Consider the following 113,449-nt stretch of genomic DNA (forward strand, 5'->3'; position numbering starts at 1 on the left):
GCTCCTGAATGGCCGAGCGCGAGAGCGTGTTGATAGCCTTGTCTTTCAGGTCGAAAGTGAGAGTGGCGATATCATCACGATTCCTAGTCACCGTGATGCCATGATCCTGATAGAGCACTAATCTCCCCCCAGCGTAGTGGCGCCGACTCCCCTCGACATATCGAGCACCAAGTCCAATATGATGCATGCCCCATTGATGGAGCGGTCCCAAGCCGGCCCCTAGATCTTGGTACTCAGCACAAGCACAGTAGAATTTATCGTGATATTGTTTTCTGCCTTCTGCCCAAGCATGACTTTTGCTTTCACACTCCAGGGACGGTTGGCAAGCATGAACGTCTTCTGCACTAAGGGCCCAGAGGAAAAGCCATATCTTCTTTTCCCATCCGAGCCTGAAATATCGGCAGCAACACGAGGGTCAGGAGATCCATCATCCTCAATCTGATAGAACGTATCGAAGGCAACACCAAGCCGCCATTTCCCATAAAGTTCGCTGACCGCAAATGACAGATGTACAAGGTCACCAGAGGCGTAGTCTGTTGCATCATTTTTCAAGTAATGATTATAGTAGAGTCGCGCACTGATATCGGTAACATCCCCCCCCAACACACCCTTTGTTGAAAGAGTTACTGCTGCATTGGGAACAATATCCCAGATATTACCTCCACGCTGCGGCACACCCTTTTTCCCCTCGTCTACATTATATTTTCCTACTGGAATCACAGCCCCCAATCCAGCTCCAATGGTTACACCAAATGGATCAGACTCTGGGGTCAGATTTCTGCTCCAGAAGAATAAGTCCGAATAGATATCTCCCATCCCTCTTGAGCACTTCTCCCTCGAGGAAGAAACTCCGAAGCAGAGTTCCCCATATGACTGACTAATGGAACTTGCGACACTCCCCCCCAGAACCTCAAAGGGGTAAACGTAGAGGAGAGAATAAGCGAGCGTCTTTGACGAGCCTACAGGGTCAGGATATATCTCATCCCCATTCTTGTCGTAGATGCCCGTCATATCGACATAGATCCCCCCGAGTGCGCCATAGAGACCGGGGGGCGGCAATACCGCCGCACGAGCATCACTGCCTCCTATGGGCCCTACCGTCGTGGCCGCTTCCCCAGCATAAGCAAAATTATTTACCACCAGGGCCACAACCAGAAGCCCCCCCTTGACAGCCCGCATCCTATACAACGACATACGAGATGCGATATCCAATCTTGTATTTATCATCTCACACCTTCCAGCACCTTTACATGGTGTAACCCCGCGAGATCGGCTCTCGCTTTCAGAATAACTCAGAGTAATTTTATAACCATCCACAACACAGCGTGAGTCAAATCTCTGACACATTTATGGATATAAAACAATGAAACTCACATCTTTGCCAAAACCGGGACCTCGTTCCATCCTATGCACATTACCGGCGCACCCCTTGAAGGACCATATTTATATCGTCTCGACTTCCACTCTCATCATATAAAACATTAATGCGAGCACCTGATACATTAGCGGCATCATCTTCTTCTCAGGCTTCACGTTAATGGGCAATAGCTTTTCACCTATTGAATTTCCTGGGTCAGGCCTCCTCCATAGATAATCCTGATACTGCTCTCCATATAGACATCTTCTTGGTCTAAGCCGACTATTTCATTGAACTTCTCCAGCCTAGTGTCGGCACTCTCAAGCAGGCTCTGGATACCCTTTCTCGTCATCACCTGCTCATAGACTTCATTGGAATGCGCATTCTCTTTGATCTGACTCATGCCCCCCCCCCCTTGTGTTATTTGTTTCAGTCTAAACATCATGTCGGTATATTTAGTGTTATTGAAGGCACCTCGATAGGCCTTGCCAGTCGGGGGACGGGCAATGGAAACAATCACAGCATCATGCATGATCAGGCTCCTGTACCCTCAAGAGTGACACCCAGCGCCTTCGCCGCCTGAGTCACAAATTTCATTGTCTGCCCCTGCGCATCCTGCAGCATCGCCTGGTCGCGCGAGTCCAGGAGCTTGGAAAGGTTTGACGCAATATTCTCGGGAGTCTGCTCGTCAGGGGCCAGGTAGATGCCATTGGTCTCGTAGATACGCGTTACAGCATACCCACCTGCTCCCGCGCAGAGGATGAGACGGGAAGGCGCCTGGTCCTGTACGAGATAGAGAAGGCCGGCCGTTACGCTTTCCACTGTCATCAAGTCAAGGCACGCTCTGGGAACAAGATCTTCCGTCATGCGTGTTGCGGCGGTTGGTGACAGCGTGTTGATATGAATGCCGTATCTGGCGCCCTCCAAATGCAGAGCATTCATCAACCCTACGACCCCCATCTTGGCCGCCCCATAGTTGGCCTGGCCGAAATTGCCGTAGAGCCCGGAGGAAGAGGAGGTCATGACGATACGGCCGTACTGTTGCTCGCGCATCGTTTCCCAGACTGCCCTGGTACAGTTGGCAGAGCCCATCAGGTGAACGTCAACCACCGCCTTGAAGTCCTCGACATCCATCTTCGAGAAGGATTTATCGCGCAGGATGCCGGCATTGTTGACCAGAATGTCGACCCGGCCCCATTTCTTTCTGGCCTTGGACACCATGGCCTGAACCTGAGCGTAGTCGGCCACATTGGCGCTGCTCGCCATCGCCTCGCCCCCGAGGCTGCGGATCTCTTCGACAACGAGATCCGCCGCATCCCGCGAACCATCATTGCCGTCTACCGCACTACCAAGGTCATTAACGACCACTTTCGCTCCACGCGCAGCAAGTCCCAGAGCATGGGAACGGCCAAGTCCATTGCCGGCCCCCGTGATAATCGCTACTCGTCCATCAAACCGCACTGTCATGTTGCCTCCCTGGGTCTGTTCTTTATGTCGTCTCTACGCCTGTCTTCGACATGATGAGGCGCCTTTGCAAGGCTTCCATTTCGAAAATGGGATGCCGACGTCGTTAGACCGATAACAGTGACGCTTTCATCTAAAGTGCAACCTGCACGGTCGTAGTCAATGCCCCTACTCATGGAACGTCATCGCCGTGTACGAGCTCATGAACGCCACTCTGCAATTGGGGTATTTCAACTTTTAAATCAATGCATTAGCGATGACATTGATCATGTAGTCGAGCTCGACCCACGCCACAGAGCGGTCTCTCTCCTGTAGGGCCGGGTGGGCCGATATCTCTGCCGCTGCCATCCGAAGCATGGCATCAAAGTCCGGGTAGCTCCCAGTGGCTGGCATCAGACGCATGGGCGTACTCCCTCACGGGATGGATTGCCTTGTCTTCCCGTCTCGAGAGCCTTCGTGACGCAGTGCCTCAGCGAGGTGAGTTCGCATCTTGATGACCTACTCGACAGAAATTGAATATTAAGAACAGTTTCAGAATCCATCATCCATCCTTCAAAATATAATATCTCATTGTTTTTGCTAATTTTTTTATAAAAACGTGTGCAGAACTACTTTGTCTTTACAAAAACTTTACTCAATATTCATTCTTGGTTGAATTCAATGTAGTCTTTTATCTCTTGCCATGCAAACGCTCGCAGTGAAGGCGGCCCCTCCCCGAATTCTGGACAAGACCCCCGGTACACACCGAGACGCTCCCCACCGCGAGAGGTTGTGCTTCACCAACGAGCAGGTTGCCTACGCACTGGGGACATGCGGAGGTCGGTTCCCCGATTGCAGACGTGTGGATGTCCTTTCAAGAATGCTCGGAGCACTCCGTAAAAACGACAGCTGGCCCGCCCGAGATGCTTTACGGCCAACACATGGCAGTCTGCAGCGCCCTTGCCGCGTCACGTTCGGCGCTCTATCACCACAGTCAAGCGCAGGATCAGCGCCCTGTTCTTCTATGGATTCAGAAAGTCACCACCACACGAGTGCGTTACGGTTATCGGCGGGTACATGCACTGTTCAAACGCGAAGGCCGGAACGTCAGCCACAAGCGCGTGTATCGGCTGTATCGAGAAACGGACCTCTCCCTTCAGCACAAGCAAGCCAGACGACGACCGGATGGCTGCACTTCGTCGTGTACGAGTGCTCGCCACGGCAACGGCTCAAGCGTGGAGCATGGACTTCATCAGTGGCACCTTGTTCAATGGCCAGCGACTACGCGCCCTGACACTGACTGATGAATACAGCCGAGAAGGCCTGGCGAATCAAGTTGATGGTTACATTGGAGCTGAAAGTGTAGTTGGGACCATGACAAGGATTTTCCAGCAGGGACACCGACCTGTCTGGCCCCATGTCAATAGCCGTCCCAAATTCGCCTCGCGCGCAATAGATCACTTAACATACTGAAAGGGGCGTAACGCAGGATTTCAACCTCCCGGGCAAGCCGAAGGATAATGCTCTTGCGGAGTCTTTAAACGGAAAATTCGGGGCAGAATGCCTAGCCTCCCATTGGTTCCTGTCGATGGACGATGCTCGCGACAAGACATAAGCCTGGCGACAGAACTAAAATCAGGTCAGGTCTCATTCATCCCTGAAACGACGCTTTCGACACCGCCCACATCGCCAACTAGATTCAGGCATTGAGGGACGACAAGAGGGACATATTTCGGGCAACCGGAGCGGCACGACTGGCAGCGGAGTTCCTGAACCTGTCAGCCATAACCGAATTCGCTGAAAGATATCATCAATCAATGTTCTCCAGCGGCAAAGAGGTCGGGTTTTCCAGCAATGTCCGGTTCTGATATGGGGTGAGGTTCAATCTTGGTCAGCGTCGACATCTGACGCCTCTTCAGCATTCGATGAAAACAGCCGGGACAGGAAGTTCCCGGGCAACAGCGAGCAGGTCTTCCGCCCCAGACGAGAAACTCAGGTGTGGTGAGCAGCTCGTAGCTGATGGAAAGTATGCGGAGGCCATGCCCATCATTCCAATGTTGCCATCACCAAGTGGCCATACCACTGACGCGGTCTCGAGCGGCAAGTGCACAAGCGAGAAGTTTCTTAAGAGCAGCCCGGGGTCTCGGCACGGTGTGCAGTTTGAGCTCCATCTCGGTACTCCTGAGTGAACTGATGGAGGAACTCTCTGGTTGCTATCAGAGAATAGCTCTTTCAGCTCAAGTAAACACCCGAGATCCGACATGCTATAGAATAGAGCGAGGCTTGATCCCATATAGAAACATATTGGAGAAGTGATCAGCTACGGCCACAGGAGGCCAGCGTGTGCATTTCCTGAACCAGACAGGGTACCAGTGCTCCATTCCAGACATGATTCTATGCGCAAAGTAGCCATCAACTCCTCGGAACTCTCCAAGCCTTATTGAGTTCTTGAATCGCTCCTGTACCGCATCAACAATTGACAGGACTTCGGAGACATAGGCATTTCTATGATTCTGGGCCAGATAGTTGATGTTATGATACGTTTCCTTGGGGCCGCATGGAGTGTCATGCAACATCAAAAGCAACCTATTTATTTGAATGACGTAATCGGAAGTCCTAGCCCATTGCGCAGCCACATGGGCGGCTATTTCAGCCTCCCTTTTCAGAGAGCGCGTTAGGCATGCATAAAGAAGATCTTCCTTGCTATCGAAATGGTAGTAAATGCCGGACCGTGTCATACCAGCATCTAATGCGATCTGCTCAAGTGATGCTCCCATAGCCCCTTTTCTATTGAAGTTATCTGACGCGATTCTCAATAATTGATCAAATTTGGATAAACGCTTGCTCAAGCCTGCCTGTGCCTCAAGGAAGGGGGAGAGATCAGGAAGAGGAGGTGAGACGGATGCCTTCAGATCACGGCGGCAGACACCATGGGTAACAATGTCATCAATACTATCAATCGCCTGCTGGTGTGTGTAGTAATCATGTTCAGAAAACCAGAAAGGCACCCAGTCAAGGATGGAAATTAGCGCCACGGAAGTAAGTAATGGCTCATTGCTTTCTACTGAGCCGTCCTCGACACCTTGCTGTACGATAGCCGCTAGTTTCTCAACATTCTTCCAGCGACTTTCATGTACAATCTGGCAGAATTTTTCCGGCAACGCATCTATATCAGTGAAAAGGATCATGCGCGGGCTATCTGGACTCAGCCTGCCACGCAGAAATCGACGTATAATCTCCAGTCCATCGATGCCGGGTTCTGACGCCGCTTCCAGCTCCTGACTATAGATATTCAATCCACGTAGATAACACTGGAATATCAGCTCCTTTTTATCTCTAAAATAGTGATAAAGAGCACTTGGAACCATGTCGAGCTGCGATGCGATCTGCTCCAGGGTAATTCTTTCATAAGAATGCCGTGCGAACATGCTTGATGCTTTTGCTAGAATCTCGTCTGACTTAATGGCCAAGCTGCCTCCCTGAACATACTGGCTTATCTAGTATCGTCATTTCCTGAACGTAGTGTCGGTAGTCTCAGACGCCAAATGCTACACTACTTACCGAAGTCCGGATGATTGACGGTCTGCTTGCAAAAGAATCTCGACCGTTTTTCCAGCAAGCTTTTCCAACATGTGACCAAGTACCTTGCGGTGCAATCTCATGCTCCAGCCACAACATCATTGAGAGTGCTCGAGCCCGTGATACAAGGAGGAAAAGGCCCACACTGAATGTAGACTCGCACTTGATGAAGTGCCATTTGGATGGCTTCAATGTGCCCCTCCATTCCTTCGACGCGCGTAGCATCGTACTACTAACCAGGCTACTCGCGGAAGATCTCACAGAGGAAACTGCCGCTAAGGCGAGTAGGAACAGACCACACAACCGTGCCTGCTCTGGTTAGTTGCAGGACGTATACTTTGGAAGAATGTCCTGCCACTGGGAACCCCTGTGGTCCACTGGTAAACACCTGAATCGTCGCGGAATTCCCGGAGGCTCCAAACCTTGAGAGGATGGAGCCATGAGCACTTCCAAACGATATACACCTGAAGCCCGTCAGCGTGCAGTCCACATGGTATTCGGCCACGATGCCGACTAGCCCTCGCAGTGGGCGGCCATCGGCGCCATTGCATACCGGGTCATCGGCTGGCGAGTTCCCTCCCACACCCGCACACCCGCACCGACATGATGCTGGATGCTCTGGAGCAGGCACTTCATGAACGTCCTCAGCAACATGGCAGCGACTTGACCCACCACAGCGATAGGAGGCCGTTCAATATGTCTCGATTCGATATACCCTAAGCACAACATTAAAAACCCCTCCGAAGAGGGGCTGGGGTTCAAGCGACCAGTTGCCTGGCTAACTCCATCTCGACCGACTCGCCGTCGCTGTTGAGCGAATCCAGGCCCGACTCGGGTATGTCCCCGGATGTGCTCTGCGCCACAGCAATTTTGCTGGCCATCAGCCGCAGACAGGCGATCTGTGAAGTCTCGGCGTAGCCGAAGAAGATCACACGCACCGCCCGGTGTTGACCGATCCGCCACGATCGACGTGCCGCCTGCTGGAGTGTGTAGACGTTCCATCCCGTCTGCATGAATGCGATCGTCGGGAAGTCGAGTAGATCGAGGCCCGTCTTCACCAACTCGGGGTTGGTGATCAGAACATCGATCCCCTTCTCGACCTGATCCGCGATCCAGTCTTCCCGCCGACTGGTGTCGACGCTCGAGCGCAGCACGGCCACTTTCAACCCTGCCTGCTCGAGGACGCGCTTCAGGCGACTCGTCATCAAAGATCGACTTGGTGAAGTTGATCAAATCCCGCGATCGCGGGTGTTTGACCGTCTCAGGCCGGAAACAGCAATCAGGCCACGCCAGAAGTACATTGAGCACCACACCCAACAAGGTGGTGTCCTTGCGTGCCAATGCTTCCTTGAGCGCCTGTGTCAGCTCCCGGGAGAGCCTGTCATAGGCACTGGCCTGGTCTGACGACATCGGCACTTCCACAAACTCCTCTTCATACGGCGGAAGTACATCACCACCGATGTCCTTGAGCTTGAGGAACACCGTGAACGGCAACACATAGCGCAGTATGCCCTTCGGGCCGAACCCCGGTGCCTTGACCGTGCGCACCGACGTTTTCCGGCCCTTCGCCGTCTTGTGCCCAATGCCTTCACGCTCGGAGTAGATGTCCTTGAGAACGCCATGTTCCCGCATGAAGGCCATGGACGCCGCACCCAGTGAGTTGCGCTGGGGACGGTAGCCGTCCTCGATCATCACCGGCGTCAGAACCCGGAAGAGCAGATAGAACAGGTCATCGGCATAGCCACCCATTAGCGTGCCGGTCAGCAGTAGCGTCTTGCGTGCCTTTGCTGCCAGTACGCCCATGGCCTGGCCCTGTGCCGACCCCGCGTTCTTGTACTCATGCCCCTCGTCGACGATCAGCAGGTCGAAGAACTGATCAGGCAGATAGCGCTTCACGAACTCGCTCGGCTGAAAACCGCCCTCACCGAAGCCGAACTCGATGTTGGCCATCGCCCGCTCCATTCTCGTCGCCTGTCGATCGTTGAACACCAGGTCGCCGTTCTCGTCCATCAGGTTGATGAACTCGTGCACGTTGTCGGCCAGCATCGACGAGAGAAATGCCTCCCCGAACTGGTCGATCAGCTTCTCCGATGTCACCTTGCCGATGGTCGGAATGCGTTGCAGCGCCTTGAGCACCGAACGACGGCGGGCACCCCCTTCGGGTTGCCGCTGTCGTATGAGTGTCCAGAGCGGACCACCGCATGCTTCGCATCGCTGCTGACGCTCGGTCTGCTGAAACAGCTCGAACCTGATCGGCTCGTTATCACTGTCGTGGATCATACCGCCGCAGTCCGGGCACGCCGCGAAGCGTCCGTCCAGCGTACGCTTTGGGGTGGCCACCGGGATCCAGTGAAACCCCATTCGCATCCGCACACGGCCCATCACGTAGAACTCCGGCCGACCATCGCTGGGCTGTCCCAACTGCTCGCGCAGCTTGAGCAGTTTCGCCAGCGTGTCCGGGCCATTGAGTACCCAGACCCGCGCCTCGGGTATCGTCTCGAGGATCTCGCGCCGCCACTTGTAAACCAGGTGCGGCGGCGAGACGATCAAGGACCGGCGATAGCCTTCATTCGCCATCACAGCGGCGACAGCGATCGCCATCATCGTTTTGCCGGTACCCATCTCGGCGTTGATGATGCCGGCACGCTCGTTCTGATCCAGCAACAAGGCTGATATCGCCTGGACGACATCGGCCTGTGCCGGGAACGGCTTGCGCGACAGTGAGTCCATCACCGCCTGGCGACCCGGGTGCCCCCGACCATCGTAAACCGGGGGGTGGGTATGGTTGAGCGTATCCAGCAGCCCATCACCGAACTCATCGATGAAATCGTTGAGCGCGATGACGTTATCCGGTGTGGTGCATGGCATGTTCATGTCCATCTCCTTACGAAAATGGGCAGACATGCGCCCAGCGGGCAGCTTGTCTGCCCGCGTGGGGAATGATCGCCTTGAGGAGCGATCGTGGTTGGGTTATGCCGTCTCGGCTTCCGAGTCGGTGGTTTCAGCAACGGCCGGAGCAGCCGGCGTCGACGTGATTGTGAACAGTCGGCCCCTGTCGGGAGAATCCGCTGTCACGTCCCAGGCCATAATGGCCGGCACGAAACGGTCAGTCAGAGTGCGACGCTCGGTGATGTTGCCGTCGGCGTCCTCCTCAAACTCGACCTGCGCAGCTTTCTCTTTGAAGGTATCGCCCTTCACGACCAGTTGACGCCCCGACCTCGAGGTCACGATGCCCGATATGCCTCCCGCTGCCAGTGACAGTGCGAGGTGCCAGCTGGACAGCTGACGCAGCGGACGTCTTTGCGTGACGCCATCCGTCCAGAACGCGAGGTTGAAGTCAGGCCATAGGCCGCCGAGGCGGTCCATTTCCTGCTCCAACTGCTCGGGTTCCAGCGACACGCGATAGCAGTGCGGCGTGCTACTCGAAGCCGGTGGTACATCGTAGGATTCGCTGCTCCAGTATTCCGGCAGGATGTCCGGCTCGATGTCCTTCGAGCCGATACCCTGTAACAGCGTTTTGACCTCTTTCGCCTTGTTGCTGGCCAATAGTGCATTGCGCCTGGCGCGCACTCCGAACACGATCACCTGCTGGAACGTGTCCACGGCAGCCCGGTAGACGCTGACGCGATCGAAATGCTGGGCAACCCAGCTCGATAGCTCGTCATCGAACACATACCCCGGCACGATCATGACCATCACCCCACTGTATTGCAGGAGATGCACTGACCGCTGGTAGAACAGCTTCTCCAGTCGCTGTCGCCCCTTGCCGGCATACCCCTTGCTACCGCCGGTCTCGCCAACGAGGTCGCCATAGGGGGGATTGAAGAACAGCAACCCGAACGATCGCGGGGATATGACGGTATCCATCAGATCCGACTGGATCCCCACATCCACGACGCGCTGCATGTGCCGAGCCCGCTCCAGGTCGTATTCGATGCCATAGGCATCGGTACGCTCCCGGCCCAGGCGATGTGCTGTTTCCAGGATCGCCATGCCTTCGCCGGCACAGGGATCGAGGATTCGCACACGTTGGTCGTGCGACGCATCCAGCGCATTCAACACACGCTCGAGCGTGGCCTCATCGGTTGGGTAGTAACCATTCTTGGCAAAGTTGCGTGCCAGGCGTGGAAACATCAGAGCCATGGTGGCCTCCTGGATTATTGGATGGTGAGTTCACCGGACTGAATGCGGTGGCCGATCGCCTCTTGTACTGAAGCCAACGAAAGATCGATCCAGACGCCGGACAGACGCTCGGACGTCTGGTCGAGCATGCGGATGGCTTCATGCTCGAGGAGCAACTGAACGATCGTCGGTCGCCAGTGATCCAGTAGCGGATATGCCGCCAGATCCCGCAGTCGCGCCCAGAGCATCGCGCTCTTGTCTTGCTGGGAATCTCTTTCGTTGAAGATGGCATAGCACTGCCGATTGGCCCGGTCGGGCTCCTGGCAGCGCTGATCGAACAGCCAGAGGTTCAGCAGACTGCCGAATCGCGTTTGTCGATAGGTCCGCGTGGTGCGCTTACCTAGTCGGTCGCGGTTCAAGTGCAACCGGACTGGCCGCTCTCCCATCAAGGTCAAACTGTCCAGGTCGCCTTCGCCAATCGACAACGTCAGCTTGGCCATCAACTCATGGATCGCGGTATCCCGTCCCCAGAGGGATAGGAACACTGCGCTGTCGCTATCGGCGACATAGCTGTCCAGAAAAAGCTCCGGGGCCTCCTCGAGGCGCCGGAGCCGTGGTTGAGTCGCCGTAATAAGGAAAAGGGGCGAGCTACCCCCGAGGGGCAGGCGTCGCCCCTCGGGGAAGTGAATGTGATCAGATCCGCTTGAGGATGGCGTCGTAGCGATCGGAGAAGCGGTCGAGTAACCCGATCAGGCGGAACCGGCCATTGGGGGCGTTGAGCAACAGCTGCTGCAACTGATTCCGATAGTCGTTAGAGACCACGATATCGAGATTGGGAATCGCGGTCTTGGATATGATCTGGTCGAGATCCACCAGATCTGTCGCGAGCAGCTCGTACACTCCGCCGGGTGCAGGCTGGGACAGCTCATAATAGGAGGAAAGGGTAGGCTGGGAGTCCAGGTCAATGAGGAGCACCCTGAACCCGGCATCAGCCAGCAGGCCGCCCAGGTTGGCCGTTGAGGTCGTCTTGCCGACACCGCCCTTGGAACAAACTGTTGCAGAAACACACATTTAGCTGCACCTCATCCAAATTGAAAGGAATGAGTGCAAGACTGAACGCTAGGCCGAAGGAGAGATTTTACAAGCACAATCGCCGCCCTAGAAGGCGGCGATGATGTACAGCAAGCTTTTGATTTTCAACCATCTAGTAGATGGTGCCGACACCAGGAGTCGAACCCGGGACCTACTGATTACAAGTCAGTTGCTCTACCAACTGAGCTATGTCGGCTTGGAATACAGTCTCGACTCGACTTGGAAAGCAGGACGAGAAACAGGTTGGCGTGGCTGGGGTAGCAGGATTCGAACCTGCGCATGCTGATACCAAAAACCAGTGCCTTACCACTTGGCGATACCCCAGCATTGTGGTGGCCAGAGACGGAATCGAACCGCCGACACGGGGATTTTCAATCCCCTGCTCTACCGACTGAGCTATCTGGCCCGCGCCAACGGTGCGTATTAAACCCTAAAGCCCTTTTTGCGTCAACCGTTTCTTTTCAAAAAGATGGCGTATACAGCACCTTGAGGCGTTTCAGCGTTCGGGAGGCACGTAGCCTTCTGCCTGGTCGGTTTCCTCGTTGTTCAGGAAGTGCTCCAGTTGCTCCATCAGATAGGACCGGTCCGTGGGGTCGAGCATGTTGAGGTGCTTCTCGTTGATCAGGCGGGTCTGCAGGGCTTGCCACTCTTCCCAGGCGCGCTTGGATACGCTGGCCTGGATCTCGCGGCCCTTCTCGCCGGGCAACGGAGGGAAGGGGAGGGCTTCCAGCTCTTCCTGATACTTGCGGCAGAATACGGTCTGGGTCATCGGGATGGCTCCTTGGCTGATTCGGATGCATGGCCTGCGGGTGCGGACAGGGTGAAGGGGCGCAGCGACTCCAGCAAGCCCTTGACCGGCGCGGCGAGTCCGATGTTGGCAGGATCGGTGGGGTCGAACCAGCGCCGGCTTTCTCCGACCGCGTCGAGGCACGTCACGCGGGCCGGCTGTGGGGTGATCTCCAGCCGGAAGTGACTGAAGGTATGAGTGAAGGTAGACCACTCGTCATCGAGCTCGGCGCCCGGTGCGTGCTGATCCAGCCAGGCCTGCAGGGCCTCGGAATCCTCGAATTGCGGCAGACTCCAGAGGCCGCCCCAGAGCCCGCTGGAGGGACGTTGCTCGAGCAGCACGCGGCCTGAGTCATCCAGGAGCAACAGCATGAGGGTCTGCCGGGTGGGGAGTGCCTTCTTCGGTTTGGATTCCGGGAAGCGCCGTTCCTCGCCTCGCTCGTGGGCGAGGCATTCGGTCTCGAAGGGGCAGCGCCCGCACTCCGGGCGGCCGCGGCGGCAGAGTGTCGCGCCCAGGTCCATCATCGCTTGGGTGAAATCGATCACGCGCTCAGCGGGCGTGTAGCGCTCGGCCAGCGACCACAGCCGGCGTTCCACGGCAGGGCGCCCGGGCCAGCCCTCCACGGCATGTAGGCGGGTCAGCACCCGCTTGACGTTACCATCGAGGATCACCGCGCGCCGCCCGGTACTCTGGGCGATAATCGCCCCGGCGGTGGAGCGGCCGATGCCGGGCAGGCTGGCCATGGCCTCGAGGCTGTGCACGGGGAAGGCGCCGTCGTGCTCTTCCATCACGACCCGGGCGGCCTTGTGCAGGTTGCGTCCCCGGGCGTAGTAGCCAAGCCCCGTCCATAGATGCAGAACTTCGTCCTGGTTGGCGGCGGCCAGGGCTTCGACGTCGGGAAAGCGCTCCATGAAGCGTTCGAAGTAGGGGATCACGGTGGTGACCTGGGTCTGCTGGAGCATGATCTCCGAGACCCAGACCCGATAGGGCGTTCGGTTCTGCTGCCAGGGCAGGTTGTGACGTCCGTGCACATCGAACCAGTCCAGCAGGCGGCGCTGGAAGGTCTCGGGAGGCAGAACGACGGGTGGATGGTCGGTCATGAAGGGGCTCGACACGCAAAAAAGCGCCGATCGCGAGGACCGGCGCAGTGACTGGCTTTACTTGATGCTCATTTCAATAGACTCTCGAGGGTGCCACGAAGTTCACCGCCGGCTTTTTCTTCCAGCTTGTCCATGGCGTCCTCGAGACGCTTGTCGATTTCTTCGCCGGCGCGCTGGGAGGCCTCCTGGCGCAGCAGCTCACCGAGAGAGGCCTGTAGCGCCTGGCGGTCGAAACGGCACCACTCGTTGCTGTCGCCGCTCAGTTGTCCTTCGCAGTGAACGGGGAACGGCACCTTTTTGAGGCGCGGATTGACCTCGCAGGCCGCGTCCACGGTATCGGTGAAACGGGCGTTGGCCTTGAGGTCGAAACGTTCGCTGGCCACATCGAGCTGCCCCTGACCGTTCATGTCGATACCCGGTATCGTGACGGCAAGGTCGTCACTTTCGGCCACGCCATCGCGAATCTCGAAACTGGCCTCGGTGCGTTGCAGGCTGGTGCCTTCCTCCCATTCGCGGCTGGTCTGCTCTCCCTGGAGACGAGCTGCCGTGGTGCACAATTGCTGTGACACGTTGGTTTCGGTCAGGCGGCCCTTGGTGAGCCGGGTCTCGAGGTGGCCGTTCAGGGCGCGCTTGAGCTCGGTCAGGCTGTTGCCTTGGCTTTCGAGTTCGCCGCTGCCTTCCAGCAGGCCCTGCAAGGGGGCCGGTTCATCGCCCAGGGATTCCAGCAGGTCGCCGAGGCGTACCGCGGTGACGTTCGGCGAGAGCTGCCAGCGAAGCGGGGTCTCGCGAGCATCGAGCGAGCCGGTGGCCGAGAGTTGGCCATCATGCAGGTCCGCTTCGAAGCGCGTCAGGCGGTGGTGACCTTCCTGGCCTTCCAGCGCCAGAGTGACGTTTCGGAAGTTCTGCCGCAGGAAGTGGAGCTCGCCGAGCTCGAGACGTGTGTCGAGATCCAGATCAGCCAGCCAGCTGGCGGGCAGAAGCGTCGGGGATTGTTCGGCATAGGCCCGGTCGAGAAGGGGCAGGCTGGCGCTGGTCTCCGAAGAGGGGGCGTCGGGAGGCAGGTAGGCGTCCAGGTCGAGGGTGTCACCCTGCAGGTTGGCACTCAGGCTTGAGCCGTCGAACTGGCCAGCCAGGCGGCCGCTAAAGGTGCTTCCGTCCAGGCCAAGGGTCAGGCCGTCCAGGGTGATTGATTGCAGGTCTCCCTCGACCGGGCTGGTCAGGCTGACGTCGCTCAGGGCCGTGTCGCTGGCAGTGGCCGGCATGGCGTCGAGTCGCGTCAGCCAGGGGCGCAGCGACAATGGTTCCAGTTGTAATTGTCCGCGATAGCTCGGCGCCGTGAACAGCTCGGTGACGTTGAGGTTGCCCGTCAGTTCAAGGCTGTCGGGGCCTGTCAGGTGCAGTTCGCGGAGCTGGGCGGTCTGGGCCTCCAGGTCGGCATCCAGTTGAAGCCCCATCGCCAGTGCCAGGCGCTTCTCGCCGAGTCGCGGATGCAGCAGGCTGGTATCGAGCTGGCCATCGGTCAGCGTCACATGTTGTTCGCTGAGGTCGAGTATTGCCTCGGCGGCGGTGAGGTTGAGCTTCTGTGTATCCGGGGCATCGCCGAACCGAGAGTCGGTCTGCAGGGATAGCTCCTGGAAGACATGGCGCCCCTCCGTCAGGCCGAGATCGACCCGCGTCTTGAGAATGATGTCGCTGGCCAGGGTCGCTGCCTCGGTGTCGAGGTCGTCGTCCAGGAGCACGCGCAGGCTGGCATTGAGCGGGAAGGGGCGATCGGGATTGACGTTGTGACCGGTGATGTTGAGTTGTTCCAGGGTCACGTGCCGTTCCGCCTGGGCGTCGCGGTAGTTGACCTGGCCTTGGTGGACCTGGACGCTGGCGATATTGAGCGCCACCGATAGCCCGCTCTCGCTCGATTCCGCGTCGGGGTTGGGGCCGGCGCTGGCGGGTGCGAGCACGGCCTCGGCTTCCTCGCCACGGCTTTCCAGTCGCTCGATCAGCGTCTCCCAGTTACCGCGGCCCGACTCATCCCGCGCCAGGTTCAACAGCAATCCCTCGAGGGTCAGGCCGTCGATGGCGATCTCCCCGCGCAGCAAGGGCGCGAAGGCGAGGCTGACCTCGGCGTGGTCAATGGCCGCGAAGGGACGCTCATCGGACGACTGGTTCGGCAAGCGTGCCTCGGCGGCTTCCACGCCGACTCCCAGCCGGGGATAGAAGGACCAGTTGAGAGGGCCATCCAGTTCCAGCTCCAGCCCGCTATGCTCGCGCACCACCTCGACGAGGCGTGGCTTGAGGTCCTCGGGGTCGAAGAAGGTGGTGACGAAGACCACGGCACCGACCGCCACCAGCCCGAGAATGCCGATGGTGGCCAGCAAGGTACGCAAGATTCGCTTCATTGCCCGGCTCCTTTGGGCAGCAGGTCGAGTTCGAAGTAGTCACCCGCCTGGGTCAGGCGATAACCGATCCGTTGCAGCAGCATCTGGTCGGCCATGGAAAGCTGTGAGCTTAGCATGCGCAGTCGCAAACCATCGTGATGCGCGGCCTTGCCCGTCAGTGTCAGCAAGCGTGAGCCGACGCCACGGCGTCGCGTGGCCGTGCGCACGCACAGGTGGGAAAGCCACCAGGCCTCGGCATCGGGGCGAACCGCCACGGCGCCCAGCAGTCGGTCGTTGAAGTGCGCGCAACAGAAGAAGCGCGCCGCCGCCAGGTGCTCGCGGATGAACGTCTCGGGATCATGTGGCAGACGCTCGGCGGGAGCATCGGCGTAGATGCGGAGCAGATCGGTGCGGACCTGGGCATCCGCTTCCCAGGTCGCCTGGTCGACTCGCTGAAGCGTGACCGGCATGCATGATTCTCCCGTCTAGGGTGGCGTACACCGCCATCGCTGAATGGTTGGCATTGTAGCGGATGGGGGTGGCGTTTCACTATAATGGCGTTCTGCGTCGGCGGCCTGCCATCGGCGCCTTCTGGTCCAAGCGACCGGTCTTCCTTCGACAAGCGCCATGGCGCTGGAGATTCAACATGTCCGAGCGTACCGCCACGGTCACCCGCGACACCAAGGAAACCCAGATCACGGTCACCATGAACCTCGATGGCGAGGGGCGTTTGACCTGCGAGACTGGCGTGCCTTTCCTCGATCACATGCTCGATCAGGTAGCGCGCCACGGGCTCATCGACCTAGACATCAAGGCGGTGGGCGACCTGCACATCGATGCTCACCACACGGTCGAGGACCTTGGCATCACCTTGGGCCAGGCCTTCGATCAGGCGATCGGCGACAAGCGCGGCATTTACCGCTACGGCCATGCCTATGTGCCACTCGACGAGGCACTGTCTCGGGTTGTGGTAGACTTTTCCGGCCGTCCGGGCCTGTTCATGGATGTCGAGTTTACCCGTGCCACTCTGGGTCAGATGGACACCCAACTGTTCTGGGAGTTCTTTCAAGGGTTCGTCAATCACGCTCGGGTCACCCTGCATATCGACAACCTGAAGGGCTTCAATGCCCACCACCAGGCGGAGACCATCTTCAAGGCCTTCGGCCGCGCCCTGCGCATGGCCGCGGCCGAAGACCCACGCATGGCCGGCCGGATGCCGTCCACCAAGGGCAGCCTGTGAAGGAAGCGTCGAGCCTCGTCGTCAAGTGCCAGGCGCTCGAGCCGTGTTTCCTGAATCCGCCGACCGATACGAGGAGCACCCCATGACCATTGCCGTCATCGACTACGGGATGGGCAACCTGCATTCCGTCGCCAAGGCATTGGAGCACGTGACCCACGAAAATGTCGTGGTGACCCGTGATGCGCGACGCATCAATGGCGCCACGCGGCTGGTGCTGCCGGGCCAGGGCGCCATTCGCGACTGCGTGGGCGAGCTGGAGCGCACCGAATTGCGTGGCCTGGTAGAGGAGCTGCTGGCCAGCCAGGACAAGCCACTGCTGGGCATCTGCGTCGGTCAGCAGATGCTTCACGAGCGCAGCGAGGAGAACGGCGGCATCGATTGCCTGGGTTTCATGCCTGGCCAGGTGCGGCGCTTTCCCGCCGACATGCGCGATGAGAGTGGCAATCGGTGCAAGGTGCCGCACATGGGTTGGAACCTGGTGCATCAGCACCAGGAGCATCCGTTGTGGCAGGGCATCGACCAGGACGAGCACTTCTATTTCGTGCACAGCTATTATGTCGAGGTCGAAGACGACGCCACCCTGTTCGGCACCACCGATTACGGCCGGGTCTCGGCTCATGTGGCGACCGGCCGTGATGCCACCTTCGCCGTGCAGTTCCACCCGGAGAAGAGTTCTCGGGCGGGTCTCCGGCTGCTGGAAAACTTCGTTCACTGGATGCCCTGAACGGCACCCGGTCTCTCGCCGGGCCCCGCCCTGGAGGATTTGACATGCTGGTAATTCCCGCCATCGATCTCAAGGATGGCAAGTGCGTCCGTCTCAAGCAGGGGCGCATGGACGACGCCACCACCTACGGCGATGACCCGGTGGCCATGGCCGCTCGCTGGGTAGAGGCCGGGGCGCGCCGTCTGCATCTGGTCGATCTCAATGGTGCCTTCGAGGGGAGGCCGATCAACGGCGAGGCGGTCACCGCTATCGCCCGGGCCTACCCGGAGCTGCCGATCCAGATCGGTGGCGGCATTCGTAGTGCGTCGACCATCGAGCACTACCTGGATGCTGGTGTCTCCCAAGTGATCATCGGTACCAAGGCGGTCAAGGAACCTGACTTCGTCACCGAGATGTGCCGTGCCTTTCCGGATCACGTGATCGTCGGTCTCGATGCGCGCGACGGTTTCGTAGCCACCGATGGCTGGGCCGAGGTGTCCACCATCAAGGCCACGGAACTCGCCAAGCGCTTCGCCGACGATGGTGTTTCCGCCATCGTTTATACCGATATTGCCCGTGACGGCATGATGGGCGGCGTCAATGTCGAGGCCACCGCCGAACTGGCCCGCCAGGGCGGCCTGCCGGTGATCGCCTCGGGCGGTGTCACCAACCTCGACGATCTGCGCTCGCTGGTCGAGGCAGGGGAGCCGGGGATTCTCGGTGCTATCACCGGTCGCGCCATCTACGAAGGCAGCCTCGATGTGGCCGAGGGCCAGCGGCTATGCGATGAACTCACCCGCCAACGAACCGGGAGCTGAACCATGGGACTCGCCAAGCGCATCATTCCCTGCCTGGACGTCGACGCGGGGCGCGTGGTCAAGGGCGTCAACTTCGTCGGCATCCGCGACGCCGGCGATCCGGTGGAGGTCGCCCAGCGCTATAACCATCAAGGGGCCGACGAGATCACCTTCCTCGACATTACGGCCAGTCACGAGAACCGCGACACCACGGTGGAAATGGTCGAGCGCATCGCCGGCGAGGTGTTCATTCCCTTGACCGTGGGAGGCGGCATACGCACCTGCGATGATATCCGCACCATGCTCAATGCGGGCGCCGACAAGGTCTCGATCAACACCGCCGCCGTGCACAATCCCGACTTCGTTCATGAGGCCGCGGAACGTTTCGGCAGCCAGTGCATCGTTGTGGCCATCGACGCCAAGCGGGTCTCCGGCGAGAACGAGACGCCGCGCTGGGAGATCTTCACTCATGGCGGCCGCCGGCCCACTGGCCTGGATGCCGTGGAGTGGGCGCAGAAGATGGTGGAGCTAGGGGCCGGCGAGCTTCTGCTGACCAGCATGGACCGCGACGGCACCAAGCAGGGCTTCGATCTCGGTGTGACCCGAGCGATCAGCGATGCGGTCAGCGTGCCGGTCATCGCCTCCGGCGGTGTCGGCAACCTCGATCACCTGGTGGAAGGCGTCAAGGACGGCGGAGCCGATGCGGTACTGGCCGCCAGCATCTTCCATTTCGGGGAATACAGCATTCCCGAGGCCAAGCGGTATATGGCCGAGCGGGGTATCGAAATGCGCCTTTAGAGCGCTGCTTGAGAGTTCCTTCAAGGACCATTTACTGCCCCACCGTCTTCATGATGCGGGTCTTCAGGCGTCCGGCCAGGCTGGAAAGGGCGAACAGGATCGCGGCCAGGCTGACGATGGTCGGGCCGGTCGGTGTGTCCAGCCAGAATGCCGCCTGCAGCCCGCCGGTGGTGGCGCTCGCCCCGAAGGCGGCGGCCAGCAGTGCCATGGTCTCCGGCGTGCGGCTGAAAGGGCGCGCCGTGGCCGCCGGAATGATCAGCAAGGCGGCAATCAACAGCACCCCCACGACTTTCAAGGCCACGGCCACGACCACGGCGAGCGACAGGGTCAGGATAAGCTGTTCGCGTTTCGGGTCGATGCCGCTGGCGTAGGCGAGGTCGGTATTGAGCGTGGCGGTCAACAGATTCGGCCAGCGCCAACTCATCAGCCCCAGGACGAGGGCCGCTCCGGCCCAGATGACGGCCAGGTCGGCCTTGCCGACGGCGAGGATGTCGCCGAACAGGTAGGCCATCAGGTCGATCCGCACCCCGGAGACGAAGGACACTGCCACCAGGCCGAGGGCCAGCGCCGAATGCGCCATGACGCCCAGCAGGGTATCCATGGCATAGCCCCTGCCGCTGAGCGTCGAGACGATCGTTGCCATGATCAGCGAGGTGGCCAGCACGCCAGCGAGGATCGAGGTCGACAGGACCAGCGAGAGGGCGACGCCGAGAACGGCGGCGTGGGCAGTGGCATCGCCGAAATAGGCCATGCGCCGCCACACCACGAAGCAGCCGAGTGGGGCTGCGGCGAGGGCGACGCCGATGCCGGCCAGGGCGGCGCGGACCAGGAAGTCGTCGAAGATCATGAGACCAGCTCCGCCGTTTCCTGCCGATGGGCGTGGTCATGCCGGTACAGGGCGAAGGCATCCTGGATGTCATGCCCGAACATGGCCTGGTAGGCCGGTGAGGTGGCCACGCGTTGCGGCGTGCCTTCGCAGCAGATGGACTTGTTCAGGCAGACGACGCGATCCGAGGCCCGCATCACCACATGCAGCTCGTGACTGACCATCAGAATGCCGCAGTCGAGTTCGCGTCGCACCGACTCCAGTTGCCGGTAGAAGTCGGCGACGCCGCGCTGATCGAGCCCTTGGGTCGCCTCGTCGAGAATCAACAGGTCGGGAGACTCGAGCAAGGCGCGGGCCAACAGGATGCGCTGGAACTGGCCGCCCGACAGTGAACTCATCTGGTGCCTGCCCAGCCCTGCGGCGCCGGCCCTCTCCAGGGCTTGTTCGATCCGCTCGGGGGCATGCCGCCGGGGCAGTCCCATGAACCGGGTCACCGTCATCGGCAGGGTCGGGTCGAGGTGAAGGCGCTGCGGCACATACCCCATCACCAGGCCGGGGGCACGATGTATCTTGCCCCACGCCGGTGTCAGCGAGCCGATGATGGCTTTCAGGAGCGTAGTCTTGCCCGAGCCGTTGGGGCCGACGATGGTGACGATCTCGCCGCGTTCGATAGCGAGATGGATGTTGTCGAGGATGGCGCGGCCATCGATGTCGACATCCAGATGTTCGATGCTCAGCAGTGTCATGGAACCTCTTCCGGCAACCAGCCGGGATAATGCGATGCGGGCAATGCGGGGATGGCGTGCTTGACTTTGTTGTTATGTTATAACATAAATATTTGTCGCTCAATTCCCTTGCACCACACCTGTTCCTGGAGGAAGTCATGACATTTCGCGCCCGCCATTGCTTGATGGCGCTGCTGGGAGTCCCGGCCATCGCGGCTGCCGATGTGCCCGATGTGGTGGTGGACATTCCACCGGTCCATTCGCTCGTCGACCGTGTCATGGGAGATCTGGGGTCGCCCGATCTGGTGATTCAGCCGGGTGCATCACCGCATGGTTATTCCATGCGGCCATCTGAAGCCTCCGCGCTGGATCGTGCCGATGTCGTGTTCTGGATTGGCGAGGAGCTGACGCCCTGGTTGAGCGGCTCGCTGGAGAGCCTGGCCGGCGATGCCGAGAGCGTCGCCCTGCTGGAAGTGCCTGGCACGAAGACGCTGGCATTTCGTCAGGGGGCTACCTTCGAGGCCCACGATCACGATCATGGGCATCATCATGGCCACGACCACGACCACGACCACGACCACGACCACGACCACAGCCACAGCCACAGCCACGATGCGCATCATGCCCATACCCACGATGGCACTGATCCACATGCCTGGCTCGATCCGGAAAATGCGCGGGTGTGGCTGGATGCCATTGCCCAGTCGCTGGTCGATGCTGACCCGGAGCACGCGGAGACCTATCGGGAAAACGCACGCCTCGGCAAGGAAGAACTCGAGAAACTGATCGGTGAGCTGGAGGAGCGTCTTGCCGATGCCCATGGCGCCCGCTTCATCGTCTTTCACGATGCCTATCAGTATTTCGAGAAGCGCTTCGACCTGTCGGCCGCCGGGGCCATTTCCCTGGGCGATGCGTCGGACCCCAGTCCGGCACGCATCGATGAGCTCAGGGGCATGGTGCAGGAGCTGGGTGTCGACTGTGTCTTCAGCGAGCCGCAGTTCAACCCTCAACTGGTGGAAAACGTGTTCGACGATACCGGCGTCGATACATCCATCGTGATCGATCCTCTGGGAACTGGGCTGGCTCCCGACGCGGATCTTTACCCTCGGCTTCTGCGTCAGTTGGCGGATGGTGTGGCGCAATGCGCCTCGGGAGGCTGATCGCGGTCTCGCAACGGGATCGACAAGGCTCGTTGAAGAAAATCTTGTTGTTATGATATAACGTATTTTGTTTTGCCGGGTTCTACAGAAAAATCAATCGATAACGATCAACCTACAACGAAAGGGAGGGCATCATGGGCATGCCATATGCAAAGAGAGCGAGTGTCCTGGCCATCAGCCTGCTGGCGATGGCCGCCGGTCAGGTGGCGCTGGCGCATGAAAATGGTCACGGTGAGCATGACCATGATCACGGGCACAGTCATGACCACGGACATGATCACGACCATGACCACGGACACAGCCATGATCACGGCCATGGCCACGATCATGACAGCGACATCTACGCTGGTTATTTCGAGGACAGCCAGGTGAAGGACCGGCCGCTTTCCGATTGGGAAGGGGACTGGCAGTCGGTTTATCCATACCTCCAGGATGGCACGCTCGATCCGGTCATGGCCTACAAGGCGGAGAAAAGCGACGAGAAGACCGCCGAGGAATACAAGGAATACTACGCGACAGGCTACGAGACGGATGTCGATCGCATCGTGATCGATGGCAGCACCGTCACCTTCCACGAAGGGGGCGAGTCGATGTCCGGCGAGTATGCCTATGACGGCTATGAAATTCTGACCTACGAGGCCGGCAACCGCGGCGTGCGCTTCATCTTCGAGCTGGAGCAGGGTGGTGACGAGCTTCCCGAATATATCCAGTTCAGCGACCACAGCATCTATCCGACCGATGCCGATCACTACCATCTTTACTGGGGTGACGACCGCGAAGCCTTGCTGGAGGAAGTCACGAACTGGCCGACCTATTATCCTTCCAGCCTGAGCGGTGATGAGATCGTCCGTGAAATGAAGGCCCACTAGGCACTTTCATGCCCGACCCACCGGTTCGCCGGTGGGTCATCCAGACCCGATGCGTCGGGCCTGTTCCATGCCAGCCCCTTGAAAACCGCCCCTAATGTCACCACCCTCTCCACGCGGATCCAGAATGGACCGCCCGCGGCTGACCGCCGTCGGTAACGAGCTCGAATCTGAACCCATTCCGACTTTGAAAGGAGGTATTGGATGTCAGTGCAGACATCGTCCAACCGACCGCTGCCACAAGCGAACCTGCATATCGCCACGGAGGCTCCCGAGGCCGACAGCCGGATCCGTAGCGCGCCGCGTCCGGGGCAGGATCCCTATCCGACCCGACTGAGCGAGCCGTTGGATCTCCCCTGGCTCAATCGCCGCGAGCCGGTGGTCAAGGGAGAGGAGGCCGATGGGCCGCTATCGGCCGCGCAGCTCGATACCTTCGAGCGCCAGGGCTTCATCTTCGAGCCGGACTTCCTGAAAGGCGAGGAGCTCGAGGCGTTGCGCCACGAACTCAACGCCCTGCTGGCCCGGGATGACTTCCGCGCACGCGACTTCGCCATCACCGAGCCGCAGGGCAACGAGATCCGTTCGTTGTTCGCGGTGCACTACCTGTCGCGAGTCTTCAGCCGCCTGGCCAACGACGAACGCCTGGTGGGCCGTGCCCGGCAGATTCTCGGCGGCGAGCCCTATGTCCATCAGTCGCGCATCAACTACAAGCCCGGCTTCGAGGGCAAGGGCTTCAATTGGCATTCCGACTTCGAAACCTGGCACGCCGAGGATGGCATGCCCGCCATGCATGCGGTGAGTGCATCCATCGTGCTGACCGACAACCACACCTTCAACGGGCCGCTGATGCTGGTGCCCGGCTCACACCGGGTATTCGTGCCGTGCCTGGGCGAAACGCCGGAGGATCATCACCGACAGTCGCTCAAGACCCAGGAATTCGGCGTGCCGAGCCGCCAGGCGCTGCGCGAGTTGATCGATCGGCACGGCATCGAAGCGCCCACCGGCGCGGCGGGTGGTCTGCTGCTGTTCGACTGCAACACCCTGCACGGCTCCAACGCCAACATGTCGCCGGATCCGCGCAGCAACGCCTTTTTCGTCTACAACCGTCGTGACAACCGCTGCGTCGAACCTTATGCGGCCACCAAACGTCGCCCGCGCTTCCTGGCCCATGAGCCGGATGAGGGGTGGTCGCCGGATGGCTGAGTCGGGGGTAGACTAAGAAGCATGGCCCTTTTCAGGCCTCTCTCTAACAAGGAGTCGAGTCGGACATGCGCTTCGTTCCCCGTTTCACCGATGGCCGGCATTTTCCGGAACCACTGGGCAAGATCGTCTGCGTTGGACGCAACTATGCCGATCATGCCCGGGAGTTGAACAACCCGGTCCCCAGCGAGCCGTTGCTGTTCATCAAGCCGGCCACCAGTGCCGCGGATCTGACCGCGCCCATCCAGGCCCCTTTCGCACGCGGCGAGGTCCATTTCGAGACGGAGCTGGCACTGCTGGTCGGTGAGTCGCTGAGCGACGCCGCGCCCGATCAGGCCGAACGTGCCATTGTTGGGATCGGCCTGGCGCTGGACCTGACGCTGCGCGATGTCCAGGCGCGCCTGAAGGACAAGGGGCAGCCTTGGGAAGTGGCCAAGGCCTTCGATGGTGCCTGTCCGATGTCGGCCTTCCTGCCGCTCGCCGAGACACCGAACTGGAACGCACTGGAGTTTAGCCTGGACGTGAATGGTGAGCGTCGACAGCATGGCCTGGGCGCCGACATGCTGTTTACGGTGCCGATGCTCTTGGCGGAAGTGAGCCGCCACTTCACGCTGTTGCCCGGGGATGTCGTGCTCACTGGCACGCCCGCCGGGGTGGGGGAGCTGCAGCGTGGCGCGGACCTCTACTTTCGACTGACCGGTGGCCTGACCGTGGAGACCCGGGTGACGACGGAGTGAGCGCCAGGTCGACCTGAACGATATCCGTGACATATCCAACGACAAGGCCCCGCCGAGTTATCTCGGCGGGGCCTTGTCGTATTGACGGGGCAGCCCGAAGGCCGCCCCGGTGTCGGGTCTATTGCTGCTTCAGCTTGTAGGCCACCACGTAGTCGCCGATGGTGGTGCCGATCGAGCCGTGCCCGCCGGCCACCTGGACAACCATCTGCTCGCCCTGGCTGTTGAGGTAGGTCATCGGCGTTGCCTGGCCACCGGCTGGCAAGCGAGCCTGCCACAGCTGCTCGCCGGTGCTGAGGTCGTAGCCGCGCAGGTAGTCGTCCACGCTGGCGGCCAGGAAGGCCACGCCACTTTCGGTGATGATTGGCCCGCCGATGCCCGGCACGCCCATCTTGATCGGCAGCGGCAGCGCCGTCATGTCCTCGATGGTGCCGTTCTTGTGCTTCCAGGCGATCTCGCCGGTGCGCAGGTCGGTGCCGGCAACATAGCCCCAGGGGGGCTGCTGGCAGGGCACGCCGAACGGCGACAGGAAGGGCTTCATCTCGACCGCATAAGGGCCACCGGCGTTCTCGTTGAGGCCGTGCTCACCCTGGTTGGTCTCGCCCAGATCGGCGCCTTCCTTGGGCACCAGGGTGGAGGTGAAGGCCAGGTACAGTGGCATGCCGAACATCACCTGGCGCTTGGGATCCACCGCGATGCTGCCCCAGTTGAAGACCCCGAAGTTGCCCGGGAAGACGATGGTGCCCTGCTCGGAGGGCGGCGTGTACTGACCCTCGTAGCGCAGCGACTTGAACTGGATGCGGCACATCAGCTGGTCGAGCGGGGTCGCGCCCCACATATCCGCCTCGCGCAGGGTTGGCGGCCGGAAGCTCAGGCTCGAGATCGGCTGGGTCTCGGCAGCATGGTCACCCTCGATGGTGCCCTGGGGTGCCGGCTGTTCGGAGATCGGCAGGATCGGCTCGCCGGTCTCGCGGTTCAGCACATAGACGTCGCCCTGCTTGGTCGGGATCACCAGGGCCGGCTGGGTTCCCTGCTCGGTATCGAGATCGAGCAGGCTGGGCTGGGCCGGGGTGTCCATGTCCCATAGGTCGTGGTGCACGAACTGCTGGACCCACTCCACCTGGCCAGTTTCCAGGTTCAACGCCACCACCGAGCTTGCGTACTTCTCCTCGGCCTCGCTGCGGTACATGCCTAGCTGGTCAGGCGTGCGGTTGCCCATCGGGAAGTAGATCATGCCCAGCTCTTCGTCGGCACTGGCGATCGACCAGCTGTTCGGCGAACTGGTGGTGTAGGTCTCGTCTTCGGCGATCGGGGCGGTCTCGTCCGGGTTGCCGGAATCCCAGTTCCACACCAGCTCGCCGGTCTTGGCGTCGTAGGCGCGGATCACGCCGGACGGTGAGTCGACGGCATAGTTGTCGTTGACCGAGCCGGATACCACGACCTTGCCGTCGGCCACGACGGGGGGCGAGGTAGAATAGTAGAAGCCGGCCTGCTTGAACGGCATGTTGTGCAGCAGATCGAGCTCGCCGTTGTCGGCGAAGTTGCTGCAGCGCGCGCCGGTTGTCGGGTCGACCGCGATCAGGCGGGCGTCAGAGGTCGGCAGGAACAGCTGGGCGTCGCATTGCATGGCGTCCAGGTCCTCGGCCGGGCCGCTGGCGACCTGCACATCGATGTCGTCCGGCTCGCCGGCGCTCGGCGGCAGGTAGGAGACGCCACGACACGTCTGGTGCTGGCGCGAGCTTTCCGCCGGGACCTTGGCGTCGTAGACCCACTGCTCTTCGCCGGTATCGGCATTCAGGGCGATCAGCCAGTTGTGCGGGGTGCACAGGAACAGCGAATTGCCGATCTTCAGCGGGGTCGCCTCGTAGGTGGTCTCGCCGACGTCTTCAGGGCCTTTCACGTCACCGGTCTGGTACTGCCAGGCCTGTTCCAGGTCGCCGACATTCTCCGGTGTGATCTGCTCCAGTGGCGAATAACGCTGCCCCAGGTTATTGCGCCCATAGGCATGCCAGCTTTCCTGGGGCGTGTCACCGATGTTCGCGTCTTCCGAGACTACGTCGCGGCTCAGCTCACCCTCGGTGCGATGGGCATCGACGGTCAGGCTGGCCAGGGTGCCCACGCCGATGATCGCCCAGACCGGCAGCAGCAGGGCCAGGCCGGCGCGGCTGCCACTCTTGGGCGTGATCAGTAGCGGGATGGCGAGGATCAGGAATATGCCCAGTCGCGTGGCCAGCGGCCACCAGTCGTAGCCGGATTCCCACAACGACCAGGCGGTGGTCGCGATCAGGAAGAGCGCATATAACATCTGGGCGGTGGGGCGGCGTGATCTTGTCAGGGCCCCGACCACGATCAGGACGATGCCGGCCAGCGCGTAGTACCAGCTACCGTCGAGGGTGATGAGCCAGATGCCACCCCCCAACAGTGCTAGCCCAACCAGCCAGAAGATGAGCGAAAGAATGATCATGAATCAAGCTCCTTGCCATGGAAGAAGTCCTGAATAAGATCGCGCCCCCGGTACACGCCAGGTCTGGCCATATCGGCGATTACACCAGTCGTGCCGCCGAATGCAGCGGCCGTGGCGGACGCTGCATTCGGCGTTGGATACCGTTCTGCGATTTATTCGGTGTTTCTGAAGTCGTCAATTGATAGCATTTTATAATAATTAGCCTGTGAGTTAAATGCGCCCGCCCATGCTGGTGGCCTGGATGTGGCACTCTGGGCGGGTCGCGATTATCACTATGGTCTAATGGACCGAGAATGTCAGTATCGGAAGTGCCGAAACTCGCTTATTCGAGCAAGGGATCATTCAAGATAGGTGTAGCCTTCGAGCCCGGCGGACAGGTCGTGCCGGAACTGGCGTTGTTCGTCGTCACTCAGATCGCTGGCGGCGAGCTGCTCGGCGAGTTGGGTGCGCAGGGTCTCGGCGTCGAAGTTGACGTAAGCGAGTACGTCGGCGACCCGGTCGCCGCGCAGCAGGTGGTCGAAGTGCCACTCGCCATTGGTGTCGAGTGAGGCATCCACCGAGTCGGTGTCGCCGAACAGGTTGTGCAGGTCGCCGAGGATCTCCTGATAGGCGCCGACCAGGAAGAACCCCATCAAGCGCTCTTCGTCCTCGCGCCATTCCGGCAGCGGTAGTGTGGACTCGACCCCCTGGCCGTCGACATAGGCGTCGATGCGACCGTCGCTGTCGCAGGTGATGTCCTGGATCACCGCGCGTCGCGACGGCTCGCGGTCGAGGCCGGAAAGCGGCAGTACCGGGAAGATCTGGTCGATTCCCCAGACATCGGGCACCGACTGAAACAGCGAGAAGTTGACGAACAGCTTGTCGGCGAGCTTTTCGGCTAGCTCGTCATGAATTTCGCGATGGGCGCGATTGCGTGGGTCCAGCCGTTCGCGCAGCCGGGCACAGGCCGCGGAGTAGACGCCTTCACCCTCGGCGCGGGCACCGAGGTCGGCGAGCCCCATGACGAAGCGGTCCTGGAGATCGCTCAGTGCTTGGGTCAACCCATGCCAGGCCTCGACCAGCCCGCGCGGGTCATGCAGGGCGTGCAGCTCATCGTGGATCCGCCATAGTTCGGCCACCTGGGGTTCGGCGTGATTTCGCCTCTCGGGGGCCTGGGTGTCGGGGCGCTCCTCGCCGATCACGTTGGTGATCAACACGGCGTGATGAGCGGTCAGGGCGCGGCCGGACTCGCTGAGCAGATGGGGATGGGGCAGCCCCTCGCTGGCGCAGACCTGGGAAAAGGCCGTGACGACGTTGCGAGCGTACTCGCGCATCGAGTAGTTGATCGAGCAGAAGCTACGCGACCGGGTGCCCTCGTAGTCGATGCCCAGCCCGCCGCCGACGTCCACGGTATCCACCGGCGCGCCCATTGCCAGCAGGTTCTGGTAGAAACGCGCGCATTCGCGCAGGCCGCGCTGGATGTCGTGGATGTTGGCGATCTGCGATCCCAGGTGGAAATGCACCAGTTGCAGGCTGCCCAGGGCATCGGCCTCGCTCAGGCGCTCGACCACCGCCTGGGTCTGGCTGGCGGTGAGGCCGAACTTGGACTTCTCGCCGCCGGTGTTCTGCCACTTGCCCTTGCCCACCGAGGCGAGACGGGCGCGCAGGCCGATGCGCGGCCTGACGCCGAGATGTTCGGCTTCCTCGAGGATCAGCGGCAGCTCGGAGAGCTTTTCCACCACCAGATAGACGCGATGACCGAGGCGTTCGCCCATCAGCGCCAGGCGGATGTATTCGCGGTCCTTGTAGCCGTTGCAGACGATCAGCGAGGGGCCGTCGCCGGATAGCGCGAGGACCGCCAGCAATTCGGGCTTGCTGCCGGCTTCCAGGCCGACGCGGCCCCGGCCGCGCTCCTGGGTGGCGAGGATTTCTTCGACCACGCGGTGCTGTTGATTGACCTTGATGGGATAGACCGCCGTGTAGCCGCCCTCGAAGTCCTCCTCGGTCATGGCGCCGTCGAAGGCAGCGCATAGCTGTTCGACGCGGTCGTGCAGGATGTCGGTGAAACGCACCAGCACCGGCAGGCGCAGGCCCGCCTCGCGAAGTTGGGTCGCCAGCGACGTCAACGGCAGGGCTGGCCCCTCGGCTTCTTCACCGAGCGGGCGCACCAGGGCCTGGCCGGCATCGTCGACGTCGAAGTAGCCGCTGCCCCACTGGTCGATGTTCCAAGTGTGCCGGGCACGATGCGCGGGGCTGGCGACACTGCCCATGGGGACTTTCACGATGCGACCTCGGGCAGTGGCAGGGCACCATCCTCGAGACGCCGCTTGAGAATGGTGCGGAACTGATCGGGATCGTGGGGCGTCAGGTCATGGGCCGGCGGATCCACGTAGACCACCAGCAGGCGCGAGAGCCAGTAGCGCAGGGCCGTCATGCGCAGCATCATCGGCCAGGCATCGCGCTCGGACGTGTTCAGCGGGCGCTGGGCCTGATAGGCGGCGAGGATGGTGGCGTAGCGCTCGGGATCAAGGCGACCGTCGGGCTCGGTGGCCCAGTCGTTGATGACGATGGCCAGGTCGAACAGCAGGTCACCCGTGCAGCCGTTGTAGAAGTCGATCATGCCACCGAGACGGTTGCCGTCGAACAGGGTGTTGTCGCGGAACAGGTCGCCGTGCAGCGCACCCTGCGGCAATTCCGGGGCCTTGTCGAAGAAGCCCTGATAGATTTCCACCTCGTCCATCATCAACGCCTGGTCCTCCGGCGACAGGTAAGCGAGGACCTGATGGTGCATGGGCAGCAGCCAGTGGAGGTCGCGCGGGTTGGGGCGATGGCCGGGGAAGTGCTGCGAGACCTTGTGCATATGGCCCAGGGCATCGCCCAGCGCACGGCACTGGGCCAAGTTGGGATGATGCGGATGCTCCCCCGGCAAGCGCGGGAACAACAGGGCCGGCTTGTCGGCCAGGCTGTGCAGAGCGATACCGTCATGATCGTGCAGAGGGCCAGGCACCGGCAGGCGGTGTTCGTCGAGATAGTCCAGCAATTCGACGAAGAACGGCAGCTCTTCGTGCTCACCCTGCTCGAACAGGGTCAGCACCAGTTCCTGGCGGTCGGTGGTGACGAAGAAGGTGCTGTTCTCCGTGCCGGCAGGCACTCCCTTGACGGCAACCAGCGAGCCGGCATCGAAGCGGCTCAGGAAGGTTGCCACCTGAGCGTCGGTAAGCGGTGTGAATACGGCCATGTGTGTCTCGCGCGGGCTATGCCAAATCGCCTATTGTAGCGGCTTGGTGCGTCGATGCACGAATGCCGGTTGGCGTCCGGCGGTCAGGAATCCTGCTGCACCCACTCGGGAACGCGGATAGTGTCGCCTGCCTGGCGTTCGAAGTTGCCGTCGCCATCCTGGTCGACCAGATGGTAGGCCGGACCGGAGGCGGGGCGGATCTCGATGGCGTAGAGCCTGCCGTTGAGCCGATACTCGCGGATGGTGCGATTCTCTTCCTGACGGGTGGTGATCTCGGGGTCGGGCGATCCGCCGGATTGCGCCAGCGCCGGCGACCCGGCAAGGAGCAGGCCGCCACCGAGCAACAGCACGGCGAACGGACGAAACAGGGACAGCATGGCAACCTCCGGGAGCCTGGGTCATCTCCCCTAGTGTATGCCTTCCGCCGATCGAGGCCTAGGCACTGCCCTAAAAGTGTCTGCGCTCGGTTATACGACGTTGAAAACCCACTCAAAATGCTCATTTACTCCCTGTAAACTCCGCGTTGTCGTGAATTTTCTCCTTGTCTAACCTTCGCTCGTCGACTTTTCAGGTAGCGCCTGGCTCACGGCAAACATCGGCGGCTATGCGTATCATGGGGAATCAGAATTGCGCTTTCTCCCTGGACATCACTTTACTCAGACATCAATGGATGCCGATTCATGGCCGACACCCCCATCGTACTCGTCGACGGTTCTTCCTATCTGTACCGAGCCTTCCACGCCCTGCCGCCGCTGACCACCTCCGAGGGCCAGCCCACCGGCGCGGTCAAGGGCGTGCTCAACATGCTCAAGCGATTGCTCAAGGACTACCCCGACAGCCCCATGGCGGTGGTCTTCGACGCGCCCGGCAAGACCTTCCGCGATGACCTCTACGCTGAATACAAGGCGCAGCGGCCGCCGATGCCGGACGACCTGCGCGCCCAGGTCGAGCCGCTGCACGACTGCGTGCGCGCCCTCGGTCTGCCACTGCTGTGCGTCGAGGGTGTGGAGGCCGACGATGTCATCGGCACCTTGGCCCGTCATGCCACCGAGGCTGGGCGTGACGCCGTAATTTCGACCGGTGACAAGGACATGGCGCAACTGGTCAACGGCCATATCACCCTGGTCAACACCATGAAGGACGAGACCCTCGATACGGCTGGTGTCGAGGCGAAGTTTGGCCTGCCGCCGAGCCTGATCATCGACTTTCTCGCCTTGATGGGCGACAAGGTCGACAACATTCCCGGTGTGCCCGGCGTCGGTGAGAAGACCGCCCTGGGGCTGCTGCAGGGCATGGAGGGTGGCCTGGAAACCGTCTATGCCGATCTCGAGAAGGTCAAGACGCTGAGCTTTCGCGGTGCCAAGACCTTGCCAAAGAAGCTCGAGGAGAATCGCGAGCAGGCCTTTCTCTCCTATGAACTCGCCACCATCAAGACCGACTGCGAGCTGCCGGTCGGGCTCGACGACCTGAACATCGCCCGACCCGATCGCGAAGCGTTGCTCGCCCTCTATCGTCGGCTGGAGTTCAAGAACTGGCTGTCGGAATTGCTGGAAGGTGACGACGAGGGGGGCGACGACGTGGCAGGCGGCACCGCCACGCCCGAAGCGAGCGACACGGCGGATGCCGGTGGCGGCAGCGGGGCGCGTCACGACGTGGTGATCACCGAGCAGGCGGTGCTGGACGAGTGGCTGGCGCGTCTCGCCGACAGCGAGGCGTTCTGCTTCGATCTGGAGACCACCAGCCTCTCCTACATGGAGGCCGACATCGTCGGCGTGGGGCTGGCGCTGGAACCAGGGGAGGCGGCCTACATTCCGCTGGCCCACGATTACCTGGACGCCCCCGAACAGCTCGACCGCCAGGCCGTGCTCGAAGCATTGGCTCCGCTGTGGGCCGATGCCGGCAAGGCCAAGATCGGCCAGAACCTGAAATATGACATCTCGGTGCTGGCGCGCCATGGCTATGAGGTGGCCGGTCCGCTGCACGACACCATGCTCGAATCCTATGTGCTGGATTCCACGGCCACCCGCCACGACATGGACTCCCTGGCCTTGAAGTACCTGGGCGAGAAGACGGTGAGCTTCGAGGAAATCGCCGGCAAGGGGGCCAAGCAGCTCACCTTCAACCAGGTCGCCCTGGAGCAGGCCGCGCCCTACGCTTGCGAGGACGTCGACATCACCCTACGCCTGCACCGCGAACTACGCCCGCGGGTCGAGGGGCAGGGCCGACTGGCCGAGGTGCTCGACAACCTCGAGCGCCCGTTGGTGCGGGTCCTGTCGCGGATGGAGCGCAATGGCGTGGCGCTGGCCCCGGAACGGCTCCACGAGCAGAGCCGGGAACTGGGCGAGCGCATCCGCGAACTCGAGCAGCGCGCCCATGAGCTGGCCGGGCGCGAATTCAACCTCGGCTCGCCCAAGCAGCTGGGCGAGATCCTGTTCGAGGAGCAGAAGATTCCGGTCATCAAGAAGACACCCAAGGGGGCGCCCTCGACCGCCGAGGCCGTGCTCGAGGAACTGGCGCTGGATTATCCGCTGCCCAAGGTGATCATGGAGCATCGTGGTTTTTCCAAACTGCGCTCCACCTACACCGACAAGCTGCCCAAGCTGGTCGACCCTGCGACCGGACGCCTGCATACCAGCTACCACCAGGCGGTCACCGCCACCGGGCGTCTGTCGTCATCCGATCCCAACCTGCAGAACATCCCCATCCGCACCGAACAGGGGCGGCGCATTCGTCAGGCCTTCGTGGCCCGGCCGGGCTATCGGCTCGTTGCCGCCGACTACTCACAGATCGAGCTGCGCATCATGGCGCACCTGTCGGGCGACAAGGGCTTGCTCGACGCCTTCGCCCAGGGCCGCGACATCCACGCCGCCACCGCCGCCGAGGTCTTCGGCGTGGCGCTGGACAAGGTCTCCGGCGAACAGCGGCGCAGCGCCAAGGCGATCAACTTCGGGCTGATCTATGGCATGAGCGCCTGGGGGCTGGGGCGCCAGCTCCACATCGAGCGCAACCAGGCCCAGATCTACATCGACCGCTACTTCGACCGTTATCCCGGCGTGGCCCGCTACATGGAGCGCATCCGCTCCCAGGCGGCGGAGGACGGCTACGTCGAGACCGTCTTCGGCCGACGGCTGCATCTGCCGGAGATCCACTCCCAGAACCGCAATCGTCGCCAGGGCGCCGAGCGCACCGCCATCAACGCCCCGATGCAGGGCACGGCGGCGGATATCATCAAGCGCGCCATGATCGACGTCGACGGCTGGCTGGCCGAAGGCGACATCGACGCCATGATGGTCATGCAGGTCCACGACGAACTGGTCTTCGAGGTCGCGGAAGGCGAGGTCGACGCCTTCATGGACCAGGTCAAGGCTCGCATGGAGAACGCCGCCGAACTCGACGTGGCACTGACCGTCGAGGCGGAAAGCGGTGCCAACTGGGACGAGGCGCACTGAGTCGCCGGAGCTTCAGCCATGGACCTCGCGGCTGTCCGCGGGGGTCTGTTCGCGGTCGTCCATGCCGTAGTCGCGCTCGACCCGGGCGATGCGTAGCCGATAGTCGGCGAATACCGAACGGCGTCCCGCCTGCTGGGCCGCCCGGTGGGCTTCCAGGCGTCGCCATTCGATGACCGCTTGTTCGTCGCGCCAGAAGGACAGCGACAGTAACCGGTCGGCGTCGGCGAGACTCTGGAAGCGTTCGATGGAGATGAACCCATCCACGCCCTCGAGCAGCGGCTTGAGCTCGGCGGCGATGTCCAGATAACGCTGGCGCTGGTCGGGATGCGGTTGAGCTTCGAAGATGACGGCGAGCATGTCGGTTTCTCCTGTGACGATGTGATACGGGGAATGTGGCCATGTTGTGCTGGCATGCGGTCACAGTGAGCCAGTATCGGCGCCTGTCACGGGGAATGATTCGATCGGGGGCGAAATATGGAGACCACGCTGGACGTTGCGGATATCGCACTTTCTCGGGTGGCGACGGCGATCGCTGAGCCGGCCAGGGCCCGCATGCTGTGTGCCTTGATGGATGGACGTGCGCGGACCAGCACCGAACTGGCAGCGATCGCCGGGGTCGGCCCTCCGACGGCCAGCGCCCACTTGGCGCGTCTCACCGAGATGGCCTTGCTGCGGCGGTACCCCCAGGGGCGCCATCGTTACTATGCGTTGGAGGATCCTCGCGTCGCCGAGTCGCTGGAAGGGCTGATGGTCATCGGGCGAGGGGATACGCCGAGCTTCGTACCCAACACGCCGCAGCGCCTGCGCTTCGCCCGGACATGCTATGACCACATGGCCGGTGAGTTGGCGGTGGCGCTCCACGATGCCTGTGTCGGAGCCGGATGGCTGATGCCTGCCGTCGATGCGCAGAGCGACTATCGCCTGTCCGAAGAGGGGGAACGAGCCTTTCTGGACATGGGCGTGGATGTTCGGGCGGTACGCGCCAGTCGCCGTCGTTTTGCCCGTCCCTGCATGGACTGGAGCTCGCGCCGCCCGCACCTGGCGGGGGCCCTGGGAGCGGCCTTGCTGGACCATGCCATCGGCCAGGAATGGGTGAGTCAGGATCTCGATGGTCGGGCCCTTCGCCTGACATCAAGAGGACGGCGAGCCCTGGAGAACCGTTTCAAGATCGAAATACCCGATTGAGGTCAGGGTGCTATGGTGTCAGAGGTGTCTTGGAAGACTGCCGTTCTGCGGTGCCACAGAAACAGCAAGGAGATGAACATGGCAACAATGGCAAGGACCTGGATGGCCGGTGCGGGGATGACGTTGCTGGCGGGTTGCGCGAGCCAGGCTACGCCGGATACGGCAGCGCAGTTGTTCGACTGTGGCGCTTTGAATCAGGCGGTGGAGAGTGCCGAGGGTGGTTTCGACGATATCAAGGGCCGGCTGGACGACACTCGCTTGACGCGCACCTGGGAGACCGACGTGCAGGCCTTCCATGACGCCTGCCTGATCACCTCGGCCCGACGCCCCGATCACTATGCCTGTTTTGGCCGGTTGAAGCTCGACAGCCCGCAGGCGGCCCTGATCCAGGGGGGCGAGGGACTGGCTCGCTGCCTGGGGAAGGACTGGACATCACGGCAACCCTCGGCGGAACGGATCGAGTTCGTACGGAATGCTGCCGGACCGGTTGTGGTGCTGGAGACCTTTCTCAATGACCGCGGTCGCCGTATGGGAACACTGAGCGTGTTCCAAAAGGCCCGGGATGCCGCCCCCATGCCCGGCGATGGCTGAATGATCGGTTCGGTCCCAGCGTGAAACGGCCCGCGACATTGTCGCGGGCCGTTGCTTTCCGGCGGGGGCGCGGGGCTTACCTCCAGCCGACGCGGTCGAAGATCTTGATCGCTTCGGGGTTGTTCTCGCCCAGCTCGCTGACGTTGAGCGAGTCCTTCTTGAAGTCGCCCCAGGATGCCAGGACATCGTCGATCTCCACGCCGTCGACCACGGGGAACTCGTGGTTGCCGGAGGCGAACAGTGCCTGGGCCTCGTCGGAGGAGAGGAATTCCAGGAAGCGCACGGCGTTTTCCGGGTGCGGCGCGCCTTCGACCATGCCGGCACCGCCGACGTTGACGTGAGCGCCACGGCCGTCCTGGTTGGGGAACAGGATCTCGACCTTCTCGGCGGCCTCGCGCTGCGCGTCGTCGTCGGACTTCAGCATGCGCACGTAGTAGTAGTGATTGCCCACGGCCAAGTCGCACTCACCGCTGGCCACGCCGCGAATCTGGTCGCGGTCACCGCCTTCGGGGTCGCGGGCCATGTTGTCAACCACGCCCTGGGCCCAGGCTTCGGCCTGTTCCACGCCGTCGTGGGCGATGAGCGAGGCGAGCAGAGACTGATTGTAGATGTTGTTGGAAGAGCGGATGCAGACCTCGCCCTCGAAGCGCGGGTCGGCCAGGTCTTCGTAGGTGGCGATCTCGTCGGCGTCGACTTCATCGGGGTTGTAGAAGATGGCGCGGATGCGCTGGCTGAAACCGAACCACTTTCCTTCGGGGTGGCGCATGGCGTCGGGCAGGCGCTCGGCCAGTGTTTCGGACTCGACACTGGCGAAAATGCCTTCCTGCTCGGCGCGCCAGAGGCGACCGGCGTCGACGGTCATCATCACGTCGGCGGGGCTGGCTTCGCCTTCACGCTGGATGCGCTGGATGAGCTGGTCGGAATCGCCCTCGAGAACGTTGACCTCGATGCCGGTTTCTTCGGTGAAGGCATCGTAGAGCGCTTGGTCGGAGTCGTAGTGCCGGGCCGAGTAGATGTTGAGCTCATCGGCGGCAGCGCTGGTGGCGAAGGCCGTGCCGGCCAGCAGGGCGGCAAGCGGCATGACGAGTCGCTGGTAATGGGGCATGGAAGACCTCTCAGGGTGTTGGAAATGATTTGTTGATGTTAATGCGTTGCATTTCCTGTCAAGCATTGAAGCGCCTGCCGACGAGGGCGTCAACCTCGGGATGTGCCAAACGTTGACGCAGGCGTTGAGATGACTCGCTGGAAGCACCGTTGAAAATCGCAACCTGTCGAAGACGCTTTCGCGTTACCATGGCGTTCGAGCTTCCCGGACGATGATTGCCATGCAACACGCCCCCCTCCAGACTGCCGTTGCGCCTCCAGAGTCGGAGGTGTCTACTGTCCTGACCATGCAGGACATCCACCATGCGTATGGCCATCACACGGCGGTGGCGGGCATCGACCTGACGGTGCGCGAGGGCGAGGTGGTCTGCCTGCTGGGCCCTTCGGGATGTGGCAAGACCACGCTGTTGCGCATCGTCGCCGGTCTCGAGGTCTTGCAGCGAGGGCACGTCGCCGTCAATGGTTGGGCCCTGGGGCGGCCGCATGTGCCGCCGGAGCGCCGCAATGTCGGCCTGGCCTTCCAGGAGTCGGCATTGTTCCCGCATCTCAACGTGCTCGAGAACGTTACCTTCGGACTGGAAACACTGCCTGCGCGGCGACGCCGTGAGCGCGCCATGGAGCTGCTCGCCCTGCTGGGCATGGAGCGCCATGCCGGCAGCTATCCGCATACCCTATCGGGCGGGCAGCAGCAACGGGTCGCCCTGGCACGAGCCCTGGCGCCGGCGCCAGGTCTGATGCTGCTCGACGAGCCCTTCTCGAGTCTCGACGCGCGGCTCCGCGACCGTATTCGCGACGATACCCTGCACGTCCTCAAGAAGCTGGGGGCGGGCGCCCTGCTGGTGACCCACGATCCCGAGGAGGCGATGTTCATGGCCGACCGCATCGCCCTGATGCGTGACGGCCATATCGTACAGATGGGCACGCCCAGGGAGCTCTACTGCGAGCCGGCCGACCCCTTCGTGGTGAACTTCTTCGACACCGTCAACGAGCTGTTCGGCGAGGTGCGGGGCGGGCGCGTGGCTACGCCGGTGGGCGACGTGGCAGCGCCTGAACTGGCGGAAGGCGAGCAAGCACGGGTGATGATCCGCCCCGAGGCGTTGCGGGTCGAGGCGCTGACGACACCGCCGGCGCCGACCCACAGCCATGTGGTCATGGCCAAGCTGCTGGGGCGAACCAGCCTGCTGCACATCTGCGCCCATGGCGTCGACGGCCACGAGGCGCACCTGCATGCTCGAGTGCCGGGCGTGTTCCTGCCCGAAGAAGGGCAGCCGGTGTCGATTCGCCTGGACCCCTCACAGGTGTTCGTCTTTGCCGCCGGGGCGAGCCCGGCGCATGGCGAGGCTTAGCAGCACCACGGGGATGACGCCCACCGCAACGATGGCCAGCGAGGCGGTGGAGGCCTCGGCGAGGCGCTCGTCGGCGGCCAGGTTGTGAGCGCGTACGGCCAGGGTGTCGAAGTTGAACGGGCGCAGGATGATGGTGGCCGGCAGTTCCTTCATGACATCGACGAAGACCAGGATGGCGGCCGCCAGCAGGCTGCTGCGCATGATCGGCGTATGAACCCGACGCAGGGTGCCGCTGGCGGTCTGGCCCAGGGTGCGGGCCGCCGCGTCCATGTTGGGCGTAACCTTGCCGAGACTGGCCTCCAGGGCATTGAACGACACCGCCAGGAAGCGCACCACATAGGCGTAGATTAGGATGAAGGCTGAGCCGCTGAAGATCAGCCCGGCGATGACGCCATAATGCGCGCGCAGCCAGCCATTGATCTGGTCGTCCAGCCAGGCGAAGGGAATCAGGATGCCCACCGCGACCACCGAGCCGGGCACGGCGTAACCCAGGGCGGCGATGCGGGTGGCGGTGCGCGTCGTCGGCCCCGGATGCAGCCGGGCGCCGTAGCTCAACACCAGGGCCAGGGCCACGGCGACCAGCGCGGCCAACGCTGCCAGCACCAGGCTGTTACCGGCGAACTCGAGAAACCGGGCGCCGAACAGCGAATCCCCGCCCTTGATCGACAGATAGCCCAGCAGGCCACCGGGAATGAGAAAGCCCACCAGCACCGGTATCAGGCAGGCCAGGCAGGCCGCCGTTGCCCGCCAGCCGGTAAGCTGGAACTCCGGCAGGCGCTGATAGCGGCCCGTGGTGTGGAAATAGCGGCGCTTGCCCCGCGAGGCGCGTTCCAGCAGCACCATGACTATCACGAAGGCCAGCAGGCAGGCCGCCAACTGGGCCGCGGCGACCTGCTCGCCCATGCCGAACCAGGTGCGATAGATGCCGGTGGTGAAGGTGTCGACACCGAAGTATTGCACCGCGCCGAATTCGTTGAGGGTCTCCATCAACGCCAGCGACACGCCGCCGACGATGGCTGGACGAGCCAGAGGGATCGCGATGCTGCTGAACAGTCGCCAGGGGCCGCGTCCCAGGGTCCGCCCCACATCCAGCACGCATACCGACTGCTCGAGAAAGGCCGCTCGGGTCAGCATGTAGACATAGGGGTAGAGCACCAGGGTGATCAGGGTCGCCGCTCCGCCCAGGGAACGGATGTTGGGGAAGACGTAGTCGTCCCGCCCCCAGTCGAAGGCCGCTCTCAGCCAGCTCTGCAGCGGGCCGGCATATTGCAGGAAGTCGGTATAGGCGTAGGCGATCACATAGGTCGGCACCGCCAGCGGCAGCAACAGGGCCCACTCGAACAGGCGGCGCCCGGGGAAGCGGCACATCACCACCAACCAGGCTGTGCCGGTGCCGATGATGAAGGTCCCAAGGCCCACCGTGATCACCAGGAACAGCGTGTTGGCCAGATAACGCCCCAGCACGGTGCTGGCCAGGTGGTGCCAGATGCCGTCGGTGGACATGACGATATGCGCGAGCACCACCAGCACCGGAAGCGCCACGATGGCGGCGATTCCCAGGGTCAGCAGGTTCCAGGCATCGAAGCGCAGACCGGGGCGTGCGGCCCGTGCAATGCGTGAAAGGCGGTGGGTGCGGGACAAGGCGAGCGGTCTCCCTGATGGGCGAAGCGGGAGCCGCTAGCATAGCAGCCCTCGCCGCCCGCCGGCATGACGGGCGGCGAGTTCGTCAGTGGCCGAGCAGCAATGCCGGCAGGCCGGTCACCAGGGAGGGGAAGATGGCCAGCAGCACGCAGGCCAGCACGATCAGCGCGCAGAAGGGGATCACCGCCCGGTAGAGATCGACGATCTCGACGCCCTTGGGAGCGACGCCCTTGAGGTAGAAGAGTGCATAGCCGAAGGGTGGGGTGAGGAAGGACGTCTGCAGCACCACGGCCACCATCACCACGAACCACAGCATGTCCACGCCCATCTGCTCGACGATGGGCAGCATGATCGGGAAGCTGAGCAGCACGATGCCGGTCCAGTCCAGGAACATGCCGAGGATGAAGACCAGGAAGAGCATCAGGATCAGCGCCCCGGTGGTACCGCCGGGCATGGCCATGACCACGTCATTGATCACCTGCATGCCGCCGCCGCGCGAGAACACCCCGGTGAAGGCGGTGGCGCCCACCAGCACCAGCATCACCATGGTGGTGGTCTTGCTGGCTTCGATCAGGGTGCGATAGCAGGTGGAGGCCTTGCGATCGCCGAAGATCAGGAAGAGCACGAAGGCGATGGCCACGCCGATGGCCGAGGCCTCGGTGGCGGTGGCGATACCGGTGAACAGCGAGCCCAGCACGCCGAGGATCAGCGCCATGGGTGGCAGCACGTACTTGCCGAGCATGCCCAGCAGTTCGCCGGTGCTGGTGTCGGCGCGCTCCTCGGCGGGCACTGGCGGGCCATAGCTGGGTTTCAGGTAGCAGATCACCAGTACATAGAGGGCGTACATGGCACCCAGCATGACGCCCGGCACCAGGGCACCGGCGAACAGAGCGCCGACCGAGACCGGCGAGTAGCTGGCCATCAGGATCAGCATGATGCTCGGGGGAATCAGGATGCCCAGACAGCCGCTGGCCATGATCACCCCGGTGCTGAGCTCCTTGTTGTAGGAATACTTGAGCATCGGCACCAGGGCGATCATGCCCATCACGGCAATGGAGGCGCCGACGATGCCGGTGGTGGCGGCCAGCAGCACCGAGACGATGACCACCGTCAATGCCAGGCCGCCATGCAGTCGGGCCAGCAGCAGCCGCATGCTTTCGAACATCTTCTCGGTGACGCCAGAGTCGTTGAGAAAGCGCGCCATCAGCACGAAGAGGGGAATGGCCACCAGGACATAGTTGTCCATGGCGTTGCCGTAGATGTTGTTGATCAGGGTGCCGAGCACCTTGACGCCGGGGCCCAGCACGGCGCCCAGCACGGCGACGCCGCCCAGCACGAAGGCCAGCGGATGGCCCATGAACAGGCCGACCAGCAGGCCGCCGAACATGAACAGGGTGAGCATCTCGGCGCTCATGCGGCTTCCTCCTTGCGCAGTTCCTGTATGGCGCGGATCACGACGGCGATGGCCTGGAGCAGGATCAGTACAGCCGTGACGACGATCACGGCCTTCACCGGATAGACGGGGAGGGCCACGATGCCGTAGGTGGTCTCGCTGCGGCTGAAGGAGCGCTCGAAGAAACTCCAGCCGTAGGTGAGCAGCATCCAGATGAAAGGCACGAAGAAGATCAAATAACCGAGAATCTCGAGCGCTGCCTGCTTGCGCCGCGACAGCAGGCGCTTGAGCACGTCGACTTCCACGTGGGCGTGATGGCGCAGCCCAAAGGCGGCCATCAGCATGAAGTGGGCGCCGAACAGCATCTTGGTGACATCGAAAGCCCAATCGCTGGGGCGGCCGATGAAGAAGCGCATGGCGATGTCGTAGACCACGATCAGGGTGATCACGGCGAGCAGTGGGGCGATCAGGCGCCCGAACCCCTCGTTGAGGGCATCAATGGCCCTGGCAATGGCATTCATGGTGAGGATCCCGGCGTAAGTCGGTGTCGACGAGAGCAGACCGATGGAACGGGAGAGCCGCGTGAGGCCCTCCCGTTGCGGTTTACTGCTCCATGCAGGCTTCGATGTCTTCCAGAGCCGGCAGGTTGTCGGTGACTCGGCTCATGTTGTAGGGCACCGAAACGTCACGCCAGTTGGCATAGTTCTCGAGGTAGCTGATCATCGAGTGATAGATCTTGGCATGCATGGGGTCCTCGCAGGCGCCCTGCACGATCACCTCGTTGGTGATGTCCTGGATCTTGGCCAGGTCTTCCTCGGAGAGCTGATTGATGGTGGTGCCGTCCTCGAGGAACTTCACCGTGCCCTCGGTGGATTGCTTCTCGGACCAGGCCAGCGACCAGGCCATGGTGGCGTCGGCGGCGATCTTGAGCTTTTCCTGGGTCTCCTCGGACAGCGCATCCCAGGCATCCTGGTTGATCATCACGCCGAATACGCTGGCGGACTGGTGCCACCCCGGCGTCAGCCAGTAGTCGGCGACCTCGTTGAAGCCGGCCTTGTAGTCCACGCCGGGGGTGGAAAACTCGGCACCATCGACCACGCCGCGCTCGATGGCCTGATAGATCTCGCCGCCGGCGAGCGTCACCTGGGAGCCGCCCAGTTCCTCCAGGACTCGGCCTTGATCGCGGCCGGACAGGCGCAGACGCTTGCCTTCCAGGTCGGCGAGGCTCTCGATGGGCGTGCCGCCGCGGAAACCGGATTCGTTATTGGTGATACCGTAGGGCAGATAGACCATGTTGTACTGGCCGTAGACTTCCTGATAGAGCTCGAAACCACCCCACTGCTGGATCCAGTTCAGGTAATCGACGCCATTGAACAGGCTGGTGGTGGTGGCCAGCGGCGAGAAGGCCGGGCTGCGGCCCGCCCAGTAGCCGGGCCAGTCGCCGGCGGCCTCGATGCTACCGGTCTCGGTGGCATCGAAGACCTCGGTGCCGGGCATCAGGGTGCCGCCGGCACGAAAATCGATCTGCAATTCGTCGCCCGCCAACTGGTTGACCAGCTCGGCCCAATGCCGGTCGATCTGGATCAGGTCCAAGTTGTCCGGCCAGGTGGTGGTCATGGTCCACTGTTCCTGAGCCTGGGCGGAGGTCGCCAGGGTGGCCAGGGCGATGCCGGCGGCCAGGCCGGTGAGAGTGAAGCGTGTCGTCATGAGGGACTCCCTCTGGGACTTGTTGTGGTTGTCGAGAAGAGACGCAGCAAAGAACGTTGCCATCCCGCGATATCCCCGACCAACGGAACGGCGGCAGTCATCAAGCTAGCATGGCTTTTCCGTGATGTTCGATGTACACCATGGTCGTGTTTAACGCCGTTTTGCGGCGGTCGCACATGTCATTAAAGCGAAAGAAAGTCTTTTATATCAGTGAAATGAGTCATTTATGGCATGACTGATGTTGCGTTGCCGCACTACAATCGAGCGTTTAATTACCGGGTTTATTAGACCAAAGTTGATTCATCCAGGAGGCCGACATGCCGCCCGTACACAAGGCCTCTGCGCCGCCTGAGCTGGAAACTTTCCATCGGGAGCTCGTCACGCGGCGCTGGCGGGGACTGCTCTGGCTGAGAGGCGATGCCGAACGCTGTCGTGATCGCGCCCGCGAAGTAGTGTGGGCCAGCGAAGCCTGGCGGGCAGCGCTCTGGGTCGGCCCCGCAGCGCCGGAGGGCATCGAGTCGACGGCATGGCTGCCGGCGAGCAAGGCGCGGACCCGACTCGGCGGAGAGCAGGACCTGGTCGTCTTCGATGCGGTCTCATCGGGGGCCGGGTTCGACCCCGAGGCGTTCGGTGCCCTGTCCGGCACCCTGCGCGCCGGCGGGCTGATGGTGCTGATGACGCCCGCCGACTGGGGCGCGCGGCCCGACGCCGATTACGCTCGGCTGGCCGAGCATCCCTGGCCGCTGGAGAGCTTGTCGTCTCGCTATCTGGCGCGTCTGTCGAGCCTGCTGTCGAATGCACCGGAGGTGGCGCGTTGGCCCGCTGAGGCCGTGCCGGAGATACCGACGCTGGCATTGGCTCCCCGGCAAGCGGCGGCGCCGTCGGACCCGGCGTGCCTCACACCAGACCAGGCCGATGCCGTGGCGCGGCTGGTGAGTCTGCGTCGCCGCCGCCCGTTGGTGATCACCGCCGACCGGGGGCGCGGCAAGACGGCGGCCCTGGGAATTGCCTGTGCCCGTCTGCTGGCGCGAGGCATCGAGGAGATCCTGGTCACGGCGCCGCGTCCATCGGCGGTGGCGGGGCTCTTCGAGCGACTGGCGGTGCTGTGCCCCGAGGGCGCGCGTCGGGGCAATCGCTTCGAGGTCGAAGGCGGATGCGTGAGCTTTCTGGCGCCGGATGAACTGCAGTCGCGGATCGAGCGCGGCGAGGCTGGCGGTGCGGGGCGCTGGCTGCTGGTGGACGAGGCCGCGGCGATTCCCGCCGGGCTGCTGGGCGGCTGGCTCGAGGCCTTCCCGCGTATCGCCTTCGCCACCACCGTGCACGGCTACGAGGGCGCGGGGCGTGGCTTCGCGCTGCGTTTCCGGGAGCAACTGACCCGCGTCGCGCCGGATTGGCGGGAGGTTCATCTGGCCACCCCGGTGCGCTGGGCCGAGGGCGACCCCCTGGAGGCGTTGACCTCGCGCCTGCTGATGCTCGATGCGGAGCCGGATAGCAGCGATAGCGGCCAGCCGGGGACAGTGAGCCGGCAGCGCGAGTCTCGTCGTGCCCTGGCCGTCGACGAGCCGCGCCTGCGCGCCATCTTCGGGCTGCTGGTGCAGGCCCATTACCGCACCACGCCAGGGGACCTGCGACGGCTGCTGGATGCGCCGGCGACCCGCATCGCCAGCCTGTCGGGCGATGCTGGCGTCGCGGCGGTGGCGGTCACCAGCGACGAGGGCGGCTTCGACGTCGAACTTGCCGAGCGCGTGGCGCGTGGCGAACGGCGTCCTCGTGGACACCTGCTCGCCCAGTCGCTGGCAGCTCATGCCGGCGAGCGTGAGGCACTGACGGCTCGACTTCGCCGCATCCTGCGCATCGCCGTGGTGCCGCAGTGTCGTCGTCAGGGCCTGGGAGCGCGCTTGCTGGCGGCCGAGCTGGCCGATGCCGAGGCGGAGGGCATCGATCTGCTCGGGGCGAGCTTCGGCGCCGAGCCGGGGTTGCTGGCCTTCTGGCAGGCCCAGGGATTCCGAGTGGTGCGCCTTGGCCTGACCCGTGAGACGTCCACTGGCGAGCACGCCTTGATGATGGTGCGACCGCTCAGTGACCAGGGCGGAGCCCTGGTGGCCCGCCTGATACATCGCTTCCATCGGCAACTGCCCAGCCTGCTGGCCTTCGAGCTGTCTGAACTCGAACCGCTGGTGGCGCTGGCGCTGCTCGGCGAGCGCCCCACCGAATCGCTGTCGCTAGAGGACCGCCGGGACCTCGACGATGTGGCCTACGGACATCGCGACCCGGCCATGGCCAGGCCGGCCATGCAGGCGCTGATTGCTGCCGTTGCCCCGCATGGCCAGGGCGACCCCGAGCTGGCCATGTTGGCTGCCTGGGCCTTTCAGGGACGTGCCGACGACTGGCTCGCCCGGCGGCTGTCGCTCAGCGGCGCCCGGCAGGTCGATGCCTGGCGGCGGCGCGGTGTCGCCAGGTGGCTCGAAGCGGCTAACCTTTCCAAGAATGAGGACGGTCGGTAGAGTCTCCGGGTCAATCACGATACAGAAGCGCCATGAACTCACATCTCGAGCAACTCGCGCCGCGCCCGCTGTGGCGCCATTTCCGCACCCTGTGCGACACCCCGCGTCCTTCCGGCCATGAAGCGGCCCTGGTGGCGCACCTCGAAGCCTGGGCCGATGAGCTCGGCCTGGCACACGATCGCGACGCTTTCGGCAACCTGCGAATCCGCAAGCCGGCCAGTCCCGGCCACGAGAAGGCGCCGGGCGTGATCCTGCAGGGGCACCTGGACATGGTCGCCCAGGCCAACGCCGATCACCCCCACGACTTCACCCGCGATCCCATCGCGACCTATGTGGAGGACGGCTGGTTGCATGCGCGGGACACCACCCTGGGGGCCGACAATGGCATGGGCGTGGCGGCGGCGCTGGCGATCCTGGAGGACGACGACCTCGTGCACGGTCCGCTCGAGGCGCTGTTCACCCTGGAGGAAGAGTCCTCTATGGGCGGTGCCTTGAACCTGGCGGAAGACTGGCTCGAGGGGGAGATCCTGCTCAACCTCGACTCCGAGGACCGTGGCCAGGTCTACATCGGCTGCGCCGGTGGTGCCGATGTCTTGGTGGATGCACAGCTGCCCACCACCGCGCTGAATGAAGACGAAGTGTTGATGCACCTCGCCCTGACCGGCCTGACCGGCGGGCACTCCGGCCTCGACATCGACAAGGGGCGTGGCAACGCCAATCGCCTGCTGGTGCGGGCGTTGCGTCGCCTCGAGGAGTGCGACGCGCGCCTGGTCGACTACCACGGCGGCACCCTGCGCAATGCCCTGCCGCGCGAGGCCTTCGCCACCCTGGCGTTGCCCGCCGAGGAGTTGGACGCCGCGCAAATGCGCCTGGCGGCCCTGGAGGAGGTGTTGCGCGACGAGCTGGCCGGAGTCGATGATGGTCTGCGTCTGGCACTGAGCCCCGGCGACGCCGACGATGCGACGGCCCTGACCCACGATGCCAGTCGCCTGCTGATCAATGCCCTGCATGTGGCGCCCTGTGGCGTCGAGCGCATGAGCACCGCCGTGCCGGGCGTGGTGGAAACCTCCAACAACCTTGGCGTAGTGAGCCTGGAAGGCGGGCGTTTTCACCTGTGCGCCCTGGTGCGTTCGCTGCGCGACAGCGCCTGTGTCGACATCGCCGATCGCTTCCACGCACTGTTCGATCTGATCGGTGCGCGCACCCGGGTCGAGAATGCCTATCCCGGCTGGACGCCGGCGCCCGATAGCCCGCTGCTGGCACGTTTCTGCGCCCTTCACCGCGACCGGCTGGGGGTGGATCCGGCCGTCAAGGTGATCCACGCAGGCCTTGAGTGCGGCATCCTCGGCGCCAAGTACCCGGCCCTGTCGATGATCTCCTTCGGCCCGTTGATTCGTGGCGCGCACTCGCCGGACGAGCGCGTGGAGATCGACTCGGTGTCGGAGTTCTGGGGCATGCTGCGGGCCCTGGTCGAGGACCTGGCGAGCCCGGCAGCTTGAGGGAGGCGGTATGAACGAGGCATGGCTCGCGGAGTCCGCCTGGGCGCTGCCGCTCGGGCTGGGCGTGCTGGCGCTGGTGAGCCTGGCCTGGGGAATCGGCCAACGCCGTCGTCATGTGGCTGTCAGTGCCCGCCTGGCCGAACGCGATGCCGCCGTGGCGCGGCTCGAGCAGGAACTGACCCAGAGTGACGCCCAATTGGATGGCTGTCGGGAGCGGCTGGCCAGTGTCGAGACGACGCTCGAGCAGGCCCAGGGGCAACTGGCCGAGCAGCGCGAGCGGGCGGCGCGCCTGGAGACGGAACGCGAACAGACCGCATTGCGGCACCGCGAGCAACTGGCATTGCTGGAGGAGACGCGCGAGCGCCTCAAGGACGAATTCCACCAACTCGCCGGCCAAGTCTTCGACGAGCGACAGCGCACCTACAGCGCCCAGAGTCGCGAGAGCCTCGAAGCCTTGCTCAAGCCGTTCCGCGAGCAGGTCGACCACTTCCGTCAGCGCGTCGAGGAACTGCACGGCCAGGAGCAGCGAGAGCGGGGCTCGCTCAAGGCCCATCTGGATCAGCTCGCCGGTCTCAATGCCAAACTCGGCGAAGAGGCAGCTGGGCTGGCCCGGGCACTCAAGGGCGACCAGAAGGCCCAGGGCAATTGGGGGGAGCTGATCCTCGAGCGGGTGCTGGAGCGCAGTGGCCTGCGCCGCGATATCGAATACCGGCGTGAGGTGACGCTGCACGACGAACAGGGGCGGCGGCGCCCCGATGCGATCATCTACCTGCCGGAAGAGCGCCACCTGATCGTCGATGCCAAGGTATCGCTCAGCGCCTGGACTCGAGTGGTCAACGCCGAGGACGAGGCCGAGCGGGAAGCGGCGATGCGCGATCACCTGCAGTCGCTGCGCTCGCACGTTCAGGGTCTGGCAGCCAAGGACTACCCGCACCTGTCGACGCTGCGCTCCCCGGACTTCGTGTTCCTCTTCGTACCGGTGGAGCCGGCTTTCGCGGCGGCCTTCGAGCGCGACCCGACCCTCTTCCAGGAGGCCTTCGACAAGCAAGTGGTGATGGTCACGCCGACCACCCTGCTGGCCAGCCTGCGTACCGTGGCGGGCCTGTGGAGCCTGGAACGGCAGAACGAAAACGCCCGCTTGATTGGCGAGCGTGCCGAGCGCCTGCTGGGCAAGTTCAGTGGCTTCGTCGAGAGCCTGAACGAGGTAGGGCGGCACCTAGAACGCGCCGGAGACAGCCATCGACGCGCCATGCGGCGGTTGTCGACGGGGCAGGGCAGCCTGGTGGCCCAGGCCCGCGAACTCGAGCGCCTGGGCGTACGCATGAAGAAACCGCTGCCCGACGACCTGGTGCGTGCCGCCGACGGCGAAGCGCCGGAGGCATCCCCCGAACGCAACGACGCCGCCCCGAAAGGCGGCGACGATGATCAAGACCGGTGATGGTCGAGACCGGATCCAGGGAAATCGTGTTCCCCGAACCTTTTGGATACAGGAAGTGCTGCTTTATGTCGTGAGCGACGATAGGCTGGCCGCCGCCGGAACGGAATAACCGCAGTTTACTGATCGTAAATGAGGATTATGAGTACCGCCGGCGGTCAGGGTATCGAGCGCAACAATAAATCAGTGCTTCCTCAGCCGAGATAGGCGTTCAACATCCAAATCGTCTTCTCCTGCTCGCGAATATAATCGCTGACCAGAGAAGACGTACCCTCGTCGTCGGCGTCGGAAGCCAGCGACAGGAGCTCGCGCTGCAGCTCGATCAGCGTCTGGTAACCCTTGACCACACCGCGCACGCAGGCTTCGCCGTCATGAACGCTCTTCTCTTCCTCGATGCTGGCAAGGCGGAAGTAGTCGCTGTAGGCATGCACCGGCTGATGGCCGAGGGTCAGGATACGTTCGGCGACCTCGTCGACCTTGGTCAGCAGGTCGGTGTAGAACTCCTCGAACTTGGTGTGCAGCTCGAAGAAGTTCTCGCCCTTCACGTTCCAGTGATAGCCGCGCACGTTCATGTAGAAGATCTGGTAGTTGGCCAGCAGGGCGTTGAGCCGTTCGGCCAGTTGGCTGGCACTGCCTGAATGCAGGCCGATGCTGTTGGTGTCGCTCATGCGAATGCCTCCTTGATTCGTGTTGGGCCAGTATAGGCTTGGGGGCGGCGGCCGTGAAAAGAATTTCCTGCATGGCCACCATAGCGCTGTTTGATGACATGCGGGCGACGTTGCAGAGCTTCAAGTGGGGTGGCTGCTAAACTGTTGCAGAGACACCAAGGAGTGATGCGCATGGCTAGCGGATACTGGAAGGCCTGGCTGATGGCCCCATTCATGGCCCTGGCCGGTTGTCAGGCGACGCCTACCTACATGCCGCAGGCCGAGCCGGCGCCCGCTGCCGCTTGCCAATGGCCGGTGGCGGCAGATACGCCACCCGTGACGTTGGTGCGGGTGGTCGAGGCACTGGAGAACCGGGATTTCCTGGTGCGCGATACCGATACTTCCCTGGGGCTAGTCAGCGCCGAGCGTGCCGAGCGCACGATCTACCACAATTCCGTCGACCCCGAGCCGCGCCTCGGCGGCTTTTTGTTCGGGGGCAGTGGAGGCCGCATGTCATCCGGCATGGGGCTGGGCATCGGCTTCGGCGGTGGAGGTTGGTCCTCCGAGGAAGCGACCCGGATCGAACGTGTCTCGGTGGTGGTCGGCAGCGAGTCGGTGAGGGTGTCGCGCGACGTGCAGCTTTATGACTGGCGCGGCCAGTTGCGGCAAACGCGCACCGCCAGCGACGCGGCGTTCTGTCACGAGCTGCGCGATGCGATCACCGCCGTGGAGGCGTCGTCATGAGACGTTGGCTGCTGGGGTTCGTCTTGACGGTGACACTGGGAGGTTGCGCGAGCATGGCGCCACCCGCGCCCGCCGAACCCGCCACGGGAAATGTGCCGGGCTCGGTGGTCGAGGTGCTGGACGAGTCCATGGCCCTGCTGATGGAGAGCGGTTATGTGATTCGCCACGCCGACGCCGACCTGGGACGTGTCGAGGCTATACTCGGGCGTTGGCCCGGTTACCGGGTTCGCCTCGAGGTACAGCCTGCCGAGCGCGGTAGCCGGGTCGAGATGACGGCCCTGCGAGGTGGTTATCCCCTGCCGCCGGACCTGCTCGAACCCTGGTTGATGACGCTGCGCTCGCGGCTGGGTAGTGGGCTCTAGGTGGCGGTTTCCCAATCGATGGCTTCCAGCTCGGCGAGCAGTAGGTCGCGCATGGTGGCCAGTTCGTCCAGGTCATAGGGTGTGGCCTGGCCATGGCCCCAGACCGGCGCCGGCCAGGCCGCATCGTCATGGCGACGCAGGATCACATGCAGATGGAGTTGAGCGACCACATTGCCCAGGGTGGCGATGTTGAGCTTGTCGCCCGACAGGCACTGCTTCAGTACGCTTCCCACCAGGGTCGCTTCTCGCCAGAACTGGCGCTGGTCGGCCTCGTCGAGTTCGATGACTTCGCTGACGCCAGCACGACGCGGCACCAGCACCAGCCAGGGGAAGCGGGCATCGTCCATCAGTCGCAACTGACAGAGCGGGAGTTCGGTGACGGGATAAGTGTCGTCGACCAGGCGGGCGTCCGGTTCGAAATCCGGCATGAAGGGCTCCTTGACGTCGTCGGTATGTACCCAGCATGCCATAGCCCCCTCGCGAGGGGGATGGGGCGAAGGTGATAGGGTGAAGGTGATAGGGCGAAGGTAATAGGGCGTGGGGATCGCTCAAAGGGGCTGTGCCAGGCGTTCGATCCTGCTAGATTAAAGGCGTCGCATCCCGACCCGGAAACACAGCGAGGCGCGGCATGGCGCCGCCATGTCAGAGGGGCCGGGTGCCTCGACGGTCGTTTCCCCTACCCAGCCGTAACAAGGAGAGCCCGATGAAACGGACCCTTTCTCTGATGATGATCACCCTGTTCACGCTGTCGCTGCTGGCCGGATGCAACACCGTGCGCGGTGTCGGTCAAGACATCGAACAAGGCGGCGAGGCCATCCAGGAGTCCTCTTCCTGACGTATGCCTTCACCATGGCCCGGCCTTGCCGGGCCATGGTTCATTGCCTGGCGTCATGGGCCGCCTGGGTCTGACGCTCTTCCTCTTCTTCTGCCTGTTTGCGCAGCTTCTTGCGCAAGGCTGCTTTTTCGTACCGCAGTTGCTGTACCGGCGTTTTCAGTTCCAGATGTGGAACGCGGGCCGGCTTGCCTGCCTCGTCCACCGCGACCATGGTCAGGTAACAGCTATTGGTGTGACGGATCAGCTTGTTCTGTATGTCCTCGGCTATCACCTTGATGCCGACTTCCATGGACGAACGCCCCACGTGGTTGACGCTGGCCAGGAAGGTCACCAGTTCGCCGACATGGATCGGCTGCTTGAAGCGTACCTGGTCCACCGACAGTGTCACGACATAGCTCCCCGAATAGCGGCTGGCACAGGCATAGGCGACCTCGTCGAGTTTCTTCAGGATGGCGCCGCCATGGACCTTGCCACTGAAGTTTGCCATGTCGGGGGTCATCAGCACGGTCATGGTGAGTTCGTGCTGACCGGGTAGTGCATGTTCCGTCATTTGCAGGGTCTCTTGTGGAGGTTGCCTCCAGCATAACGCCTTGCCGACGCGATGGGGACAAGGCGAGCCCCGCGAATGCCATGCGTTGATTCATGGCACCAACAGCTGGGGCCCGCCGTCAATCAGGCGCCGCTAGAGCCAGGTCAGGCCGGCGGCGATGATCACGCCCGTCAGCAGCAACTGGACCAGGCAGAACCCCATGATGTCCTTGGCCTTGAGACCGGCGATGCCGAGAACAGGCAGGGCCCAGAAGGGTTGCAGCAGGTTGGTCCAGGCATCGCCCCAGGCCACGGCCATGGCCACGCGAGGAATGTCCACGCCCAGGGCCTCGGCGGCCGGCAGCATGACCGGCGCCTGCACGGCCCACTGGCCGCCGCCGGAGGGCACGAAGATGTTGACGATGCCGGCGCTGATGAAGGTCCAGAAGGGCAGCGAGGCTTCGGAGGCCAGTGAGATCAGCGCGCCCGAGAGCGTCTCGGCCAGGCCAGATTGCACCATGATCGCCATGATCCCGGCGTAGAAGGGAAACTGGATGACGATGCCGGCGCCGCCCTTGATCGCCTCGTGCAGGCTCTCTAGCAGGCTGCGGGGCGTGCGGTGCAGAACGATGGCCAGGAACAGGAAAAGGAAGTTGACCACATTGAGGTTGAGGCCGCCGCCGCGCAGCACGAAGTGGTCGAGCAGGAACAGCAGCCCCGGAATGCCCACCAGCCAAGCCAGGGTCACGCTGTTCTCGAGGCGCTCTGCCGGCCGGGTGATGCGTACGCGTCGCGTATCTTCCTCGTGCAACAGGCTCGGGTCGATGTACACGCTGTCCTTTTCGTCGGGCAGCATCATGCGGTTGATCAGCGGCATGGCGATGAACAGCACCACCACGATGCCGAGATTGAACAGTGAGAAGATAGTCTCGGAGGTGCCGATCACGCCGATCTGTTCGGCGGCGAAATGACCGTCAGTGGCGATGGTCAGTGGTACCGATCCGGCCAGCCCGCCATGCCAGACGATGAAGCCCGAGTAGGCGCTGGCGACCAGCAGGCGATAGTCAACGCGGATCTGGCGGGCCAGTTCCTTGGCGAACAACGCGCCCACCACCAGACCGAAGCCCCAATTGATCCAACTGGCGGCCAGCGACACCAGGGTTACCAGGACGATGGCGGCGCCAGCGTTGTTGGCCAGGCCGGCAAGGCGCTGTAGCAGGCGCTTGATCGGGGGCGAGCTGGCCAGCATGAAACCAGTGACCAGCACCAGCAGCATCTGCATCGAGAACGCCAGCAGATTCCAGAAGCCATCGCCCCAGAAGCGCAGGACGGCCAGGGGCGTCTGGCGCTCGACGGCGATGGCGGCGGCGGCGGCGATCACCGTCAGCAGCAGCACGAAAATGTAAGGATCGGGGAGATACCGCTCGACCAGTTTGACCGCTGGGCGCGACAGTGACTTGAGCATGGTGCTGGGCCTCATCTCGGGTCAGGGAAATACGGCTTGAATACCTGCGCGTGCCAATCGCCGTGTTGCACGGCGCTGGAAAACTCGCCTAACTATTTGTTATGTCTTGCTTTCTGCGCTTCGTGTGCCTGGCATTTCACTACGCTCGGCTATTCAATCAGCCTTACCATCGTGGCAGACAATACTGAGAAATCTCGTTAGATCAGGAAGTTGGGCAGCATCAAGTTGCCCGACTTCCCGGGAACTGTCAAAGCCACCAAAGTCCAATGACAGAAGAGGGCGGTGTGTCCTCAGGTATCTCGCCAGTGCCACCGACGATAGTGCCGATAATAGGCGATCAGCACGGCCGAGCGTGTTGTGGTGAAGACGGTGAAGGCCAGCCACAGGCCGTGATTGCCAAGCGGTTGAGTGAGCCACCAGACGGGCAGGTAGACCGCCAGGCCGATGAAGATGCTGTTGCGCATCTCACGGATTGCCGTGGCGCCGATGAACACGCCGTCCAGCAAGTAACTCCATACCGCAATCAGCGGCATGACCACCACCCAGGGCAGGTACTCGTTGGCGCTGGCGCGGACGTCCGGCAGGCCGGTGAGCAGGGCGATCAGCCAGTGACCGCCCAGCGCGAAGGCCAGGGCGGCGGCGCCGGCAGTCAGCAAAGAGAAACGGGTCGCGCCGCGCACCGCTTGGGCGAATTCCTGCCAGCGGCCACGGCCCACGGCATGGCCGGTCAGGGCTTCGGCGGCGTGGGCGAATCCATCCAGGCCGTAGGAGGTGAGCATGATGAACTGCAACAGCACCGCGTTGGCGGCCAGCACGGTATCGCCCTGAGCCGCGCCCTGGGCGGTGAAGAAGGCCGTGGCGAACAGCAGCCCCAGGGTGCGCACGAAGAGGTTGGCATTGACTTGAAAGAGCTCGGCGTAGGCGTCGAGACGCAGCAGTCGCGCGCGCCGGAAGCGCCCGCCGAGGCGACGCAATTGACGGCTGACCAGCCAGAGACCGACGCTCAGGGCGCTGTAGTCGGCAATGACCGTGGCCCAGGCCACGCCGTCGCTGGTCATGCCGAGCCCGACCACGAAGAACAGGTCGAGCAGGATGTTCACGGCGTTGGTCAGCACCAGAATGATCAGCGTTACCCGGGAATTCTGTTGGCCGAGGAACCAGCCCAGGATGGCGTAGTTGGTCAGCACCGCCGGCGCTGACCACAGGCGAATCCGTGCGTATTCGCTGGCCAGCGTCGAGGCCTCGGTGCTGCCGTCCAGCAGCCAGAGGCCGAGTTCAACCAACGGGCCACCCGCCAGGATCAGCACGAACCCGATGGCCAGTGCGAGCAGCATCGATTGGCCTAGCAGGTTGCGTACGCCCTCGTCGTCACCGCGCCCCACGGCCTGGGAGGTCAGGCCGGTGGTGCCCATGCGCAAGAAGCCGAAGCCCCAGTAGAGAAAGCCGAACAGGGTCGCGCCGAGCGTGACCGCGGCCAGATAGCGGGAATCCGGCAAGTGGCCGACCACGGCGGTGTCGACCAGGCCGAGCAGCGGTACGGTGATGTTGGAGAGGATGATCGGCCAGGCCAGGACCCAGACGCGTCGATGGGCGGAAGCGGAAGATGACACGACGGCTCCTGAGAGTCAGCGAGCCCGATAGGGTGGCGTCGCAACCGGTGCGGCGCAACCCTTGTCCCCATCGGGAAGGTAGCGGGTCAGGCGGCGGTGATGACCCGGTATTTTTCCATCAGTTCGTCCCGGGATTCCTGGCGCTCCGGGTCGAGGGGGATGCAGTCGACCGGGCAGACCTGCTGGCACTGGGGTTCGTCGTAGTGGCCGACGCACTCGGTGCAGTGGTTGGGGTCGATGATATAGATCTCTTCCCCTGGCGAGATGGCATCGTTGGGGCATTCAGGTTCGCAGACGTCGCAGTTGATGCACTCGTCGGTGATCATCAGGGCCATGGAGTACCTCACGAACATCGAGCCGCTCGGGCGGGCTCGACGCGGATCTGGGAGCTATGGAGGCTTCGGGCATAAGCCCGAGTGTCACGGTCAGGTATTGTAGCGATTCTTGAGCGCTTCGGCGACCTCGGGATGGACATGCTGCGATACATCGCCGCCGAGGCGCGCGATTTCGCGCACCAGGGTGGAGGAGATGTAGGAGTTCTCCACTTCCGGCGTCAAGAAGACGGTCTCAAGCTCCGGCATCTGGGCGCGATTCATGTTGGCCAGCTGCAGTTCGTACTCGAAGTCGGAGACCGCGCGCAGGCCGCGCAGCAGGATGCGGGCCTGGCGTTGGCGCATGAACTCGGTGAGCAGGCCCGAGAAGCCGACTACTTCGACGTTGTCGTGGTGTTCCACCACCTTGCGGGCCAGGGCGATGCGGGCGTCGATATCCAGAGTCGGCGCCTTGCCGGGACTGGAGGCGATAGCCACCACGATGTGATCGAACAGGCGAGCCGCGCGCTCGATCAGGTCGTAGTGGCCGTTGGTGATGGGATCGAAGGTTCCAGGATAAACGGCAGTGTTCATGAATCCTCCCCGTCGTCGAGCCGGCCGAAGGGGTTGTCCACGGCCAGTGAAACCGGCCGGGCATAGCCCGGGATATGGATGGCATCATCGCTGACATCGAGCTCGGGACCTTCGAGCACACCCTCGCCGAAGCGGTAACGGGGTGCGAAATGACCGCGATCGGCATCGAGGTAGTAGTCGGCAGCGGCTTCTCGGGTAGCTTCGCGGCGGGCTCGCCAGTCCGCCATGGCGGCCGCGCCGTGACGAGCAGTGAGCAGGCGCTCGGTGACGCCGGGCGAGAGCACCACACCGGTGGCGTTGTTGCCGCCGAAGCCCTTGGCGTTGATGAAGGCGGCGTCCGCCTCGAAGGCCAGGGGATCGCGGAAGAAGCGCAGCCGTTCGGTGTAGACGTCGTCGGCCACGGCGTCGAGGGTCGGAATGCCTGGCAGCAGGCCATGGGCGAAGCTGCCCAGAGCGCTGGCCAACTGGTCGCCGGCGGCGCCGCCCTGGGAGTGACCGACGAAGGCCTTGATGGCCGTCACCGGCCAGTCCTCGATGCCATACGCCTGGGCGACCAGGTCGAAGACGTGGGATTCGGTGACGCGGTTCTTGGGTGTGCTGGTGCCGTGGGCATGCAGGAAGGTGCGGTGTCGCAGGGCGTTTTCGCCGAGCATGTCGCGCACCAGCGAAGCCGCCTTGCCAAGCGTGATGTAGTTGCCGATTCCCGGCGCCGAGATCGAACGCTTCCAGCCGTCGGCGTTGACGAAGACATCGGGCACGCTGCCGAGGAGGTCGGCGCCGACCTCCAGGGCCAGGGCGTCGTCCATCAGCATCAGGAACTGGCTGGATTCGCCCATGGTGAAGCCGCAGTTGCGAGCGAAGGGGCGGCAGGCGCGCTGGTAGTCGGCGTCGGTCAGCAGTTCGAGGGCATCCAGGGCGCGCAGGCTGTCGTCATCGGCAAGTGCGCCCATGGCGCGAAAGCCCTCGATGACTTCCGGGGTGATCGGCGCGTCGGAGGTGCCGACCATCACGACGCGACGACGCCCGGCGCGGATGTCGTCCACGCCGAGGCGCAGGTTGTAGAGAAAACTGGCGCAGGCGCCCAGCGCCGCGCCTGTGCCGCCCACGCTGCCCAGTACGTAGGCATTGAGGAAGTCGGCGGGCATCTGCCCGTAGCCCAGCGGCATCTGCTTGGAAGTGGCCCGCTTGCCGGAGACGAAGCTCTTGAGCAGCCCGCCCCAGCCCTCGTCGTCGAGCTGTCCGATGGAATTGCCGGCGTATACCGCGACTTGGTCGGGATCCAGGCGATCACGTAGATCATCCCAGGTCAGGCCGCTGTCGCCGAGGCAGTCGCTGGCAGCGAAGATCGCCATGGAGAGCCCGCGCGGGTGATGCACGCTGCGGTAGAAGCGGCTGGGCTCGAAGCCCGAGGGCAACTGGCCGGCGGCGCGCACCTGGGCGGGGCGAGTCTCGGGCAGCATGACGTCCATCTCGCCGGCCGGCACCGTGACCTCCATGTTCCGGCGGTCGATCTCGCGGACCTGCCAGGTCGGCGGCAGGTCGTCGGGCAACTGGCGACGGCGCACGCGAAAGGTCAGGGGCGCGTCCAGCGCGAGCGTCGCCCGGCGATTGGCGGGCAGGCCCTCGGCGTTGAAGCGGGGATCCTCGATGCGGCGGATCAGGGTGTGGTCCAGCACGCGCTGGCGGGTACGCTCGACGAGAGTGGCGGCGTCGATAGGGTGCCCGTCGGCGTCGTGCCAGGCACCATCGGCCTGGGCGTCGGCCAGGCGCATCATCGCCGCCAGGCCGAGCAGGGTCTGGGCCTGGTCATCATCGGGCAGGGCGTCGAGCACGGTGCGGCGAAACGCCTGATGGCCCGAGGTACGGCCGGCGGGATTCACGCCGCCCATGCCCACGATCACCGGTAAGTGTGACAAGCCGGGTTCCTCGTTGGATTGAAATAGCAGGGCAGAATCATCTCTTGATAGGCCATGGATCATAGCACCCGGCCCGCCGTGGCGTCATGCCGGGCCACTGCGCCGGGACGATAGAGACTGCTAGAATGCCCGACCGTCGTTATCGCCATCGGTTCCCTCCATGACTGCACATTCCCGCGCCATTACCTCCAATCAGCCTGGCCCCCACCGGGATCTGACACGCCGTGTCGAGCGGGCGCTGCAACATCCGCTGCGCAAGCCCGTGGCCGAACACACCCGCGAGGCCTTCGAGCGAGCCGAGCACTGGCGCGGTGCCCGGGAGCGGATGCCGCTGATCCTCGATGCCGGCTGCGGGGTGGGGCTGTCGACCCGACGCCTGGCCAGCGCTCATCCCGAATGTGCGGTGATCGGTATTGACCGCAGCGCCGAGCGCCTGTCGCGGGACCACGGCCCGCTGCCCGACAACGCCCTGCTGGTGCGTGCCGACCTGGTCGATTTCTGGCGGCTGGCGCTGGCCGAGGGCTGGCAGCCGGCGCGGCACTATCTGCTGTATCCCAATCCCTATCCCAAGTCGGTGCATCTCAAGATGCGCTGGCATGGCCATCCGATCTTTCCGGCCATCCCGGCCCTGGGAGGGCGGCTCGAGCTGCGTTCCAACTGGCAGCTCTACGTCGAGGAGTTCGCCCTGGCGCTGCAGCAGGCCACCGGCGTCGAGGCACAGGTCGAGGCCTTCGAGCCTGAAGGCGAGCCGCTGACGCCCTTCGAGGACAAATACCGGCGCAGCGGCCAGTCACTCTGGCGGCTGGTGAGCGAACTGCCGCATCGTCCCGAGCTGCTGCCTGTCGCGTAGGCGTTATCTGAATCGGTGATCGCGAAACCGCTCGCCCAGGGTGCGTTGCAGCCACTGGGCGATGGGGCCGCGCCCGCTGTCGCGGCGGGAGACCGTCTCGACCTCGATGACCGGCGGGGTGCCGAGCGCATCGCTGGCCAGGTGGATGAGATCGTCGCGAAAGGGCGGATACTGAGCGATGTGCTGCGGCACCAGGGCCCAGCCGAGCCCCCGGGTCACCAGCTCGGCCATGGAGTAGAAGCTGTTGAGGCGCCAGAACTGGGCGCTCAGCGGTTGCCAGGCGTCCCCCTCGCTGCGCGAGGCGATCAGCAGCTGGCGGTGCCCGGCCAGGTCGCCCGTCGACGGGGCAACCCGTTCGGCGAGGGGATGGTGGCGTGACACGACCAGGGCCTGCTGGAGGTGGGCGATGCGGATGCCTTCCAGCAGTGGTCCCTGGTCCTGTTGGCGCAGCAGGATGCCGAGATCGGCGGTGCGGTCCTCCACCCAACCGGCGATATCACCCTGGGCGCCGTAGAGCAGCGTCAGTTGCAGGGCCGGATAGTGGCCGGCCAGCGCTTCCAGGGTCTCGTCCACCGGCGGCATTTCCACCAGCGCCTCGTCGATGGCCAACACCAGCCGGGCCTCTTCGCCCTGGCCGATGGCTCGGGCCCGTGACTCGAGACGCTGGCACTGGCGAATCACGGCCCGCGCCTCGTGGAGCAGCGCCTCGCCGGCCTCGGTGAGGCGGGGCATGCGTCCCGTACGGTCGAACAGCCGACAATCGAGATCGGTCTCCAGGTGGGCAATGGCGGTGCTGATCGCGGACTGGGCACGACCCAGATAGCGGGCCGCCGCCGAGAAGGAGCCTCGCTCGGCGCAGGCGATGAGGATTTCCAACTGGTCGAGGTTCCAGCGCATGATGCTCATGACCTATCTGAAAAAGAGATGGATTCCAACTGGAACCCATCATCATGATGGGCAGAATAGGGAGCCGCGTCGAGGCCATGGTGGCCCGACCGACTTGCACTGAGGGAGGTCATGATGCGCTCCTGGAAGGAAAGGGTCACGCATACCGTGCTGTTCGAGGCAGGAGGGCTGGTCATGGTGACGCCGTTGGCGAGCTGGCTGACTGGGCACGGCCTGGGCGAGATCGGCATGCTGGCGGTGGGGCTGGCAAGTGCCGCCATGCTCTGGAACCTGATCTGGAACCGGCTCTTCGATGTCTGGGTGCCGACACGCCGTCGCTCTCTCGTCCAGCGCATGGCCCAGGCCTTCGGCTTCGAGCTGGGGCTTTTGATCATGACGCTGCCGGCGGTCGCATGGTGGCTCAGCATCGGGATTATCGAGGCCTTCTGGCTGGACCTCGGTTTCATGCTGTTCTTCCTGGCCTACGCCATGGTTTTCAACACGGTTTTCGACCACATCATCATGCGCCGGCGACTAGCGCGGGGGGAGTGTGTATGAGTTATGTGTTTCTCGCCCTGGCGATCATCGCCGAGGTAGTGGCGACCTCGGCCCTCAAGGCATCGGAAGAATTCTCTCGCTTCTGGCCGAGCGTGCTGGTGGTGGTGGGCTATGTCACGGCCTTCTATCTGCTGACGCTGGTATTTCGCACCCTGCCGGTGGGCATCACCTATGCCGTATGGGCGGGGCTTGGCATCGTGCTGGTAACGCTGGTCGGCATGGTGGTCTACGGCGAGCGCCCTGACCTGCCGGCGGTGTTGGGGATGGCCCTGATCATCGGCGGCGTGGCGGTGATTCAGGTATTTTCCTCGTCGACGCCACACTGAGCCGAGATACGGTCGAAACGCCCTCCATGCCCGGGTAGACTGCGGAGTCGCGCCGTTGCCCGAATCACGCTGCATGGATGCCGTCATGTTTCATCGCACGCTGAGCTGTTGTCTGCTGGTCTTGTCATTGCTGCCGTTGTCCGTCATGGCCTCGGGGTTTTCACGACTCTCGTCGCTGACCGACGATGGTTTCCGCATTAGTGCCGAGGCACGCCTGCTGGGCACGGGGGATCGAGCGGACGAGACCCTGGCGAGTCTGTCGCCGACCCTTTCCCTGTCGCCGGCCTCGGTCTCCAAGGTATACACGGCCGCGGCGGCCCTCGACCGTTTTGGCCCCCAGCACCGCTTCACCACGCGCCTGGTCGGTACTGCCGAGCCCGGCCCCGATGGCATGCTCGCTGGCGATCTGGTCCTCGATGGCGGGGGCGATCCGGCGTTGACCAGCGAGGACCTGTGGCGGCTGGTACAGCGGCTGCATCAGGCCGGTGTGCGCGAGGTGACGGGGCAACTAATCGTCAGCCAGTGGCGCTTCGGCCCGGTGGAGTGCATCACCACCGATCGCTGCGAGGCACGTCGCCAGGTGGACAACGCCTACAGCGCCTTGCTTTCCTCCGCGGGCATCAACTTCGGCAACTGGTGCGTGCATGTCGCCCCGGGCTCGGCACCCGGCGCGTCCGCCGTGGTCACCGGCTGTGACAGCAAGGTTCTGCTGCCGGGCATCGACAACCGGGTCGACACCAAGGCCGCCGACAGCGGCACCCAGCTATCTGCACTGCGACTGACCGAGGGCGGTGGCGACGTGATGCGCCTTAGTGGCCAGATTTCCACCAACGCCCATCCTCGGGACCTCTATCGCGCCAGTGCCGATCCGGCCGACCAGACGGCGCAATTGCTGATGGCGATGCTCGAACGTGCCGGTATCCAGGTCCGTGGCGGGTATTCCACCAGCACCGTGCAGCCGCCGGGCTCGGCGCCACAGCTGGCGGCGGTGGATGGCAAGCCCCTCCAGGAAATCCTCCTGCGGACCCTCAATTACTCCAACAACTTCATGGCCGACGTCCTGGCGCTGGACATGGCGAACGGCCCGCGTCCAAGCCTGGAGCAGGGCGGCGCGGCTATCGAAGCCTTCGCTGCCGGCATTCCCGGCCATGGCCCGCTGACGCTGCGCAGCGGCAGTGGCCTGACACCGGAGAATCGCACCACCGCCAGTGGCGTGAACAGCCTGTTGGCCTACATGTTCGATCAGCCGTCGCTGTTTCCCAGCTTCGTGGCTGCCCTGCAGTCACCCAGCAACGGTGTGATGCGTTTCATCCGCAAGGGGCCGGCAAGCTTCCAGCAGCGCGTGATGATCAAGACCGGCACCCTCAACGAACCGGTGCGGGTGCGCGCGATGACCGGCTACTTCCGCACCCGTTCGAATCGCTGGGGTGCCTTCACCGTGCTGGTCAACGGCACCGAGTCGACGCCGTATCTCAACTGGACGATGGTGCTGGAACGTCTTTCCGAGGATTTGGCCCAACTTATTGAGTCACACTAGGAACCCCGACCATGAAACCTGGACACACCGGCTTTCGCCATCTGGTGCATTCCACTCGCTATTCCTTCAAGGGGCTCAGGGCGGCCTATCGCTACGAGTCGGCTTTTCGTCAGGAGATTGGCCTCTGCCTGGTGTTGATACCGCTGGCCTGGTGGATCGGCGAGGAGCCGGTGGAGTGGATCCTGCTGGTCGGCAGTTGCCTGCTGGTGTTGATCGTCGAGTTGCTCAACACCGCTGTCGAGAGCGTGGTGGATCGCATCGGTCCGGAGCGTCACAAGCTCTCCGGGCGTGCCAAGGACATCGGCTCGGCGGCGGTGATGCTGGCATTGATCATCGCTGGCCTGACCTGGGGACTTTTGGTGTGGGACAAGTTCCTGGGCTGACGGGACACTTTTCGGACAGTGCCTAGTGTCAGGGGCGCCGGCTTGGTTATGCTGAGGGCATTCGCCAGCCGACGACGAGACGCCCATGGCCCTGCCCGCTGATTTTCTGCCCCTGGATGCCATTCCCGAACCGCTGACCTCGGCGCTGCGGCATACATGGGAGCGTCTTGCCGCTTCGCTCGAGCAGGCCGACAACCTGGCCTCGATGCAGGGCCAGGAAGCACCCAGCGAGTGCTGGACGGCGCTGTCGGCCGGGCGGCGCGAACAGTTGGCCCGAGTGCTGGCCGTTTCCGGCTTCGCCGTGGAAACACTGGTGCGCCATCCCGACTGGCTCGCCCACCTGGATGCCGAGGGCGAGCTGGATGTAGTGCCTTCCGAGGCGACACTGCGCGAGTCGCTCGAGGAGCGCCTCGAAGACGCCGAGGACGAGGCAGCCATGCACGCTGCCATCCGGCGTTTTCGGCAGGCCCGCATGCTGGGCATCGTGTGGCGCGACCTGACGCGCCCCGAGGGCATCGACATGTGGCGCACCAGCGGCGCCGTGTCGCGCCTGGCCGAGATCTGCCTGGAGGCGGCCCTGAGCTGGCTCGAGAAGCACGTCGAGCCGCGCTGGGGACGCCCCGCCGCGCGAGCCGACGGCAGCGAGCAGCGCCTGGTGGTGCTGGGCATGGGCAAACTGGGCGCCGGCGAGCTCAATCTCTCTTCCGATATCGACCTGATCTTCGCCTTTCCAGAGAAGGGCGAGACCCAGGGTGGACGCAAGTCGCTGGAACATCAGGAATATTTCACCAAGCTCGGCCAGAAGCTGATTGCCGCGCTGGACGCGATGACCGCCGATGGCTTCGCCTTTCGGGTCGACATGCGGCTGCGCCCTCTGGGGGATGGTGGCCCCCTGATCGGCAGCTTTGCCTCCCTGGCCAGCTACTATCAGGATCAAGGCCGGGAGTGGGAGCGCTACGCCATGCTCAAGGCGCGGCCGGTGGCTGGCGACCTCGACGCTGGCGATGAATTGCTGGCGAGCCTGCGGCCCTTCGTCTATCGCAAGTATCTCGACTTCGGCGCCATCGAGTCGCTGCGTGAACTGAAGTCGATGATCAATCGCGAGGTCAAGCGCCGCGGTATGGAGGACAACATCAAGCTCGGCCCCGGCGGCATTCGCGAGGTCGAGTTCGTGGTCCAGGCCTTCCAGTTGATTCGCGGGGGGCGCGATACCGAGCTTCAGGTGACCTCGTTGCGCGCCGCGCTCGAACGACTGCCGGCACTGGGGCTGCTGCCGCAGGGGGTGGTCGACGAGCTCGAACCGGATTACCGCTACCTGCGCGATCTGGAGCATGTCCTGCAGGCGCTCGAAGACCGTCAGACCCAGACCCTGCCCGAAGGCGAGATCGAGCGCGAGCGCGTCGCCCTGGGATTAGGCATGGAAGACTGGCCGGCGGTGATGGGGCGTCTCGACGAAGTTCGCGCCCGGGTGCGTCGGCATTTCGATGGGGTGATCGCCGATCCCGAGGAGGAGGCGGAGCAGGACGATGGGGCCGCGGACTCGAACAGTGGCGTCGATCTCGAGGAGTGGCGCGCCCTGTGGCGTGGCCATGAAAACGACGAGGAGGCCCTGGCGTTGCTCGAGACCGGCGGTTTCGTCGCGGCGGCGGCCAGCCATCGTCGGCTGATGGCGCTGCGTCGTTCCCGTCAAGTCCAGAGCATGCAGCGCATCGGCTTCGAGCGCCTCGATGCCTTGATGCCGTTGCTGCTGGAGGCCGCCGCGGACAGCGACGCGCCCGACACTGCCCTGGAGCGTGTATTGCCGCTGATCGAGGCGGTACTGCGGCGCACCGCCTATCTGGCGCTGCTGCGCGAGAATCCGGTGGCGCTCGAGCACCTCATGCGCTTGTGCAGCGCCAGTCCCTGGATCGCCGAGCAGTTGGCGCGCTACCCCATCCTGCTCGACGAGCTGCTCACCCCGGATACCCTCTATACCCCGGCGGACAAGGAGCGCCTGGCCGACGAGCTGCGCCAGACCCTGGGGCGGATTCCCGAGGATGACGAGGAAGGCCAGCTCGAGGCACTGCGGGTGTTCAAGCATGCCCAGGTGCTGCACGTTGCCGCCTCGGACATCGCCGGGACGCGCCACTTGATGAAGGTCAGCGATTATCTGACCTATATCGCCGAAGTGGTGCTCGAGGCGGTGCTGGCCATGGCCTGGAAGCACCTGACCCGCAAGCACGGCGTTCCCGAGCGCCGAGAGGGCGGTCGCTGCGACCAGGTGCCGGAGTTTCTGATCGTCGGCTACGGCAAGCTCGGAGGCATCGAGCTTGGTTATGGCTCGGATCTGGATCTGGTGTTCCTGCACGATGGTGCCGGGCAGGGCAGCACCGACGGCCCGAGACCTATCGACAACGCCGTGTTCTTTACCCGGCTCGGGCAGCGCATCATCCATTTGCTGACGGCGATGACACCGGCGGGCAGCCTCTACGAGGTCGACATGCGCCTGCGTCCCTCGGGCAACTCGGGGCTGCTGGTCTCGAGCCTCGACGCCTTCGCCGATTACCAGCGCCGCGAAGCCTGGACCTGGGAGCATCAGGCTCTGGTTCGGGCACGCGTGGTGGCGGGCCACGAAACGTTGAGCGAGCGTTTCGCCGAGATTCGCTGCGATATCCTCGGCGGCGAACGCGACCTCGGCGAGCTGCGGAGCGAGGTCGTGGCCATGCGTAACCGGATGCGCGAGCATCTTGCCGGCAAGAGTGAAGCCGGCAGCTTCGATCTCAAGCATGACCCGGGCGGCATGGTCGATATTGAATTCCTGTGCCAGTACGCGGTACTGGCCATGGGGCACGAAACGCCCGAACTGCTCACCTACAGCGATAACATGCGCATCCTCGAAACCCTGGAGGAGACCGGCCGACTGCCGGCCGACGACTGTCGCCGGCTTCGTGAGGCCTACCTGGCCTGCCGCACGGCATCCCATCGCTCGGCCCTGACGGGCGACCCGGCCCGTGGCAGTGTCGAGGACTTCCAGGCGCATTGCGATGCCGTCATCGCGGTGTGGGAACGGCTGCTCGAGCCGGCCTCATGAAACCGGCTCATCGATAAGGAAACCATCACGATGCACAAGGTCCTGGTCCTGCATGGCCCCAACCTCAACCTGCTGGGTACGCGTCAGCCGGAGATCTACGGCGACGAGACCCTGGCGGATATCGACAATGCCCTGCGCGAGCGGGCGGCCCAGGCCGGCTGGGAGATCGCCTGCCGTCAGAGTAACCACGAGGGCGAACTGATCGATGCCATCCATGCTGCCCGCCTCGACGGAACCGACGCGATCATCATCAACCCGGCGGCCTATACCCACACCTCGGTGGCGATTCTCGACGCCCTCAACGCCTTCGATGGCCGAGTCATCGAGGTGCACCTATCCAACGTCCACAAGCGCGAGGCCTTTCGCCACCACTCCTATGTCTCGCTGCGGGCCGACGGGGTGATCGCCGGCCTCGGCAGTCAGGGCTATCATGCTGCCCTGGAGGCATTGATCGCGGCTGGATGAACGACACGTCGGACCAGCTTCGGTGGTGACTTGCGCCGGATTTATAGCCCTTAACGGGACGGCTGAGCTGCAGGCAGACTAAAGCCCAGGGCTTCATTCATCGATCCTGCCTTCCCAATCTCAGGGGATGATCTTCTCGGCGCGAAGCCGATCGAATAGATCAAAAAAGGCGCCGCGTGTCTCGCGGAAATGGTCGAAGCCGAAGTCGCGGGACTTGGTGGTGTCGTTGACACATTCCTGGTCGCGACCCAGGTCGGCATCGGTGTGCCACCAGGAAGCCAGCTTGCCGACGTCCGGCTCGACGAGATCGTGCTTCGCGGCGATTTCGCGCTAGGTCAATGCCGCGTCAGCCATCTGATTCTCCAGCGGCTGTGGTGTCTCGGGGCAGTCAGCCACCTCGAGGCCGAAGTATTCGCCGATCTCTTGCCACATGCGGCGCCAGCGGAAGACATCGCCATTGACTGTATTGAAGGCTTGATTCGCTGCGCCCGGCGTGGTCGCCGCCCATTCCATCTGCCGTGCCAGCACGAGTGCATCGGTCATGTCGGTCAGCGCATTCCACTGAGTCTGCGATCCCGGAAATACGAACGGCTGGCCAGTTGCCTTGCAGATCGAGGCGTAAACGGCAATCGTCGTGCCCATGTTCATGGCGTTGCCGCGGGCATATCCGATCACGGTGTGCGGTCGGTGCACGTTCCAGGCAAAGCCGTGATGCTCGGCGGCCTCGAACAGCACGTCTTCCAAGGCGTAGTAGAAGTTATCGCCCGGCACGCGCGGCTCGAATTCACGGAACGGAGTCTCGATACGCCCGCTACCATAGGCCTCGAACGATCCAAGATACTGTTTGGTGCCTGTCACCAGTGAGGCATGTTGCAGGTTATCGCTATCGAGCGCTTCGAATAGATGACGCATCATCGCGCTGTTGGCCTCGACGTTGGCCTTCTCGTCGTCGCGACGAATCCAGGTGCAGTAGAAAACGTGTGTGATCGGCAGCCCGGCGAGCGCTTGCTCGGTGGCCGGCTTGTCCAGCAGATCGGCGGCAACGGGAATCACGCCGCTCTGTTCGGTGGCTCGGCGCGATAGACCGTAAACGGTCCACCCGCTGGCAACCAGATAAGAAGCCAGATTGCCGCCGGTGATACCGGTGGCGCCCACAACGAGTGCTGTGCCTTTGCGCATGATCGGTGCCCTCTTGGAAGTTCGAGAAGATCCGGCTTCACGCCAGATCGATGGATGCAGTTTGATAGAGGGCAACTGTTGCTACAATCGGTAGTATTGCAAATCTTTATTGCGTAGAGCGCAACACAATGAGCCTTGATGCGATGGACTTGAACGCCCTGCGCGTATTCGAACGTGTCGCCGCCACCGGCAGTTTTACCGCCGCCGCGTACCATTTTCACCGCGCCGTATCATCCGTTTCGCGACAGATTCGTGGACTGGAAGAATCGGTGGGGCAGCCGCTGTTCTATCGGCACACCCGTGCCGTCACTCTGACCGAGGCCGGTTGGCGCTATTACGAAGAGGTGCGCGATATTCTCGAACGCCTCGACATGGCAACCGAAGCGCTGAATCAACCACAGGCGGAACCTAGTGGTGTGTTGCGCATCAATGCTCCGGTGGCCTTCGGCCAGCGCCAGATCGTGCCGTTGCTTCATCGCTTTCAATGCCGTTTCCCGGGTATCAAGGCGGAGCTGCAGTTGAGCGATCACGTCGTTGACCCGGTGCGCGAAGGCCATGACATTACCTTCCGAGTCGGTAATTTATCCGATTCATCGCTGATTGCACGGCAACTGGCGCCGATGAACTACGTCGTCGCAGCGTCACCCGACTACCTGGCAAGGCGGGGAAGGCCGGAAGCTCCCGAGGCACTTGTCGAGCATGACTGCCTGATCTATCAGGGAGAGCTGGGCCGCCAGCGTTGGTATTTCCAGCAGGACGACGGGGAGAGGGAAGTCGCCCATGAGGTCGATGGTAGCCTCGTCAGCAATGATGCCGAGAGCTTGCTGAGGGCGGCGCTTCTTGGCCAGGGGCTGGTCATTTTCCCCACCTGGCTGATCGCTGAGGAGTTGGCCTCGGGGACTCTGGTGGCGCTGCTCGAGGCATGGCGTGGCGAGGTCATGCCCGGCCATCGCGAGCTTTATGTCTTGACGTCCGAGCGCCGGCTCAGGGCACCCAAGGTGCGTGCCTTCATGGATTTTGTGCTCGAGGAGGTGTCGCCTTTCCCGCCTTGGGATGGCTGGCGAGAAAGGCGGTAGCCCGATTCATGTTCAGGAGCATGCATGTACCGCCATGGGACACGCTTTCGAGCTAGCCGGAGGACAGGGCGAACAGGCTGCTATGCCGCATCAGCCACAGCACCAGGCTGATGGTCACAAAGGAGCCAAGGGTGCTGACCATCAGGGCGGCGGCAGTGATATCGCTCAGCCCGAAGCGCTGCCCGAATATCGGATAGACGCTGATCATCGGGGCACAGGCGAACAGCAGGGCGCCGGTAAGCAGCAGTGGGTCGATATCCGGCAGCAGAAGGAAAATGCCGAACACCGCCAACGGGTGCAGCACCAGCTTGCCGATGGCGATCTGGCCCATGTCCCGGACCATGCCCTTGGGGCGCAGGCCGTACAGCGAGCCGCCGATCACGAAGAGTGCAGCGGGGCCGGCGGCACCGGCCAGCATATCGATGGCCTTGGTCAGGGGAGCAGGGATGGGGCGGCCCATTACGGCGAGCAGAACACCAATCAGCAGTCCGATCAGCACGGGGTTGCGCACCAGGCGAAGAGCTGTCTGGTGCAGTGTCCCGCGGAAGCCATTGCCGGTCTGGCGGCCCAGCTCGGCAAGGGTTAGGGCCAAGGGAATGATCAGTAGGTTCTCGATCAGCATGTTCAAGGCGAGGAACATCGCGGCGGGGGATCCCAGCACCATGGCGGCTACCGGGTAGCCGATGAAGCCGCTGTTGGACGCCGACATGCCCAGGGCCTGGATGGCACCGGTGCCCAGGGGTTTGTGCTCCAACCCGAGGGTGAACGCCAGGCCGAGCGCGAACACCACGAGGGAGCCGGCCCCGTAGGCCAACAGGTAGTCGGGATCGAAGACCTCGCCTAGCGGGTTCTGGGTCAGGGCTCGTATGACCAGCGCCGGAAGGGCGAAGTACATGACGAAGATGCCGATGCCCTGCAACGGCTCATGACCAATGATGCGGCCGGCCCGGGCCAGGTAACCAAGGCCGATGATGGCGAAGATCGGGGTGGTGATAGCGAGAATGTCGAGCATTCGAGGCCTCCTTGCCGCTGTGCTCCCGTCTCGTGTGAAAGGCCGCGCGATGCTCTGCCTGCGGCATGTTGAGGGTGGCGGGGTCAGGTGTCAGGCGTTGTGCTCAGCTGACATGGGCCTGGATCAGTTGCACCTTGTCCCGCAGTAGCGGCAGGAATGACTGTGTCAGGGTGTCGAAGTCGATGCGCGCGGCATTGGTGCTGATGTTGATGGCACCGAGCAGCTTGCCGTTGGCGTCGAAGGCCGGGACCGCCAGGGAGCGCAGTCCCGGGTCCAGTTCCTGATCGACGATGCTGTACCCCTGTTGGCGTACCTGCTCGATGCAGTTTCGCAACTGGGTCGTATCGGTGATGGAGCGTTCGGTATGCGGCTCGAGCTTCACCTGTTCGAGATAGCGGGCCAGTTCGTCATCCGGCAACTGCGACAGCAGTACACGCCCCATCGAGGTATAGGCCGCCGGCAGGCGTGTGCCGACCGACAGGGTGATCGCCATCAGGCGATGCTTGGCGGAAGAGCGGGCCACATAGATCACATTGTCACTGTCCAACACACCCATCGACGAAGACTCGCCGATTTCATCGGTGATGTCCTCCAGGTATTGCTGGATCACCGAACGGTAGTTGTTGGCCGACAGGAAGGCATACCCGAGTTGCAGTGCCTTGGGGGCAAGCTCGAAGTGACGTTGCTGCTTGCGAACGTAGCCCAGGGCATGCAGCGTCAGCAGGAAGCGGCGAGCACGGGCTCGGTTCATGTCCGTCTTGGCGGCGACTTCGCTCAACGTCATGCGCGGGGTTTCGTCGTCGAAGGCCTGGATGACCTCGAGGCCGCTGGCCAGCGCTGTCACGAAGTCGCGATCATCGGGGGTCAGGGTATCGTCTTGCATGAGGGTGCCTTCGCTATGGTTCATGTCGACTTGCTAGGTCGCTCGCCCTCAATCTAGCATAATTGTTCGAATTGCGAACACCTGTGCGACTTATGTCAAGTGAAGCGCCGACTCACTGCGAGAGCCGGCCGTTCCTGCCAGTGGAGAGCCTGCCATGCCCGACGCCCTGATTCAGCATCCCTTCATGAGCCAGAGCGGTCTTGCCGCGTCCCGCGACGAGGACTTCGTCCGGGCCATGCTGGCCTTCGAACTGGCCCTGGCCGAGACCCAGGAGGCCGAGGGCGCCATTCCCGCCGATGTCAGCCGCCGCATGCGGGCCTGTCTCGAGAGCCACGATTTCGACCCGGGCGCAATAGCTGAGGGTGTGGCCAGCGGCGGCAACGCCGCCATTCCTTTCGTCAAGGCCGGACGAGCAGCGCTCCCCGATGATCTCAAGCCGTACTGGCATCTTGGCGCGACCAGCCAGGACGTGATCGATTCTGCCCTGATGCTTTTGCTGACGCCACGCCTGAAAAGTCTGGATGCCTTGCTGGCACGCTGTCGACGCGCGGCGTTGCCGCTGATGGAGGCCCACGCCCGGACGCCCATGGTCGGGCGTACCCTGATGCAGCAGGCGTTGCCGATCACCTTCGGCGTCAAGGTGGCCCACTGGGCATTGGGGATGGAGCAGGCGCGCCGCCGTCTCGCCACCCTGGCCGAACCGGGGTTGCCCGTACAGTTCGGTGGGGCCGTGGGGGTGCACTCTGGTTTAGACGGGCCGGGCTGGGAGACCCTCGGCCTTAGCGTCATGGACGGCCTCGCCGAGCGCCTGGGCCTCTCGGCGCCGGTGTTGCCCTGGCACACCGATCGCCAGCCGGTCCATGCCCTGGCGACGGCCTTCGATGGTGCGGCCGGGGCCGTCGAGAAGCTGGCGCTGGACGTGTCGCTGATGACCCAGACCGAGCTCGGCGAGGTGGCCGAGCCCGCCGGGGAAGGCATGGGCGAGTCGTCGTCCATGCCCCACAAGCGTAACCCGGTGCGCTGCGCGATGATCCGGGGCGCCTGTCGTCAGATCCATGGCCACACCACGGTCATACTCAATGCCATGGCCCAGCCGCTGGAGCGCGGGTTGGGCGAGTGGCATGCCGAATGGGCGCCACTGCTCGACAGTGCGCTATTGCTGGAGGGAGCCCTCGAACAGGCTGCCGTGCTGCTGGAGGGGCTGGAGGTGCATGGCGAGGCCATGCAACGCAATCTCGCGGTGACCGGTGGCGCGATCATGGCCGAGCCGGTCACCAGGTTGCTGACGCCTCACCTGGGGCCGGAACAGGCCAAGGCCCTGGCCGCGGAGGCGGCGGAGCAGGCACGCCAGCAGCGGGTCCCGTATGCCAATGCGCTCGAGGCGTTGATGGCGTCGCGTCATGGTGAGCTGTCGGGCGAAATCGGGCGGGCGGATCTCGAGGCGGCCACGGATCCGTCGTTATACCTTGGTAGCAGCCAGGCACAGGTGGATCGTGCTCGGGCTTGGTTGGAAAATCGCTAATATACTGAAAATCAAGTGAAAGAAACGTCCTGAATGGGGGCAGGGAACACCTGCCCCCGTTTTTCGTGCGCGTTTGACGGGCCGGGGCTGGCGGATTATTTTGTTCGTATAACAAACCTATGTTCGTACAGCGCACCTTGCCGAGTGACGAGTCTCGGTGCCCATGAGGCGTTGCGACAAGCGCCGGTGCGCGATTCAACCAGAGGCAAACCATCATGGCCGAGATCCTCAGCCTGCATGATGCGGTGGCACGCTACGTCGAAGACGGCGCCACCGTGGCCATGGAAGGCTTCACCCATCTGATTCCCTTCGCTGCCGGACACGAGATCATTCGCCAGGGCAAGCGCGATCTGACGCTGATCCGCATGACGCCGGATCTGGTCTATGACCAGCTGATCGGTGCCGGCTGCGCCAGGAAGGTGATCTTCTCCTGGGGTGGCAACCCGGGCGTCGGGTCGTTGCATCGCCTGCGTGACGCCGTCGAAAAGGGCTGGCCGCACAAGATCGAGATCCTCGAACACAGCCACGCCGCGATGGCGTGCGCCTTCGAGGCCGGCGCCGCCGGGCTGCCGCTGGCCGTGTTGCGCGGCTACGTGGGCAGCGAGCTGCCCCGCGTCAACGACCAGATCAAGTTCATCGAATGCCCCTTCACCGGCGAACGTCTGGCCGCCGTGCCTTCGGTACGGCCGGACGTTTCCATCGTGCACGCCCAGAAAGCCGATCGGGCCGGCAACGTGCTGGTCGAGGGCATCGTCGGTGTGCAGAAGGAAGCCGTGCTGGCCGCCAGGCACAGCATCGTCACCGTCGAGGAGATCGTCGACGACCTCGAGACGCACCCCAATGCCTGCGTGATTCCGGGCTGGGCGATCGACGCCATCAGCGTCGCCGAGAAGGGCTCGTTGCCGTCCTACGCGCATGGCTACTACCCGCGCGACAACCACTTCTACAAGGAGTGGGACGCCATCGCGCGCGACCGCGATACCTTCACCCAGTGGATCGACGACAACGTCATGAACGCAGGGGGGAATGCCTGATGAGTTCTGTCGACAATCACCCGGACTACACCGCCTCCGAGATGATGACCGTCACGGCGGCGCGTGCCCTGGAAAATGGCATGACCTGCTTCGTCGGTATCGGGCTGCCGTCGGAGGCCGCCAATCTGGCGCGGCTGACCCATGCCCCCGATGTGGTGCTGATCTATGAATCTGGCACCCTGCAGACCAAGCCGGACGTGCTGCCGCTGTCCATCGGCGACGGTGAGCTGTGCGAGACTGCGCTGACCACCGTCTCGGTGCCCGAGATGTTCCGCTACTGGCTGCAGGGCGGCAAGGTCGACGTGGGCTTTCTGGGCACCGCCCAGATCGATCGCTACTGCAATCTCAACACCACCCTGATCGGTGATTACACCGCACCCAAGGTACGCCTGCCGGGGGGTGGTGGCGCGCCGGAGATCGCCACCAATGCCGGTGAGGTGTTCATTACCCTCAAGCATTCCAAACGCACCTTCGTCGATGAGGTCGACTTCGTCACCACCCTGGGCTTCGGCCGCGACGGCAAGGGCCGCGATGGCGTGCCCAACATCGGCAAGGGGCCGACCCGGGTCATCACCGACCTGTGCGTGATGAAGCCGGATCCCGAAACCAAGGAACTGGTGGTGGTGTCGCTGCATCCGGGCGTGACCGCCGAGCAGGTCCAGGAGGCCACTGGCTGGGAGATCCGTTTCGCCGAGACGCTGGAGAGCACACCGGTGCCCAGTGCCCGCGAGCTTGATGTGCTGCGTGAACTCAAGGATAGGACTGCCCGTGCCCATGGCGGCCAGTAAGAGCGGCGTGTTCTAGAGGCGAATTTCAGGAGATTAGTGAATCATGAGTGATGCTTTCATCTGTCATCCGCGCCGCAGTGCCATCGGTCGCTTCGGCGGCACCCTGGCAAGCGTGCGCCCAGACGACCTGGCCGCCGATATCTTCAAGGCCGTGCTGGCCCAGGCGCCTGGGCTGGCTCCCGAGGCGATCGAGGAAGTCTTCATGGGCTGCGCCAATCAGGCCGGTGAGGACAACCGCAACGTGGCACGCATGTCGTCGCTGCTGGCTGGTCTTCCGCCTTCGGTGCCCGGCACTACGCTCAACCGCCTGTGCGGCTCCGGTATGGACGCGGTGGGCACGGCCTTTCGCGCCATCAAGGCCGGTGAAATGGAGCTGGCGCTGGCCGGTGGCGTGGAGTCCATGTCCCGGGCGCCCTACGTGATGGGCAAGGCCGAGACCGCCTTCGCCCGTGGGCAGCAGATCGAGGACACCACCATCGGCTGGCGCTTCGTCAATCCATTGATGAAGAAGGTCTACGATACCCACTCGATGCCCGAAACCGCGGAGAACGTGGCCGAGCAGTTCGGCATTTCCCGCGAGGACCAGGACGCCTTCGCCGCGCGCTCTCAGGCCAAGGTCGCCGAGGCCCAGCAGGCCGGTCGCTTCGCCGAGGAAATCGTCGCCATCGAGATTCCGCGTCGCAAGCAGGAACCGCTGGTCTTCGACACCGACGAGCACCCGCGTGCCGGCACCACTGTCGAGAAGCTCGCCAAGCTGCCGACGCCCTTCAAGGCAGAAGGCGGCAGCGTCACTGCGGGCAACGCCTCCGGCGTCAACGACGGAGCCGCCGCCATGCTGGTAGCCAGCCAGCAGGCCGTGGAACAGCATGGCCTCGCGCCCATGGCGCGGATCGTCGGCATGGCCACTGCCGGCGTGGAACCGCGCATCATGGGCTACGGCCCGGTGCCCGCCGTGCGCCGCCTGCTGGCGCGTACCGGCGTCTCCCTCGACGAAATCGACGTCATCGAACTCAACGAAGCCTTCGCCGCCCAGGCGCTGGCCTGCATGCGCGATCTCGGGCTCGAAGACGACGACCCGCGGGTCAACCCCAACGGCGGTGCCATCGCTTTAGGCCATCCGCTGGGCATGTCCGGTGCGCGGCTGCTGATGACCGCCGCCCACGAACTGCAACGCACCGGCAAGCGCTATGCGCTGTGCACCATGTGCGTCGGGGTGGGGCAGGGTATCGCCACGCTGATCGAAAGGGCGTAAGAGGGAAGGGAAAGAGAGAAGAAGGAAGAGTGCCAAGCACCGATCTTCTGTCTTACCGCTATTGCCAATCGGGCGCCGGGCCATGGCTCGATGCCTGGCGATGAGAGAGTGTTTTATGGCATTTCTGAATATTAACGGACGCAACGTTGCCTATCGTCTGCTGGGCGCCGAGGCCAATCCGCTGGTGATCCTGGCGCATCCGCTGGGCATGACCCAGGCGGTGTGGGACGACGTGCTGCCGGCATTGCTGCCGCGCTATCGGGTGCTGACCTGGGATCTGCCGGGCCATGGCGCCAGTGAGGCCTGGCCGGCAGAGGGTGGCGATATCACCCCGGCCGCGCTGGCCGCCGATGCCCTGGCGCTGGTCGAACGGGCCGGCGACACGCGCTTCCACTTCGTCGGCACCTCCATCGGCGGCGTCATCGGCAAGCAATTGCTCTCCGAGCATGCCGATCGGCTGTTGTCGGCGGTCCTGACCAACACCGGGGCGGTGATCGGCAACGCCGAGCTGTGGAACACACGAGCGGGCCGGGTGCGCGACGAGGGCTTGGTGGCGTTGTCCGGGGAGATCGTGCCGCGCTGGTTCGCTGCCGACCTGATCAAGCGCGACCCGGCGCTGGCAGAGGGCTGGCGAACTGTCATGGGGCGTGGCGATGCCGAATCCTATGCCCGGCTCTGCGAAATGCTCGGCCGCACCGACTTCCGCGGCAAGCTCAAGGCGGCTTGCTCCCAACCCGGGGGTGTCGACGTGCACCTGCTGGGCGGGAGCGAGGACATGGCGACGCCGCCCGAGACGCTGCAGGCCCTGGCGGCCGAGTGCGGTGGCGCGCCGCTGGAGATCCTCGAAAACCTGGGGCATGTGCCTTCAGTGGAGTTTCCCGAGGCGCTCGCCAAGCGACTGCTGCTGTGGATGGCCCCGGATCGCTCCCGGGTCGGCGAGCAAGGCGTGGCCTATGCCGAGGGACTCGAAACCCGCAAGCAGGTGCTGGGCGAGGCGCATGTGGCGCGCTCGACCGAGAACGCCACTTCGCTGGATGCCCCTTTCCAGCAGATGATAACTCGCCTCGCCTGGGGCGAACTGTGGGGCAACGGCGACCTGACCCGGGCCGAGCGCAGCATGATCACCACCAGCATCCTGGCCGCCCTGGGACGCGAGGAGCTGGAGCTGCATCTCAAGACGGCCAAGCGCATCGGCCTCAGCGAAGCCCAGCTACGCCAGGTGCTGATGCATGTGGCGGTTTACAGCGGTGTGCCGGCGGCCAACCACGCCTTCGCGTTGGCCAAGCAACTCGGCTGGGGCGAGACCCGGGAATGAGCAAGCGCTCGGCCGTTTCGGCGGTGTGGCGTTGGCTGGGCGCCGGTAGCGGACGATACAAGTGGGAGGCTGAGGCGTGTTGAGCCCGCGTATCAAATTGCGCCATCTCCAGGCGTTTCTCGAGGTCGCCAAGCATCGCAGTTTCGCGCGTGCCGCCGAGCGCCTGGCGATCAGCCAGCCCGGGGTGTCCAAGACCATCCGCGAACTCGAGGATATTCTGGGAACCGAGCTCTTCGAACGTGGTGCCCAGGGGGTGGCGTTGAGCCAGTCGGGACTGACGTTCTTGCGTCATGCCGGGCCGGCGATCCGGACGCTGGAAGAAGGCATCAGCGCGGTCGGCGATGCCCATCAGGGCGCGCGCTGGTTGCGCGTGGGGGCGTTGTCCACCGTGGAGAGCCGGTTGCTGCCCACGGCGATTCGGCGCTGGCAGGCCATCCAGTCGGCGGATCGGGTCGGCGTCAATGTGGTAGCCGGCCGCAGTGCCTTCCTGCTTTCACAGCTTCGACTCGGTGAGCTCGATCTGGTGGTGGGCCGCATGACCGAGGCGCGCGAGATCCGCGACCTGACCTTCGAGCATCTCTACTACGAGCCGTTGATGCTGGTGGTGCGCGCCGGCCACCCCCTGGCCGGCATCGAGCCGCTGGCACCCGGTCGACTGACCGACTTCCCCTGGGTGATTCCGCCGCCGCAGACCACGCTGCGCCAGCAGGTCGACAGTTTCTGCGTGCGCCACTCGCTGGACTTGCCCGCACAACTGCTGGAAACCCTGTCACTGCCGATCAGTCACCGTTACACGCAGGATGGTGACGCCATCTGGGTGGCGCCGAGAGAGGCGGTGATTGACGACCTCGAGGCCGGCCGAGTCGTCGAACTGGCGCTGCGGCTGGAACAGCAGGGCGGTTCGGTGGGGCTATGCACCAACGCCAGCATGGAGCCCTCGCTGGCATTGGAAGGATTCTGCGAGGTGTTGCGCGAGGTGGCCGCCGAGCGCTGAGCGTTGTCTGCTCTCTGCTCTCTGCTCTCTGCTCTCTGTGCTTGGTCATCTGCATGGGCAGCGGCGGTAGCGCCTCATGTCATATTTAGTAACATGCTAAATATTAGGGCGTATGCTATGTGTTATAGCGTATGCACGTGCGTGTGCGTGCACTCGGCATCTCTAGGCCAAGGACGCCACCGTTCGATAGTGACCAAGCCAAGTGTTTCCTCAGAGAAACCTGGACGCCGTGACCAAGCTAGCTTTCAAGGAGGAGGACATCATGAGCGGAAAGCTCGAAAACGCGTCTCGTCGCGGTTTCATCAAAGGGTCCCTGATGATGATTCCGGCGGTGAGCGTGGGAAGTGGCGTGTCGCTGACGGTGTCCGCCGACGTCCCCCCACCCAACCTCAGTGATTACCAGCCGATCTTCTTCGATGCCGATGAGTGGCGTTTCATCATCGCCGCCTGCGATCGCCTGATTCCAAGCGATGGCGCGGGCCCTGGGGCGCTGGAGGGCAATGTTCCGATTTTCATCGACCGGCAGATGGAGGACAAGTTTGGCCACGCGACGGACTGGTACATGAAAGGACCCTTCCACGAGGACGCCTCGCCATTGTTCGGCTATCAGTCGCCGCTGGCGCCGCGTGACGTCTATCGCAAGGGGATCGCCGCGACACGCCGGTACTGCCAGCAGACCCACGGCAAGGATTTTTCGGAACTCGATGAAAAGACCCGGGACCGGGTGCTGACTCAACTCGAAAGCGGCGAGATTGCGTTCGACGATGTCTCGGCCAGCCAGTTCTTCGACTTCCTGCTTCAGAACACCAAGGAAGGCTACTTTGCCGACCCGATTCACGGCGGCAACAAGCACATGACTGCCTGGAAGTTCATCGGATTTCCGGGCGCGCGGGCGTCCTATCGTGAATGGGTGGATCAACATGACAAGGCTTACCCGCTTGGGCCGGTCAGTCTAACGGGCGAGAGGGGGTAAGCATGGCCAAGACCAATCCACACATCGATGTCGTGCTGATCGGCCTCGGCTGGACCAACTCGATCATGGGAATGGAACTGACCGAGGAGGGGCTGGACGTGCTCGCGCTGGAGCGTGGTCCCGACCGGGACACCGTGCCCGATTTCGCCTATCCCAAGATGGCCGATGAGCTCACCTATGGCGTGCGCTACCAGTTAATGCAGCGGCCGGCCAAGAGCACGCTGACGGTTCGCCATAACGTGGGCGACACCGCGTTGCCCTATCGCAGCCTCGGTTCGTTCCTGCCTGGCAATGGCGTCGGCGGCGCCGGCGCGCACTGGAATGGCCACACCTGGCGCCCGCAGCCCCAGGAGCTGCGGTTGAAGAGCTATGTCGAGGAGAACTTCGGCAGCGACATCATTCCCGAAGGAATGACGATCCAGGACTTCGGCGTTTCCTACGACGAGCTCGAGCCGTATTTCGACTTTTTCGAGAAGGTCGCCGGCATTGCCGGCAAGGCGGGTAACCTCAACGGTGAACTCCAGGCGGGCGGCAATCCGTTCGAGGGCTGGCGCTCCGACGAGTATCCGTTGCCGCCGATGGCCCGGACGCTCAACGATACCATGTTCCACGACATGGCCGCCGAGCAGGGGCTTCATCCTTTCCCGCTGCCGGCCGCCAATGCCTCCCAGGCGTATACCAATCCGTACGGCATGCAGTTGGCGCCGTGCAACTACTGCGGCTTCTGCGAACGCTACGGTTGCCTCAATTACTCCAAGGCTTCGCCCCAGACCTGCGTGCTCGGAGCCCTCAAGCGGCGCGAGAACTTCACCTATCGCACCAACTGCGAGGTGATGAAGGTCAATCTTGCCAGCGACGGCAAGACCGCGACCGGCGTCACCTACATCGACGAACACGGCGAGGAGGTGATCCAGCCTGCCGATCTGGTCATCATGGGCGCCTATGCACTGCACAACGTGCATCTGTTACTGCTCTCCGGCATCGGTCAGCCCTATGATCCGGTCAGCGGCAAGGGCGTGGTCGGCAAGAACTACGCCTACCAGATGAGCGGCGGTGCCGTGCTCCACTTCAGGGACAAGGAGTTCAATCCCTTCATCGGTGCCGGGGCCAACGGGGAAGTGGTCAACGACTTCGGTGTCGAGCAGATCGATTTCGGTCGGGAGGGCTTCATCGGTGGCTCCTACCTCAACGCCGCCATGACCAACGGCCAGCCGATCCGCAACATGCCGCTGCCTGCGGGATCGCCCAACTGGGGGGCGGATTGGAAACAGGCCGTTCAGGAGAACTATGGACACGCCATGACCATCGGCTCGCATGGCAGCAACATGGCCTATCGTGACTGCTACCTGGACCTCGATCCCAACTATACCGACGATCATGGACGCCCGCTGATGCGCATGACCTTCGACTGGAAGGACAATGACGTGCGCATGACGCAATTCATGAAGCAGAAGATCGAGACGCTCAGCCAGGCACTACGCCCCGACGACTACCGACTGTCGTTCAAGGATTTCGACTCCCACTATGATGTCCGCCCGTATCAGACGACCCACAACGTGGGGGGCGCCATCATGGGCACCGATCCGTCGTCGAGCGTGCTCAATCGCTATCTGCAGAGCTGGGACGTGCACAACGTCTTCGTGATGGGTGCAAGCGCTTTTCCGCAGAACCTCCAGTACAACCCGACCGGCCTGGTGGGCGGCCTGACCTACTGGGCGGCCAAGGCGATTCGCGAGCAATACCTGCCCAATCCCGGACCACTGGTGCAAGCCTGAGGAGAGCGATCATGACCCATCGAATTTGGCTGACCGCCCTCACCGGCTTCGGCGTGCTGGGGGCGGCGAGCGTGAGCATTGCGGCGGAGCCGAGCCAGGTGCAGCGCGGCGAGTATCTGGCGCGTGTCGGCGACTGCGTGGCATGCCACACGGCACCGCACGGCAAGCCTTTCGCCGGCGGGCTGGAAATCGAGAGTCCATTCGGCACCATCGTCTCGACCAACATCACGCCGGATCCAGATGCTGGAATCGGCGATTACACGCGTGACGAGTTCGCGGCCGCACTGCGCGAAGGCAAGCGTGCCGACGGTTCCAACCTCTACCCGGCGATGCCGTATCCTTCCTATGCGAAGCTCTCGGATGCAGACGTCGATGCGCTCTACGCCTATTTCATGCAGGAAGTGGAGCCGGTCGCCGACGAGTCGCCCGAGAGCGATATCAGCTTTCCGTTCAACCAGCGCTGGGGGATCAGCCTGTGGAACTGGCTCTTCGCCGATGCCGAGGCGTTCGAGCCCTCCGGCCAGCCGACCGAGCAGGTCGAGCGTGGCGCCTACCTCGTCCAGGGGCTAGGACATTGCGGTAGTTGCCATACCCCGCGCGGCCTGATGTTCCAGGAGAAAGCGCTGGATGACAGCGACGACAGCTATCTGAGCGGCGAGACGCTGGGGGGCTGGTGGGCGCCCAATCTGCGCGGCGGCGGTGATGGCCATGACGGGCTCCAGGCCTGGAGTGCCGACGACATCGTGGACTACCTCGCGACCGGGCGGAATCATCATGGCGCCGTGGTGGGCGAGATGACCTCAGTCGTTGCCAACAGCACGTCCTACCTGAATGACGAGGATCTGCGGTCGATCGCGGCCTATCTGAAATCGCTGCCTCGTCAGGCAGGCAGTGAGCAGGAGGCGCCGAGTCGAACATCGTCGGCGCAAACCGAGCGCCTGTTGACCGCTGCCGATGTTGGCGAGGCGCCGGGGGCGCGTCTCTATCTCGACAACTGCAATGCCTGCCACTTCGCCAACGGGCGGGGAGCGCCGCAGGTATTTCCATCGCTGAACGACAACGCGCTGGTCAACGCCGACGATCCCACCGGTCTGATCCACGTGATACTGGCCGGGGCGCGTATGCCGTCGACGCCGAAGAAGCCGGAAGCGTTGGCGATGCCGGATTTCGGCTGGCGTCTTTCCGATGAGGAAGTCGCACAACTGGCCACTTTCGTGCGCAGTGGCTGGGGCAATCGGGGAGGCGAGGTGACCGCCGACCAGGTGGCCGAGGTGCGCAAGACACTGCCGGACGATCTTGAGAGCAGCGCGCCTGAGTTTCCCTCCCAGTCTCACTGAGTCGCCGAGGCCATAACCCTTGGGTTATGGCCTCTCGCCGATACGTCAATTGGCAGCCTGACAGTCAGCCGCCACACTGCAATCCTCGGCCGACGAGCCGCCGGGTGCGGTGCGTCGCCTTCTGTCAGCCAGCAAGAGACACCAAGATGCAAGACGATAACAAACGCTTCGTGGAGCGCGACCGTGACTGGCATCCACCGGCCTATGCCCCCGGCTACAAGACCTCCGTGGCTCGTTCGCCGAGCCAGGCACTGGTCAGTCTGCAGACGTCCAGCGTCTCCGAGCTGACCGGGCCGGATTTTCGCCGGCTGCGCATGGGGCCCGATGATAACGACCTGCTGATGAACTTCCGCGAGGACCCCGCCCTGGCGGGAACGGCGGGCCTGCCGGTGGGCGAGCGCATCATCCTGTTCGGCCGGGTGGTCGATCAGTTCGGCAAGCCGGTCCCGCATACCCTGGTGGAGATGTGGCAGGCCAATGCCGGTGGTCGCTATCGCCACAAGAAGGATGGCTACCTGGCACCGCTGGATCCCAATTTCGGTGGCGTGGGGCGTTGTCTCACCGACGAACAGGGCTGGTATCGTTTTCGCACCATCAAGCCCGGCCCCTATCCGTGGGGCAACGGCATCAATACCTGGCGCCCGGCGCACATCCACGTGTCGGTGATGGGCCCGTCGATTTCTACCCGCCTGATCACCCAGATGTATTTCGAGGGTGACCCGCTGATCCCGCTCTGCCCGATCGTGCAGACCATCAAGGACCCCGAGGCCGTCGAGACCATGATCGGCCGTCTCGACATGGCGCGCAGCCGTCCCATGGACTGCCTGGCGTATCGGTTCGACCTGGTGGTACGGGGCGAGCTTCAGACCTACTTCGAGAATCCGTGAGGGGAGCCGAGACCATGCGACAGCCGAATTCCCAGCCCTGCAGCGAGCTGATGCTGCGCGAGACCGCCTCCCAGACTGCCGGGCCCTATGTGCACATCGGCCTGGCCCTGGATGTGGCCGGCCTGCCCGAACGTGATGAGGAAATCTGGAACCGAATGGCCACGCCCGAGGCCGAGGGTGAGCACATCGAAGTGATCGGCACCGTGATCGACGGCAACGGCGATCCGGTGCGCGACGCCCTGCTGGAGGCCTGGCAGGCCGATGCCCGCGGGCAGTATCAGCCGGCGTTCGACCTGCAGAATGCGTTCAACAGCTTCGGCCGGACCGCTACCACCGCTGAGGGCAACAGTGAGTGGTCGTTGACCACCATCAAGCCCGGCCCCGTGGCCCGCGGCGACGGCAAGGTGATGGCACCGCACATCAACCTGGCGGTCTTCGCCCGAGGCATCAACATCCAGCTGCAGACCCGTCTCTATTTCGAGGACGAGGTCGAGGCCAATGCTGCCTGTCCCGTGCTGGGTGCCATCGAGTCGCCGACACGTCGCCAGACCCTGATCGCCAAGCGCGAGGACGTCGACGGCAAGGTGCGTTATCGCCTCGATATCCGCCTGCAGGGCGAAGGCGAGACGGTGTTCTTCGACTTCTAGACGCTTCAATTTTTGAGAGCGCGGTATAGACACGACCGGACCCGCGAAAGCGGGCCCGATCGTTGCCAAGATGGTGTCGGTCCTCCGGTGGGCTGGATTGGCTTCCGGCTATGCACGTTGTTGCCCTCGGCAAGGTGATCCTTGGCGGTCTTTCTTGCTCCGCCAGGAAAGGAGCGTTCGACACGACGACGCGGTGTGCCGAAGCTTGTAGCCGAGATACGACTGTAGCGTCGAGAAGCCGATTCCGTTCTTGTCGATGTGAGGACGTGTCAGACGGCGCACTTGTCCTTCAGGCTCATGGCTTCGTCGTAGACCGTGCTGGCCTCGTTGCCGATCTCTTCCAGATAGCGGTCGGTGGTTTCCTGCAGTACGGGTCCCCAGTCGGGGTGCTCGAGGACGTTGTCGATGACCACGAAGTCGTCGCCGGCTACTTCGGCTTCCTGGCGCCCCTGGCGGATCAGCTCGTCGTAGACCTCGGCGGCGCGCAGTGACCACTCAAGCCCGCTGTGATCGTCGATGACCTGCTGCAGGTCGTCAGGCAGGGCGTCGTAGGTTCGCTGGCTCATGGTGGCGAACAGCGACAGGTCGTAGAGCGGGACTTCGGTATGGTGGTTGGCCAGCTCGTTGAGCCGGAAGGTCTTCATGCCTTCCCAGTTGAAGCTCAAGCCGTCGACCACGCCGCGCTGCATGGCGGTGAAGACATCCGGCGCCGGCATGCCGACGGCCTGGGCACCGAAGCGTTCGAACATGTCGCCGACCAGTGGAGTGGGGCGGCGCAGGCGCAATCCATCCAGGTCTTCGGGCGTCTCGATCGGCTGTGCCTTGGTGTGCAGGTAACCGGGGCCGGTGGTGAACATGAACAGGGGATGGGTATCGGCATACTCGGCGTCGAGGTGGCCGGCATCGTAGAGGGATTGCAGGATGCAGGACCCCTGGCGGCTGCTGGCCGAGACGCCGGGCAACTCGATGACCTGCGTCAGGGGGAAGCGTCCGGCGGTATAGCCCTGGGCGGAGGCGCCGATGTCGGCGATGCCGTTGGCGATGCTCTCATAGGTCTTGTCGGATTTGGTCAAGGTCTGGCCAGGATAGACCTCCACCTCCAGGCGGCCCTGGGAGGCCTCTTCGACGCTGGTCGCCCAGGCCTGGAAGAGTTCCTTGTCGATCATCGAGCCGCCGGGCCAGACATGGGCGACGCGCAGGGTGGTGGTCTCGGCCAGGGCTGCCTGGGTGGTCAGGGCGCTGGCCACCGCCAGACCGGTCACGATCGGGTTGAGACGCATGGCATCCTCGTTGTGTCGTTGTGATTATGTTGGTGTCGTTGTGCTTAGAAGCGGGCAGCTGAATTAGAGGTCCAGTACCAGGAGCTTGCTCTTGGCTCGCGAGCAGCAGGGAGTGAACTGGTCGTTGGCGGCGTGTTCGTGATCCTCCAGGAAGAAATCCCGGTGGTCGGGCTCGCCTTCCAGTACCCGGGTCAGGCAGGTGCCGCAGACCCCCTGTTCGCAGGAGACCATGATGTCGATGCCGTTCTCGGTCAGCACCTGGTGGACGGTCTTGTCGGCCGGCACGGTCAAGGTTGCCCCGCTGCTGGCGATCTTGACCTCGAAACTGTCGTCATCCTCGGTATTGGCCACAGCGCCGGCAAAGTACTCCGTGTGCAGCCGGTCGGAGGGCCAGCCCGCGGATTGGCAGGTCGACATCACGGCATCGATGAAGCCGGTGGGGCCGCAGACATAGACGCGGGTATCGGGGGCCGGCGTGGCCAGCAGTGACGCCAGGTCCAGCTTCTGCTCCGCCGGGCCGTCATCGAAGTGGAAGTGCACCTTCTCGGCGAAGCCGGCGGCGGCGATGCGGTCGCGAAAGGCCGTGCGCTCCGGCGAGCGGGTGCAGTAGTGCAGCTCGAAGTCGGTGTCGGTGTGAGCCAGGCGTTCCGCCATGCACAGCAGCGGCGTGATGCCGATGCCGCCGGCCAGCAGCAGGGTGCGTTCGGCGGGCTCGAGCGGGAAGTGGTTCTTGGGGGCGCTGATCTGGATCAGGTCGCCCACACGGACCTCGTCGTGCATGGCGACGGAGCCTCCGCGCGAGGTTGGATCCCGGAGCACGCCGATCAGGTAGCGGTCGCGTTCCTCGGGATGGTTGCACAGCGAATACTGGCGAATGATGGTGTCCTGACCCTGGGATGAGACCTGCACATCGATATGGGCACCGGCGCTGAACGCCGGCAGCGGCCGACCATGGGGGTCGGCCAGCTCGAAGGTGACGATGTCCTGGGCTTCCTCGTGTCGCGCCTTGACCTCGACGATCAGGGAGAGGGATGAGTTGCTCATGTCGTGGCCTCCGTATCGCGTGACTCGCGCTCCTCGGCGAGGATGCGGTCGATGACGCGCCGCGCCTGGACGCCGCCGCCGTCGATGTTGAGCTTGAGCAGCTGGCGATCCGGATAGCGCAGCAGGTTGCGCTGTTGCGACTCGAGCATCTCCAGATCCTCGGAGAAGATCTGGCCCTGGCCCTCGCGAATCCGGTCGGTGAGCTCCTGGTCTTCCGGCTTGAAGTTGCGCGCCATGCCCCAGAAGTACCAGATCGAGGTGTCCGTCTCGGGGGTGATGAAGTCCACCACGATGCTCGATGCCTTGAGGTCGGCGGGAGCGTCATACCCCCCGTGGCCGGCATGGGCGACTCCCACCTCGATCAGCACGTGACTCGGCGGCGTGAAGCGGCAGATCTGCCAGCGATCCACGGGCACGTCGTCAGCCAGGCCATTGCCGCGCAAGGCCGTCTGCCAGAAGGGCGGCGCCGGAATGTCGTGCATGTGGCGCCCGGTCGTCACCTCGTCGCCCTCGACCTTGGTGTCGGGGGCGGCTTCCTCGATCTCCGGTTGGCCGATGCTGGAGGCATGCACATAGGTCTCATGGGTCAGGTCCATGAGGTTGTCGATCATCAATCGATAATCGCAGTGGATGTGGTAGAGCCCGCCGCCATAGGCCCAGGCCGGGTCGTTGGCCCAGTGCAGTTCGGGAATCAGGGTGGGATCGGCCTTGTCCGGGTCGCCGGGCCAGATCCATACGAAGCCATGACGCTCTTCCACCGGGTAGGCGCGAATGCTCGGGAAGCCGCGAACCCGCTGGCCGGGCATGCTGGAACACTTGCCGTTGCAGCCCATCTCCAGGCCGTGATAGCCGCAGACCAGCTTGCCGTCGCGCACGAAACCCAGCGACAGCGGCGCACCGCGATGGGGGCAGAAATCCTCCACGGCCGCCACGTGTCCTTCGTCGCCGCGAAAGAAGACGATCGGTTCGTTGCAGATGGTACGTCCCAGCGGCTTGTCTTCGAGCTCATCCGGGGTGCAGGCGACATACCAGGTATTCTTGGGATAGGGGGCTTGATGTGTCACGGTTTTCTCCTCGGGTGGTTCCGGGCCGCACGGATGCATTGCCGCACTTGGCAGTCCGCAATCAGATGCTTTCGGGCGCGACATGGATCCACGCTTGTCTACGGTCAGGAATTGTTATTTTGGATCCAAAGTAGATATCTTCAGCGATCATTTGGTCAACTTATGCTTTAGTTGGATCCAGTTGTATTCGGGGTCCGCTATCAGCAACGACAGGAAATTCAAGTGAGTGACAGCGACACAAGTGTGGTGAGCCGATTGCGCAAGCTGATCGGCGAAGGCGCTTTCCGGCAAGGAGAGCGGCTCGGGGAAGTGGCAGTGGCCGAGCAGCTGGGCGTCTCGCGCACGCCGGTACGCCTGGCTTTCCGCACCTTGGAGCAGGAAGGATTGCTGCAACGGGCCGGCAAGCGTGGTTTCAGGGTGCGCGAGTTCACCGAGGCCGATGTGCTCTGTGCCGTGGAAGTGCGCGGTGCCTTGGAAGGGCTGGCGGCGCGTCGCCTGGCGGAGCAGGGAATGTCGTCAGCGTTGACGGCTGAACTGGAGTTCTGGATCCAGAAGGGGCGGGACCTGCTCGCCAAGGGACACCTCGAGGAGCAGGATGTCGAAGTGTGGAGCGAGCTCAACCGGCATTTCCACGAGAACATCGTTGGCTCGGCCGGCAGTTCGGTGATCGGAGATGCCATCGCCCGCAACAACCATCTACCGTTTGCGGCGGCGGATTCGATCATCATCGACAGCGAAGCGCTCGATCGCGAATACCGCAAGCTGCAGCTGGCCCAGGTGCAGCATGAGCTGGTGGTCCAGGCGCTACGTCATGGCGAGGGCGCCAGGGCCGAGATGTTGATGCGCGAGCACGCCTTGATTGGACTGCGCTATGCGGAGCTGCTGGATGTAGGCCGGCACAGCCCTAGCGGGTAAATGAGCATTTTCAGCCGATTTTGAACGCCTTATGGGCGGGTGCAGGCAGGTTTCAGACAGGGCGTAAGACGAAAGTCGTTTTTCACGGCGCACCGGGGTGGTTTATCTTTGCTTCATAGTGCGAACTCATGTTCTCTATGCGAACTTTGAAGCAGATAACGATAACGACACCGATTGTCGGAGGATCCCATGAAGACCAAGGTTACTGCCTGTGTGCTGGCGGCTGCGCTCGCCGGGCTGGCTGCCACGTCCACGCAAGCTGCTACCACGCTCCGCATGGCTCACTTCTGGCCCGGTGCTTCGGGTATCAACCAGGATATCTTCGAAGCGTGGGCCGAGAGCGTCGAGCAGGCGTCCGACGGTGACCTGAAGGTCGAGATGTATCCCTCCGGCACCCTGGCCAAGGCTGACGCCATCTACGAAGCGGTGGGTAACGGTATTGCCGATGTCGGGGCCACGGCCCAGGGGTATACGGCCGGTCGTTTCCCGCTTTCGCAGATCGTCGAACTGCCCGGCGTGGCGACCACGGCCACCCAGGGGGCTTGTGTATTGCAGACGCTCTATGACGAAGGGCATCTCGACGCCGAGTATGCCGATACCAAGCCGTTGTTCATGTTCACGACCGGACCCGGCGGCATTCATACCGTCGATACCGATATCCAGACGCCGTCTGATCTCGAGGGACTACGCATTCGGCGTCCGACCTCGGTGGCTGGGGACATGCTCGAGAACATGGGGGCCACGCCGGTCGGCATGCCGGCGCCGGACATTTACACCGCCATGCAGCGCGGCGTGGTCGATGGCTTGAGCTTTCCCTGGGAGGGCCTGAAAGGGTTTCGCATCAATGAGCTGGTCAACTACCACACCGAAGTTCCCTTCTACACCCTGATCTTCGTGGCCACCATGAGCCAGCGCACCTACGACAGCCTGAGCCCCGAACAGCAGGCGGTGATCGACGACAATGCCGGCATGCGATGGGCCGAGAACGCCGGCGCCGTCTTCGACCGGCTCGACCGCGAGGGCAAGCAGGAAGCCATCGAAGCCGGCCATACCATCCGCGAGGTCGAAAACCCGCTGGAGGACCCGGATTGGCAGCAGCCGCTCCAGGCGGGCATCGACAGCTATCTGGCCGAGCTGGAGGAGCGAGGCCTGCCGGGGCGCGAGGTCTATGAAGCGGCACTGGACGCCAGCGAGTCCTGCGCCAGCGCTCAGGAGTAAGTCGTCATGCCGAGTCAACTGGAAAGGGTCAGCCACTGGCTGGCCCTCGTCTGTCGTGTCGTCGCCGGTATCGCCCTGGTAGCGCTGCTGGCGGTGACCATCGCCGATGTCGGCACCCGCTATCTGTATCGCCTCACCGAGGGGGCGATTGCCCTGCGAGTGACCGGCAGCGTGGAGCTGGTCAGCTATCTGATGCTGTGCTCGCTGCTGGCGGCCATGGCGGCCAATGTCGAGAAAAGCCAGGTGGTGGTGGAGGCGTTTTCCCACGGTCTGTCGCCGGCCCTCAAGCATCGCTTGCATGGTGTCTATCTGCTGGGCTTCGCGGTGCTTGGCCTGATCCTCTTTCTCGGCCTGCTCGAGTCGGCCTCGGCGGCGGCGGGTCACGGCGAGGTGACCCAGGATCTGCGCTTGCCGATGAGCCCCATCTATTACGCGGCTGCGGTCCTCAGTCTATTGCTGGGGATCCGCAGCCTGATGCATGCCCTGCTCGGTGCGTTCTGGGGACGCGAGTCGGAGGTGTCCCATGGCGAGTGAAACGATCGGAGCCCTGGGCCTCGGGGCACTGCTGATTCTGATGGTGCTGCGCGTGCCGGTGGCGCTGACCATGCTGATCGTCGGAGTGGTGGGATTCGCCCAGGTGATCAGTTGGGACGCGGCCATCTCCCAGCTCAAGACGGTGCCGGTGGAGGTGCTCTCCAACTACAGCTTCAGTGCCGTGCCGATGTTCATCCTGATGGGCGTGCTGGCGGCGCATTCCGGCATGGCCGGCAAGCTGTTCCAGGCCACCCGGGTGATCTGCGGTGGCTGGAAAGGCGGGCTGGCGATCGCTGCGGTGGGCTCGTGCGGGGTCTTTTCGGCGATCTCCGGTTCCTCGCTGGCCACCGCCAGCACCATGACGCGAGTGGCGCTGCCGGAGATGGAGCGCTACGGATACAACCGTGGCCTGGCCACCGGGGCGCTGGCCGCCGGGGGAACCCTGGGCATCATGATTCCGCCGTCCATCGCGCTGTTGATCTACGCCGTACTGACCGAGCAGTCGGTGGGCGACATGTTCATGGCTGGGCTGGTGCCGGGGCTGATGGGGCTGGTGATGTACGCGCTCACCGTGACGGTCGTGATGCGCCTCAGGCCCTCATTGGCGGTAGCCGGCGAGCCGACTTCCTGGAGGGAGAAGCTGGCCTCGATGAGCGGGCTGGTACCCTTCTTCGCGGTCTTCCTGCTGATGATTCTGGGCATCTACTTCGGGGTCTTCACGCCGACCGAAGGGGCCAGCGTCGGTGCCTTCGCCACGCTGCTCTACGCCCTGGTCAAGGGCCTGCGGGGGCGTGAGCTGTGGCAAGCGGTCCAGGAGACTCTGGCGCTGTCGACGGTCGTGTTCTTCATGCTGGTCGGTGCCGATGCACTGGGCTACTTCATCTCGGTGTCGCGGATCTCGTTTTCGATCAGCGATTTCCTCTACGGGATGGACCTGGCGCCGATCGTGGTCGTGCTGTGCATCCTGCTGATGTACTTCGTGCTGGGCATGTTCATGGATGCCATCGCCATGCTGGTGATCACGGTGCCGGTGGTCTTCCCGATCATCCAGTCGCTGGGCATCGATCCGGTGTGGTTCGGCATCGTCACGGTGCTGACCGTGGAGTTGGGCCTGATCACCCCGCCGGTGGGCATGAACGTCTTCGTGATCAAGGCGATGGCGCCGCACGTAGGGTTGGGCGAGATCTTCCGCGGTGTGGCGCCATTCATCGTCTCGGATTTCGTGCGCCTGGCCGTGCTGATCGCCTTCCCAGTGCTGACCTCTCTATTTCTGCTTTGAGCCGGCATCGCCGGCTCGTCCCTTCTAGCCACAAGGAGCCAAGGCGATGACGTCGCTAGAACTTTTGATCGGGGGGCAGTCGCGCCCCGCATCGAACCATGCCACCGTCGAACGCGCCAATCCTCTGGCCGGCCATGCGGTGACCCGTGCTGCGGCGGCGAGCGTCGAGGATGCTCGCGAGGCGGCCGATGCCGCGGGTCGCGCCTTCGAGACCTGTTCTCGGAGCGGCCCCGAGGAGCGGCGTCTCAAGCTGCTCAAGGCAGCCGAGCTGATGGAGGCCCGCCAGTCGGCGTTCGTCGAGCGCATGGTGGATGAAACCGGGGCGACGCCCGGCTGGGCCGGGTTCAATGTCTCGATCGCCGTGGGCATTCTGCGTGAGGCGGCGGCGCTGACGACCCAGGTTCAAGGCGATGTGATTCCCTCGAACGTGCCGGACAGCCTGGCCATGGGCGTGCGGGTGCCCTGTGGTGTGGTCGTGGGCATTGCTCCCTGGAATGCGCCGATCATCCTGGGCACTCGCGCCATCGCCACGCCCCTGGCGTGCGGCAACAGTGTCATCCTCAAGGCCTCAGAGCAGTGCCCGGCCACGCATCACTTGATCGCCGAGACCCTGCAGGAGGCAGGTTTCGGCGACGGCGAGGTCAACCTCATCACCAATGACCCGGCGAATGCCGCCGACGTGGTGGAGAGCCTGATCGCTCATCCGGCCGTGGCCCGGATCAATTTCACCGGTTCCACCGGGGTGGGGAAGATCATCGCCGAAAAGGCCGCTTCCCATCTCAAGCCGGTACTGCTGGAGCTCGGCGGCAAGGCTCCCTTGCTGGTGCTCGACGATGCCGATCTGGATGCCGCCGTGGATGCGGCGATCTTCGGTGCTTTCTTCAATCAGGGGCAGATCTGCATGTCCACCGAGCGTCTCATCGTGGATGACTCGGTGGCCGCCACCTTCGTCGAGAAACTGGCTGCTCGGGCTTCGGCCCTCAAGGCAGGCGACCCTCGCGACTCGGCCAATGAGCTTGGCACCCTGATCGATGCCGGAATCGGCGAAAAGCTCAATGGCATGCTGGACGACGCTGTGACTCAGGGGGCTCGCCTCGCTGCCGGCGGCAAGGCGGAAGGGGTGATCATGCCCGCTACCGTGGTCGACGGGGTGACGGCCGGGATGCGGCTCTACGCCGAGGAGTCCTTCGGGCCTGTGGTGGCCGTGATTCGTGTCGACGGTGAGGACGAGGCCCTGCGCGTGGCCAACGACAGCGAATACGGCCTCTCTGCGGCGGTGTTCAGCCGCGATACCGCTCGGGCCATGAGAGTGGCCGGACGCATTCGCTCGGGTATCTGCCACATCAATGCTGCGACGGTGCACGACGAACCACAGATGCCTTTCGGCGGCGTCAAGGCCAGCGGGTACGGGCGCTTCGGCGGTAGGGCGGGGATCGAGGAATTCACCGACCTGCGCTGGATGACGGTCCAGCTCGGCCCGCGTCACTATCCGATCTGATCGTCGATGGCGGGGCGCGAGTCGCGTTCTTGAGCATGAGACGGCATGCCGAACGGTTCCTGCCGCCCTCGACTATGCTGGGACCAACAGGGCATCGTGAACGGCCGTCAGGATGCTTTCAGCCCCGGATGGTTCCAGAAAAGGAAAGGAGCAGGACGCCATGGAGACTCGCATGATGGATCATGAACACGGTTATGGCATGGTAAGCCGTTTTTTCCACTGGCTCGTGGCACTGCTGCTGCTATGGCAAATGGTATCGGCGATGCTGCGCTTTGCCTTCGATGATACGCCCGTCGCCGATTTCTTTTTCGGTTTCCACTTTTCCAATGGCGTGTTGCTGCTGTGCCTGACGCTGCTGCGCGGCATCTGGGGGCTGCTCAATCTCTCGCGTCGGCCGCCACATCGCCGCACTATCGAGCGCTTAGCGGCACTCGGCCATGTCTTGATGTATCTGCTGATGATCGCGGTTCCCACGATCGCGTTGATTCGCGCCTATGGTTCCGATCGGCCATTTTCGGCGCTCGGTATGCAGCTCTTTGCCGGCCAGGAGAGCGAAATCGAGTGGATGACGAACCTTGGTGGTCAGTGGCATGGCCTGCTCGGTTGGCTGCTGTTCGCCCTGATCGCCGGCCACATCGCCATGGCTCTTGTGCATACCTATGTCTGGAAAGAGCCTCTGATCAGCCGAATGACCAAGGGTAGCGACGCCCTGTAACGGCCACCGGTACCAACGGCCCGGATAGGCCGCTGGTCCGGTTATTCCTGCCTCATTGAAAAAGGTCGAGGTCATCGGCGAGGACCACTTCGCCGTCGTACTGGCTTTGAACCTCGTCGAGAACCGACTCGATCGGCGCCCCATAATGCAGGACATGGTAGAGCACCAGCAGGTTCGGCTCGGCTGCACCGGCAAGCTCGGCGAGTTCGTCGGTCAGCGTATGGGCATACTGGTGATAGGCCTGCCATTGCTCCGGCAGCGCTTCCCAACCGCGGCGGCTGATGACTTCGTGAATTAGGATATCGGCGTTCGCGGCTTGGCGCCGGACTTCCTCGTTGATCGAAGTGTCGCCGGAAATGACGATGGTCTTGTCGGGTGTCGTGACCTTGTAGCCATAGGCCTTGTCCCAGTCGCCATGGGAAACGGGGAAGGCCTCGACCTTGATATCGTCCTTTTCGAACACGGTGCCGGAGGCGGTGATTTCCGTGACGTCGGCGTAGGCCGCATCGGGGTTGGTCACCGGGCTCTTGTCTTTCAGGCGAGTCTCGGTGTCGTCGGCCAGCATGGAATAGGCGCCTTCGCTCATCGCCTGGGCGCCTTCGGGGCCGAAGACCTGAAGCTGATCGGTGCGGCGCCACCAGTAGGTGCCGAGCAGCTCGGGGAAATCCAGGATGTGATCGCTGTGCAGATGGGTCAGGAAGAGGTGATCGATATTGGTGGGATTCAGCGGCTCGATATCGAAGCGTTCGGCCGCCTGGGTCGCACGCTCCACGACGCCCGGGCCGATATCGAAGACATACGCCTCGTCGTCGTGGATGACGGCAATGCCCGAGCCGGCTCGTTCTCCATCGGGGACGGGGGTGCCGGTTCCCAGCATCATGACCTGGGTATTCGCGAGGGCGGCGTGAGAAACGACCGCCGATAGGCCGAGCAGTGCCAGCGGGAGGATGGATTTCTTCATGGGCTGTTCCTTCTGGAGACGACGTCCAGAGCATGAGGGTGGGCCGAAGAGGGCATTGTGTTCATTATGCGAACTATTGTTTGCTCTTCGACCAAGATCCTAGCAAGCGTGGAACGGCCTGCAATTCGACGAACGTGTGGGGTGGCACCTCGATGGGCAGTGCTAGGAGAGAAGCACGGTAGTAGCCGGCCTATTGTTGCTTGCGACCCGCTGCATCGGCTTCCTGGCGGCGGCGGAAGTCCTTGGGCGGCAGTCCCGTGAGTCGCTTGAAGAAGCGCGTGAAATAGGCTGGCTCGGAAAATCCTAGGCCTTCGGCCACTTCGCCGATGGTCAGGTTGGTATAGGTGAGCTGGCGCTTGGCTTCCAGCAATAGCCGCTCATGGAGCAATTGCAGGGCGCTGCGTCCAGCCAGGCGCCGGCAGAGCGTGTTGAGGTGAGCGCTGGTCACACCCAACTGTTCGGCGAAATGCTCGATGCTGGGCTGCTGGCTGAACTGAGCTTCGATCAGCGTCTGATAGGTCTGCAGGTGCTCCCTGGCCTTGTCCCGCTGGCGAGGGCGCGCGCGGGACGGTTGCCGAGCGGTCGTCTCGGCCAGTCGTGTCGTCTCGATGGTCAGCGCTTCCACCAGGGCTTCCAGCAGGTGCGAGCGCCCCAGGGCGGGATGGCGATACTCGTCGTCGATCTGCTCGACCAGGGTAGCGATGCGCCCATGGTGCCGTGTCGTGCCCAACGCATGGGCATCGGGCTTCGACAGTACACCGGATTGGCTGTCCAGGTGGGCTTGCAGCCTTTCGACCAGCGGCCGCGACAGGGTGATGATGTGACCCTGGGTATCCGGCGAGAAGTGGAAGCCATGAATGCTCATGGCCGGCACCACGATCAGCTGTGGGGCCTCGAGCGAGCGGTTGCCACCTTCCAGCTCCAGGGCCACTAGGCCTTCGGCGAGATACAGGAGGTGGCAGAGGTCGGCATGGCGGTGTGGGCGAATGCGCCAGTCATGACGACGGCTGCGCTCGGGGATCGATTCGCAGTGCAGCAGATCAGGGGTCGGCCACTGGCGTGTTTCGCCATAGAGCTGGAAGACGGGCACGAGAGAATCGGGCATGGGGCGTCCTGGCGGTGGGCCTACGACCAATGTAGGTAGTAAATGCCGGAAATGTCCAAATGGTGGTGTGGATATTGCCTTATACAGGCAGGCATTTCATTGAAAAATGCAAGTCATTGAATTGTCCACGATTGCCGGGGAGGACTTCCCATGAAGACACAGGTCGCCATTATCGGTGCCGGGCCCTCGGGCCTGTTGCTGGGACAATTGCTGCAGCGCCAGGGCATCGACAACGTCATCCTCGAGCGCCGCTCAGGGGAATACGTGCTCGGCCGCATTCGCGCCGGAGTGCTGGAACAGGGCATGGTCGACCTGCTGCGCGAGGCTGGCGTCGACGAACGCATGGATGCCGAGGGCCTGCCTCATGACGGTGTCGAACTGGCCTTCGACAACCGTCGGGTGCGTATCGACCTGGCCGGCCTGACCGGCGGCAAGCAGGTGATGGTCTACGGCCAGACCGAGGTGACCCGCGACCTGATGGCGGCGCGCCAGGCGACTGGTGGCACGACGCTCTATGAAGTCGATGACGTCCAGCCTCACGATCTCGACACCGAATGCCCCTATGTCACCTTCGTCGACAAGCACGGCGAAACGCAGCGCCTCGATTGCGATTATGTGGCGGGCTGCGATGGCTATCACGGCGTGTCGCGCCGGACGATTCCCAAGGATCGTATCAAGGAATTCGAGCGCATCTATCCCTTTGGCTGGCTGGGGCTGCTGTCCGATACACCGCCGGTCGCCGACGAGTTGATCTATGCCCGTCACGAGCGTGGTTTCGCACTGTGCAGCATGCGCTCCGAGACCCGCAGTCGCTATTACCTCCAGGTGCCGCTGGAGGAGAAGGTCGAGGACTGGTCGGACGAACGTTTCTGGGAAGAACTCAAGCGGCGCGTTCCCGAGGACGTGGCGGCGAAACTGGTCACCGGCCCCTCCCTGGAGAAGAGCATCGCCCCGCTGCGCAGCTTTGTTGTTGAGCCCATGCAATACGGCCGGCTTTTCCTGGTGGGCGATGCCGCGCATATCGTGCCGCCGACCGGGGCCAAGGGGCTCAATCTCGCGGCCAGCGACGTCAACAGCCTCTATCGGCTACTGGTCAAGGTCTACCACGAGGGTCGCACCGACCTGATCCCGAACTACTCCCGAACCTGCCTGAAGCGTATCTGGAAGGCCGAGCGTTTCTCCTGGTGGATGACCTCGATGCTGCACAAATTCTCCGACGAGGAAGACTTCGGCAGCCGCATGCAGCAGGCCGAGCTCGATTACGTGACCGGCTCCGAGGCGGGCCTAACCACCATCGCGGAGAATTATGTGGGCCTGCCCTACGAGCCGCTGGAATAGCCAGAACCGAGCATTCTTCGATGTCATTCGCGAAGGCCGGGGGACTAAGCAAGGCAGTCTGTAGCTGCTGGCCGGGCGGCATCGAGGCGAACGGTGATCCTCCGTGTGTGCAAAGAGCGTGGCTCGATCCTGGGCCAGTGGCGTCATGCCGCGCGTATCGCTGAGATCAATCCTGCCCATCGCCCGCTGCAACTATCTGCGTTTTCAGGCGGCCTCATGAAGAAGCAGGGGACATTCGCGAAGACCGGGGCCCAAAGGGGCTTTTCCCGCTGTCAGCCGAGCATGCGTGCTCTGGATCGATGGCAGTGGTGCGTGACATCGTCGGCCGTACAGGGAGATCATATCGAACGTCGGGGCCGCTCCGCGCCCTACCGTGAGTCGAGGAATGGTGATGCGAGGATGGCTGGGACTCTTGTTGGGCCTGCTTCTGGCGGGCTGCGATCAGACGCCCACCGGTCGTCAGCAGTTGGCGCTGGTGCCCGATACGCTGATGTCGCAGATGGGGGCGGATGCCTTCGAACAGATGCGCCAGCAGGGGCCTATCGCCACCGGGGCCACGATCAATCGGCGGGTGGAATGCGTGGCCGAGGCTCTGGTGGCCGCGGCGCGTCGCCGGTATCCGGAGGCGGAGATGCCCGACGACTGGCGGGTGGTGGTCTTCGATCGCTCGTCTCCCAATGCCTTCGCCTTGCCGGGCGGTCGCATCGGTGTGCATGCCGGCCTGTTGAGGGTGGCTGAATCACCGTCTCAACTGGCGGCGGTGATCGGGCACGAAATCGGACATGTCCTGGCCGATCATGGAAACGAGCGCATGACTCAGCAATTGGGCATCAAGGCGGCGTTGCTGCTGGTTGGCCTGCTGGGCGAGGGCGAGCTTGCTCAGGAACCGTTGCAGCGTGCGCTGGGCATCGGGGCTCGGTTGGGCATTGCCTTGCCCTTCAGTCGCACCCATGAGGAAGAGGCCGACCTGATGGGCCTGATGATCATGGCCGAGGCGGGCTTCGATCCCGCCCAGAGCGTGGCGCTGTGGCGCAACATGGCCGTCGCCGGGGGCGACCAGCCGCCGGAATTCCTGTCGACCCACCCGGCACACGAATCACGCATCGAGCTGTTGCAGAAACACCTGCCGGAGGCACGAGACATCCGTGAAACGGCGGCGCCTTCGACCTGTGCGTGATGCCGCCCCTGGGGCGACAAGCCCGACATGGCCGGTTAAGGTGGCGAAGGCTTGTCTTCGCAACTCGGTAGTCGTCCATGGATGATCATCTATCCCCCTTCCAGTTATTGATCCTGGTGCTGTCGATCTATGTGCTCGGCGCGCTGGCGGTGGACGTGTTGTTCACCCTGTCGCCCGAGATGTCGCGCCTGTTGCACTATATCGATCTGTTCGTCTGCCTGTTCTTCTTTGCTGATTTCTGCATTCGTTTTCGAGCCGCGCGCGACAAGTGGCGCTTCATGCGCTGGGGCTGGATCGACCTGGTGGCGAGCATTCCCGCCGGCTGGCTGTTCGCCGGCCGCCTGGTGCGCGTTGTGCAGGTCATTCGTCTGCTGAGGGCGATCAAGTCGCTGCACATGATCTGGCGAGTGCTGTTCCGCAACCGCGCCAAAGGGTTCTTCGTCTCGGTCACCACGGCGACCCTGCTGCTGGTGGCCTTCGGTTCCATGACGATCCTGATGGTGGAAGGGCCCAACCCGGAGAGCAGCATCGACACCGCCGAGGAGGCGCTGTGGTGGGCCTTCGTCACAGTCACCACCGTGGGCTATGGGGACTATTATCCGATCACCACACTGGGACGTATCGTGGCGGTCATGCTGATGGTCGCCGGGGTTGGCATGTTCGGCAGCTTCGCCGCCTATGTCGGCTCGCTGTTCGTCGAGGAACAGGACGACGAAAACGCGCGTCAGCACCGCGCCAGTCGTGAGTTGATCCGCGACCTGTATGGCGAGATCCAGGCGCTTCGCCAGGAGGTCGCGGCCCTCAGGGATGAGCGTGATCCGCCCTCCGGCGAGCGTTGATCAGGGATAGCGTCCGGTCCGACGATTTTCCACCAGCACCTCCAGAATGGCGTTGGCTTCCTGCATCACCGGCGAAGGGGGCTCACCCTTGCGTCGGCTGCAGATGATTGGCGTGGTGATGTGCTATTCGGCGAGGTAGGCGTAGCTGATGCCGTCTCGCTGCTGGCGCTTGACCTGCTCTGGAACCAGTGTGATACCCAGGTCCGAGACGACTAGACCGAGCGCCGTCTGCATCTCGTTGGCTTCCTGGGCGATCTTCGCCTTCAGGCCGCGTCGCCGGAACATGCCGAGCACCGTGTCGGCCATGCTCGGGCGCGGCGTGGCCGGGAACAGGATCAGCGGATACTCGGCCAGTTCCGCCATGCTCGGCGTGGTGCCTTCCAAGGGGTGGCCGTGGGGCATGGCCACCATCAAGGGCTCCTCGAAGAGTATTTCCTGCTCGATCTCGGGGTCGTCGATGCGCAGGCGTCCGAAGCCGATGTCGATGCGTCCCGCCTTTAGCGCCTGGATCTGCTGGATCGAGGTCAGCTCGACCAGCGTCAACTCCACGTCATCCTTTTGTCGCAAACCGCGTACCAGCAGCGGTAGTTGTCCGTAGAACAAGGAGGGCACGAAGCCGATGCCGAACAACTCGCGGTGGCTGCGGGCGATTCGCCGAGTGGCGGTGACTGTGGTGTCGACCTTTTCGAGTATTTGCAGCGCATGCTCATGGAAGAACTGGCCTGCTGCCGTCAGGGTCAGCCCTCGAGGGCCGCGTTCGAACAGTCTGGCACCGATTTCTGACTCCAACTGATTGATTTGTCGAGTCAAAGGGGGTTGCGCCATGTGTAATCTAGCAGCTGCTCGCGTCATGTTCAGCTCCTCGGCTGCGACGCAGAAGTAGCGTAGATGGCGTAGCTCCATGATACCTCCAGGGTATGGCCAGGCACTCAAACCATATTGGTTCCCTGTGCGGCACGCAATCAGACTGCGCCTTACACCTTCAGTCTGGTTTTGCATCGGGAGCCCACATGCCTGCCGTGATCGAGTCCATCGAGACCCTGCTGGTCGACCTGCCGACCATCCGACCGCACAAGCTGTCGATGACCACCATGGCCTGCCAGACGCTGGTCATCGTGCGCATGCGTCATTCCGATGGCATTGAGGGCCTGGGCGAGGGCACCACCATTGGGGGACTGAGCTACGGCCCCGAGAGCCCGGAAAGCATCAAGCTCCATATCGATACCTATCTGGCGCCGTTGCTGATCGGCGAGCCCTCCGGTGCCATTAACCACCTGCGGGCTCGACTGGACAGCCAAGCTCGCGGCAACGCCATCGCCAAGTCGGCGCTCGAGACTGCGCTGCTGGATGCCCAGGGAAAGCGGCTGGGCGTGTCGGTGGCCACCTTGCTGGGAGGGAGCCGCCACGTGCACTTGCCGGTGCTCTGGACCCTGGCCAGTGGCGATACCCGCAAGGATATCGACGAGGCGGAGCAACGCCTCAATGACCGTCGCCACTGTGATTTCAAGCTCAAGATAGGCGCCAATGCCGTGGATGAGGACGTGCGCCACGTGGCCGCCATCAAAGCTGCACTGGGCGACCGGGCCGGCGTGCGGGTCGACGTCAACCAGGCCTGGGACGAGGCCACCGCGGTGCGCGGCATTGCCGCCCTGCAAGACGCTGGCGTCGAACTGATCGAACAACCCATCCCGGCCCGGGACCATGACGGGCTGGTTCGTCTGGCCGATCGATTCCGGGTACCGCTGCTGGCCGACGAGGCGGTGGCCGATGCCCGCGATGGCATGACGCTGGCCACGGCCGGCTTCAGCGGCGCCGTTGCCCTGAAGATCGCCAAATCGGCCGGGCCACGTGGAGCCCTGGCGCTGGCGGAGGTGGCCAGGGCGGCCGGCCACGGCCTCTACGGCGGCACCATGCTGGAGGGCACCATCGGTACCGCCGCCTCGTTGCACGCCTGGTCGACCCTGGGGGAATTGCGTTGGGGCACCGAAATGTTCGGCCCCCTGCTGCTCCGGGACGACATCGTGACCACGCCGCTGGACTACCACGAATTCGGCGTCGATCTGCCGTCTGGCCCCGGGCTCGGCCTCGCCCTCGATGAAGACAAGCTCGCCCACTACGCCCGCCCGGCGTGAACGGACCCGTTTCAAGCATCCATGAGGATTGGAGGATAGACATGCTGTTTCAGGTGGAAATGACCGTGAAGTTGCCGCCGGACATGCCGGCCGAACAGGCCGCCGAGATCAAGGCGACCGAGAAGGCTTACTCCCAGGAGCTTCAGCGGGCCGGCAAGTGGCGCCACCTGTGGCGGGTCGCCGGCAGCTACTCGAACGTCAGCATCTTCGATGTCGACGACAACGCCGAATTGCAGGACATCGTCTCGAACCTGCCGCTGTTTCCCTACATGGCCATCAGCGTGAAACCGCTGTGCCGTCACCCATCGTCGATCCGCGACGACGACCACTGAGCGGCGCCGACGGACGACATCACAAGAAAAACGACAATGACGAGGAGAGCACACCATGAGCGTCACCATCTTCGATACCCCGGAGGTTCAGGACTTCCTGAAGACCGTCAGTGGACTCGAGCAGGCGGGCGGTAATGAACGAGCCAAGCAGATCATGCACCGACTGCTTTCGGACCTGTACCGACTGATCGACGACTTCGATGTCACGCCCGAGGAATACTGGTCCACCGTCAGCCTGCTCAACGCCCTGGGCGGCGAAACCCAGTTTGGCCTGCTGTCGCCGGGCCTGGGATTCGACCATTACCTGGACATGCGCCAGGACGCCATCGACGCCGAGGCCCGGCGTACCGGCGGTACGCCACGCACCATCGAGGGGCCGCTCTACGTGGCCGGCGCCCCGGAGACGGAAGGTTTCGCACGCATGGATGACGGTGAGGATCGGGATGGAGAGCCCATGTGGTTGACCGGCCAGGTACGAGGTACCGACGGTCAGCCGATCGCTGGCGCCAAGGTCGAGATCTGGCATGCCGATTCCAAGGGGGGCTACTCCTTCTTCGACCCGAGCCAGAGCGAGTACAACCTGCGTCGCACGATCTATACCGACGCCGAGGGACGCTACACCGCGCAGAGCATCATCCCCTCCGGCTACGGCGTTCCGGAAGGCGCGCCGACCGATCAGGTGCTCAAGTCGCTGGGTCGCCATGGCGAGCGTCCGGCGCATATCCACTACTTCATCTCGGCGCCGGGGCATCAGCATCTGACCACCCAGATCAACCTGGCCGGCGACCCCTACACCTATGACGACTTCGCCTTTGCCACCCGTGAGGAACTCGTCGTCGAGGGCAGGCGCATCGAGGACGCAGAAGAGGCGAGCCGACGCGGTCTGGAAGGCCCCTTCACTGAAGTGACGTTCGATGTCGAGCTGTCGGTGACCGACGACCAGGCGCTGCAGCATCGCCACGCCCGCCCGCGTGCCAAGGAAGACGAGCAGGATCAGGCCAGCCAGCTGGCGGGTAGTGCCAGGGTCTGATCTGCATCTGCTCCTGACAGGCTCCGACGACAAAGACGACAAGATATCGAGGTATTGGATCATGACCAGCAAACTTGACCGGCTTGAGAAGCGCGTCCGTGGTGCCGTCGAGGACGACGCCGAGGCTGGTACCTTCCGAGTGCATCGCAGCATCTTTACCGATCCCGAGTTCTTCGAACTCGAGATGAAGCATGTCTTCGAAGGCAACTGGATGTTCCTGGCCCACGAAAGCCAGGTTGTCGAGCCGGGCGACTACATGACCGTGACCCTGGGCCGCCAGCCGGTGATCGTCACCCGTGACAAGGCCGGTGAGCTGCATGCCCTGATCAACGCCTGCGCTCATCGTGGCGCCACCCTGTGCCGCAAGAAGCGCGGCAACAAGGGCACCTTTACCTGCCCTTTCCACGGCTGGACCTTCAAGAACGACGGCCGCCTGCTCAAGGCCAAGAACGAGAAGACCGGTGCCTATCCGGAGACCTTCAAGCAGGAGGGCTCCCATGATCTCAAGCGCTTGCCGAAATTCGAGAGCTACAAGGGCTTTCTGTTCGGCAGCTTGAGCGCTGACGTGGTGCCGCTGGAGGAGTACCTGGGCGAGACTCGAAAGATCATCGACAACATCGTCGACCAGGCGCCGGAAGGCCTGGAGATCCTGCGTGGCACTTCGTCGTACACCTTCAACGGCAACTGGAAGCTGGGTGCGGAGAACGGTGCCGATGGTTACCACGTCAGCACCGTGCACTGGAACTACGCCTCGACCATGGATCGCCGCAACTACGACGCTGGCGGCACTCAGGCGGTGGACGCCGACGGCTGGTCGAAGAGTCAGGGCGGTTTCTATTCCTATGAGAATGGCCACATGATGCTGTGGACACGACTGCTCAACCCCGAGGTGCGTCCGGTCTACACCCAGAAGGAGTGGATCGAGGAGCAGTTCGGTGAAGCTCGGGCCGATTCCATCGTCAACCAGACCCGCAATCTCTGTCTCTACCCCAACGTCTACCTGATGGACCAGTTCTCTACCCAGATCCGGGTGATCCGCCCGCTGTCCGTGGACAAGAGCGAGGTCACCATCTACTGCTTCGCGCCCAAGGGTGAGTCGGCCGAGAACCGCCGGGTGCGCATCCGCCAGTACGAGGATTTCTTCAACGTCTCGGGCATGGGAACGCCGGACGACCTGGAAGAGTTCCGTGCCTGCCAGAACGGTTATCAAGGGCTGGACGCCGAGTGGAACGACCTCAGCCGTGGCGCCAGGCAGTGGATTGAGGGCGCCGACGACAACGCTCGGGAGATCGACATGAAGCCGCTGCTGAGCGGGGCCTCCCCGGAAGACGAAGGCCTCTATGTGCTGCACCACAAGCACTGGGTCGAGGAAATGCTGCGCGCCATCGACAAGGAACGCAGCCAGTTCATTGCCACCGAGCCCGTCAGCGAGTCGGCCTGAGTGCCTCGTGACCGATAACAAGGGGAGCACACCATGAGCATCACATTCGAGGATATCCAGGCCTTCGTACACCGCGAGGCACGCCTGCTCGACGACCGCCAGTGGGACGACTGGCTCGAGTGCTATCACCCGGACGTGGAGTTCTGGATGCCGGCCTGGGACGACGACGACAGGTTGACCGAGGACCCGCACAGCGAGATCTCGCTGATCTATTACCCGAATCGGGAAGGGCTCGAGGACCGGGTCTATCGGATCAAGACCGAGCGCAGCGGGGCGACCAGCATCCCCGAGCCGCGTACCACGCACCTGATCAGCAATCTGGAAGTGCTGAAGCAGGAAGGGAGCGAGGTGGCGCTGCGCTTCAATTGGCACACCTTGAGCCATCGCTACCAGCAGACCAACCAGTTCTTCGGGGCATCCTTCTACACCCTGGATGTGTCGGGAGAGACGCTGCAGATCACCCGCAAGAAGGTGGTGCTGAACAACGATTACATCCATCAGGTCATCGACGTCTACCACATCTGATCGGGACGCATGGACCTGAGAGGGAGGAGAACGATCATGAGCTACACCATTGCCCTCAACTTCGAGGACGGCGTGACCCGCTTCATTGGCTGCAATGACGGAGAAACCGTGCTCGATGCCGCCTATCGGCAGAGGGTCAATCTGCCGATGGACTGCTCCGACGGTGTCTGCGGCACCTGCAAGGGACACTGCGAGCAAGGTGCCTTCGACCTGGGAGACGAGTACCTGGATGAAGCGCTGTCCGACGAGGAGGCTGCCGAGGGGCAGGTGCTGACCTGCCAGATGGTACCGTCCTCCGACTGCGTCATTCAGGTGCCGGTCGCGTCCCGCCTGTGCAAGACCGAGGTGGGCAAGGTCGAGGGAACCTTGGTATCCGTCGAACCGCTTTCCGAGGACAGCATCGAGCTGGCGATCGACCTGGAGGACGGTGCCGAGCTGGCTTTCCTGCCCGGCCAGTATATCCACATCGATGTGCCTGGCACCGGCGAACACCGCTCCTATTCCTTCAGCTCCCGACCGGGCGATTCGCGGGTCACTTTTCTGATCCGCAATGTGCCGAACGGCTTGATGAGTGGCTACCTCACCGATCGAGCGGCGCCGGGCGAGCGCCTTGCCATGACCGGTCCGATGGGAAGCTTCTATCTGCGCGAGATCACTCGCCCGGTGCTGATGCTGGCCGGCGGGACCGGCCTGGCACCCTTTCTTTCGATGCTCGAACAGTTGGCCCAGCAGCAGGAAGAAGGGCAGGGGAGTGAGCCGCCGGTTCACCTGATCTACGGCGTCAACAAGGACGATCACCTGGTCAAGACGGACGTCCTGGATGCCTTTGTCGAGCGACTCGCGAACTTCACCTACTCCACCGTGGTGGTGGACGAGGGAAGCCAGAATCCGCGCAAGGGTTATGTCACCCATCACATGGATGCCGAGGTGCTCCACGATGGCGATGTCGACGTCTACCTATGCGGGCCGCCGCCCATGGTTGATGCCGTGCTCAGGCACTTCGATGAGCACGGCATCGAGCCGCGCAGCTTCCACTACGAGAAGTTCACCCCCAACCAGGCACCTGGAGAGGCCGCATGAGTGCACAACGCTTCGCCAGCTCGCGTCTTCAGGGCCCTCGTTTTCAGGACCGGGTGATGGTAATCACCGGTGCCGCCCAGGGCATCGGCCGACGCGTCGCAGAATGTGCTGCCGCCGAGGGTGCCCGCCTGGCTCTGGTGGATCGCGCCGACATCGTCCAGGAAGTGGTTGCCGAACTTCGTGAGCAAGGCGCCGAGGCCATCGCCCTGCAGGCCGACCTCGAGACCTGGGAAGGCGCCGAGCGTGTCATGCAGAAGGCCCGCGAGCACTACGGACGTGTCGATATCCTGATCAACAACGTGGGCGGGGCGATCAACTTCAAGCCGTTCACCGAGTTCACTGCCACCGAGGTCTCGGCCGAGATCACCCGATCGCTGATGCCGACGCTGTGGTGCTGCCGAGCGGTACTGCCGACCATGGTGGCGCAGGGCGACGGGGTGATCGTCAACGTCTCGTCGGCGGCGACGCGTGGCATTCACCGTATTCCCTATTCGGCGGCCAAGGGCGGGGTCAACGCCATGACCGCATCACTGGCCTTCGAGTACGCCGAGCATGGCATAAGGGTCGTGGCCACGGCCCCCGGCGGGACCGAAGCCCCGCCGCGGCGCATCTCTCGGGGTACGCCTGAGCCGCGTGACGAGACGGAGCAGGCCTGGTTCCAGGCGCATATCGACCAGACCAGGCAGAGTTGCCTGTTCGGTCGCTACGGCACCCTGGACGAGATGGCCGCGCCGATCCTGTTCATGGCCTCGGACGAGGCCAGCTATATCACCGGCAGTGTGTTGCCGGTGGCCGGGGGAGACCTCGGCTAGGCCGCGCTGAAAAGGCCTGCGTTCGGCGACTTTTCAGTGACTGCCAGACGCCGCCCCGGTAGGGGCGGGACCTGCAAGCCCTGATACCAATGACAACAACATCCGGAGCACAGCATGAAACATATCGAGAAAGGCGTCAGCCTGCGGCATGTGCCGGCTGACTTCATCCGTGACCTCAACGTCGACAACGTCAGCGCGGGGATCGTGGCCGGTCTCTTTGGCATCAGCGCCAGCGTGATCCATGTCGGCGCCGGCACAGCTGCGGGGCTCGACTCGCAGTTCATCATGATCTGGGTCATCGCCTATCTGCTGATCAATGGCCTGTTCGGCTTGGTCATGCCCGCCTACTACAGGCTGCCACTGCCGATGGCCAACTCGATTCCCGGGGCGCTGCTGTTCGCTGCCATCATCCCGGTGGTCGGTGTGGAGGCCGCGCTCGGCGCCTCGCTGATTGCCGGAGCCATTGCGCTGGTGGCCGGGCTCGCCGGGGTGATGGGCATCGTCATGAAGCTGATTCCCATGCCGATCGTCATGGGCATGGTCGGCGGCGTACTGCTCAAGTTCGGCCTCAACATGGTGGCACCGCTGGAGAATGCCATGCTGCCGGCGGCGATCATGATCCTGGCCTTCTTCCTGTCGGCTCGTTTCCTGCGCCGGGTTCCGCCGCTGATCGTGGCCATGCTGGCCGGTATCGCCTACATGGCCTATGCCGGCATCGACTTCTCCGGTGTGGAGCTCTCGGTGACCTTTCCCGAATTCATCGTGCCCACCTTCACCCTGGAAGCTTTTCTGGCCTACGGCCTTCCGCTGGCGCTGATCCTGGTGGGCATGGAGACTCCCGCCGGCGTAGGGCTGGTCAAGGGCATGGGCTACAAGCAGGTGCCGGCCAACGCCATTACTGCGGTAGGCGGCTTCGCGACCATGATCTCTTCCTTCTTCAACCTGCACAGCACCTGCATCGCTGCACCGATGACCGGCATCTGCTCCTCGCCCGAGGCCGGCAGGCTGGATAAACGTTGGGTGGCAGCGGTGATTGCCGGGGCTATCTTCGTGGTGGCCGCGCCTTTCTATGGCTACGTGATCAGCCTGATCAAGGCGATGCCGTCCTACTTCGTGGCCATCGTCGCCGGCCTGGCCCTGCTCAAGGTGATTACCTCGGCGATGTACATGACATTCGCCGGCGGCAAGCACGAGATGGGCGGGCTGTTCGCCTTTTTGATCGCCGCCTCCGGGCTGCAGATACTGGGCATCGGCGCCTCCTTCTGGGCTCTGGTACTGGGCGTGTTAATCTCGCTGATCTTCGAGACCAAGGACTTCGAGTTCATTCGTCAGGTCGTCCACGAGCCCAGCGCCTGAGGACTGGCTATCGCGCGATATCTGATTCTCCGTTGGCCCGTCGCTGCCTGACAGCACGGGTCTTTTTTTCTCGCGGAGCGCCGTTCGGCGTCTCCTCCCGCCATGCCAAGGAACTCTCCATGCGACGCTTCAAGGACTGGTCGATTCCCGCCGTCACCGCCGGTTTCGTGGCGGTGCTGGTCTCCTATGCCGGGCCGCTGGCCATCTTCTTCCAGGCCGCCCAGAGCGCTGACGTCTCGCCGGCGATGATGACCTCCTGGGTCTGGGCGATCTCCATCGGGGCCGCCGTGTCCGGCATCGGACTCAGCCTGTGGCTACGCGTGCCGGTGGTCACGGCCTGGTCGGCGCCGGGCACGGCGCTTTTAGTGACGCTGTTTCCCGAGTTGTCGATCAACGAGGCTGTGGGGGCCTATCTCACCGCGGCGGTGGTGATCCTCGTGATCGGCGTGACGGGCTCCTTCGACCGCATCATCCAGGCGATCCCGCCGGGTATCGCCAGTGCCATGATGGCAGGCATCCTCTTCCAGTTCGGGGTTGGCGTCTTCGAGTCGCTGGCCACGGTGCCGGCGCTGATGATCGGCATGCTGCTGGCCTATCTGGTGTTCAAGCGGTTGACGCCACGCTATTGCCTAGTGCTGTTGCTGATTGTCGGTATCGTGCTGGCCGTGGTGCTGGAAGGAGCGAGCCTCGAGGGCGTCACTGTGCAACTGGCCTCGCCGACCTTTATCCGCCCTGAATGGACCTGGCAGGGCACGCTTGGCCTGGCACTCCCGCTGGTGCTGGTCAGCCTCACTGGTCAGTTTTTGCCCGGCATGGCGATATTGCGGACATCCGGCTATAACACGCCGGCTCGACCGATCGTCACCGTGGCTAGCCTGACCTCGCTGGCGATGGCCTGCTTTGGCGGCATCACCACGGTGATCGCGGCGATCACCGCCGCGATCTGTACCGGCGAGGAGGCCCACAAGGAACCGAGCAAGCGGTACATCGCCGGGGTGGCCAATGGCCTCTTCTACCTGATTGGCGGTACTTTCGCCGGCACTATCGTGCTGTTGTTCACTTCGCTGCCCGGCGAGTTCGTGGCGGTACTGGCGGGGCTGGCGCTGGCGCTGATCGGTGCCATCGCCAGCAACATCAGCGCCTTCGCCGCGCGCAAGGAACATCTCGAGGCCTCGGTGATCACCTTCCTGGCCACCGCCTCGGGTGTGAGCTTCCTGGGACTCGGCTCGGCCTTCTGGGGCGTGGTGATCGGCACCATTGCCTACAACGTCCTGCATCGTCGTCTCGTCGGTCGCGAGGACCCTCAGAAGGTATCCAGCAGCGCGCGTTGAATAAGGTAGTAGGGGGCGCGCTCAGCCCTCGGCGAACATCTCGTGGATCAGTCGGCGCAGCCAGCGATTGCCGGCATCCTGATGGAAACGACGGTGCCAGAACAGGTTGATCGGTACCTCGGGCAGTGCCAGGGGGTGCGGTATGGCGCACAGCCCGAAGCGGTCGGCGGTGGCCTCGGCGAGCTTGTCGGTGACGGTGACCACCAGGTCCGTGCCGCTGATGATATAGGGTACCGCGACGAAGTGAGGCAGTTGCAGGCGGGCCGGGCGGGTGACGCCGCCCTTGGCCAGCCACTCCTCGACCTGGCCGTGACCGGTGCCTTTGGCCTCCACCACTAGATGCTGGGCCGAGACGAAGTCTTCCATCGAGAAGCTCTCCGTTGCCAGAGGGTGATCCTCGCGCATCAGGCAAACGTAGTGCTGCACGAACAGCCGCTGCTGATAGAAGCCGGCATCCAGCTGCGGAATCAGCCCCACCGCCAGGTCGATGCGGCCTTCCTCCATGTCCTGCTTCATGTCGCGCAGATCGCTGCGCACGCTGGCGAGCGAGACCAAGGGGGCCAGTTCGGCCAGCCGCGACATCAGCCGAGGCAGGAAATAGATCTCACCGATGTCGCTCATGGCGATATGGAAGGTGCGCTGGCTGGTGGCAGGGTCGAAATCGTGGGTCAGGTTGAGTGCGTCCTGCAGGCCGGCGAGGCCCTGGGCGACCGGCTCGTGGAGACGCGTGGCGTAGGGCGTCGGCATCAGGCCCTGAGAAGTGCGTTCGAAGAGCTCGTCGTCGAGTAGCGTGCGAAGGCGTTTCAGGGCATGGCTGACCGCGGGTTGGGTCAGACCGAGATGGTCGGCGACGCGCTGGGTGTTGCGATGGCGATAGAGCAGGTCGAACACTACCAGCAGGTTGGTATCGATCTCCGATAGCTTGCGCATGTGGAGGCGGTGTCCGTCGTGTCTGGGCGAGCGAGCATGGGGATAGGTGTTCTTTAGTTTAGACAAAGGTCTTGGGATGCTTCGGTTTCCGGATGCTAACTCGCTGTTTCTTATGATCATTAATGCCGTTTATTCACGGCATGAAGGTCGCTTCGTTGTGACCCACAAAGGTGGGACCTAGCGTGATGCTACCTCATTCATCCCTGACAGGAAGCGATCATGACAACAATGAACTCCAACCCGCACTCCCGAGCATCGCGACTTCGTATCGGCATCGTCGGCGGTGGCATCGGGGGTGTGGCCCTCGCTGTCGGCCTTGCCCGACATCCCGATCTCGACGTCCATCTCTTCGAGGCCGCCGAACGCTTCTCGGAGATCGGTGCCGGGGTCTCGTTTGGGCCCAATGCGGTGCGGGCGATTTCATTGCTTGGCCTGGAGGCAGCTTATCGGGGCATCGCCGATGCCTCGCCGGCGCCTTTCGAGGATGTCTGGTTCGAGTGGCGCCGTGGACAGAACGAGGCCTACCTGACGGCCACGCTGGCTCCTGGCTGTGGACAGTCTTCGGTCCACCGGGCGGATTTTCTGGCCGCCATCGTCGCTCACCTGCCCGAGGGCATCGCCCATTTCGGCAAGCGCTGCCGGATAGTGGAGCAGGATGCTGAGGGCGTCAGCGTCAGCTTCGAGGACGGCAGTACCTTCCGGGGCGATATCCTGATTGGCTACGACGGTATCAAGTCGGCGGTGCGCGAGCATGTGCTACCGGTGGCGAACTACGGCGAGTTCGGACCGCGCTGGAGTGGCACCCAGGCATATCGGGGCCTGGTGCCCGTCGAGCGCTTGTGCCGGGCGATGCGCGAGACGGGCTGTGACGAGCGGTTGGCCTTGGTGCCGCAGATGTACCTGGGGCCCGATCGCCATATCCTGACCTTCCCGGTGAAGCAGGGGACGTTGATCAACGTGGTCGCCTTCGTCACCGATCGCTCCTCGGACGAGCCACAGTTGCCGGAGGGCGCGCCTTGGGTGTCGGAGGTCGACCAGCAGACGATGCTCGACGACTTCCCCGGCTGGGGCGCTGCTTCACGGGCGATTCTCGGTTGCATCGACCACCCGACCCGCTGGGCGCTGCATGAGTTGCCCGAACTGCCGCGCTATGTCCGCGAACGGGTGGTGATCGTCGGTGATGCCGCCCATGCCATGCTGCCTCACCAGGGCGCCGGGGCCGGGCAGGCCCTGGAGGATGCCTATGTACTGGCCAGCTTGCTGGGCGATGCATCCTGTGATCGAGGCAATGTCGCCTCGGTGCTGTCGGCCTTCGAGGCGGTGCGACATGCCAGGACCTGCCGCGTGCAGGCGACGTCCCGTGAGGCGGGGGATATCTACGAGTACGCCGGCGAGGGCATCGGCGATGACGAAATACATCTCGCCGCTGGCCTGGAGCGACGCTTCGACTGGCTCTGGAATCACGATCCGCGTGACGATGTGGCGGCAGCGCGTCGTCGGCTGGACTGGGTAGACAGGCATTCAGCCTGATCCCATCACCAGGTCCTCGCTGGAAGGACGGGGCGAATCAGGAGTTCGAGCGGTCGTCGCGGGTCTCGTAGTCGCCTTCGAGCACCTGATGGTCCCGCGCCCTGTCGTTCGAGCGGGGCTCGCGGTAGGTTTCGCCGCCGATGTCCTGGGCCTGTTCGGCGCGCATTTCCTCCATGCGTTTCTTCATGCGGTGACGCAGGAAGGGCAGCATGGCCCAGCCGATCAGCAGGAATACCAGGCCGATCACGGTGCCGATGATCATCATCACGCCGAAGAACAGCCAGGTGAACAGCAGCTTGATACCGCTGACCTTGCCGCCGGGCTTGGCCTGGCGGGCACGCTGCTGCCACTGTTGCGCGGCGCGCCAGGCGGCATTGCTGCGCGGGTCATTGGGGTTGGGCATGGGAATCTCCATGGTGGCCGGCCGCATCGCGACCGTGCCGTGAATGACTGCCACTTGGAAAGCGCCGCTTCATGAATGTTCCTTGCGGCCAGTCTGCCAGAGTTCGGCGAGGATTTCGTAGCTGCGCAGACGATCCTGTTGTGCGTAGACGTCGGTGTGGATCATCAGCTCGTCGGCACCGGTGGCGTCGAGGAAGGCTTCGAGGCCGTCATGGACGCGCTGGGGGCCGCCGATGACCGCGGCGCCGAAGAACTGCTCGACCTGTGCCTGCTCCAGGGCAGACCAGTCGAGTCGTTCCACCGGCGGCAGGGCCTTGGTGCGGCGACCGCGAATCATGCCGAGAAACTTCTGGCGTGCCGTCGAGGCGAGAAACTCCGCCTGTTCGTCGCTCTCGGCGGCGACCACCGGCAGGCCGACCATCGCATAGGGGGCGTCCAGTACTGAAGAGGGCTGGAAGTTGTCGCGATACAGTCGCAAAGCATCGTGCAACTGAGCCGGGGCGAACTGGGCGGCGAAGGCGAAGGGCAGACCTTCGCGGGCGGCCAGCCGCGCGCTGTAGTCGCTGGAGCCGAGCAGCCAGATTGGCACCTTGGTGCCCTGACCGGGAATGGCGCGCACGCGCTGGTCGGCTCGCTCGTCGTCGAGGAAGCCGCGCAACTCTTCGAGGCGTTGGGGGAAGTCGTCGACGCCGGCGCGCGGGTCGCGACGCATGGCGGCCATGGTGGCACCGTCGGAGCCCGGAGCACGCCCGAGGCCGAGGTCGATGCGGCCCGGGTAGAGCGTTTCCAGGGTGCCGAACTGCTCGGCGATTACCAGGGGCGGGTGATTGGGCAGCATGATGCCACCGCTGCCCACGCGGATATGCGAGGTTCGCTCGGCCAGGTGGCCGATCAGCACGGCGGTGGCGGCGCTGGCGATGCCATCGATGCTGTGGTGTTCGGCGACCCAGTAACGGGTGAAGCCGAGGCGTTCGGTCAGGCGGGCCAGCGCGACGCTCTCGGCGAAGCTGTCGGCGGCGCTGCCGCCCTGCCGGATGGGGGCTAGGTCCAGTACGGAGAGGGGCGTGTCGGCTAGTCGGGGCATGGGGAAGGGCTCCAAAAATTAGCATGCTTTCTTTGTAGGTGAGGGCGACACCAGGAAGAAACAACAGGCCGGCTACGATTTGGAGGCGGTCAATTCGCACGTGCGATGATGCTGATAAGAGATGCGCCGAGCATGTCATGCACCGTACGTTTATTTATACTCATGATATTGGCGTATTTCTTCGCCAGGATGGCGAGATTGGCCACAGGGATGACGGCGGTCGCGCGATGTGACGCGGGCGCTCAAGGGGGTGGAAGAACAATGGCGGGGATGTCGCGGACTCGCAAGCGAACGGGTGCGACTCGGCGGCATGCGCCGAGCCGGCGGTTGCGGTGCGATTGGGCGTGTTTCGATCGCTGGCTGGATCGGATCGTGACGCTGGCCGTGATCACCGCCCTGCTGGTAGGCGGGACGGCGCTGATCCTCAACCTGGTGCTGTGAGAACCGTGGCCGTCGCTCTCCTTGTCATGTCTGGCCGCGATGTCTCCGAGGTTGCTGCTGAGTGATGCAGTGGATGTTGCCACCGCCGAGCAGGATCTCGCGGGCCGGCACGCCGATCACGCGGCGTGTCGGGAACAGCTTCTCGATGATGGCCCTGGCCTCGTCGTCCCTTGCCGGATCGAGCAGCGGCATCACGACCACCGAATTGCCGATGTAGAAGTTCACGTAGGAGCCGGCCATGCGATCGCCGGGCCGGCGCGGATGGGAGTGGCTGAGCCGGTCGATGCCGCTGGCTTCGTCCGCATCGATGGTCAGCGGACCGGGCTGGGGCAGCTTGTGCACTTCGAGCGGTCGCCCCTTGGCATCCCGGGCCTGTTCCAGGATCGCCAGGGCCTCACGGGAGATGGCGTGCTGGGGGTCGGCGGCGTCGTCGGTCCAGCTCAGGGCCACCTCACCGGGGGCGACGAAGCAGCACAGGTTGTCGACGTGGCCGTCGGTCTCGTCCAGATAGCAGCCGCGTGGCAACCAGATGATGGTTTCCACCCCCAGGGTATCGCGCAGTACCTGCTCCATGTTGTCCCGTGAGAGATTCGGGTTGCGATTGGCATTGAGCAGGCACTCCTCGGTGGTGATCAGCGTGCCCTCGCCATCCACGTGGATGGCGCCGCCTTCCAGCACCACCGGCGCCACGAAGCGTTCGACGCCGAGCATCTCGGCGATTTTGGTACGAATGCGGCGATCCTTGTCCCAGGGGAAGTAGAGCCCTCCCTCGAGCCCGCCCCAGGCGTTGAATTCCCAGTCCACCAGAGCTAGCCGGCCATCAGGGTGGGTCAGGAAAGTCGGGCCGACGTCGCGCATCCAGGCGTCGTTGCTGGAAAGCTCCACCACGCGAATGCGGTCGGGCAATTGATTGCGGGCATTTTCGTACTGCTCGTCGTTGACGCCGACGAACACCGTCTCGCTCTCGGCGATGGCTGTGGCGACCTCGACGAAGGCCTGCTGGGCCGGCTTGGCGCCATAGCGCCAGGTGTCGGGACGCTGTGGCCACAGCATCCAGCAGGCGTCGTGGGGCGCGAATTCGGCCGGCATGGAGAAGCCGAGACTGGCAGGTGTGGCAGAGGAGGTTGGCGTGATCATGGGCGCTCTCACAAGTAACCGACGGTCAGGAATACAACGGTAGCGATGGCCGCGGCAATCAGTACATAGGGCAACTGGGTGAGGGCATGGGCCATCGGCGAGCAGCCGCTGCCTTGGGCGGACAGCACTGTTGAGTCGCCGTAGAAGCAGGCGTGGCTGCCGAAGGCGCTGGCCGAGATCAGGGCACCGACCACCAGCGGCATGTCGGCCTGAACGCTCTCTGCCAGTGGCAGCACGATGGGCATGGCCACGGCGAACAGCCCCCAGAAGGAGCCGGTGGCGAAGGCCAGGAAGGCCATGGTGATGAAGACCACCGCCGGTAGCAGCCCGGCCGTCATCAGCGGCTGAACGGTGCCGATCACGAAGTCGGTCAGCCCCAGTACGTCATTGACGTCCTTGAGGGCGAAGCCGGCCACCAGGGTACCCAGCGGCATGATCATGGCCTTGAAGCCTTCCAGGGCAGTGTCGAAGGTGTCGTGGAAGCTCAGCAGGCGTTGCGACAGGATCAGCGTCAGGGTCACCGCGAGCGCCACGATCACTCCGCGCAGGATGTCGATGTCGAAATACCAGGTGAAGAAGATCAGGGTGGCGATGGGCACCAGGAAGTTGAGGAGGTGAGGGCGCGGCTTGCTTTCGTCGACTTCCAGGGCGTTGTCGTCGACCCCGTCGGGCATCGGCTGGCCGGCGTTGGCGCGGGCCTCGGCGGCTTTCATCGGGCCGAGG

Annotated in this window: 105 protein-coding genes, 3 tRNA genes and 3 pseudogenes (2 of these 111 only partly in view); 59 read left to right on the forward strand and 52 right to left on the reverse strand. The window is 63.4% G+C overall.

Annotation, left to right across the window (positions count from 1 at the left end):
- The 4 genes from FZZ93_RS03210 to FZZ93_RS03225 form a co-directional block, all read right to left on the reverse strand.
- Positions 1-118 carry the 5' end (the start) of a hypothetical protein gene (locus FZZ93_RS03210; RefSeq protein WP_149320897.1) on the reverse strand. The gene continues 206 nt to the left of window position 1, outside the view, so 118 of the gene's 324 nt are visible here — the first part of the coding sequence; its start codon is at positions 116-118; its stop codon lies off the left edge, out of view.
- 101 nt (positions 119-219) lie between these two features.
- Complete coding sequence (locus FZZ93_RS03215; protein WP_187774452.1) at positions 220-1,011, reverse strand: transporter; 792 nt, start codon at positions 1,009-1,011, stop codon at positions 220-222.
- Between the two features lie 545 nt (positions 1,012-1,556).
- Positions 1,557-1,889: a hypothetical protein gene (locus tag FZZ93_RS03220; protein WP_149320899.1), complete on the reverse strand. Its 333-nt coding sequence runs from the start codon at positions 1,887-1,889 to the stop codon at positions 1,557-1,559.
- 2 nt (positions 1,890-1,891) lie between these two features.
- On the reverse strand, positions 1,892-2,824 hold the full coding sequence (locus FZZ93_RS03225) for an SDR family NAD(P)-dependent oxidoreductase (RefSeq protein ID WP_149320900.1): 933 nt from the start codon (positions 2,822-2,824) through the stop codon (positions 1,892-1,894).
- A 917-nt stretch (positions 2,825-3,741) separates the two neighbouring features.
- Here FZZ93_RS03225 and FZZ93_RS18730 point away from each other — a divergent pair.
- Both FZZ93_RS18730 and FZZ93_RS18735 read left to right on the forward strand, forming a co-directional pair.
- On the forward strand, positions 3,742-4,104 hold the full coding sequence (locus tag FZZ93_RS18730; protein ID WP_425460608.1) for an IS3 family transposase: 363 nt from the start codon (positions 3,742-3,744) through the stop codon (positions 4,102-4,104).
- Positions 4,105-4,277: 173 nt separating this feature from the next.
- Positions 4,278-4,409: pseudogene (locus FZZ93_RS18735) on the forward strand (integrase core domain-containing protein); the annotation flags it as partial.
- A gap of 655 nt (positions 4,410-5,064) precedes the next feature.
- Here the strand turns inward: FZZ93_RS18735 and FZZ93_RS03240 are convergent.
- Positions 5,065-6,270, reverse strand: a complete 1,206-nt coding sequence (locus FZZ93_RS03240; RefSeq protein WP_223111760.1) for a TetR/AcrR family transcriptional regulator — start codon at positions 6,268-6,270, stop codon at positions 5,065-5,067.
- 644 nt (positions 6,271-6,914) lie between these two features.
- Here FZZ93_RS03240 and FZZ93_RS18505 point away from each other — a divergent pair.
- Positions 6,915-7,095: pseudogene (locus FZZ93_RS18505) on the forward strand (IS3 family transposase); the annotation flags it as partial.
- Between the two features lie 42 nt (positions 7,096-7,137).
- Here FZZ93_RS18505 and FZZ93_RS18740 read toward each other — a convergent pair.
- The 12 genes and pseudogenes from FZZ93_RS18740 to FZZ93_RS03295 form a co-directional block, all read right to left on the reverse strand.
- Positions 7,138-7,584, reverse strand: a complete 447-nt coding sequence (locus FZZ93_RS18740) for a helicase-related protein (protein ID WP_425460609.1) — start codon at positions 7,582-7,584, stop codon at positions 7,138-7,140.
- A 1,315-nt stretch (positions 7,585-8,899) separates the two neighbouring features.
- A pseudogene (locus FZZ93_RS18745) lies at positions 8,900-9,283 on the reverse strand (DEAD/DEAH box helicase family protein); the annotation flags it as partial.
- A gap of 66 nt (positions 9,284-9,349) precedes the next feature.
- On the reverse strand, positions 9,350-10,522 hold the full coding sequence (locus tag FZZ93_RS03250; protein ID WP_149320902.1) for a DUF6094 domain-containing protein: 1,173 nt from the start codon (positions 10,520-10,522) through the stop codon (positions 9,350-9,352).
- Between the two features lie 14 nt (positions 10,523-10,536).
- Positions 10,537-11,046 (reverse strand): hypothetical protein, encoded by a 510-nt coding sequence (locus tag FZZ93_RS03255; protein ID WP_149320903.1) that lies wholly within the window; start codon positions 11,044-11,046, stop codon positions 10,537-10,539.
- Positions 11,047-11,194: 148 nt separating this feature from the next.
- Positions 11,195-11,572, reverse strand: coding sequence for a ParA family protein (locus FZZ93_RS03260; protein ID WP_149320904.1), 378 nt, complete (start codon positions 11,570-11,572; stop codon positions 11,195-11,197).
- Positions 11,573-11,713: 141 nt separating this feature from the next.
- A tRNA-Thr gene (locus FZZ93_RS03265) sits at positions 11,714-11,789 on the reverse strand.
- Positions 11,790-11,842: 53 nt separating this feature from the next.
- Positions 11,843-11,917 (reverse strand) — tRNA-Gln (locus tag FZZ93_RS03270).
- A gap of 6 nt (positions 11,918-11,923) precedes the next feature.
- Positions 11,924-11,999, reverse strand: a tRNA-Phe gene (locus tag FZZ93_RS03275).
- Between the two features lie 90 nt (positions 12,000-12,089).
- Positions 12,090-12,362, reverse strand: coding sequence for an oxidative damage protection protein (locus FZZ93_RS03280; protein WP_149320905.1), 273 nt, complete (start codon positions 12,360-12,362; stop codon positions 12,090-12,092).
- Positions 12,359-13,480, reverse strand: coding sequence for an A/G-specific adenine glycosylase (gene mutY, locus FZZ93_RS03285; RefSeq protein ID WP_149320906.1), 1,122 nt, complete (start codon positions 13,478-13,480; stop codon positions 12,359-12,361). Before mutY ends, FZZ93_RS03280 begins: the two co-directional genes overlap by 4 nt.
- 68 nt (positions 13,481-13,548) lie before the next feature.
- Positions 13,549-15,873, reverse strand: coding sequence for an AsmA family protein (locus FZZ93_RS03290; RefSeq protein WP_149320907.1), 2,325 nt, complete (start codon positions 15,871-15,873; stop codon positions 13,549-13,551).
- The gene (locus tag FZZ93_RS03295; RefSeq protein ID WP_149320908.1) at positions 15,870-16,322 is read right to left on the reverse strand and encodes an acetyl-CoA sensor PanZ family protein; all 453 of its coding nucleotides are present in this window, start codon (positions 16,320-16,322) and stop codon (positions 15,870-15,872) included. The genes FZZ93_RS03290 and FZZ93_RS03295 overlap by 4 nt, the downstream gene beginning before the upstream one ends.
- A 176-nt stretch (positions 16,323-16,498) precedes the next feature.
- Here FZZ93_RS03295 and hisB point away from each other — a divergent pair, with 176 nt between their 5' ends.
- The 4 genes from hisB (at position 16,499) to hisF (ending at position 19,390) form a co-directional block, all read left to right on the forward strand.
- Complete coding sequence (hisB, locus tag FZZ93_RS03300; RefSeq protein ID WP_149320909.1) at positions 16,499-17,092, forward strand: imidazoleglycerol-phosphate dehydratase HisB; 594 nt, start codon at positions 16,499-16,501, stop codon at positions 17,090-17,092.
- Positions 17,093-17,174: 82 nt separating this feature from the next.
- Positions 17,175-17,816, forward strand: a complete 642-nt coding sequence (gene hisH, locus FZZ93_RS03305) for an imidazole glycerol phosphate synthase subunit HisH (protein ID WP_149320910.1) — start codon at positions 17,175-17,177, stop codon at positions 17,814-17,816.
- A gap of 44 nt (positions 17,817-17,860) precedes the next feature.
- Positions 17,861-18,613 carry a 1-(5-phosphoribosyl)-5-[(5-phosphoribosylamino)methylideneamino]imidazole-4-carboxamide isomerase gene (hisA, locus tag FZZ93_RS03310; RefSeq protein WP_013333770.1) on the forward strand — a complete coding sequence of 251 codons (753 nt, stop codon included), beginning with the start codon at positions 17,861-17,863 and terminating at the stop codon, positions 18,611-18,613.
- A 3-nt stretch (positions 18,614-18,616) separates the two neighbouring features.
- Positions 18,617-19,390, forward strand: coding sequence for an imidazole glycerol phosphate synthase subunit HisF (gene hisF / locus FZZ93_RS03315; RefSeq protein ID WP_149320911.1), 774 nt, complete (start codon positions 18,617-18,619; stop codon positions 19,388-19,390).
- 31 nt (positions 19,391-19,421) lie between these two features.
- Here the strand turns inward: hisF and FZZ93_RS03320 are convergent, their stop codons facing one another.
- Entirely contained in the window at positions 19,422-20,237 is an 816-nt protein-coding gene (locus FZZ93_RS03320) for a metal ABC transporter permease (protein WP_149320912.1), read from the reverse strand.
- The gene (locus FZZ93_RS03325) at positions 20,234-20,962 is read right to left on the reverse strand and encodes a metal ABC transporter ATP-binding protein (protein ID WP_149320913.1); all 729 of its coding nucleotides are present in this window, start codon (positions 20,960-20,962) and stop codon (positions 20,234-20,236) included. Before FZZ93_RS03325 ends, FZZ93_RS03320 begins: the two co-directional genes overlap by 4 nt.
- Before the next feature lie 137 nt (positions 20,963-21,099).
- Between FZZ93_RS03325 and FZZ93_RS03330 the strand changes: the two genes are divergently transcribed.
- The 4 genes from FZZ93_RS03330 to FZZ93_RS03345 all read left to right on the forward strand — a co-directional run bounded on the left by FZZ93_RS03330 (position 21,100) and on the right by FZZ93_RS03345 (position 24,904).
- Positions 21,100-22,101 carry a zinc ABC transporter substrate-binding protein gene (locus FZZ93_RS03330; RefSeq protein ID WP_149320914.1) on the forward strand — a complete coding sequence of 334 codons (1,002 nt, stop codon included), beginning with the start codon at positions 21,100-21,102 and terminating at the stop codon, positions 22,099-22,101.
- A 134-nt stretch (positions 22,102-22,235) separates the two neighbouring features.
- Positions 22,236-22,970: a metal-binding protein ZinT gene (locus FZZ93_RS03335; protein WP_149320915.1), complete on the forward strand. Its 735-nt coding sequence runs from the start codon at positions 22,236-22,238 to the stop codon at positions 22,968-22,970.
- A gap of 201 nt (positions 22,971-23,171) precedes the next feature.
- Positions 23,172-24,170, forward strand: coding sequence for an ectoine hydroxylase (thpD, locus tag FZZ93_RS03340; protein WP_149320916.1), 999 nt, complete (start codon positions 23,172-23,174; stop codon positions 24,168-24,170).
- A 65-nt stretch (positions 24,171-24,235) separates the two neighbouring features.
- Positions 24,236-24,904 carry a fumarylacetoacetate hydrolase family protein gene (locus FZZ93_RS03345; protein WP_149320917.1) on the forward strand — a complete coding sequence of 223 codons (669 nt, stop codon included), beginning with the start codon at positions 24,236-24,238 and terminating at the stop codon, positions 24,902-24,904.
- A 118-nt stretch (positions 24,905-25,022) separates the two neighbouring features.
- On the opposite strand, the gene FZZ93_RS03350 is transcribed toward FZZ93_RS03345, so the two are convergent.
- The 4 genes from FZZ93_RS03350 to FZZ93_RS03365 form a co-directional block, all read right to left on the reverse strand.
- Positions 25,023-27,365 carry a glucose/quinate/shikimate family membrane-bound PQQ-dependent dehydrogenase gene (locus FZZ93_RS03350; RefSeq protein ID WP_149320918.1) on the reverse strand — a complete coding sequence of 781 codons (2,343 nt, stop codon included), beginning with the start codon at positions 27,363-27,365 and terminating at the stop codon, positions 25,023-25,025.
- Positions 27,366-27,703: 338 nt separating this feature from the next.
- Positions 27,704-29,614: a biosynthetic arginine decarboxylase gene (gene speA, locus FZZ93_RS03355; RefSeq protein WP_149321049.1), complete on the reverse strand. Its 1,911-nt coding sequence runs from the start codon at positions 29,612-29,614 to the stop codon at positions 27,704-27,706.
- 8 nt (positions 29,615-29,622) lie between these two features.
- Positions 29,623-30,582 carry a homoserine kinase gene (locus tag FZZ93_RS03360; RefSeq protein ID WP_149320919.1) on the reverse strand — a complete coding sequence of 320 codons (960 nt, stop codon included), beginning with the start codon at positions 30,580-30,582 and terminating at the stop codon, positions 29,623-29,625.
- 83 nt (positions 30,583-30,665) lie between these two features.
- On the reverse strand, positions 30,666-30,959 hold the full coding sequence (locus FZZ93_RS03365; protein ID WP_149320920.1) for a DUF2782 domain-containing protein: 294 nt from the start codon (positions 30,957-30,959) through the stop codon (positions 30,666-30,668).
- Positions 30,960-31,262: 303 nt separating this feature from the next.
- Between FZZ93_RS03365 and polA the strand changes: the two genes are divergently transcribed.
- Positions 31,263-34,031, forward strand: coding sequence for a DNA polymerase I (gene polA, locus FZZ93_RS03370; RefSeq protein WP_149320921.1), 2,769 nt, complete (start codon positions 31,263-31,265; stop codon positions 34,029-34,031).
- Between the two features lie 12 nt (positions 34,032-34,043).
- On the opposite strand, the gene FZZ93_RS03375 is transcribed toward polA, so the two are convergent.
- The gene (locus FZZ93_RS03375; protein WP_149320922.1) at positions 34,044-34,388 is read right to left on the reverse strand and encodes an antibiotic biosynthesis monooxygenase family protein; all 345 of its coding nucleotides are present in this window, start codon (positions 34,386-34,388) and stop codon (positions 34,044-34,046) included.
- Between the two features lie 117 nt (positions 34,389-34,505).
- Between FZZ93_RS03375 and FZZ93_RS03380 the strand changes: the two genes are divergently transcribed.
- Complete coding sequence (locus FZZ93_RS03380; RefSeq protein ID WP_149320923.1) at positions 34,506-35,216, forward strand: ArsR/SmtB family transcription factor; 711 nt, start codon at positions 34,506-34,508, stop codon at positions 35,214-35,216.
- Positions 35,217-35,294: 78 nt separating this feature from the next.
- Entirely contained in the window at positions 35,295-35,807 is a 513-nt protein-coding gene (locus tag FZZ93_RS03385) for a hypothetical protein (RefSeq protein WP_149320924.1), read from the forward strand.
- A 76-nt stretch (positions 35,808-35,883) separates the two neighbouring features.
- Here the strand turns inward: FZZ93_RS03385 and FZZ93_RS03390 are convergent, their stop codons facing one another.
- Positions 35,884-36,912, reverse strand: coding sequence for a Fe(3+) ABC transporter substrate-binding protein (locus FZZ93_RS03390; protein ID WP_149320925.1), 1,029 nt, complete (start codon positions 36,910-36,912; stop codon positions 35,884-35,886).
- A gap of 286 nt (positions 36,913-37,198) precedes the next feature.
- Here FZZ93_RS03390 and FZZ93_RS03395 point away from each other — a divergent pair, with 286 nt between their 5' ends.
- Positions 37,199-38,257, forward strand: a complete 1,059-nt coding sequence (locus tag FZZ93_RS03395) for an ABC transporter ATP-binding protein (protein ID WP_407650237.1) — start codon at positions 37,199-37,201, stop codon at positions 38,255-38,257.
- Here the strand turns inward: FZZ93_RS03395 and FZZ93_RS03400 are convergent.
- The 4 genes from FZZ93_RS03400 to dctP all read right to left on the reverse strand — a co-directional run bounded on the left by FZZ93_RS03400 (position 38,204) and on the right by dctP (position 42,998).
- Positions 38,204-39,871, reverse strand: coding sequence for an ABC transporter permease (locus FZZ93_RS03400; RefSeq protein ID WP_187774455.1), 1,668 nt, complete (start codon positions 39,869-39,871; stop codon positions 38,204-38,206). The two genes, FZZ93_RS03395 and FZZ93_RS03400, sit on opposite strands and share 54 nt — an antisense overlap.
- Before the next feature lie 112 nt (positions 39,872-39,983).
- Positions 39,984-41,312, reverse strand: coding sequence for a TRAP transporter large permease (locus FZZ93_RS03405; RefSeq protein WP_149320928.1), 1,329 nt, complete (start codon positions 41,310-41,312; stop codon positions 39,984-39,986).
- Entirely contained in the window at positions 41,309-41,812 is a 504-nt protein-coding gene (locus FZZ93_RS03410; protein WP_149320929.1) for a TRAP transporter small permease subunit, read from the reverse strand. Before FZZ93_RS03410 ends, FZZ93_RS03405 begins: the two co-directional genes overlap by 4 nt.
- Before the next feature lie 82 nt (positions 41,813-41,894).
- Positions 41,895-42,998 (reverse strand): TRAP transporter substrate-binding protein DctP, encoded by a 1,104-nt coding sequence (gene dctP, locus FZZ93_RS03415; protein ID WP_149320930.1) that lies wholly within the window; start codon positions 42,996-42,998, stop codon positions 41,895-41,897.
- A gap of 317 nt (positions 42,999-43,315) precedes the next feature.
- On the opposite strand from dctP, the gene FZZ93_RS03420 reads away from it, so the two are divergent.
- From FZZ93_RS03420 to FZZ93_RS03430, 3 genes are read left to right on the forward strand one after another with little or no spacing between them, the layout of a single operon-like run.
- On the forward strand, positions 43,316-45,502 hold the full coding sequence (locus tag FZZ93_RS03420) for a tRNA(Met) cytidine acetyltransferase TmcA (RefSeq protein WP_149320931.1): 2,187 nt from the start codon (positions 43,316-43,318) through the stop codon (positions 45,500-45,502).
- Between the two features lie 32 nt (positions 45,503-45,534).
- On the forward strand, positions 45,535-47,001 hold the full coding sequence (locus FZZ93_RS03425) for an aminoacyl-histidine dipeptidase (RefSeq protein ID WP_149320932.1): 1,467 nt from the start codon (positions 45,535-45,537) through the stop codon (positions 46,999-47,001).
- Between the two features lie 10 nt (positions 47,002-47,011).
- Positions 47,012-48,439 carry a DNA recombination protein RmuC gene (locus tag FZZ93_RS03430; RefSeq protein WP_149320933.1) on the forward strand — a complete coding sequence of 476 codons (1,428 nt, stop codon included), beginning with the start codon at positions 47,012-47,014 and terminating at the stop codon, positions 48,437-48,439.
- A 191-nt stretch (positions 48,440-48,630) separates the two neighbouring features.
- On the opposite strand, the gene FZZ93_RS03435 is transcribed toward FZZ93_RS03430, so the two are convergent.
- The gene (locus FZZ93_RS03435) at positions 48,631-49,104 is read right to left on the reverse strand and encodes a Dps family protein (RefSeq protein ID WP_149320934.1); all 474 of its coding nucleotides are present in this window, start codon (positions 49,102-49,104) and stop codon (positions 48,631-48,633) included.
- A 171-nt stretch (positions 49,105-49,275) separates the two neighbouring features.
- Between FZZ93_RS03435 and FZZ93_RS03440 the strand changes: the two genes are divergently transcribed.
- Together FZZ93_RS03440 and FZZ93_RS03445 are read left to right on the forward strand one after the other, a co-directional pair.
- The gene (locus FZZ93_RS03440) at positions 49,276-49,827 is read left to right on the forward strand and encodes a hypothetical protein (protein ID WP_149320935.1); all 552 of its coding nucleotides are present in this window, start codon (positions 49,276-49,278) and stop codon (positions 49,825-49,827) included.
- Positions 49,824-50,189, forward strand: a complete 366-nt coding sequence (locus FZZ93_RS03445; protein ID WP_149320936.1) for a hypothetical protein — start codon at positions 49,824-49,826, stop codon at positions 50,187-50,189. Before FZZ93_RS03440 ends, FZZ93_RS03445 begins: the two co-directional genes overlap by 4 nt.
- Here FZZ93_RS03445 and FZZ93_RS03450 read toward each other — a convergent pair.
- A complete protein-coding gene (locus FZZ93_RS03450; RefSeq protein ID WP_187774453.1) occupies positions 50,186-50,617 on the reverse strand; it encodes an HIT domain-containing protein in 432 nt (143 codons plus the stop codon). The genes FZZ93_RS03445 and FZZ93_RS03450 overlap by 4 nt on opposite strands.
- Before the next feature lie 275 nt (positions 50,618-50,892).
- On the opposite strand from FZZ93_RS03450, the gene FZZ93_RS03455 reads away from it, so the two are divergent.
- The gene (locus FZZ93_RS03455) at positions 50,893-51,024 is read left to right on the forward strand and encodes an entericidin A/B family lipoprotein (protein WP_064699036.1); all 132 of its coding nucleotides are present in this window, start codon (positions 50,893-50,895) and stop codon (positions 51,022-51,024) included.
- A gap of 40 nt (positions 51,025-51,064) precedes the next feature.
- Here the strand turns inward: FZZ93_RS03455 and FZZ93_RS03460 are convergent, their stop codons facing one another.
- From FZZ93_RS03460 to FZZ93_RS03485, 6 genes are all read right to left on the reverse strand, one after another.
- Entirely contained in the window at positions 51,065-51,574 is a 510-nt protein-coding gene (locus FZZ93_RS03460) for an acyl-CoA thioesterase (RefSeq protein WP_149320938.1), read from the reverse strand.
- A 132-nt stretch (positions 51,575-51,706) separates the two neighbouring features.
- Positions 51,707-53,017, reverse strand: a complete 1,311-nt coding sequence (locus FZZ93_RS03465) for a short-chain fatty acid transporter (protein WP_149320939.1) — start codon at positions 53,015-53,017, stop codon at positions 51,707-51,709.
- A gap of 290 nt (positions 53,018-53,307) precedes the next feature.
- Positions 53,308-54,627 (reverse strand): MATE family efflux transporter, encoded by a 1,320-nt coding sequence (locus tag FZZ93_RS03470; RefSeq protein ID WP_149320940.1) that lies wholly within the window; start codon positions 54,625-54,627, stop codon positions 53,308-53,310.
- 86 nt (positions 54,628-54,713) lie between these two features.
- Positions 54,714-54,962: a YfhL family 4Fe-4S dicluster ferredoxin gene (locus tag FZZ93_RS03475; protein ID WP_149320941.1), complete on the reverse strand. Its 249-nt coding sequence runs from the start codon at positions 54,960-54,962 to the stop codon at positions 54,714-54,716.
- 90 nt (positions 54,963-55,052) lie between these two features.
- Entirely contained in the window at positions 55,053-55,532 is a 480-nt protein-coding gene (gene coaD, locus FZZ93_RS03480; RefSeq protein ID WP_149320942.1) for a pantetheine-phosphate adenylyltransferase, read from the reverse strand.
- Positions 55,529-57,421 (reverse strand): beta-ketoacyl synthase, encoded by a 1,893-nt coding sequence (locus FZZ93_RS03485; RefSeq protein WP_149321050.1) that lies wholly within the window; start codon positions 57,419-57,421, stop codon positions 55,529-55,531. The genes coaD and FZZ93_RS03485 overlap by 4 nt, the downstream gene beginning before the upstream one ends.
- A 187-nt stretch (positions 57,422-57,608) precedes the next feature.
- Here FZZ93_RS03485 and trmB point away from each other — a divergent pair, with 187 nt between their 5' ends.
- Positions 57,609-58,298, forward strand: a complete 690-nt coding sequence (gene trmB / locus FZZ93_RS03490) for a tRNA (guanine(46)-N(7))-methyltransferase TrmB (protein WP_149320943.1) — start codon at positions 57,609-57,611, stop codon at positions 58,296-58,298.
- 3 nt (positions 58,299-58,301) lie between these two features.
- Here trmB and FZZ93_RS03495 read toward each other — a convergent pair whose 3' ends face one another.
- Positions 58,302-59,204: a LysR family transcriptional regulator gene (locus FZZ93_RS03495; protein ID WP_246146090.1), complete on the reverse strand. Its 903-nt coding sequence runs from the start codon at positions 59,202-59,204 to the stop codon at positions 58,302-58,304.
- A 111-nt stretch (positions 59,205-59,315) separates the two neighbouring features.
- Between FZZ93_RS03495 and FZZ93_RS03500 the strand changes: the two genes are divergently transcribed.
- The 6 genes from FZZ93_RS03500 (at position 59,316) to aroQ (ending at position 65,522) form a co-directional block, all read left to right on the forward strand.
- A complete protein-coding gene (locus FZZ93_RS03500; protein WP_246146092.1) occupies positions 59,316-59,741 on the forward strand; it encodes a PACE efflux transporter in 426 nt (141 codons plus the stop codon).
- Positions 59,738-60,067, forward strand: a complete 330-nt coding sequence (locus FZZ93_RS03505) for a DMT family transporter (RefSeq protein WP_149320944.1) — start codon at positions 59,738-59,740, stop codon at positions 60,065-60,067. Before FZZ93_RS03500 ends, FZZ93_RS03505 begins: the two co-directional genes overlap by 4 nt.
- 85 nt (positions 60,068-60,152) lie before the next feature.
- Positions 60,153-61,604, forward strand: coding sequence for a D-alanyl-D-alanine carboxypeptidase/D-alanyl-D-alanine endopeptidase (gene dacB, locus FZZ93_RS03510; RefSeq protein ID WP_246146094.1), 1,452 nt, complete (start codon positions 60,153-60,155; stop codon positions 61,602-61,604).
- Between the two features lie 11 nt (positions 61,605-61,615).
- Entirely contained in the window at positions 61,616-61,987 is a 372-nt protein-coding gene (locus FZZ93_RS03515) for a diacylglycerol kinase (RefSeq protein ID WP_149320945.1), read from the forward strand.
- A gap of 85 nt (positions 61,988-62,072) precedes the next feature.
- Complete coding sequence (glnE, locus tag FZZ93_RS03520; RefSeq protein WP_149320946.1) at positions 62,073-65,057, forward strand: bifunctional [glutamate--ammonia ligase]-adenylyl-L-tyrosine phosphorylase/[glutamate--ammonia-ligase] adenylyltransferase; 2,985 nt, start codon at positions 62,073-62,075, stop codon at positions 65,055-65,057.
- A 30-nt stretch (positions 65,058-65,087) separates the two neighbouring features.
- Positions 65,088-65,522 (forward strand): type II 3-dehydroquinate dehydratase, encoded by a 435-nt coding sequence (gene aroQ / locus FZZ93_RS03525; RefSeq protein WP_187774454.1) that lies wholly within the window; start codon positions 65,088-65,090, stop codon positions 65,520-65,522.
- Positions 65,523-65,852: 330 nt separating this feature from the next.
- Here aroQ and FZZ93_RS03530 read toward each other — a convergent pair whose 3' ends face one another.
- Positions 65,853-66,701 carry an SDR family oxidoreductase gene (locus tag FZZ93_RS03530; protein ID WP_246146095.1) on the reverse strand — a complete coding sequence of 283 codons (849 nt, stop codon included), beginning with the start codon at positions 66,699-66,701 and terminating at the stop codon, positions 65,853-65,855.
- A gap of 143 nt (positions 66,702-66,844) precedes the next feature.
- Between FZZ93_RS03530 and FZZ93_RS03535 the strand changes: the two genes are divergently transcribed.
- Positions 66,845-67,777: a LysR family transcriptional regulator gene (locus tag FZZ93_RS03535; RefSeq protein WP_149321054.1), complete on the forward strand. Its 933-nt coding sequence runs from the start codon at positions 66,845-66,847 to the stop codon at positions 67,775-67,777.
- A gap of 52 nt (positions 67,778-67,829) precedes the next feature.
- Here FZZ93_RS03535 and FZZ93_RS03540 read toward each other — a convergent pair whose 3' ends face one another.
- Together FZZ93_RS03540 and FZZ93_RS03545 are read right to left on the reverse strand one after the other, a co-directional pair.
- On the reverse strand, positions 67,830-68,789 hold the full coding sequence (locus FZZ93_RS03540; RefSeq protein WP_149320948.1) for an AEC family transporter: 960 nt from the start codon (positions 68,787-68,789) through the stop codon (positions 67,830-67,832).
- A gap of 103 nt (positions 68,790-68,892) precedes the next feature.
- The gene (locus tag FZZ93_RS03545) at positions 68,893-69,672 is read right to left on the reverse strand and encodes an IclR family transcriptional regulator domain-containing protein (RefSeq protein WP_149320949.1); all 780 of its coding nucleotides are present in this window, start codon (positions 69,670-69,672) and stop codon (positions 68,893-68,895) included.
- 154 nt (positions 69,673-69,826) lie between these two features.
- On the opposite strand from FZZ93_RS03545, the gene FZZ93_RS03550 reads away from it, so the two are divergent.
- From FZZ93_RS03550 to pcaG, 11 genes are all read left to right on the forward strand, one after another.
- Positions 69,827-71,194, forward strand: coding sequence for a class-II fumarase/aspartase family protein (locus FZZ93_RS03550; protein ID WP_149320950.1), 1,368 nt, complete (start codon positions 69,827-69,829; stop codon positions 71,192-71,194).
- 215 nt (positions 71,195-71,409) lie between these two features.
- Positions 71,410-72,228 (forward strand): CoA transferase subunit A, encoded by an 819-nt coding sequence (locus tag FZZ93_RS03555; RefSeq protein WP_149320951.1) that lies wholly within the window; start codon positions 71,410-71,412, stop codon positions 72,226-72,228.
- Entirely contained in the window at positions 72,228-73,016 is a 789-nt protein-coding gene (locus tag FZZ93_RS03560) for a CoA-transferase subunit beta (RefSeq protein WP_149320952.1), read from the forward strand. Before FZZ93_RS03555 ends, FZZ93_RS03560 begins: the two co-directional genes overlap by 1 nt.
- Before the next feature lie 43 nt (positions 73,017-73,059).
- Positions 73,060-74,268, forward strand: a complete 1,209-nt coding sequence (gene pcaF, locus FZZ93_RS03565) for a 3-oxoadipyl-CoA thiolase (protein ID WP_149320953.1) — start codon at positions 73,060-73,062, stop codon at positions 74,266-74,268.
- Positions 74,269-74,383: 115 nt separating this feature from the next.
- On the forward strand, positions 74,384-75,583 hold the full coding sequence (locus tag FZZ93_RS03570; protein WP_149320954.1) for an alpha/beta fold hydrolase: 1,200 nt from the start codon (positions 74,384-74,386) through the stop codon (positions 75,581-75,583).
- Between the two features lie 76 nt (positions 75,584-75,659).
- Complete coding sequence (gene pcaQ / locus FZZ93_RS03575; RefSeq protein WP_149320955.1) at positions 75,660-76,577, forward strand: pca operon transcription factor PcaQ; 918 nt, start codon at positions 75,660-75,662, stop codon at positions 76,575-76,577.
- 262 nt (positions 76,578-76,839) lie between these two features.
- Positions 76,840-77,550: a gluconate 2-dehydrogenase subunit 3 family protein gene (locus tag FZZ93_RS03580; protein WP_149320956.1), complete on the forward strand. Its 711-nt coding sequence runs from the start codon at positions 76,840-76,842 to the stop codon at positions 77,548-77,550.
- 2 nt (positions 77,551-77,552) lie between these two features.
- Positions 77,553-79,325 carry a GMC family oxidoreductase gene (locus FZZ93_RS03585; protein WP_149320957.1) on the forward strand — a complete coding sequence of 591 codons (1,773 nt, stop codon included), beginning with the start codon at positions 77,553-77,555 and terminating at the stop codon, positions 79,323-79,325.
- Between the two features lie 11 nt (positions 79,326-79,336).
- A complete protein-coding gene (locus tag FZZ93_RS03590; protein ID WP_149320958.1) occupies positions 79,337-80,662 on the forward strand; it encodes a c-type cytochrome in 1,326 nt (441 codons plus the stop codon).
- Between the two features lie 146 nt (positions 80,663-80,808).
- Positions 80,809-81,549, forward strand: coding sequence for a protocatechuate 3,4-dioxygenase subunit beta (gene pcaH / locus FZZ93_RS03595; RefSeq protein WP_149320959.1), 741 nt, complete (start codon positions 80,809-80,811; stop codon positions 81,547-81,549).
- 14 nt (positions 81,550-81,563) lie between these two features.
- Entirely contained in the window at positions 81,564-82,196 is a 633-nt protein-coding gene (gene pcaG / locus FZZ93_RS03600) for a protocatechuate 3,4-dioxygenase subunit alpha (protein ID WP_149320960.1), read from the forward strand.
- Positions 82,197-82,465: 269 nt separating this feature from the next.
- Here the strand turns inward: pcaG and FZZ93_RS03605 are convergent, their stop codons facing one another.
- The 3 genes from FZZ93_RS03605 to FZZ93_RS03615 all read right to left on the reverse strand — a co-directional run bounded on the left by FZZ93_RS03605 (position 82,466) and on the right by FZZ93_RS03615 (position 85,584).
- A complete protein-coding gene (locus FZZ93_RS03605; RefSeq protein WP_149320961.1) occupies positions 82,466-83,476 on the reverse strand; it encodes a TRAP transporter substrate-binding protein in 1,011 nt (336 codons plus the stop codon).
- Between the two features lie 63 nt (positions 83,477-83,539).
- Positions 83,540-84,520 (reverse strand): PDR/VanB family oxidoreductase, encoded by a 981-nt coding sequence (locus FZZ93_RS03610; RefSeq protein ID WP_149320962.1) that lies wholly within the window; start codon positions 84,518-84,520, stop codon positions 83,540-83,542.
- Entirely contained in the window at positions 84,517-85,584 is a 1,068-nt protein-coding gene (locus FZZ93_RS03615) for an aromatic ring-hydroxylating dioxygenase subunit alpha (RefSeq protein ID WP_246146096.1), read from the reverse strand. The genes FZZ93_RS03610 and FZZ93_RS03615 overlap by 4 nt, the downstream gene beginning before the upstream one ends.
- A gap of 222 nt (positions 85,585-85,806) precedes the next feature.
- On the opposite strand from FZZ93_RS03615, the gene FZZ93_RS03620 reads away from it, so the two are divergent.
- From FZZ93_RS03620 to FZZ93_RS03645, 6 genes are all read left to right on the forward strand, one after another.
- Entirely contained in the window at positions 85,807-86,499 is a 693-nt protein-coding gene (locus tag FZZ93_RS03620; protein ID WP_149320964.1) for a GntR family transcriptional regulator, read from the forward strand.
- A gap of 189 nt (positions 86,500-86,688) precedes the next feature.
- Positions 86,689-87,717, forward strand: a complete 1,029-nt coding sequence (locus FZZ93_RS03625; RefSeq protein ID WP_149320965.1) for a TRAP transporter substrate-binding protein — start codon at positions 86,689-86,691, stop codon at positions 87,715-87,717.
- Positions 87,718-87,723: 6 nt separating this feature from the next.
- On the forward strand, positions 87,724-88,251 hold the full coding sequence (locus tag FZZ93_RS03630; RefSeq protein WP_149320966.1) for a TRAP transporter small permease: 528 nt from the start codon (positions 87,724-87,726) through the stop codon (positions 88,249-88,251).
- Entirely contained in the window at positions 88,241-89,530 is a 1,290-nt protein-coding gene (locus FZZ93_RS03635) for a TRAP transporter large permease (RefSeq protein WP_149320967.1), read from the forward strand. Before FZZ93_RS03630 ends, FZZ93_RS03635 begins: the two co-directional genes overlap by 11 nt.
- Positions 89,531-89,576: 46 nt before the next feature.
- Positions 89,577-91,028 (forward strand): aldehyde dehydrogenase, encoded by a 1,452-nt coding sequence (locus FZZ93_RS03640; protein WP_149320968.1) that lies wholly within the window; start codon positions 89,577-89,579, stop codon positions 91,026-91,028.
- Between the two features lie 172 nt (positions 91,029-91,200).
- Entirely contained in the window at positions 91,201-91,743 is a 543-nt protein-coding gene (locus FZZ93_RS03645; RefSeq protein ID WP_246146097.1) for a cytochrome b, read from the forward strand.
- Positions 91,744-91,795: 52 nt separating this feature from the next.
- On the opposite strand, the gene FZZ93_RS03650 is transcribed toward FZZ93_RS03645, so the two are convergent.
- Both FZZ93_RS03650 and FZZ93_RS03655 read right to left on the reverse strand, forming a co-directional pair.
- Positions 91,796-92,704, reverse strand: a complete 909-nt coding sequence (locus tag FZZ93_RS03650; protein ID WP_149320970.1) for an MBL fold metallo-hydrolase — start codon at positions 92,702-92,704, stop codon at positions 91,796-91,798.
- 190 nt (positions 92,705-92,894) lie between these two features.
- Positions 92,895-93,809 carry a helix-turn-helix domain-containing protein gene (locus tag FZZ93_RS03655; RefSeq protein WP_149320971.1) on the reverse strand — a complete coding sequence of 305 codons (915 nt, stop codon included), beginning with the start codon at positions 93,807-93,809 and terminating at the stop codon, positions 92,895-92,897.
- Positions 93,810-93,959: 150 nt separating this feature from the next.
- On the opposite strand from FZZ93_RS03655, the gene pobA reads away from it, so the two are divergent.
- The 3 genes from pobA to FZZ93_RS03670 all read left to right on the forward strand — a co-directional run bounded on the left by pobA (position 93,960) and on the right by FZZ93_RS03670 (position 97,163).
- The gene (gene pobA / locus FZZ93_RS03660; protein ID WP_149320972.1) at positions 93,960-95,147 is read left to right on the forward strand and encodes a 4-hydroxybenzoate 3-monooxygenase; all 1,188 of its coding nucleotides are present in this window, start codon (positions 93,960-93,962) and stop codon (positions 95,145-95,147) included.
- A 391-nt stretch (positions 95,148-95,538) separates the two neighbouring features.
- The gene (locus tag FZZ93_RS03665; protein WP_149320973.1) at positions 95,539-96,324 is read left to right on the forward strand and encodes a M48 family metallopeptidase; all 786 of its coding nucleotides are present in this window, start codon (positions 95,539-95,541) and stop codon (positions 96,322-96,324) included.
- A gap of 77 nt (positions 96,325-96,401) precedes the next feature.
- Positions 96,402-97,163, forward strand: a complete 762-nt coding sequence (locus tag FZZ93_RS03670) for an ion transporter (protein ID WP_149320974.1) — start codon at positions 96,402-96,404, stop codon at positions 97,161-97,163.
- A gap of 123 nt (positions 97,164-97,286) precedes the next feature.
- On the opposite strand, the gene FZZ93_RS03675 is transcribed toward FZZ93_RS03670, so the two are convergent.
- Entirely contained in the window at positions 97,287-98,162 is an 876-nt protein-coding gene (locus FZZ93_RS03675; protein WP_342780083.1) for a LysR family transcriptional regulator, read from the reverse strand.
- A gap of 11 nt (positions 98,163-98,173) precedes the next feature.
- On the opposite strand from FZZ93_RS03675, the gene FZZ93_RS03680 reads away from it, so the two are divergent.
- The 9 genes from FZZ93_RS03680 (at position 98,174) to FZZ93_RS03720 (ending at position 107,202) form a co-directional block, all read left to right on the forward strand.
- Positions 98,174-99,295, forward strand: a complete 1,122-nt coding sequence (locus FZZ93_RS03680) for a muconate/chloromuconate family cycloisomerase (RefSeq protein ID WP_149320975.1) — start codon at positions 98,174-98,176, stop codon at positions 99,293-99,295.
- A 41-nt stretch (positions 99,296-99,336) separates the two neighbouring features.
- On the forward strand, positions 99,337-99,627 hold the full coding sequence (gene catC / locus FZZ93_RS03685; protein ID WP_149320976.1) for a muconolactone Delta-isomerase: 291 nt from the start codon (positions 99,337-99,339) through the stop codon (positions 99,625-99,627).
- A gap of 55 nt (positions 99,628-99,682) precedes the next feature.
- The gene (gene catA / locus FZZ93_RS03690; RefSeq protein ID WP_149320977.1) at positions 99,683-100,657 is read left to right on the forward strand and encodes a catechol 1,2-dioxygenase; all 975 of its coding nucleotides are present in this window, start codon (positions 99,683-99,685) and stop codon (positions 100,655-100,657) included.
- 61 nt (positions 100,658-100,718) lie between these two features.
- Positions 100,719-102,098 (forward strand): Rieske 2Fe-2S domain-containing protein, encoded by a 1,380-nt coding sequence (locus FZZ93_RS03695; RefSeq protein WP_149320978.1) that lies wholly within the window; start codon positions 100,719-100,721, stop codon positions 102,096-102,098.
- A gap of 33 nt (positions 102,099-102,131) precedes the next feature.
- A complete protein-coding gene (benB, locus tag FZZ93_RS03700) occupies positions 102,132-102,623 on the forward strand; it encodes a benzoate 1,2-dioxygenase small subunit (protein ID WP_149320979.1) in 492 nt (163 codons plus the stop codon).
- A 36-nt stretch (positions 102,624-102,659) separates the two neighbouring features.
- Positions 102,660-103,703 (forward strand): benzoate 1,2-dioxygenase electron transfer component BenC, encoded by a 1,044-nt coding sequence (gene benC / locus FZZ93_RS03705; RefSeq protein WP_149320980.1) that lies wholly within the window; start codon positions 102,660-102,662, stop codon positions 103,701-103,703.
- The gene (benD, locus tag FZZ93_RS03710; protein WP_149320981.1) at positions 103,700-104,515 is read left to right on the forward strand and encodes a benzoate diol dehydrogenase BenD; all 816 of its coding nucleotides are present in this window, start codon (positions 103,700-103,702) and stop codon (positions 104,513-104,515) included. Before benC ends, benD begins: the two co-directional genes overlap by 4 nt.
- A 114-nt stretch (positions 104,516-104,629) precedes the next feature.
- Complete coding sequence (locus FZZ93_RS03715) at positions 104,630-105,871, forward strand: benzoate/H(+) symporter BenE family transporter (RefSeq protein WP_149320982.1); 1,242 nt, start codon at positions 104,630-104,632, stop codon at positions 105,869-105,871.
- Between the two features lie 119 nt (positions 105,872-105,990).
- The gene (locus FZZ93_RS03720) at positions 105,991-107,202 is read left to right on the forward strand and encodes a benzoate/H(+) symporter BenE family transporter (protein WP_149320983.1); all 1,212 of its coding nucleotides are present in this window, start codon (positions 105,991-105,993) and stop codon (positions 107,200-107,202) included.
- A 21-nt stretch (positions 107,203-107,223) separates the two neighbouring features.
- Here FZZ93_RS03720 and FZZ93_RS03725 read toward each other — a convergent pair whose 3' ends face one another.
- Positions 107,224-108,132 carry a LysR family transcriptional regulator gene (locus FZZ93_RS03725; RefSeq protein WP_149320984.1) on the reverse strand — a complete coding sequence of 303 codons (909 nt, stop codon included), beginning with the start codon at positions 108,130-108,132 and terminating at the stop codon, positions 107,224-107,226.
- A gap of 219 nt (positions 108,133-108,351) precedes the next feature.
- On the opposite strand from FZZ93_RS03725, the gene salA reads away from it, so the two are divergent.
- Positions 108,352-109,662: a salicylate 1-monooxygenase gene (gene salA, locus FZZ93_RS03730; protein ID WP_223111761.1), complete on the forward strand. Its 1,311-nt coding sequence runs from the start codon at positions 108,352-108,354 to the stop codon at positions 109,660-109,662.
- 37 nt (positions 109,663-109,699) lie between these two features.
- Here salA and FZZ93_RS03735 read toward each other — a convergent pair whose 3' ends face one another.
- From FZZ93_RS03735 to FZZ93_RS03750, 4 genes are all read right to left on the reverse strand, one after another.
- Positions 109,700-110,065: a hypothetical protein gene (locus FZZ93_RS03735; RefSeq protein ID WP_149320985.1), complete on the reverse strand. Its 366-nt coding sequence runs from the start codon at positions 110,063-110,065 to the stop codon at positions 109,700-109,702.
- A gap of 69 nt (positions 110,066-110,134) precedes the next feature.
- Positions 110,135-111,148: an LLM class flavin-dependent oxidoreductase gene (locus FZZ93_RS03740; protein ID WP_149320986.1), complete on the reverse strand. Its 1,014-nt coding sequence runs from the start codon at positions 111,146-111,148 to the stop codon at positions 110,135-110,137.
- Positions 111,149-111,613: 465 nt separating this feature from the next.
- Positions 111,614-112,726: an agmatine deiminase gene (gene aguA, locus FZZ93_RS03745; RefSeq protein WP_149320987.1), complete on the reverse strand. Its 1,113-nt coding sequence runs from the start codon at positions 112,724-112,726 to the stop codon at positions 111,614-111,616.
- A gap of 8 nt (positions 112,727-112,734) precedes the next feature.
- A protein-coding gene (locus FZZ93_RS03750; protein WP_149320988.1) for a Na+/H+ antiporter NhaC family protein crosses the window boundary here: on the reverse strand, positions 112,735-113,449 show its 3' portion. Its footprint extends 629 nt past the window's final position; only the last 715 of its 1,344 coding nucleotides appear in the window; its start codon lies beyond the right edge, outside the window; it ends in the stop codon at positions 112,735-112,737.

The sequence above is a fragment of the Halomonas eurihalina genome, assembly GCF_008274785.1.
Classification (GTDB): Bacteria; Pseudomonadota; Gammaproteobacteria; order Pseudomonadales; family Halomonadaceae; genus Halomonas; species Halomonas eurihalina.

Coding starts and splice junctions, on each gene's coding strand:
- FZZ93_RS03215 (WP_187774452.1), bottom strand. CDS start 1,011: ATGACGGGCATCTACGACAAGAATGGGGATGAGATATATCCTGACCCT.
- FZZ93_RS03220 (WP_149320899.1), bottom strand. CDS start 1,889: ATGCATGATGCTGTGATTGTTTCCATTGCCCGTCCCCCGACTGGCAAG.
- FZZ93_RS03225 (WP_149320900.1), bottom strand. CDS start 2,824: ATGACAGTGCGGTTTGATGGACGAGTAGCGATTATCACGGGGGCCGGC.
- FZZ93_RS18730 (WP_425460608.1), top strand. CDS start 3,742: ATGGCAGTCTGCAGCGCCCTTGCCGCGTCACGTTCGGCGCTCTATCAC.
- FZZ93_RS18740 (WP_425460609.1), bottom strand. CDS start 7,584: ATGACGAGTCGCCTGAAGCGCGTCCTCGAGCAGGCAGGGTTGAAAGTG.
- FZZ93_RS03250 (WP_149320902.1), bottom strand. CDS start 10,522: ATGGCTCTGATGTTTCCACGCCTGGCACGCAACTTTGCCAAGAATGGT.
- FZZ93_RS03260 (WP_149320904.1), bottom strand. CDS start 11,572: ATGTGTGTTTCTGCAACAGTTTGTTCCAAGGGCGGTGTCGGCAAGACG.
- FZZ93_RS03280 (WP_149320905.1), bottom strand. CDS start 12,362: ATGACCCAGACCGTATTCTGCCGCAAGTATCAGGAAGAGCTGGAAGCC.
- mutY (WP_149320906.1), bottom strand. CDS start 13,480: ATGACCGACCATCCACCCGTCGTTCTGCCTCCCGAGACCTTCCAGCGC.
- FZZ93_RS03290 (WP_149320907.1), bottom strand. CDS start 15,873: ATGAAGCGAATCTTGCGTACCTTGCTGGCCACCATCGGCATTCTCGGG.
- FZZ93_RS03295 (WP_149320908.1), bottom strand. CDS start 16,322: ATGCCGGTCACGCTTCAGCGAGTCGACCAGGCGACCTGGGAAGCGGAT.
- hisB (WP_149320909.1), top strand. CDS start 16,499: ATGTCCGAGCGTACCGCCACGGTCACCCGCGACACCAAGGAAACCCAG.
- hisH (WP_149320910.1), top strand. CDS start 17,175: ATGACCATTGCCGTCATCGACTACGGGATGGGCAACCTGCATTCCGTC.
- hisA (WP_013333770.1), top strand. CDS start 17,861: ATGCTGGTAATTCCCGCCATCGATCTCAAGGATGGCAAGTGCGTCCGT.
- hisF (WP_149320911.1), top strand. CDS start 18,617: ATGGGACTCGCCAAGCGCATCATTCCCTGCCTGGACGTCGACGCGGGG.
- FZZ93_RS03320 (WP_149320912.1), bottom strand. CDS start 20,237: ATGATCTTCGACGACTTCCTGGTCCGCGCCGCCCTGGCCGGCATCGGC.
- FZZ93_RS03325 (WP_149320913.1), bottom strand. CDS start 20,962: ATGACACTGCTGAGCATCGAACATCTGGATGTCGACATCGATGGCCGC.
- FZZ93_RS03330 (WP_149320914.1), top strand. CDS start 21,100: ATGACATTTCGCGCCCGCCATTGCTTGATGGCGCTGCTGGGAGTCCCG.
- FZZ93_RS03335 (WP_149320915.1), top strand. CDS start 22,236: ATGGGCATGCCATATGCAAAGAGAGCGAGTGTCCTGGCCATCAGCCTG.
- thpD (WP_149320916.1), top strand. CDS start 23,172: ATGTCAGTGCAGACATCGTCCAACCGACCGCTGCCACAAGCGAACCTG.
- FZZ93_RS03345 (WP_149320917.1), top strand. CDS start 24,236: ATGCGCTTCGTTCCCCGTTTCACCGATGGCCGGCATTTTCCGGAACCA.
- FZZ93_RS03350 (WP_149320918.1), bottom strand. CDS start 27,365: ATGATCATTCTTTCGCTCATCTTCTGGCTGGTTGGGCTAGCACTGTTG.
- speA (WP_149321049.1), bottom strand. CDS start 29,614: ATGGGCAGTGTCGCCAGCCCCGCGCATCGTGCCCGGCACACTTGGAAC.
- FZZ93_RS03360 (WP_149320919.1), bottom strand. CDS start 30,582: ATGGCCGTATTCACACCGCTTACCGACGCTCAGGTGGCAACCTTCCTG.
- FZZ93_RS03365 (WP_149320920.1), bottom strand. CDS start 30,959: ATGCTGTCCCTGTTTCGTCCGTTCGCCGTGCTGTTGCTCGGTGGCGGC.
- polA (WP_149320921.1), top strand. CDS start 31,263: ATGGCCGACACCCCCATCGTACTCGTCGACGGTTCTTCCTATCTGTAC.
- FZZ93_RS03375 (WP_149320922.1), bottom strand. CDS start 34,388: ATGCTCGCCGTCATCTTCGAAGCTCAACCGCATCCCGACCAGCGCCAG.
- FZZ93_RS03380 (WP_149320923.1), top strand. CDS start 34,506: ATGGAGACCACGCTGGACGTTGCGGATATCGCACTTTCTCGGGTGGCG.
- FZZ93_RS03385 (WP_149320924.1), top strand. CDS start 35,295: ATGGCAACAATGGCAAGGACCTGGATGGCCGGTGCGGGGATGACGTTG.
- FZZ93_RS03390 (WP_149320925.1), bottom strand. CDS start 36,912: ATGCCCCATTACCAGCGACTCGTCATGCCGCTTGCCGCCCTGCTGGCC.
- FZZ93_RS03395 (WP_407650237.1), top strand. CDS start 37,199: ATGCAGGACATCCACCATGCGTATGGCCATCACACGGCGGTGGCGGGC.
- FZZ93_RS03405 (WP_149320928.1), bottom strand. CDS start 41,312: ATGAGCGCCGAGATGCTCACCCTGTTCATGTTCGGCGGCCTGCTGGTC.
- FZZ93_RS03410 (WP_149320929.1), bottom strand. CDS start 41,812: ATGAATGCCATTGCCAGGGCCATTGATGCCCTCAACGAGGGGTTCGGG.
- dctP (WP_149320930.1), bottom strand. CDS start 42,998: ATGACGACACGCTTCACTCTCACCGGCCTGGCCGCCGGCATCGCCCTG.
- FZZ93_RS03420 (WP_149320931.1), top strand. CDS start 43,316: ATGCCGCCCGTACACAAGGCCTCTGCGCCGCCTGAGCTGGAAACTTTC.
- FZZ93_RS03425 (WP_149320932.1), top strand. CDS start 45,535: ATGAACTCACATCTCGAGCAACTCGCGCCGCGCCCGCTGTGGCGCCAT.
- FZZ93_RS03430 (WP_149320933.1), top strand. CDS start 47,012: ATGAACGAGGCATGGCTCGCGGAGTCCGCCTGGGCGCTGCCGCTCGGG.
- FZZ93_RS03435 (WP_149320934.1), bottom strand. CDS start 49,104: ATGAGCGACACCAACAGCATCGGCCTGCATTCAGGCAGTGCCAGCCAA.
- FZZ93_RS03440 (WP_149320935.1), top strand. CDS start 49,276: ATGGCTAGCGGATACTGGAAGGCCTGGCTGATGGCCCCATTCATGGCC.
- FZZ93_RS03445 (WP_149320936.1), top strand. CDS start 49,824: ATGAGACGTTGGCTGCTGGGGTTCGTCTTGACGGTGACACTGGGAGGT.
- FZZ93_RS03450 (WP_187774453.1), bottom strand. CDS start 50,617: ATGCCGGATTTCGAACCGGACGCCCGCCTGGTCGACGACACTTATCCC.
- FZZ93_RS03455 (WP_064699036.1), top strand. CDS start 50,893: ATGAAACGGACCCTTTCTCTGATGATGATCACCCTGTTCACGCTGTCG.
- FZZ93_RS03460 (WP_149320938.1), bottom strand. CDS start 51,574: ATGACGGAACATGCACTACCCGGTCAGCACGAACTCACCATGACCGTG.
- FZZ93_RS03465 (WP_149320939.1), bottom strand. CDS start 53,017: ATGCTCAAGTCACTGTCGCGCCCAGCGGTCAAACTGGTCGAGCGGTAT.
- FZZ93_RS03475 (WP_149320941.1), bottom strand. CDS start 54,962: ATGGCCCTGATGATCACCGACGAGTGCATCAACTGCGACGTCTGCGAA.
- coaD (WP_149320942.1), bottom strand. CDS start 55,532: ATGAACACTGCCGTTTATCCTGGAACCTTCGATCCCATCACCAACGGC.
- FZZ93_RS03485 (WP_149321050.1), bottom strand. CDS start 57,421: ATGGGCGGCGTGAATCCCGCCGGCCGTACCTCGGGCCATCAGGCGTTT.
- trmB (WP_149320943.1), top strand. CDS start 57,609: ATGACTGCACATTCCCGCGCCATTACCTCCAATCAGCCTGGCCCCCAC.
- FZZ93_RS03495 (WP_246146090.1), bottom strand. CDS start 59,204: ATGAGCATCATGCGCTGGAACCTCGACCAGTTGGAAATCCTCATCGCC.
- FZZ93_RS03500 (WP_246146092.1), top strand. CDS start 59,316: ATGATGCGCTCCTGGAAGGAAAGGGTCACGCATACCGTGCTGTTCGAG.
- FZZ93_RS03505 (WP_149320944.1), top strand. CDS start 59,738: ATGAGTTATGTGTTTCTCGCCCTGGCGATCATCGCCGAGGTAGTGGCG.
- dacB (WP_246146094.1), top strand. CDS start 60,153: ATGTTTCATCGCACGCTGAGCTGTTGTCTGCTGGTCTTGTCATTGCTG.
- FZZ93_RS03515 (WP_149320945.1), top strand. CDS start 61,616: ATGAAACCTGGACACACCGGCTTTCGCCATCTGGTGCATTCCACTCGC.
- glnE (WP_149320946.1), top strand. CDS start 62,073: ATGGCCCTGCCCGCTGATTTTCTGCCCCTGGATGCCATTCCCGAACCG.
- aroQ (WP_187774454.1), top strand. CDS start 65,088: ATGCACAAGGTCCTGGTCCTGCATGGCCCCAACCTCAACCTGCTGGGT.
- FZZ93_RS03530 (WP_246146095.1), bottom strand. CDS start 66,701: ATGCGCAAAGGCACAGCACTCGTTGTGGGCGCCACCGGTATCACCGGC.
- FZZ93_RS03535 (WP_149321054.1), top strand. CDS start 66,845: ATGGACTTGAACGCCCTGCGCGTATTCGAACGTGTCGCCGCCACCGGC.
- FZZ93_RS03540 (WP_149320948.1), bottom strand. CDS start 68,789: ATGCTCGACATTCTCGCTATCACCACCCCGATCTTCGCCATCATCGGC.
- FZZ93_RS03545 (WP_149320949.1), bottom strand. CDS start 69,672: ATGCAAGACGATACCCTGACCCCCGATGATCGCGACTTCGTGACAGCG.
- FZZ93_RS03550 (WP_149320950.1), top strand. CDS start 69,827: ATGCCCGACGCCCTGATTCAGCATCCCTTCATGAGCCAGAGCGGTCTT.
- FZZ93_RS03555 (WP_149320951.1), top strand. CDS start 71,410: ATGGCCGAGATCCTCAGCCTGCATGATGCGGTGGCACGCTACGTCGAA.
- FZZ93_RS03560 (WP_149320952.1), top strand. CDS start 72,228: ATGAGTTCTGTCGACAATCACCCGGACTACACCGCCTCCGAGATGATG.
- pcaF (WP_149320953.1), top strand. CDS start 73,060: ATGAGTGATGCTTTCATCTGTCATCCGCGCCGCAGTGCCATCGGTCGC.
- FZZ93_RS03570 (WP_149320954.1), top strand. CDS start 74,384: ATGGCATTTCTGAATATTAACGGACGCAACGTTGCCTATCGTCTGCTG.
- FZZ93_RS03580 (WP_149320956.1), top strand. CDS start 76,840: ATGAGCGGAAAGCTCGAAAACGCGTCTCGTCGCGGTTTCATCAAAGGG.
- FZZ93_RS03585 (WP_149320957.1), top strand. CDS start 77,553: ATGGCCAAGACCAATCCACACATCGATGTCGTGCTGATCGGCCTCGGC.
- FZZ93_RS03590 (WP_149320958.1), top strand. CDS start 79,337: ATGACCCATCGAATTTGGCTGACCGCCCTCACCGGCTTCGGCGTGCTG.
- pcaH (WP_149320959.1), top strand. CDS start 80,809: ATGCAAGACGATAACAAACGCTTCGTGGAGCGCGACCGTGACTGGCAT.
- pcaG (WP_149320960.1), top strand. CDS start 81,564: ATGCGACAGCCGAATTCCCAGCCCTGCAGCGAGCTGATGCTGCGCGAG.
- FZZ93_RS03605 (WP_149320961.1), bottom strand. CDS start 83,476: ATGCGTCTCAACCCGATCGTGACCGGTCTGGCGGTGGCCAGCGCCCTG.
- FZZ93_RS03610 (WP_149320962.1), bottom strand. CDS start 84,520: ATGAGCAACTCATCCCTCTCCCTGATCGTCGAGGTCAAGGCGCGACAC.
- FZZ93_RS03625 (WP_149320965.1), top strand. CDS start 86,689: ATGAAGACCAAGGTTACTGCCTGTGTGCTGGCGGCTGCGCTCGCCGGG.
- FZZ93_RS03630 (WP_149320966.1), top strand. CDS start 87,724: ATGCCGAGTCAACTGGAAAGGGTCAGCCACTGGCTGGCCCTCGTCTGT.
- FZZ93_RS03635 (WP_149320967.1), top strand. CDS start 88,241: ATGGCGAGTGAAACGATCGGAGCCCTGGGCCTCGGGGCACTGCTGATT.
- FZZ93_RS03640 (WP_149320968.1), top strand. CDS start 89,577: ATGACGTCGCTAGAACTTTTGATCGGGGGGCAGTCGCGCCCCGCATCG.
- FZZ93_RS03645 (WP_246146097.1), top strand. CDS start 91,201: ATGATGGATCATGAACACGGTTATGGCATGGTAAGCCGTTTTTTCCAC.
- FZZ93_RS03650 (WP_149320970.1), bottom strand. CDS start 92,704: ATGAAGAAATCCATCCTCCCGCTGGCACTGCTCGGCCTATCGGCGGTC.
- FZZ93_RS03655 (WP_149320971.1), bottom strand. CDS start 93,809: ATGCCCGATTCTCTCGTGCCCGTCTTCCAGCTCTATGGCGAAACACGC.
- pobA (WP_149320972.1), top strand. CDS start 93,960: ATGAAGACACAGGTCGCCATTATCGGTGCCGGGCCCTCGGGCCTGTTG.
- FZZ93_RS03665 (WP_149320973.1), top strand. CDS start 95,539: ATGCGAGGATGGCTGGGACTCTTGTTGGGCCTGCTTCTGGCGGGCTGC.
- FZZ93_RS03670 (WP_149320974.1), top strand. CDS start 96,402: ATGGATGATCATCTATCCCCCTTCCAGTTATTGATCCTGGTGCTGTCG.
- FZZ93_RS03675 (WP_342780083.1), bottom strand. CDS start 98,162: ATGCAAAACCAGACTGAAGGTGTAAGGCGCAGTCTGATTGCGTGCCGC.
- FZZ93_RS03680 (WP_149320975.1), top strand. CDS start 98,174: ATGCCTGCCGTGATCGAGTCCATCGAGACCCTGCTGGTCGACCTGCCG.
- catC (WP_149320976.1), top strand. CDS start 99,337: ATGCTGTTTCAGGTGGAAATGACCGTGAAGTTGCCGCCGGACATGCCG.
- catA (WP_149320977.1), top strand. CDS start 99,683: ATGAGCGTCACCATCTTCGATACCCCGGAGGTTCAGGACTTCCTGAAG.
- FZZ93_RS03695 (WP_149320978.1), top strand. CDS start 100,719: ATGACCAGCAAACTTGACCGGCTTGAGAAGCGCGTCCGTGGTGCCGTC.
- benB (WP_149320979.1), top strand. CDS start 102,132: ATGAGCATCACATTCGAGGATATCCAGGCCTTCGTACACCGCGAGGCA.
- benC (WP_149320980.1), top strand. CDS start 102,660: ATGAGCTACACCATTGCCCTCAACTTCGAGGACGGCGTGACCCGCTTC.
- benD (WP_149320981.1), top strand. CDS start 103,700: ATGAGTGCACAACGCTTCGCCAGCTCGCGTCTTCAGGGCCCTCGTTTT.
- FZZ93_RS03715 (WP_149320982.1), top strand. CDS start 104,630: ATGAAACATATCGAGAAAGGCGTCAGCCTGCGGCATGTGCCGGCTGAC.
- FZZ93_RS03720 (WP_149320983.1), top strand. CDS start 105,991: ATGCGACGCTTCAAGGACTGGTCGATTCCCGCCGTCACCGCCGGTTTC.
- FZZ93_RS03725 (WP_149320984.1), bottom strand. CDS start 108,132: ATGCGCAAGCTATCGGAGATCGATACCAACCTGCTGGTAGTGTTCGAC.
- salA (WP_223111761.1), top strand. CDS start 108,352: ATGACAACAATGAACTCCAACCCGCACTCCCGAGCATCGCGACTTCGT.
- FZZ93_RS03735 (WP_149320985.1), bottom strand. CDS start 110,065: ATGCCCAACCCCAATGACCCGCGCAGCAATGCCGCCTGGCGCGCCGCG.
- FZZ93_RS03740 (WP_149320986.1), bottom strand. CDS start 111,148: ATGCCCCGACTAGCCGACACGCCCCTCTCCGTACTGGACCTAGCCCCC.
- aguA (WP_149320987.1), bottom strand. CDS start 112,726: ATGATCACGCCAACCTCCTCTGCCACACCTGCCAGTCTCGGCTTCTCC.